This is a genomic window from Pseudomonas sp. P1_A1 (assembly GCF_056406935.1).
In genome coordinates this window covers 397,769-496,757 of the sequence record NZ_JBFTZE010000002.1, presented here as the reverse complement: position 1 = coordinate 496,757, position 98,989 = coordinate 397,769, and the positions used below count along the sequence as shown (strand labels likewise).

Below are 98,989 nucleotides of genomic sequence, written 5' to 3'. Positions count from 1 at the left end.
GTGAAGATGGCTCCTGGTTCCCCTGACCTCGAACTTCATGCCGCTGCAACCTTGTAATGCGAAGTCCGACTTGTCGGCTTCTCGATACTCTTCGTGGTGGGCAATGAGGCGGGGGAGCCTCTCTACAGACAAGGTCAGGAGCAAGTCCTGCCTTCAGGAGCGGTCGGCCTCCCCCAGAAACACATCTTTGAGACAACACCGAGGAGCTTAGCTGCTCTCGCCGGGTGTTCGGCCAACATACAAGGAGCGAGGCTTGCCCGCGAAGAGGCCCTCAGCGTTTTAGAGCGTTTTAACCGAAGCCGGATTAATCATCCGCGCCAACCCTAGGTTCTTCAGCGCCAACTGCAGCGAGCTGTGGATAACTTGCGGGTTGTCGATGGTCATCAGCTCCGCGAGCAGTTCCTTGGCCTTGCTCAGGTTGATCTGACGCAGCATCCACTTCACTTTCGGCAAGTTGGTGGCGTTCATCGACAGGCTGTCGAAGCCCATTGCCATCAACAGCACCGCCGCCGCCGGGTCACCGGCCATTTCGCCGCAGATACTCACCGGTTTGCCTTCGGCATGGGCATCACGCACCACGCTCTGCAAGGCTTGCAGCACCGCCGGGTGCAGGTAGTCGTAGAGGTCGGCCACCCGTGGGTTGTTTCGGTCCACGGCCAGCAGGTACTGGGTCAGGTCGTTGGAGCCGACCGACAGGAAGTCCACCTGCCGCGCCAGTTCCTTGGTCTGATACACCGCCGCCGGAATCTCGATCATCACGCCAACCGGCGGCATCGGCACGTCGGTGCCTTCGTCGCGGACTTCGCCCCAGGCCCGGTGGATCAGGTGCAAGGCTTCTTCCAGTTCATGGGTGCCGGAAATCATCGGCAGCAGAATACGCAGGTTGTTCAAGCCTTCGCTGGCCTTGAGCATGGCGCGGGTCTGCACCAGGAAGATTTCCGGGTGGTCGAGGGTCACGCGAATGCCGCGCCAGCCGAGGAACGGGTTGTCTTCCTTGATCGGGAAGTACGACAGCGCCTTGTCACCGCCAATGTCCAGGCTACGCATGGTCACCGGTTGCGGATGGAACGCGGCGAGTTGCTCGCGATAGATCGCCAGTTGTTCCTTTTCGCTCGGGAAACGCTGGTTGATCATGAACGGCACTTCGGTGCGGTACAGACCCACACCCTCGGCACCGCGCTTCTGCGCCCGCGCCACGTCCGCCAGCAGGCCGGTGTTGACCCACAACGGCATGCGGTGACCATCGACCGTTACGCACGGCAGGTCGCGCAATGCATCCAGCCCGAGGGCCAGTTGTTTCTCTTCCTCGACCACGTCGGCGAACTGCTTGCGCAGCACGTCACTCGGGTTGGTGTAGACCTCGCCGTGGTAGCCGTCGACGATCATCTGGATGCCGTCGACCTTGGAGTACGGCAGGTCGACCAGGCCCATCACCGTCGGAATACCCATGGCGCGCGCCAGGATCGCCACGTGGGAGTTGCCGGAACCGAGTACCGACACCAGGCCGACCAGCTTGCCTTCCGGCACCTCGCCGAGCATCGCCGGCGTCAGTTCTTCGCTGACCAGAATGGTGTTGTCGGGGTAGACCAGCGTCTGCTGCCGCTCTTCCTGCAAGTAGGCGAGCAAACGGCGGCCGAGGTCCTTGACGTCCGAGGCCCGCTCGCGCAGGTAGGCGTCGTCCATCAGTTCGAAACGGTTGACGTGATCGGTAACCACCTGACGCAACGCGCCCTGGGCCCACTGACCGGTCTTGATCACGGTGGTGACTTCGCTGCCGAGCGAGGCATCGTCGAGCATCATCAGGTAGACGTCGAACAGCGCCCGCTCTTCAGGTCGCAGCTGGGTTGCCAACTTGGCGGACAAGGCACGCATGTCGGCACGCACGCCTTCGATGGCCGTCTTGAACAGCCCAAGTTCTGCATCGATGTCGGTGATGGTCTTGTCCGGCACCACGTCCAGATCGGCCGGCGGCAGCATGACGACCGCGGTGCCGACCGCCGCGCCCGGCGAACCCGGTACGCCGACGAACTTTGCTTCCTGAATACCTTTGCCCTGACGGCCCAGGCCACGGATCGAACCGGTGGCCTCGGCGTGGGCGATAACGCCGGCGAGCTGCGCGCTCATGGTCACGAGGAAGGCTTCTTCACCTTCATCGAACTGGCGGCGTTCCTTTTGTTGAATGACCAACACGCCGACGACGCGGCGGTGGTGAATGATCGGCGCCCCGAGGAACGACGCGTAGCGCTCTTCACCGGTCTCGGCGAAGTAACGGTAGCGCGGGTGATCCGCGGCGTTTTCAAGGTTCAGGGGTTCTTCACGCGTGCCGACCAGGCCGACCAGACCTTCGTTGGGTGCCATGCTGACTTTGCCGATCGAGCGCTTGTTCAAGCCCTCGGTGGCCATCAGCACGAAGCGGTTGGTCTCTGGATCAAGCAGGTAGACCGAGCAGACCTGGCTGCCCATGGCCTCTTTGACGCGCAACACAATAATCCCCAACGCCGCCTTGAGATCCTTGGCGGAGTTAACTTCCTGGACGATCTTGCGCAGCGTATTGAGCATGGCTCGGGGTCGAACTCCGTCGTCAGTCGCGCGCTAAAAGGCGCGGGGCAAGCTCTTTGAGAGCGCGTCGATACACCTCGCGCTTGAATGTCACCACCTGGCCCAACGGATACCAATAGCTGACCCAGCGCCAGCCATCGAATTCCGGTTTACCGGTCAAATCCATCCGCACCCTCTGCTCGTTGGAGATCAGGCGCAGGAGAAACCATTTCTGTTTCTGGCCGATGCACAGCGGTTGGCTGTGCGTTCTGACCAGACGTTGCGGCAAACGATAACGCAACCAGCCCCGGGTGCAGGCGAGAATTTCAACATCTTCGCGCTCCAGGCCCACTTCTTCGTTCAACTCGCGGTACAAGGCGTCTTCCGGCGTCTCCTGGGGGTTGATCCCGCCCTGTGGAAACTGCCAGGCATCTTGATTGATTCGGCGAGCCCATAGCACCTGGCCAGCATCATTCGTCAGAATGATCCCGACATTGGGGCGGAAACCATCGGGGTCGATCACGGCAACAACCTCGCAAACGCATGTCGCCGCATTGTTCCACAAAGGTTGTGAAAGCAGCAACGAGCCGACCTACCTTATGTGCACTCTTGTGAAAAGTCCGTATTCTGGAGACCTTTCTACAGACTTTTCAGCGAGTAACTGCAATGCGGCTGGCTTTATTCGACTTGGACAACACGCTTCTGGGCGGCGACAGTGACCACGCCTGGGGCGATTATCTGTGCGAACGCGGCTTCCTCGACGCCGTCGCCTACAAGGCGCGCAACGACGAGTTCTATCAGGATTACCTGGCCGGCAAGCTGGATAACGATGCGTACCTGAACTTCTGCCTGGAAGTCCTCGGTCGCACCGAAATGACGACACTGGATCAATGGCACCTGGATTACATGCGCGACTGCATCGAACCGCTCGTGCTGCCCAAGGGCCTCGAACTGTTGGCCCAACACCGTGAGGCCGGCGATAAGCTGGTGATCATCACCGCCACCAACCGATTTGTGACCGGGCCGATTGCCACGCGTTTAGGCGTTGAAACCCTGATCGCCACCGAATGCGAAATGATCGACGGCCGGTACAGCGGACGTAGCACCGACATCCCGTGCTTCCGTGAAGGCAAGGTGACCCGGTTGAATCGTTGGCTGGAAGAAACCGGCCACAGCCTGGAAGACAGTTATTTCTACAGCGACTCAATGAACGACTTGGCGTTGCTGGAGATAGTGACCAACCCGATTGCGGTCGATCCGGATCCGAACCTGCGGGCCGAAGCCGAGAAGCGGGGTTGGCCGGTGATTTCGTTACGCGATTGAACAGCAAAAGATCGCAGCCTTCGGCAGCTCCTACAGGTGTACGCAAAACGTTGTAGGAGCTGCCGATGGCTGCGATCTTTTCGGTTTAAACCGGCTTGGCCCCCATCAATCCCGCAATGGCGATCAAGCAGACAAAACTGAACAGCGCCAACGCAAACGTAAACTTCCCATTCCCCGCCGCCGGCGCCTTGCGCAGCCGATTGAGCCGCACCAGCAGCCAGAACCAACCCAACGCCGCCACGGTGTACAGCACACTGGACGCCAGCAACCAGGTCTGCCCCAACGGCCAGCCCACCAGATGCACCATCCACCAGCCGGTAATCGGCATGCTCAACAGCGCCAGGCCCATCAACAACCAGATGAACACCTGCGGTCGCTGCAAGGTACGCGCAGGCGCCGTCGTATCACCGTTACGACGAGCGCGCCAGACCCAGATTGCCAGCCCCAGTGCGCTGATCAACAGCAGCACCGTCGCCACGCCATGCGCGACTTTGAGGGCGGTTAACGTTTCCATTGTTCGATTTCCTTATAGGCTGCCCATCAGCGTAGTCGCTCAGCCGAGAAACAGCTGATAGGCCGGGTTGTCGCTTTCGTCCCAGTACGGGTAGCCGATTTCTTCCAGCGCCGCCGGTACCAGATGACGCTCATCGTGGGGCACTTGCAGGCCCGCGACCACACGGCCATCCGCCGCGCCGTGGTTGCGGTAATGGAACATCGAAATATTCCAGCGCCCACCAAGCTTGTTGAGGAAGTTGAACAACGCACCCGGACGCTCCGGGAACTCGAAGCGCAGCACCACCTCATCGACCACCTGGGCAGCACGCCCGCCGACCATGTGGCGGATGTGCAACTTGGCCAATTCGTTGTCGGTCAGGTCGAGTACCGGGAAACCCTGCTCGGTCAGGCTGGCGAGCAGCGCACTACGCGGGTCGTTTTCCGGATGGGTCTGCACGCCGACAAAGATGTGCGCTTCGCTGCCGGTGTTGTAGCGGTAGTTGAATTCGGTGATCTGGCGCTTGCCGATGGCTTCGCAGAACGCCTTGAAGCTGCCCGGTTTCTCGGGGATGGTCACGGCGATGATGGCTTCGCGGCCCTCGCCCAGCTCGGCGCGCTCGGCAACGTGACGCAGGCGGTCGAAGTTGACGTTGGCACCGGAATCGATGGCCACGAAGGTGTGCCCGGTGACGCCGCGTTGCTCGACGTATTTCTTGATCCCGGCCACGCCCAAGGCGCCGGCAGGTTCAGTGATCGAGCGGGTATCGTCGTAGATATCCTTGATCGCCGCACAGATTTCATCGGTGCTGACGGTGATCACTTCATCAACGTAGTCTTTGCAGATATCGAAGGTGTGCTGGCCGATCTGCGCCACTGCGACGCCATCGGCAAACAGGCCCACGGTCGGCAACACCACGCGCTCGCCGGCCGCCATGGCAGCTTGCAGGCAGTTGGAGTCATCCGGTTCGACGCCGATGATCTTGATGTCCGGACGCAGGTATTTCACGTACGCCGCAATCCCGGCGATCAATCCGCCGCCGCCCACCGGAACGAAGATCGCATCCAGACGCCCCGGGTGCTGGCGCAGAATCTCCATGGCCACCGTGCCCTGCCCGGCAATGGTGTGGGGATCGTCGTAGGGGTGAATGTAGACGTAGCCTTTTTCGTCGACCAGTTTCAGCGAGTAGGCCAGGGCTTCCGGGAACGAATCGCCATGCAGTACCACTTTGCCGCCGCGCGAACGCACGCCTTCGACCTTGATCTCAGGGGTGGTCTTGGGCATCACGATGGTCGCTTTCACGCCCAGCACTTTGGCTGCCAGGGCCAGGCCTTGCGCATGGTTGCCCGCCGAAGCGGTGACCACACCACGGGCGCGCTCTTCATCGCTCAGTTGCGTCAGCTTGTTGTAAGCGCCGCGAATCTTGAACGAGAACACCGGCTGCAAGTCTTCACGCTTGAGCCAAATCTCGTTGCCCAGCCGCTCGGAGAGCTGGCGAGCAGTCTGCAATGGGGTTTCTACGGCAACGTCATAAACGCGCGAGGTGAGGATCTTTTTGACGTACTGTTCGAGCATCGGAAGCATCACTGAACGGGTTGGGCAGGGCCAAGGAGTCTAACCCGGCTTTTGGGCGGGCGACCACACTAAACAGGTGGTTTTAGGGTCAGAGGAAAAGATCGCAGCCTTCGGCAGCTCCTACAGGTGCGATCTTTTGACCTGCCAATCGGGCAATGACCTTCCACATCGCGAGGCCTATAATGCCGGCCTTTCGTCCCCCTCTTCGGCACCTCGGAGCCCGCATGACCCAGGATCAACTCAAACAGGCAGTGGCTCAGGCCGCCGTCGACTTCATCCTCCCGAAACTCGATGACAAGAGCATCGTCGGGGTCGGCACCGGCTCTACTGCCAATTGCTTCATCGACGCCCTGGCCAAGCACAAAGGCGCGTTTGACGGCGCAGTGGCCAGTTCCGAAGCCACCGCCGCGCGTCTCAAGGGCCACGGAATTCCGGTGTATGAGCTCAATACCGTCAGCGATCTGGAGTTCTACGTCGACGGCGCCGATGAAAGCGACGAGCACCTGCACCTGATCAAAGGCGGCGGTGCAGCCCTGACCCGCGAGAAGATCGTGGCGGCCGTGGCCAAGACCTTCATCTGCATCGCCGACGCCAGCAAACTGGTGCCAGTGCTCGGTGCGTTCCCTTTACCGGTGGAAGTGATCCCGATGGCTCGCAGCCACGTGGCCCGCGAACTGGTGAAGCTAGGCGGCGACCCGGTTTACCGTGAAGGTGTGCTGACCGATAACGGCAACATCATCCTTGACGTGCACAACATGCAGATCACCAACCCGGTGGAGCTGGAAGCACAGATCAACGCCATCGTCGGCGTGGTCACCAACGGTTTGTTCGCGGCCCGCCCGGCGGACTTGCTGCTGTTGGGCACGAGCGAAGGTGTGAAAACCCTCAAGGCTTGATGCCTTAGCCATCTGTAGGAGCGACGCTTGCTCGCTCCTACACTTGGTTTTTGGGATGTTGGTCAGGGTTGCGGCGGTTTTTTGAAGACGTAGAACAGGTTCGGCTCGCTGACGAGGTACAGGGTGCCGTCGTCATCCATGGCAATGCCTTCTGCTTGCGGCACAGGCTTGTGCAATCCCTGACGGCCCTTGCCCAGTGACAGGGTGCTCAGCGGTCGCCCGTCCACATCCAGTTCAAGAATCAACCGCGACTCATCGGACAGTGCCAGCAAATGGCCGCTGCGCTCGTCATATTGCAGGCTCGACAGGTCTCGCACGAACATTCCGGCATCGCGCTTGGGATTGTTCACCACGTGCACCGCGTAGGACTTCTCCGGGTTGTAATGGGGAAAGCCCTGCACTTCGTAGATCAGCATCGGGTCGCGCTCCTTGGCGACGAACAAGCGCTTGCCCACCGAGTCATAGGCCAACCCCTCGAAACCCTTGTTGCCGCTCATGTGCACGCCCAGGGTCATCTGCTCGGCGTCCGCGGCATCGAGGAACGTCGTGCCCTTGCGCAGATGAATCTTGATCAACCGTTGCTCACGCTCATCGGTGATCACGTAAGTGTCAGCGCTAATGAACTCCACTGCTTCCAGGTCGCCGAACCCGACCAGCGCCACACGCCGCAGGATTTTGCCTTCCAGGGACAATTCGATCAGCTCGGCGTTTTTGTGGGTGACCGTGAACAGGCTTTTGCGCACGGGATCGAAGGTCAGCGCTGAAACATCGTCGTCCAGACCGTCAATGACTCGCGCCTCGATCACCACCTGATACTGGTCCAGGCCAATGGATTGGGCATTCATCGGCCGCCATAGCGCCTGCACATTGAACCCGCTGCGCTCGAACAGGCGCTGGTACTGGCCGACGGCAACCAACACGATCAGGGCAATGACCGACAGGATCAGCATCAGGGGTTTGGGGCGGACAAGTCGACGCATTCAGGCAAACTCGGAAACAGGACGGGCGGATGAAACACCACGGCTGCCTGAATTAAAACCCTAATGGCCCGCGACCTTCTACCGCAACTACCGAACCTGTTGCTTTTCGAAGCGGTAGAACAGGTTCGGCTCGCTCACCATGTACAGCGTGCCTGCTTCGTCCATGGTGACGCCTTCGGCACGGGGAATGGTTTTCTTCAGGCCATTGAACCCTCCGAGCAAGGTCATGAAACTGACCTGCTCGCCCTTCTCGTCCAGTTCCAGCAACAAGTGAGAGTCGGCGGACAGCACCAGGGTGTGGCCGGTGCGCGGATCGATGGCCAGGGCCGACAGGTTACGGACATCCAATGCGTCGCTGGAGAGTTTTTGCTTGTCACCCTTCAAGATCTGGCTGCCATCGCTTTTCCAGCTGAACAGCGCCGGTGGACGCTCTTCACCCAGCAGCAGTTGCTGATTGCGTGCATCCCAGACGACGGCTTCGAAGCCTTTATTCTGGTTTTTCGAGGGGCCAAGATCGTATTTCGGGAAATTGGCGATGTTCAGCTCGCGCGTATCGGCATCGACCTTGACGATCGAGAGCAGGTGTTCGCGCTCATCGGTAATCGCCAGCAAACCATTGCCCATTACCGTCACCCCTTCCGGGTTGCTCCACCCCACCAGCGGCATTTTGCGCAACACGTCGCCTTGCAACGTCAGCTCGACCAGGAACGGATTCTTGCCCATCACGGAGAACAGGGTTTTGGTCTGCGGGTCGTAAGACACGTCCGACGCTTCGTCCTTCTCCATGCCCGGCAGCAGTTTGGCGTCGATCACCGCCCGATAGTCCGGCAGCCAGACACTCTCTTTTCGTTCGGCGGGGCTTTCAAAGCGCTCCTTCACCCAGAGCACACCGCGATCATCCCAATGCATCGCAAACGCAAGGCCATAAGCAGCGACCGCCACCAGTAAAAGCCAGGAATACCAACGCATGACAAAACGCGAGCGGCGGGCAGTTTTCAGCTTGGGCAGCGATTCGATGGCCATTCAGGGATGCGTTCCAGAAATTCAGGCTATGGGTAATAGCACATTGGGACAGGCTCAGACGCCATAAGCCCCGGAATTATCCAGACAAAATGTGAAAAAAACGGGAAATGGCCGGATTGCCCTGTGTGGGCAGCCAAGATCAAAAGATCGCAGCCTGCGGCAGGCTGCGATCTTTTGCTTTTTAGAGAACGCTACTGGTAAAGCGGCTGACACCCGGCAATTCGAGCACCAGTTCATCACCGACATTCAGCGGGCCAACGCCCACCGGCGTGCCAGTGAGGATCACGTCCCCGGCCTGCAGCGAGAAGCAGCCGGCCATGTACTGGATCATCGGCACGATCGGATTGAGCATGTCCTTGCTGTTGCCATCCTGGCGGACTTCGCCATTGATGGTCAGGCGGATGCCGATGTCGGTCAGGTCGGCAAACGTGCTGCCGGCCACGAATGGCGCAATCACCGCCGCACCGTCGAAGGACTTGGCGATTTCCCACGGCAGGCCCTTGGCTTTCAGCTCGGCCTGCTTGTCGCGCAGGGTCAGGTCCAGGGCCGGGGCGAAGCCGGAGATAGCATCCAGCACTTCTTCGCGGCTCGGCTTGGTCGACAATGGCTTGCCGATCAGCACTGCGATTTCCGCTTCGTAATGCACCGAACCGCGCTCGGTCGGAATGCTGAAGCTGCCCTCCAGCGGCACCACGCAGCTGCCGGGCTTGATGAACAGCAGTGGTTCGGTGGGCACCGGGTTGTCCAGCTCCTTGGCGTGTTCGGCGTAGTTGCGGCCGATGCACACCACTTTCCCCAGCGGGAAATGAATACGCGTTCCATCGACATACTGGTGCTGATAGCTCATTGACCGACTCCTGCTTCGTGCTCTTAAAGTTCGAAGAATCAAACAGCGAAAATCTTGCCCGGGTTCATGATGCCGTTCGGGTCGAACACCGCTTTGACGGCTTTCATGTACTCGATCTCAACCGGTGAGCGGCTATAGGTCAAGTAATCACGTTTGGTCATGCCTACGCCATGTTCGGCGGAAATCGAACCGTTGTACTTCTCGACGGTTTCGAACACCCACTTGTTGACGGTGGCGCACTTGGCGAAGAACTCGTCCTTGCTCAGGTTATCCGGCTTGAGGATGTTCAAGTGCAGGTTGCCGTCGCCGATGTGGCCGAACCAGACGATTTCGAAGTCCGGGTAGTGTTCGCCGACGATCGCGTCGATTTCCTTCAGGAACCCCGGGACTTTCGACACAGTGACCGAAATGTCGTTTTTGTACGGCGTCCAGTGGGAAATGGTTTCGGAGATGTACTCGCGCAGCTTCCAGAGGTTCTGCAACTGGGTTTCGCTCTGGCTCATCACACCGTCCAGCACCCAGCCCTGCTCGACGCAGTGCTCGAAGGTTTCCAGGGCATGATTGGCCACATCGGTAGTGGTCGCTTCAAATTCCAGCAACGCATAGAACGGGCAGTCGGATTCGAACGGCGCCGGCACATCGCCGCGTGCCATGACCTTGGCCAGGGCTTTGTCGGAGAAGAATTCGAAGGCAGTCAGGTCAAGTTTGCTCTGGAACGCGTGCAATACCGGCATGATCGAATCGAAATCGGCGGTGCCGAGCACCATCGCGGTGAGGTTTTTCGGCGCCCGGTCCAGACGCATGGTGGCTTCGACGACAAAGCCCAGTGTGCCTTCGGCGCCGATAAACAGCTGACGCAGGTCGTAGCCGGTGGCGTTCTTGATCAGGTCTTTGTTCAGTTCCAGCAGATCGCCCTTGCCGGTGACGACTTTCATGCCAGCCACCCAGTTGCGGGTCATGCCGTAGCGAATAACCTTGATCCCGCCGGCATTGGTGCCGATATTGCCGCCAATCTGGCTGGAACCTGCCGAAGCGAAGTCCACCGGATAGGACAAACCGTGCTCTTCAGCCTTGTTCTGTAATTGTTCGGTAACCACGCCCGGCTGACAAACAACGGTGCGATCGGTGAGGTTCAGGTCGAGAATCTGGTTCATATAGTCGAAGGACACGACCACTTCGCCATTGGCCGCCACTGCTGCGGCAGAAAGCCCGGTACGACCGCCGGACGGCACCAGCGCAACCTTGTGTTCATTGGCCCAACGGACAATGGCCTGGACCTGCTCGATGGTCTTGGGGAACACGATGGCCGTCGGGGCCGGGGCGAAATGTTTGGTCCAATCCTTGCCGTAAGCATTCAGGGAGTCGGCGTCGGTCAGCACCTTGCCAGGCTCAACCAGGGTCTTCAGCTCATCAATCAGCGCAGGATTGGTCATCGACAGAACTCTCGAACAATTCATGGTCATCCTGAGTACGCTTCACGTCGCAGAATGAGTGTTAGCAGGTCGCATATGCTAGCATACCGACCCCGCAGGATAGTGCCCAAAGGCTGTTCTGCGGCGACGGCTTTCCTGCCGTCCGGGTCAGCTCTGGCTGCTCCCTTCCCTGCCATTTTTTCTCCGGGACACAGGTTTACGCAGATGAGCAAGACTTCTCTCGATAAGAGCAAGATCAAGTTCCTTCTTCTCGAAGGCGTCCACCAATCGGCTGTCGACGTCCTCAAGGCGGCGGGCTACACCAGCATCGAGTACCTCACAGGTTCTCTGCCGGACGCCCAGCTGAAGGAAAAGATCGCTGATGCTCACTTCATCGGCATTCGCTCCCGCACTCAACTGACCGAAGAGATCTTCGATCACGCGAAGAAACTGGTGGCTGTCGGCTGTTTCTGCATCGGCACCAACCAGGTCGACCTCAACGCGGCTCGCGAACGCGGTATCGCGGTATTCAACGCACCGTACTCCAACACTCGCTCCGTTGCCGAGCTGGTGCTGGCCGAGGCGATCCTGTTGCTGCGCGGCATCCCTGAGAAGAACGCTTCCTGCCACCGTGGCGGCTGGATCAAAAGCGCAGCCAACTCCTTCGAAATCCGTGGCAAAAAGCTGGGTATCGTCGGTTACGGCTCGATCGGTACTCAACTGTCGGTCCTGGCTGAAGGTCTGGGCATGCAGGTTTACTTCTACGACACCGTGACCAAGCTGCCACTGGGCAACGCCACCCAGGTCGGCAACCTGCACGAGCTGTTGGGTATGTCCGACATCGTCACGCTGCACGTTCCGGAAACCGCTGCCACCCAGTGGATGATCGGCGAGAAGGAAATCCGCGCCATCAAGAAGGGCGGCATCCTGATCAACGCCGCGCGCGGCACCGTGGTCGAACTGGACGCCCTGGCGGATGCAATCAAGGACAAGCACCTGATCGGCGCGGCCATCGACGTATTCCCGGTGGAGCCACGCTCCAACGAAGAAGAGTTCGAAAGCCCGCTGCGTGGCCTGGACAACGTGATCCTGACCCCGCACATCGGTGGTTCCACCGCTGAAGCGCAGGCCAACATCGGCCTGGAAGTGGCGGAAAAACTGGTCAAGTACAGCGACAACGGTACGTCGGTATCGTCCGTGAACTTCCCGGAAGTGGCCCTGCCGGCTCACCCTGGCAAGCACCGCCTGCTGCACATCCACGAGAACATTCCGGGTGTGATGAGCGAGATCAACAAGGTCTTCGCCGAAAACGGCATCAACATTTCCGGTCAGTTCCTGCAGACCAACGAGAAAGTCGGCTACGTCGTGATCGACGTCGATGCCGATTACTCGGAAATGGCGCAAGAGAAGCTGCAGCACATCAACGGCACCATTCGTTGCCGCGTGCTGTTCTGATCGCGACTTGAGCGACAAAAAAGGGAGACCCTCGGGTCTCCCTTTTTCATGCGCGCGAGAACGTCACTTGACGTTGACAGTGATTTTCTTCGAAACGATCGGCGGATCGAACGGCATGTGACCGCTGTCACCCAATTCAAGCTGCAACGTGTGCTTGCCCGGTGCCAGTTTGATTTCAGCGTGAGTCTGCGCTTTGCCGAAGTGCATATGATTGGCATCGTTTGGAATCGGAGCACCGGCGGCTGGTAGTTTGTCGACATCGATCAGCAAATGGTGATGGCCAGTATTTTTGGTGACATCGCCCGCTGGTGCCAGCGCGACTTCCTTGACGCCGAAACTCACGGTAAAGGTTTGCGCGACCGTGGCTCCGTCCGCAGGAGATACGATGAACACTTCTGCCCCCTTCGGAGCCGGGGTGGCGGCACCGGCCAGCACCGAAACACCCATCAGCACACCAGCCAATGCTGCTCGTGACATAAAGCTTTTCATTCTCTTCTCCAGTTTTTCCGTAAAATTCGCTCGACCGTGAACAACTTAACGGCCATTCGTTGTCGAAGGCACTCAATAACCATAGCAAAGCGAGCCTGAACAGCGCGTCGCGATAAATGAATTCAAAGGAGTGACCATGCGCTTTTTGCCTGGCCTGATCTGCCTGCTACCCCTTTTGAGCCCTTTGGCTCATGCCGAACTGATGGACGATGTAAACGACCGCGGCGAATTGCGCATTGCTCTTGAGGCTAATACACCGCCCTTCAATTTCAAGGATGACGGCAAACTGACCGGGTTCGAGGTCGAGCTGGGTCAACTGCTGGCCAATGAGCTGGATGTACGGGCCGACTTCGTCGTCACCGATTCCGACGATCTGATGACCGGCGTCGAAAGCGGCAAATACGACGTTGCCATCAATCACATAGCACTGACCCCGGATCTGAAGGATCGTTTCGACTTCAGCGAACCTTACATTCACACCAACGCGCAATTGATCGCGCAGAAAGAAGTGCAACCGCACTCCATCCTGTTGGTGCAGTCGCTGACGGAGGAAAAGCCGAAAGCCGCCCCGGCCGCAAGCCTGGCCATTCCGTTTCAGAAGGGTAACCCGGCGTTCCATGCCAGCCTGGAAAACGCCTTGCAGCGGATCAAGGCCGATGGCCGGCTGGAGGCCCTGGAGCAGAAGTGGTTTGGGGCAGATGCGGGTGCGGCGCCGAAACCTTGATTCGGGCGAATGATTAACCCTGTGGGCTGTTACTTCAGGGTTGCCAGGGCCTGAGCCGCTTGCGGCAACTCCCGTTCGCTGAAGACTTGCACACCATGGCGCTTGAGCAGCGCGGCGGTCACGCCCTCACCGCTGACCTTCACGCCACTGAACGTCCCGTCATAGGTCAGCAGATTGCCGCAAGACGGGCTGTTGGCCTTGAGCACCGCAATCCGGATGCCGTGCTGTTGCACCAGCTCCAGCGCCTGCCAAGCCCCCGACAGAAACTCGGCACTGACATCCTCGCCCTCTGTGGTGATGACCGATGCAAGGCCATCAAGCACTTCACCGCCCTGCCCGCCGGGAATTTCTGCCGCAGCCCTGGGTGTCGGCAACCCGCCGGCGACTTCCGGACACAACGGCACCACCCGGCCTTCGGCAATCCACTGCTCCAACAGATCGAACGGCCCGCTGGCCCCGCCGTCGTAACGGACGCGGTGACCGAGCAAACAGCGGCTTACCAGAATCTTTTGCATGATCAGAACGGCTCGTTGCCACGACGGCGGAACCAGCCCGTCAACGACAGGCGTTCTCGGGTCGCGGGCAGGACTTCGTGGGGCACGTCGCCCGACAGGAACACCACCAGGCATCCGCCGGTGGGCACCACATCGTGTTCGACGCCTTCGTCCAGGTACATGCGCAACTGACCGCCATGCTCGGGCAGCCAGGCGTCGTTGAGGTAGATCACCGCCGAGACCATGCGCCGGTCGTCGTCACGGAAACGGTCGACATGCTTGAGGTAGAAGGCGCCTGGCGGGTACAGGGCGAAATGGCTTTCGAAATCTTCCAGGCCCAGGAACAAACCACGATTCATCGCCTCACGCAGGCTGTCCATCAACCCCAGGTAGCTGTCGCAGGACTCGGCCTGGCCAGGTTCGAGCCACTGGATATGGTCGCCGCGAATGCCCTCGCGAATCTCCGAAAACGCCCCGCGCCCCACGGCGGCCGGGGCGAGTTCACCCTCGGCGGCACGTTTACGACACTCGGCCGCCAGCGCCCGGGTCAGGTCCAGGGGCAGGAAAATATTCTGCTGCGACCAGCCGTGTTCGGCCAGGTCGTCGACGATACGTAACAGCAGTGGATGATCAGAGGGTATGTGCATGGCGCGCATAGTATTCCTGTGCCCGCAATTCCGACAGAGCCACGCAGCGGAGGATTGGTCGGATAAGGCACTCAACCTGATACGAATTCTCGACAAGTACGAATGCCGCACGGAGAATAGTCGCCTGCTGACAGGAGCCCCTATGCGTCGCTTGCTTTTCTCACTGTTGATGTTCTGCGTTTTGCCCGCCTGGGCGGACGGCCACGACCAGTTGTACAAGGTCGCCGGTTGGCCAGAACAACGCGCGCATTTCAACGATGCTCTCTCGGCCGCTCAGCAGCGCTATCAGAACAGCTTGCCACCGGCAGTGTTCCAGGCCCTGGTCGACAACAGTAATCAGCGATTCGCCCCCAAGGCCATGGACCAGCGCGCCGAAGCGCAACTGCGCAAGAAGCTCGCCGACCCGAAACCTGCGCTGACCTTCTTTCAATCGCCCCTGGGCAAGAAAATCGTCGCCGCCGAACTGCTGGCGACCCGTCGCGATCAATTGGCGAAAAACGCCAAGGGCTTGCCGAAAATGCAGGCCAGCGATACCCGTCAACTGATCATCGGCCACCTGGCCCAGGCCCTGCCCGCCCGCGAGGCCGGCGCTGAAGTCAGCCTGGCGATCGCAGGCGTCGCGGCCGACAGCCTGAGTTCGATGATCCCCGGCCTGCTCGGCAACGGTCAGGCTCAGGGCATGTTGAACGGTCAGCGCCAGCGCCTGATGGAGCAGATCGGCGCCGACCTGAATAACACGCTGCTGTATGTCTATCGCGACCTGTCGGATGACGAACTGGAAGAGTTTTCGACCTTTGCCGAGTCCGCTGAAGGCAAGGCTTATTACCAAGCGGCATTGGCGGCGATTCGGGCGGGGTTGGCGGTGGGGCAAAGCACGTCCAGCCTGACCCAGTAATTTTTGGCGTCTGTGGAATGGCCCGCGATGACTGTCGAAATGTCACCGCCGATCCCGACTCATGCGCTTGGTCAAAAACCCGAAATACTCTTGCCGCAGCCCCGGCGACTCATTCGCCAGATGATGCCGCGCCTCAGGCAGCATCAACACCTGGGGTCGATCGAACTTGCCTCGTAACACTTCAAGGTTGTGCTCCCAATCCACGGTCATGTCCGCCTGCCCCTGCACGATCAGCGGCCGCCGCGGGCTGCTCGGTGCTGCTTCGATACGCTTGATCCACCGTCCCAGCGCACCGACCCAGGCCGTTGGCAGACGCAGCGGTTGCAGCGGATCGGCCTGCAGGAACGCGAGGAAGTCAGGGTCGTTGGAATTCTCGCTGAAGCGCCGGGCGATGCCTTTGACAAACGGCTTGAGCAGGTAATAACTGAGTCGCGACCAGCCCCAGGCTCGCGGCCGCACCAAGGGCGACAGCAGAATCACTTGCCCCTGGGCCGGGCTGCTCGCACCTTGATTGAGTACATGGTCGATCACAATCGCCCCGCCGGTGCTTTGCCCGCACAAGTGCCAGGGCTGCGGAAGGCCCAACGACTGCGCCTCGGCCAGCAGGCCTTGCAGGGCGCTCTGGTACTCGGCGAAGTCCTTGATACTCGCCCGTTCGCCACTGGACAAGCCATGCCCCGGCAGGTCACAGGCAATCACGGCAAAATCCTGGTCCAGCGCCCACTCGATCACATGCCGGTAGAGCCCGGTGTGATCGTAGAAGCCGTGAAATAGAAACAGCGTCGCCTTCGCCCGCTCGGGCCACCAGAGCTGGCTGACCACTTCATAGCCATCGATCTCGAAACGCCCCAAGCCACGGCGCAGGGTTCGCTGTGGAAAATCCAGCCCGTAAAAACGCTGATAGGCCATGGCCTCCGTCGACAGCGGCTGCCACTCGGCCAATGGCCGCAGGCCGGCACGCAAATGATCGGGGTCGAAAGTGGCAGACATGGGCTATTCCAGAGCGCGAAACAGACTTTATGGGCCTGCGATATTCATCTGTCGCGGCAAGCATGGCAAGCTAGCCGACCTTCGAGGATTGAAACCCATGCGCCCGGCCTATCGCACCACACTGCTTGCCAGCCTGCTCGCCCTTGTGTGTGCCAGTGTACTGTGGGCCGCTTACGACTGGTTTCAGGGACGCTACCTGCGAGCCTTCAGTTCGCACACCGCCGTGTTCTCCGGCGACCCGTTGCGCCTGCCCGACGAACTCGCCGGCCCCGGCGCCATTCGCCTGGTGCACTTCTGGGACCCGGCCTGCCCGTGCAATGTCGGCAACCAACAACACCTGACTGAACTGGTTGAGCAATATGTACCGCAGGGCGTCGAGTTCTATACGGTACAAAAGCCCGGCAGCCACGGCCAGTTGCCCGGCACCTTGAGCCGCCTGAAAACCCTCGCGGCCCTGCCTGGCTCCGAACAGATCCCTGCCAGTCCGGCAGTGGCGATCTGGGACCGCGACGGCAAGCTGGCATATTTCGGCCCGTACAGCGAAGGCCTGACCTGCAATTCGAGCAACAGCTTTATCGAGCCCATCCTGCAAGCGCTGAACGCAGGCCGGGCGGTGAACGCCACTCACACGCTGGCGGTGGGTTGCTACTGCCCGTGGCCTGCGAAGGCGAAGTAAGGCATTCCTGACTTTTCCAGGACCGCGATGCCCGGCACAGGAGGTCTGTGCTACACGTTTGCAGCCCACACGGGCGGCAATCCCGAAAGAACAAGGAGCCACCATGAAACGCGTCCTGACCGTACTTGCCTTGCTGATCGTCGCGCTCGTCGCCGGGGGCGGCTGGTACGTGTACAGCAAGCAACCGACGCGCCAGGGCCAGGTGGCGTTGCAGCATCTGCAAGGTTCAGTGACCGTGCGCTACGACGAGCGCGGCGTGCCGCATATCCGCGCCGAAAACGAAACCGACCTCTACCGCGCCCTCGGCTACGTGCAGGCCCAGGACCGACTATTCCAGATGGAAGCCGTGCGGCGTCTGGCCCGTGGTGAGCTGGCCGAAGTCCTCGGCCCGAAACTGCTCGACACCGACAAACTGTTTCGCAGCCTGCGTATCCGCGAACGTGCTGACAGTTACGTGGCCGCGCTGGATCGTCAGTCGCCGGCGTGGAAAGCCCTGCAAGCCTATCTGGACGGCATCAATCAATATCAGGACAGCCACGCCGCGCCAGTAGAGTTCGACGTGCTTGGAATCCCCAAGCGCCCTTTCACCGCCGAAGACAGCATCAGCATCGCCGGCTACATGGCCTACAGCTTTGCCGCGGCGTTTCGCACCGAGCCCTTGCTGACTTACGTGCGCGACCAACTGGGTGCCGAGTACCTGAACATCTTCGACCTCGACTGGCAACCCAACGGCGTACTGGCCAAAAGGCGCGCCAGCCCTGCGCCCGTCCTCGCCGCCAGTGACTGGAAAGACCTGAACGCCCTTGCCCGCCTGAGTGAGCAGGCTCTGGCCGACCACGGCCTGCCGCAATTCGAAGGCAGCAATGCCTGGGTGATTTCCGGCAACCGCAGTAAAAGCGGCAAGCCGTTGCTGGCCGGTGACCCGCACATACGCTTCTCGGTGCCGTCAGTGTGGTACGAGGCGCACCTGTCGGCGCCAGGCTTCGAGCTGTATGGCTACCATCAGGCGCTGGTGCCGTTTGCATTTCTCGGCCACAACCTGGACTTCGGCTGGAGCCTGACGATGTTTCAGAACGACGATCTGGACCTGATCGCCGAGAAGGTCAACCCGGACAACCCGAACCAGGTCTGGTATCGCGGCAAGTGGGTGGACATGGTCACCACCGAACAACAGATCGCCGTGAAAGGCCAGTCACCGGTCACATTGACGCTGCGCCAGTCGCCCCATGGCCCGATCGTCAACGATGCGCTTGGCACTGCCGCCGGCAAGACGCCGGTTGCCATGTGGTGGGCGTTCCTCGAAACCCCGAATCCGATCCTTGACGGCTTCTACCAGCTCAATCGCGCCGACACCCTGGCCAAGGCCCGCGCCGCGGCCGCCAAGGTTCAGGCTCCAGGGTTGAACATCGTCTACGCCAACGCCAAGGGCGACATCGGCTGGTGGGCCTCGGCGCTGCTGCCCAAGCGTCCGGCCGGGGTGAAGCCCGGTTTCATCCTCGACGGCAGCACCCCTCAAGCGGACAAGGAAGGTTTTTACCCGTTCGGTGCCAACCCGCAGGAAGAAAACCCGGCGCGGGGCTACATCGTCTCGGCCAACTTCCAACCGGTGTCGCCGACCGGCATGGAAATTCCTGGTTACTACAACCTCGCCGATCGCGGGCAGCAGCTCAATCGCCAGCTCAGCGACAAGAACGTGAAGTGGGACAACGCGGCCAACCAGAAGCTGCAACTGGGTACCACCACCGCCTACGGACCGCGCTTGCTGGCACCTTTGCTGCCGGTACTGCGTGAAGTGGTGAGCGACCCGACCGAACTCAAACTGGTGGAGCAACTGGCGCAGTGGAGCGGCGATTACCCGCTGGACTCCATCAGCGCCACCCTGTTCAACCAGTTCCTGTTCAACCTCGCCGACGCGGCGCTGCGCGATGAACTGGGCAATGACTTCTTCGAAACGCTGCTCCCGACCCGGGTGATCGATGCCGCGCTGCCGCGTCTGGCGGCCTCCGCCGATTCGCCGTGGTGGGACAACCGCAACACCCCTGGCAAGGAAACCCGCGCCGATACGGTCAAGGTGGCTTGGCAAGCGAGCATGGCTCATCTCAAAACCACCCTTGGCGCCGACTCCGCGCAATGGCAGTGGGGCAAGGCGCACACCCTGACCCACGGCCATCCACTGGGGATGCAAAAGCCCCTGGACCAGATTTTCAACGTTGGCCCATTCGCGGCACCCGGCACCCACGAAGTGCCGAACAACCTCTCGGCCAAGATCGGCCCGGCGCCGTGGCCCGTGACCTACGGCCCGTCGACCCGGCGGCTGATCGACTTCGCCGACCCGGCCCATAGCCTGACCATCAACCCGGTGGGCCAGAGCGGCGCGCCGTTCGACAGCCACTATGCCGATCAGGCCGAGGCGTATATCGAAGGGGTTTATTACCAGGCGAATTTCAATGAGGAAGAAGTGATGGCCAATACCCGCAGCACCTTGAAGCTGTTGCCGGCGCGGTAGATTTTTGCTGGCCGGGCTGACGCCTTCGCCGCAAAATTCTGGGCCATAAAGTCAAAAGATCGCAGCCTGCGGCAGCTCCTACGGGATTCACATTCCACTGTAAGAGCTGCCGCAGGTTGCGATCTTTTGATCTGCAGCAGTTTTAAGCCGCTTCCGGTGCCTGCGCCCGACGTACGTCCGGTTGCTTCCAGGAGTCGGCAGCCGCTTCCTCGATGGCTTGCTGGATCGCACGCTTGCGGCTTTCTTCGGCGCGACGGCTGAAGAACCAGACCAGGAAGGTCACCAGCGACACCGCCAGCAGAATCAGGCTGGCCACGGCGTTGATCTCAGGCTTCACGCCCAGGCGCACCGCCGAGAACACTTCCATCGGCAGGGTCGTGGAGCCTGGCCCCGACACAAAGCTCGCCAACACCAAATCATCCAGCGACAAGGCGAACGACATCATGCCGCCGGCCGCCAGTGACGGCGCGATCATCGGGATGGTGATCAGGAAGAACACTTTCCATGGCCGCGCACCGAGGTCCATGGCCGCTTCTTCGATCGACAGGTCCAGCTCACGCAAGCGCGCCGACACCACCACCGCCACATAGGCTGCACAGAATGTGGTGTGAGCGATCCAGATGGTGACGATGCCGCGCTCCTGCGGCCAGCCGATCATCTGCGCCATGGCCACGAACAGCAGCAACAGCGACAGACCGGTGATCACTTCCGGCATCACCAGCGGTGCGGTGACCAAACCGCCAAACAGTGTGCGGCCCTTGAAGCGGGTGATGCGGGTCAGCACGAACGCCGCCAAAGTGCCGAGTGCCACTGCGGCAATCGCCGTGTAGCAGGCGATTTCCAGCGAGCGCACCACCGAGCCCATCAGTTGCGTGTTGTCGAGCAGGCCGACGTACCACTTCACCGACCAGCCGCCCCACACCGTCACCAGTTTCGAGGCGTTGAACGAGTAGATCACCAGAATCAGCATTGGCGCGTAGATGAACAGCAGACCCAGCACCAGCATCAGGTTCGAGAAACGGAAGCGCTTCATTCTTTACCCTCCATTTCCTTGGCCTGACTACGGTTGAACAGGATGATCGGCACAATCAGGATTGCCAGCATCACCACCGCCAGGGCAGACGCCACCGGCCAGTCGCGGTTGTTGAAGAACTCTTGCCAGAGCACCTTGCCGATCATCAGGGTTTCCGGACCGCCGAGCAGTTCCGGGATCACGAACTCCCCCACCACCGGGATGAACACCAGCATGCAGCCTGCGATAATTCCGTTTTTCGACAGCGGCACGGTGATCTTCCAGAAGCTGTTGAAGTTGCTCGAACCCAGGTCCGATGCGGCTTCCAGCAGGCTGTGATCGTGTTTCACCAGGTTGGCGTAGAGCGGCAGGATCATGAACGGCAGATAGGAGTAAACCACCCCGATATAGACTGCCAGGTTGGTATTGAGGATCTGCAGCGGCTCGTCGATCCAGCCCATGCTCATCAGGAAACCGTTGAGCAGACCGTTGTTGCTGAGGATGCCCATCCACGCGTACACGCGGATCAGGATCGCGGTCCAGGTCGGCATCATGATCAGCAGCACCAGCACCGTTTGCAGCTCTTTGCGGGCGGTGGCAATGCCATAGGCCATCGGGTAGCCGATCAGCAGGCAGAGGATGGTGCTGAACAGCGCCATCTTCAGCGAGCCGAGGTAAGCGGCGATGTACAACTCGTCATCGCCCAGCATCGCGTAGTTGGCCAGGTTGAGCAGCACCTGCAGTTTCTGGTCAACGAAGGTGTAGATCTCGGTGTACGGCGGAATGGCCACGTCGGCTTCAGCGAAGCTGATCTTCAGGACGATGAAGAACGGCAGCATGAAGAACATGAACAGCCAGATGAACGGAACCCCGATGACCAGCTGACGGCCACCGGGAATTATTCGATTGAGCCGGCGTTTGAGTTTGCGCATGTTCATGAGCGAAGTACCACGCCGCTGTCGTCTTCCCACCACACGTAAACCTGGTCACCCCAGGTCGGGCGCTGGCCACGGCGCTCGGCGTTGGCGACGAAGGACTGCACCAGCTTGCCGCTCGGCAGTTCGACGTAGAACACCGAATGGCCGCCGAGGTAGGCGATGTCGTGCACCTTGCCGCTGGACCAGTTGTGTTCGCAGGTCGGCATGTCGGCCGTCACCAGCAGTTTTTCCGGACGGATCGCATAGGTAACGGACTTGTCCTGCACCGAGGTGCTGATGCCGTGACCCACGTAAATGTTGCGGTCCAGATCCTTGCAGGTGATCAGTGCATGGCCCTCGGCGTCATCCACCACTTCGCCTTCGAAGATGTTGACGTTGCCGATGAATTCGCAGACCAGCCGGCTGGTCGGGGTTTCGTAGATATCGATCGGGCTGCCGATCTGGGCGATCCAGCCCAGGTGCATGATCGCGATGCGCTCGGCCATGGTCATGGCCTCTTCCTGGTCGTGGGTCACCATGACGCAGGTTACGCCGACCCGCTCGATGATCTCGACCAGTTCCAGCTGCATCTGCGAGCGCAGCTTCTTGTCCAGCGCGCCCATCGGCTCGTCGAGCAACAACAGCTTCGGCCGCTTGGCCAACGAACGCGCCAGGGCCACGCGCTGACGCTGACCACCGGACAACTGATGCGGTTTGCGCTTGGCGTACTCGCTCATCTGCACCAGCTTGAGCATTTCGGCCACGCGGGCATCGACCTCGGCCGTCGGGATCTTGTCCTGCTTGAGGCCGAAGGCGATGTTCTGCGCCACGGTCATGTGCGGGAACAAGGCGTAGGACTGGAACATCATGTTGATCGGCCGCTCGTACGGCGGCATGTCAGTGATGTCTACGCCATCGAGGAAAATGCGCCCCTCCGTGGGCCGTTCGAAACCTGCCAGCATCCGCAGCAAGGTGGATTTGCCCGAACCCGAGCCGCCGAGCAAGGCGAAGATTTCGCCTTTCTTGATTTCCAGGGACACGTCGTCCACGGCAATCGTCTCGTCGAACTTTTTGGTGACCCGGTCGATTTTGACCAACACCTGTTTAGGTGATTGGTCGCCCTCGAGGGCTTTCTTATAGGCGCCGGAGGCAACTGCCATTTACGAAACTCCCAACAGAATTTGCAGTTCGCTCAATGTGGCGAACCTGGATAGTTTGACGCTATTTGCCCGACTTGACCTTGGTCCAGCTGCGCGTCATCAAACGTTGAATGTTCGGCGGTAACTCGATGGACACGTACATCTTGTCGAGGACCGCTTGCGGCGGATAAACCGACGCGTCAGTGCGTATGGATTGTTCCATCAGTTTGTCCGACCCAGGGTTTGGGTTGGCGTAGCCCACGGCATCGCTGACCTTGGCGATCACCTCAGGCTTGAGCAAATAGTTGATGAAGGCGTGGGCTTCCTTGACGTTGGCCGCATCCTTGGGGATCGCCAGCATGTCGAACCAGAGCGCGCCGCCCTCTTTTGGAATCGAGTAGGCGATGTTCATGCCTTTACCGGCTTCAGCCGCGCGTGCCTTGGCCTGGAAAATGTCGCCGGAAAAACCGATCGCAACGCAGATATCGCCGTTGGCCAGGTCCGCGATGTATTTGGATGAGTGGAAGTACGTCACATAAGGTCGCACCGCCAGCAATTTAGCCTCGGCCTTTTTGTAGTCTTCGGGGTTGGTGCTATTGGCGTTCAGGCCCATGTAGTTAAGGACCGTGGGCATCATTTCATCGGCGGAGTCGAGGAACGCGACGCCGCAGCTGTGCAGTTTCTTGATGTTTTGCGGCTCGAACACCACATCCCAGGAATCGATCTTGTCGAGGCCCAGCACAGCCTTGATCTTGTCGACGTTGTAACCGATGCCATTGGTGCCCCACAGATACGGCACGGCATATTGGTTACCCGGATCGTTCTGCTCCAGGCGCTTGAGCAACACCGGGTCGAGGTTGGAATAGTTGCCTAGCTTAGACTTGTCGAGCTTCTGGAAAGCACCGGCCTTGATCTGCTTGCCAAGGAAATGGTTGGACGGCACGACCACGTCGTAACCGGTACGCCCGGCCAGCAATTTGCCTTCCAGGGTTTCGTTGGAATCGAATACGTCGTAAATCGGCTTGATACCGGCGTCTTTCTGGAAGTCGGCCAGAGTGGTCTCACCGATGTAGTCCGACCAGTTATAAATATGCACCGTGCCGGTGGCCTGGGCACTGACGGCAAGCGTCAGTCCGGCGCCGACCAGCAGGACATTGCGCAACAAAGAAAAAACAGGCAAGTGGAGGTCCTCTAAAATTAGTTGGGCCCAAGTTGCCCCGCGCTACATGACAGCCATGGCTGCCTGACAACAAAACCGGCGCGCAACTTACCCTCGAAAAACCGTTCCAGCAAACTTTATGAAGATCCTGTAGCAGCTGCCGCAGGCTGCGTTCAACTGCGAAGCCGTTGTGCTGTCGAAAAGCGGAGGTCCTTCGGACCTCAACGCAGCCTTCGGCAGCTGCTACAAGGTTTATTACTTATTTACCGGACTTGATCTTGGTCCAGCTGCGGGTCAGCTCACGCTGGGTGGCGGCTGGCAAATCAGCGATCGCATACAGCTTGGCCTGTACTTCAGGAGTCGGATAGATGCCCGGATCCGATGTGATGTCCTTGCTCACATACTGGGTGGCTTCAGCATTACCGTTAGGGAAACGCACGGCGTTGGTAATGTCAGCCATTACTTTCGGTTGCAGCAGGTAGTTCATGAACTTGTAGGCGCCCTCGACGTTTTCCGCATCCTTGGGGATTGCGACCATGTCGTAGAAGCTGCCCGCGCCTTCTTTTGGAATGGCGTAGCTGACTTTCACCTTGTCACCGGCTTCGGCAGCGCGGGACTTGGCTTGCTGGACGTCACCCGAATAGCCGACGGCTACGCAGATGTTGCCGTTGGCCAGGTCCGAGATGTACTTCGATGAGTGGAAGTAGGTGATCGAAGGACGAATCTTGAGGAACAGATCCTCGGCTTTCTTGATGTCTTCTTTCTTCTGGCTGTCGGTTGGCAGACCCAGGTAATGCAGGGCGACCGGCAGCATTTCGGTAGGCGAATCCAGGAAGCTCACACCGCAGCTCTTGAGCTTGGCGATGTTCTCCGGCTTGAGCAGGGTGTCCCAGGAATCGATCGTGTCGACGCCCAGTGCTGCCTTGACCTTCTCGGGGTTGTAACCGATCCCGATCGAGCCCCACATGTAAGGGAAGGCGTGTTTGTTGTCCGGGTCGCTGACGGAAACCGCTTTAAGCAGTGATTTGTTCAGGTTGCCGTAGTTGGACAACTTGGACTTGTCCAGCTCCCGGTAAACACCGGCCTTGATTTGCTTGGCGAGGAAGTTGTTCGACGGTACGACAACGTCGTAACCGGACTTGCCTGCCAGCAACTTGGCTTCCAGGGTTTCGTTGCTGTCGAATACGTCGTACACCACCTTGATCCCGGACTCTTTCTCGAAGTTCGCGATGGTGTCCGGTGCGATGTAATCGGACCAGTTGTACACGTGCAGCACTTTATCGTCGGCCTGAACGGCGCCCGCCATCACGCCCATCAGGGACATGGCGAGGAGGGTCTTGCCAGTTATCTTCATACCTAATGCCTTCATGGGTAATGCTCCAGTTTTTCTTTTTAACCACGTGCTCAGCAGCCTGTTACAGGGCATCCGAACAACCGTTAGTCTGGCAAGATCCAAGGCAGGCTTTCAAGGAAAGCCCCATCCTTTGTTTGCACTGAGCGAAGTGCAGACATTGCACCTCGCTCAGAGCCTAGCACTTAGCCCTGCAACGCACTCAGGGTCAGGTCCAGGCACTTGCGCGCCTTGGTCACCAACTCGTCGATTTCAGCCGGTGTGATCACCAGTGGCGGAGCAATGATCATGGTGTCGCCAACGGCGCGCATGATCAGGCCGTTGTCAAAGCAGAACTGCCGACAGATCATGCCGACGCCCTTGCCTTCGTATCGTTTGCGAGTGGCCTTGTCCTGAACCAGCTCGATAGCCCCCAACAGACCGACCCCGCGCACTTCCCCCACCAACGGATGATCGTTCAGTTCCCGTAGACGCTTCTGCAAATAAGGTGCCGTTTCTGTCCGCACGTGCTCGACAATTTTTTCATCGCGCAGGATGCGGATGTTTTCCAGCGCCACCGCAGCGGCCACCGGGTGCCCGGAATAGGTGAAACCGTGGTTGAAATCACCACCTTCGTTGAGCACCTCGACCACATCGTCGTGCACGATCAGGCCACCCATCGGGATGTAGCCGGACGTCAGACCTTTGGCGATGGTCATCATGTGAGGCTTGAGGTCGTAGAAATCGGTACCGAACCACTCACCGGTACGACCGAAACCGCAGATCACCTCGTCGGCCACGAACAGGATGTCGTACTTGGCGAGGATTTCCTTGATGCGCGGCCAGTAGCTGTCTGGCGGAATGATCACGCCGCCGGCGCCCTGGATCGGCTCGGCAATGAAGGCACCGACGTTGTCGACGCCGATTTCCAGAATCTTCTCTTCCAGCTGATTGGCCGCCCAGATACCGAACTCTTGCGGCGTCATGTCACCGCCTTCGCCGAACCAGTACGGCTGGGCGATGTGGACAATGCCCGGGATCGGCAAGTCGCCCTGCTCGTGCATATAGGTCATGCCACCCAGGCTCGCGCCGGCCACGGTGGAGCCGTGATAGCCGTTCTTGCGACTGATGATGACTTTCTTCTTCGGCTGGCCCTTGATCGCCCAGTAGTGGCGAACCATCCGCAGCATGGTGTCGTTGCCTTCGGAACCGGAACCGGTGAAGAACACATGATTCATGCCTTCAGGCGCGATGTCGGCGATGACCTTGGCCAGCTCCAGCACCGGCGGGTGAGCGGTCTGGAAGAACAGGTTGTAATAAGGCAGTTCGCGCATTTGCTTGGCGGCGGCATCGGCCAGCTCATCGCGACCATAGCCGATCGCGACGCACCACAGACCAGCCATGCCGTCGAGGATCTTGTTGCCTTCGCTGTCCCACAGATAAACACCCTTGGCATTGGTGATGATCCGCGGGCCTTTCTCTTTCAGCTGCTTGAAGTCGCTGAACGGGGCCAGGTGGTGATCGTTGCTCAGGGTTTGCCATGCACGGGTTTGCGGGTTGTTGCTGGTCATGCGAATTCTCCTTGGATTGCAGTGACGGCGCGACGTCAGAGGGCAATCACGCCCCCTTGTCGCGCCCGGCGCATCAGACGGCGAAGAGCAGGAACTCCCGCTCCCACGAACTGATCACGCGCTTGAAGTTTTCATGCTCGGCCCGCTTGACCGCGACGTAGCCTGTGATGAATTTCTTGCCCAGATACTTTTCGATGGTCTTGCTGTTTTCCATGCGATCGAGCGCGTCTTCGATGGTTAACGGCAGGCGCAGATTGCGCCGCTCGTAACCACGTCCCACCACCGGGGCACTCGGGTTATGCCCTTCGAGCATGCCGATCAGGCCGCACAACAGGCTGGCGGCGATGGCCAGGTAAGGGTTGGCGTCGGCACCCGGCAGACGGTTTTCCACCCGACGGTTCTGCGGCCCGGCATCCGGAACCCGCAGGCCTACGGTGCGGTTCTCTTCGCCCCACTCCACGTTCACCGGTGCCGAGGTATCCGGCAGGAAGCGGCGGAACGAATTGACGTTGGGCGCGAACAGCGGCAGCAACTCAGGGATGAATTTCTGCAAACCGCCGATGTGATGGAGGAACAGCTGGCTCATGGTCCCGTCTTCATTGGAGAAGACGTTTTTGCCGGTTTCGATGTCGATGATGCTCTGGTGCAAATGCATGGCACTGCCCGGCTCGCCGGTCATGGGTTTGGCCATGAAAGTCGCGGCCACATTGTGCTTGAGCGCGGCTTCACGCATGGTGCGCTTGAACACCAGAATCTGGTCGGCCAGGGACAGGGCATCGCCATGACGGAAGTTGATTTCCATCTGCGCGGTGCCGTCCTCGTGGATCAGCGTGTCGAGGTCCAGCTCCTGCAGTTCGCACCAGTCGTAGACGTCTTCGAACAACGGGTCGAATTCGTTCGCCGCTTCAATGGAGAACGACTGGCGACCGGTTTCCGGACGACCGGAACGGCCAATCGGCGGTTGCAACGGGTAGTCCGGGTCATCACTGCGCTTGGTGAGGTAGAACTCCATTTCCGGCGCCACGATCGGCTGCCAGCCGTGGTCGGCATAGAGTTTCAGCACCTTCTTGAGCACGTTGCGCGGCGACAGCTCGATCGGATTGCCCTGCTTGTCGTAGGTGTCGTGGATCACGATGGCGGTGGGCTCGATGGCCCAGGGCACCAGGAACACGGCGTTCTGGTCGGGGCGGCAGATCATGTCGATGTCGGCCGGGTCGAGCAGTTCGTAATAGATGTCGTCTTCGACATAGTCGCCGGTCACGGTCTGCAACAGAACGCTTTCGGGCAGGCGCATGCCTTTTTCGGCGATGAACTTGTTGGTCGGCGAGATCTTGCCCCGGGTGATGCCGGTCAGGTCGCCAATCATGCATTCGACTTCTGTGATCTTGTGGTCTTTCAACCAATCGGTGAGCTGGTCGAGGTTGTTACCCATAAATGCCTCTTAGGCTTGAGTTTCCTGACTTTTATAAGTCAGGCGTCGTTTGACGCATCGGCGTCGCGTTGTAATGCGTGCTTGCGGCAGGCATCGCCAAATGCCTGGAAAATCGCAAGGTAGTCAGGATTCAAGCTTACCTGCCATTCGGGATGCCATTGCACGCCCAAAGCAAAAGCCTTGCCTCCGATCACAGAGACCGCTTCGATCAGCCCATCGGGCGCCACAGCTTCCACACGAAGGCCCGGCGCCAGCCGCTCGACGCCCTGACCATGAATCGAGTTGACTTGAATGTCGCTCGCCAGGCCCAGCCCCGCAAGTACACCACCCGGCTGGACGTGCACCGGGTGACTGGGGGCGTACTGCCCTTCGAGCGGCAGGCTGTCATCTTCACGGTGGTCCATGAAGGGACCGGCCTCGTGGACCTTCTGATGCAGGCTGCCACCGAACGCCACATTCATTTCCTGGAAGCCGCGGCAGATACCGAGCACGGGAACGCCGGCCTCGACAGCGGCGCGGATCAGCGGGAGAGTGGTGGCATCGCGTGCAGAATCATGGGCAGTACCTGGCGCGCTGGCCGGGCCGCTATAGTGAAACGGTTCTATATTAGAAGGAGAGCCTGTAAAGAGAATGCCGTCCAGGGCGTCCAGAATATCGGACGGCGCCAGTCGATCCGCCAGGGATGGAAGAATCAACGGCAGGCCTTTGGCAGCTGAAGCCACGGCGCGTACGTATTTGTCGCCACTGATGTGATAAGCATGCAGACCGATCTGCTTTGAGCAGGCGGTGACGCCGATTAACGGCAGGCGAGACATGAAACACCCCGGTATTATTGCTGTTATGGGTTTGAATCGAGCTTAGCCTTGTTCATTTTTTTACACAACACCCCCGTAAAAAATACAACACGGCCCGCTCAAGCCCGCGGGCGCCAAGACGTCATAAGACAGAAATACGCCCCAAAGTGCCTCAAAAAAGCCTTGCGAGCGCTTTTTTAGGGCAAAAAAGGCCTCGCTTGACTTCGGCATGCCGTTCGGGTTGACTGGAATCTGAAAAGATCAATGATTGATATTTTTAACAACAAAGGTGTTGCATCATGTCGGTACCCCCGCGTGCCGTTCAGCTTAACGAAGCGAACGCGTTCCTTAAGGAACATCCTGAGGTTCTGTACGTTGACCTTCTGATTGCGGATATGAATGGTGTGGTGCGCGGCAAGCGCATCGAACGCACCAGCCTCCACAAGGTTTACGAGAAAGGCATCAACCTGCCGGCCTCTCTATTTGCTCTGGATATCAATGGCTCGACGGTGGAAAGCACCGGCCTGGGCCTGGACATCGGCGATGCTGACCGAATCTGCTATCCAATCCCCGACACCCTGTGCAATGAGCCCTGGCAGAAGCGCCCGACCGCGCAACTGCTGATGACCATGCACGAACTCGAAGGTGACCCATTTTTCGCCGATCCACGCGAAGTCCTGCGTCAGGTCGTTTCCAAGTTTGACGAGATGGGGCTGACCATCTGCGCCGCGTTCGAACTGGAGTTCTACCTGATCGACCAGGAAAACGTGAACGGTCGCCCGCAACCGCCACGCTCGCCGATCTCCGGCAAACGCCCGCATTCGACCCAGGTCTACCTGATCGACGACCTCGACGAATACGTCGACTGCCTCCAGGACATTCTGGAAGGTGCGAAAGAGCAAGGCATTCCTGCCGACGCGATCGTCAAGGAAAGTGCCCCGGCGCAGTTCGAAGTGAACCTGCACCACGTGGCCGACCCGATCAAGGCCTGCGACTATGCGGTCCTGCTCAAGCGCCTGATCAAAAACATCGCCTACGACCATGAGATGGACACCACCTTCATGGCCAAGCCTTATCCAGGCCAGGCGGGTAATGGTCTGCACGTCCACATCTCGATTCTTGATAAAGATGGCAAAAACATTTTTGCCAGCGAGGATCCCGAGCAGAACGCCGCACTGCGTCACGCGATCGGCGGTGTGCTCGAGACCCTGCCGGCGCAGATGGCTTTCCTCTGCCCGAACGTCAACTCCTACCGTCGTTTCGGCGCACAGTTCTACGTGCCGAACTCGCCGTGCTGGGGTCTGGACAACCGCACCGTGGCGATCCGCGTACCGACCGGTTCCTCCGATGCCGTGCGCATTGAACACCGTGTGGCGGGTGCCGATGCCAACCCGTACCTGCTGATGGCCTCGGTCCTGGCCGGCGTGCACCACGGTCTGGTCAACAAGATCGAGCCGGGCGCGCCCGTGGAAGGCAACAGCTACGAGCAGAACGAGCAAAGCCTGCCGAACAACCTGCGCGATGCACTGCGCGAGCTGGACGACAGCGAAGTCATGGCCAAGTACATCGATCCGAAATACATCGATATCTTCGTCGCCTGTAAAGAGAGCGAGCTGGAGGAGTTCGAACACTCCATCTCCGACCTCGAATACAACTGGTACCTGCATACCGTGTAAGCGGTTGCCGTAAAAACAACGCCGCCGGCTTTAACGTCTGCGGCGTTTTTTTATGGTCGACATCAAACCTGTGGCGAGGGAGCTTGCTCCCGCTGGACCGGGCTGGCGCTCCAGGCCGAAGGACTCCCTTTAACCGGCGACACGGTCCTGCCAGGCACACCGCATTGACCGGTTTGGGGGCCGCTTCGCGACCCAACGGGAGCAAGCTCCCTCGCCACAGAAGATATGGAACATCTGCTCGCTCTGCGTACAATGCCTGCTGCCCTGCAGGAGACTTCAATGACCCGACTCGCCACCCCACGCAAACCCCGCGCACGCAGCCAGGCCCGGATCGATTCGATACTCGATGCCGCCCGCACGCTGCTGGCCGCCGAGGGCGTGGCCAGTCTGTCGATCTACAGCGTCGCTGAACGCGCAGAGATCCCGCCCTCCTCCGTCTACCACTTTTTCGCCAGCGTCCCAGCCCTGCTCGAAGCCCTGACCGCCGACGTCCACGCCGCGTTCCGTGCTTGCCTGCAAGCGCCCATCGACCACCACGCCCTTAACGGCTGGCGCGATTTGTCGCGACTGGTGGAACAACGCATGCTCGACATCTACGACGAAGACGCCGCTGCCCGCCAGTTGATCCTCGCCCAGCACGGCCTGACCGAAGTCACCCAGGCTGACCGCCAGCACGACATCGAACTCGGCGACCTGATGCACAAACTGTTCGACCACCACTTCGAACTGCCAAGGCTGCCGACAGACGTCGATGTGTTTGCCCTGGCCATGGAGCTGGGGGATCGAGTGTATGCGCGCTCGGTGCAGCAGCACGGGCAAATCACACCGCGCATGGCTGAGGAAGGGATGCGGGTGTTTGATGCCTACCTTGGGCTGTATTTACCGCCGTACCTGCCCAAGCGCGTAGCGCTTTAAAAGATCGCGGCCTTCGAATACACCACCACCACAACTGCACGCATAAAAAACCCCGAAGGGCTCACACCCTCCGGGGTTGTTGTTGGCGCACGCACTTACAACTTGGCGATCGACACCTCGGTGGATTTCACAAACGCGATCACTTCGCTGCCGACCACCAGTTCCAGCTCTTTCACCGAGCGCGTGGTAATCACCGAAGTGACGATGCCGGAGGCAGTCTGCACGTCGATTTCCGAGAGGACGTCGCCGAGCACGATTTCCTTGATCGAGCCTTTGAACTGGTTACGAACGTTGATGGCTTTGATAGTCATGATGTTGATTCCTGTCGTTGGATGAATCTTTAAGTTATTGAGCCCAGCGCAATTGCGTGGGCAATGGTGAAACAGGTTCCGGTTCCGGCGGTTGGCCGGGTACCGACAGCACGCGGTTGAGCACTTCGGTTTCCAGCGCCGCCAGCCGATGGGAGCCGCGAACCCGAGGGCGCGGCAATTCCACTGCCAGGTCGAGGCCGACTTCGCCCTCTTCAATCAGAATCACCCGATCGGCAATCGCCACCGCCTCACTGACGTCGTGGGTCACCAGCAACACGGTGAAACCGTGCTTCTGCCAGAGCCGTTCAATCAGTTGCTGCATTTCAATACGGGTCAGGGCATCCAGTGCCCCCAGCGGTTCGTCGAGTAACAGCAGGCGCGGTTGATGGATCAGCGCGCGGGCCAGGGCCACTCGTTGCTTCTGGCCACCGGACAGCGCCGCCGGCCATTCGTTGGCGCGGTCCGCCAGGCCGACCGACTCCAACGCTTCCAGTGCTTGCGGCCGCCAGTTGCCCTTGAGCCCGAGGCCGACGTTGTCGATGACCTTCTTCCACGGCAGCAACCGCGCTTCCTGGAACATCAGCCGGGTGTCTTCCCGGGCATCACTCAGCGGTGCGGAACCGGCGAACAACTCGCCAGCCGTGGGCTTGTCGAGACCGGCGAGCAAGCGCAGCAAGGTGCTTTTGCCGCAACCGCTGCGCCCGACCACCGCCACAAACTGCCCGGCAGGAATGTGCAGGTCGATTTCACGCAGCACTTGCCGCGAACCGAAGGTCTTTTGCAGCTTGCGCACTGCCAGCGGAATTCCGCGCAGCAGGCGTGGAGGCTGTTGAGCCGTCATGCGGCACCTCCCTTGGCAACCTGATAGGCCGGATGCCAGCGCAGCCACACGCGTTCAAGTCCACGGGCTGCGAGATCAGCGAGTTTGCCGAGCACGGCATACAAAAGAATCGCCAGCACTACCACGTCGGTCTGCAAGAACTCCCGGGCATTCATCGCCAGGTAGCCGATGCCGGCGCTGGCGGAGATGGTTTCGGCGACGATCAGGGTCAGCCACATGAAGCCCAGGGCAAAACGCACGCCGACCAGAATCGAAGGCAGCGCACCCGGCAGGATCACCTGACGGAACAGGCTGAAACCGGACAGGCCGTAACTGCGGGACATTTCCACCAGCGCCGGATCGACGTTGCGGATGCCGTGGTAAGTGTTGAGGTAGATCGGGAACAACGTGCCCAACGCCACCAGGAAAATCTTCGCCGACTCATCGATGCCGAACCACAGGATCACCAGCGGAATCAGCGCCAGGTGCGGTACGTTGCGGATCATCTGCACCGAACTGTCGAGCAGGCGCTCGCCCCACTTCGACAGGCCGGTGATAAAGCCCAGCGCCAGGCCAATGCCGCCACCGATGGCGAACCCGAGTGCCGCGCGCCAGCCGCTGATAGCCAGGTGAGTCCAGATTTCACCGCTGCGGAACAGGCTCACACCGGCTTCGATCACCGCGATGGGCGCTGGCAGAATCCGCGTCGACAACCAGCCCGCCGACACCGACAACTGCCATACCGCCAGCAACAGAATCGGCAACACCCAGGGTGCGAGGCTGTGGATAGTTTTCTTCATGGCCACGCCTCAGCTCTGGGACGCAGCTTTGGGAAGAATGTCGTTGGCCACCATCTCGCCGAACGGGCTGACGTAACCGGCGCTTTTCGGCAGTTCCGGGCGCTCGATGTCCAGGTGCGGGAACAGCAACTCGGCCACCCGGTAGGATTCTTCCAGATGTGGATAACCGGAGAAGATGAACGTATCGATGCCCAGATCGGCGTATTCCTTGACCCTGGCGGCCACGGTCGGACCATCGCCGACCAGCGCCGTACCGGCCCCGCCGCGCACCAGACCGACACCGGCCCAGAGGTTGGGACTGACTTCCAGGTTGTCGCGACTACCGCCATGCAAAGCGGCCATGCGTTGCTGGCCGACCGAATCGAAACGCGCCAGAGAAGCCTGGGCGCGGGCAATGGTGTCATCGTCCAGATGAGAGATCAGTCGATCCGCCGCTTGCCACGCCTCGGCGTTGGTTTCGCGAACGATCACATGCAGGCGAATACCGAAGCGCACGGTGCGACCGAGCTTCGCGGCTTTGGCGCGAACCTGTTCGATTTTCTCGGCAACGGCGGCCGGTGGCTCACCCCAGGTCAGGACCATCTCGACCTGCTCCGCCGCCAGATCCTGCGCCGCTTCCGACGAGCCGCCGAAATACAGCGGCGGACGCGGTTGCTGGATCGGCGGATAGAGCAACTTGGCGCCCTTCACGCTGATGTGCTGGCCGTCGTAATCGACGGTTTCGCCTTCCAGTACCCGACGCCAGATGCGAGTGAATTCCACCGAAGCCTGATAGCGTTCTTCGTGACTGAGGAACAAACCGTCGCCGGCCAGTTCTTCCGGATCGCCACCGGTGACCAGGTTGAACAGCGCACGACCGCCGGACAGACGATCCAGGGTCGCGGCCTGACGCGCCGCCACCGTCGGGGAAATGATCCCGGGGCGCAGGGCGACGAGGAATTTCAAACGCTGGGTCACCGGGATCAGCGAGGCGGCCACCAGCCACGAATCTTCGCAGGAGCGACCGGTGGGAATCAGCACCCCGCCAAAACCCAGACGATCCGCCGCTTGCGCGACTTGTTGCAAGTAACCGTGGTCGACGGCGCGAGCGCCCTCGGCGGTGCCAAGGTAATGGCCGTCGCCGTGGGTAGGCAGGAACCAGAAGATATTGAGGCTCATGGAGTGGTCTCCTTGGGGAATCGAATTACTGCGCTTTGGCCACGGCCGCCGGTGGCGTCCAGATCACGTCTTTGATGCTCAAGGGCTTGGGAATCAGCTTGAGCTGGTAGAAGCTGTCGGCGATTTTCTGTTGGGCAGAGACCACCTCAGGGGTCAGGAACAGCGCGCCGTAGCCCTGGCGCTTCACCGAAGTCAGGGTGATGTCCGCCGGCAGGCCGAGCAGTGGCGAAACCTGTCGGGTTACGTCCTCGGGATTGGCCTTGGACCATTCACCGACCGCGCGCACTTCTTCCACCAGGGTTTTGATCACTTCAGGATTTTTCTGCGCGTAAGGCTTGGTCGCCAGATAGAACTGATGGTTGTCGACGAGGCCTTTGCCGTCGCGCAAAGGGCGCGCTTGCAGTTGCTGTTCGGCGGCGGCCTGGTACGGATCCCAGATCACCCAGGCATCGACACTGCCGCGCTCGAATGCGGCGCGGGCATCGGCGGGCGGCAGGAACACGGTCTGGATGTCGGTGTATTTGAGGTCGGCGTCTTCCAGCGCACGCACCAGCAGGTAGTGCACGTTGGAGCCTTTGTTGAGCACGACTTTCTTGCCCTTGAGTTCCTGCACCGATTGGATCGGCGAGCCCTTCGGCACCAGGATCGCTTCGCTGTGGGGCGCTGGCGGTTCATAAGCGACGTAGAGCAGATCGGCGCCCGCGGCCTGAGCGAAAACCGGAGGCGTTTCGCCGGTGACGCCGAAGTCGATGGAGCCGACGTTCAAGCCTTCAAGCAGTTGCGGGCCGCCGGGGAATTCCGTCCATTGCACGTCCACGCCTTGGGCGGCGAGGCGTTTTTCCAGGGTGCCTTTGGCTTTGAGCAGCACCAGGGTGCCGTACTTCTGATAGCCGATTCGCAAAGTCTCGGCTTGGGCTTGAGTAATAACGCCGAAGGACACAGCCGCAGCAAACAGAGCGACCAGACCACGACGCAAAATGACAGGGCGCATGGCGCTCTCCTTTTTGCAGTTGGGTTTTGGCTGCACCTGCTTGCCCGTTAGCGGGCCAGTAAGGCGAGTACTTCAAATTCAGATGTTGCTTGAGGGCTGGCTTAAATGCTCCAGCGAGCACTCAACAAACGTTCGTTCAACAGGTTCGGATCGAGCGGCTTGGGCCGGCGAGCCATGGCGCTGTAGAACAGCTCCAGCGATTCATTCAGTCGTTGTGCAAGCTCGGGAGCCAACTGCGCCTGGGCGCTGCCTTCGCCGTAAGCGATCTGACTGTCTACGGCGAAAATCCCGTGGAGCATTTCCTGGGCCTTCAACGCCGCCAGCACTGGCTTGAGCGCGTAATCCACCGCCAGCATGTGGGCGATGCTGCCGCCGGTCGCCATTGGCAGAACCACTTTGTGGGCCAGGGCGCGTTCGGGCAGCAAATCCAGTACGGTTTTCAACGCGCCGGAGAACGAGGCTTTGTAAACCGGTGTGGCGATGAGCAGACCGTCGGCGTTATCAATCTGTTGCAACAGATCGATCACCTTCGGGCTGTCGAAACGGGCATGCAGCAAATCTTCAGCCGGGAAGTCCCGTACCTGGTAACTCACCACTTCCACACCTTGCTCTTGCAACCAGCGTTTGGAGCGCTCCAGCAACACTCCGGAACGGGAGCGTGGGCTGGGGCTGCCACCGAGTGAGACGACCAGCATTCAGACAATTCCTTGAGCGGTGTTGGCGATTCGCAGCTTGCGATCTCGCATCGATGGAATGACCTTAACAGGTGATTTATATATCTATAAATCATATTTATTCATTTGGTTATATCTTAAGTGAATATGCTGTTTGTCTTTTTCCGGACAAAAAAACAGGCCGTCGAAACGGCCTGAAAATCCCCTGCTTTGGTAGAGATGATCGCTCCCACGCTTTGCGTGGGAACGATCTTTTGACGTTAACGATTCGGCTGGGGCGTCAGGCGCAGGTACGGTTTCACCGCGCGATAACCCTTGGGAAAACGTCGCTGGATTTCGTCTTCATCCTTGAGCGATGGCACGATCACCACCTCATCACCGTCCTGCCAGTTGGCCGGGGTGGCCACCTTATAGTTGTCGGTGAGCTGCAGCGAATCGATCACCCGCAGAATCTCATTGAAGTTACGCCCGGTACTCGCCGGGTAAGTGATGGTCAGCCGGATCTTCTTGTTCGGATCGATCACGAACAACGAGCGCACAGTCAGGGTGTCGTTTGCATTCGGATGGATCAGGTCGTAAAGGTCGGACACTTTACGGTCCGCATCGGCGAGGATCGGGAAGTTGACGATGGCGTTCTGGGTTTCGTTGATGTCCTCGATCCACTTGTGATGCGAATCCACCGGGTCCACGGACAGGGCAATGGCTTTGACGCCACGCTGGGCGAATTCATCCTTGAGCCTGGCGGTGAAGCCCAGCTCGGTGGTGCACACCGGCGTGAAGTCCGCCGGGTGGGAAAACAGCACGCCCCAGCTATCGCCCAGCCATTCATGGAAACGGACGGTGCCGGCGCTGGAATCCTGTTCGAAATCGGGGGCGATATCGCCAAGTCTGAGGCTCATGGTGCTGCTCCTGGTGAGTGCTTGTTGAGCTCAACTGTGCCTGTGTTCTTATTGAATTAAAAAGAATAAATATTGATTTATTTAGACCATAAACGAATATTAAAGATCTGTTCACTGGACCTGCCCCGCCATCGGGACGAACATCAATCCCAAGGTTCGAGAAGGCCTTGAGTTGTTGCAAAAAGGGAACTTCAAGGAGGGTTTACGGGGGTGAGCCCGCCTTGAAAACGCAAAAGCCCCGCCCGGCGTGATGCCGGGCGGGGCTTTTTTTCGTCGGTTACGCGAGCGCTATTACAACAGCGGGATCGAGTAGCTGACGATCAGACGGTTTTCGTCCTGGTCGCGCTGACCCGGAACGTCGTTGCGCCACATGGCGTTTTTCCAGGTGAGGCCCAGGTTTTTCAACGGACCTTCTTGTACTACGTACGCCAGGGTCAGGTCGCGTTCCCACTCGGAACGGCCACTACCGGATACCGGGTGAGCAGCGGTGTTGGCGATAGTGTCGATGTTGTCACCACGCAGGTAAACGATGCCGGCAGTAGCGCCTGGCAGGCCAACCTTGGCGAAGTCATACGAGTAGCGAGCTTGCCAGGTACGTTCGCCGGCACGGGCGAACTTGGCGATCTGGCTGTCGGTAATTATGTAGGCCGACGAGCCGTCACCCTGGTTCAACCAAGGGAAGTCGCTGCTGCCATTGCTGACCTGATAACCCCCGCCGAAGGTGTGACCGGCAACGGAGTACAGGAACAGGCCGCTATACAGGTTGTTGTCGACTTTACCGCGACCGGCACGGAAGCCCTGATAGTTGCCGGAGCTGAAATAAGCCGAGTCGTGACCGTTGGCACCGTCATCGGAGCTGTTGAAGTAACGCAAGTCAGACTTCAACACACCAGGACCGATCGACCAGTTGTGAACCAGGCCCAGGAAGTGTTGCTTGTAGAAGTCTTCCAGGTTGCCGTAGTAGTACTGGGCAGTCAGGTCTTTGGTGATTTTATAGTCACCGCCACCGTAGATGAACTTGTTGCTGTCACGGAAACCAGCACCGCGCGTGTTCRCACCAGCGATCGACAACTCTTCGTTGTTGCTGGAGTTACGACCCTTGGCATGCTCGATCTGACCGCCGACCAGCGTCAGGTCTTTGATTTCGTTCGAGGTGATCTGACCGCCCTGGAAGGTTTGCGGCAGCAGACGACCGTCGTTGGTCACGATCACCGGCAGTTTTGGCTGCAGGGTACCCAACTTCAATTCGGTCTGGGAAATCTTGGCTTTGGCAGTCAGGCCCAGGCTGGAGAAGTTATCAACCGCTTTACCGTTGGACTCACTTGGGAAAACAGTGCCGCCGTAAGAGGTAGGAGTTGCGCCGTTGGTGCCGCCACCCGAATCCAGACGGACGCCCAACAGGCCGATGGCATCAATACCAAAGCCAACGGTGCCTTGGGTGTAGCCCGAGGTGAAACGCAGATCGAAGCCTTGGCCCCACTCTTCGTTTTTGCTCTGAACATTGGAAGCAGTTCTAGCTGCCGAATCACGGTTATCAGTGTTGATATAGAAGTTGCGCAGCCCCAATGTGGCCTTGCTGTCTTCGATGAAACCGGCGGCGCCTGCCTGCTGCGCCAAAACCCCTACGGCCACAGCCAGGGCCAAGGTGGACTTGTTCATTGTTTCGCTCCTCTCATTTCTAATTCTGGGTTCCTGGTCCTGGGTCGAGTGCCCGGATCCAAAGATGCGCAATGAGCGCCGGGTGGTCAGGCCGCCTTGATTTTGGCCGGCATGCCAAACCAAAAAGATCTATATCTGCAATTTTAATGCGATTTAGATATATACATGCCGGAACACAAGGTATCGGCTCATGAACCAATTCCTTGACCTTCAAAATCGGGGGGCGCTGAATCTGATACTCGTGTTGCTGCCAATGAGTACCTGATGGATTCATTTTATAGACTTGGGTAAAAAACAAAAAAGAATAAATAATCAACTGAAGCTATTTTTTTTGAATATCAAAAAAAACGCAAAAAAAGCCTCGCCAACAGGCGAGGCTCTTTTCTAATGGTTATTACAGGAAGCTGTAGGTGTAGTTGAAGATCAGACGGGTCTGGTCTTGGTCAGCGGTGCTGGTATTACCGCTGTAAGTACCGTGACGCAGAGTCGTACCAAACCCTTTGAGTGGACCCGTTTGAATCACGTAGTCGATACGCGCGTCGGTCTCGTGCTCATTCAGGTCTTTACCCACGCCGTTGGTTGCCTTGATGTCTCGGCCATCCAGGTAAGCAATCGAAGCTTTCAAACCTGGCACGCCCAGTGAGGCGAAGTCATAGGAGTACTGACCGTACGTGGTGTTTTCACCGGCACGGATAAAGCTGCCCACGGTGGCGTCGGTGAACGAGTAGAAGCTGGCGCCACCAGCACCTTCTGGACGACCTTTGCTATCGATCAGGCTGCCCTGGTTCAAGAAGACAAAGCCGCCGTCATCGCTGACACGCTGATGACCAAGCAGGAACGCGCTGCCACCCAGGGTGTAGGTGAACGTCGCGCTCCAGGTCTTGTTATCGACCTCGCCTGGATTCTTGGCGTAGCCATTGTTGTTGTTGAAGCGGTAGCCGACGTCGCCGTTCTTGCCATCGGAGCTGCTGTCGAAATAACGAATATCAGTCTTGAACGACTGGTTCGGGGCGATCGGGTAGACGTGCACCAGGCCGAGGAAGTTCTGCTTGTAGTAGTCTTCCAGGTTCGCATAGTAGTACTGCAGCGTGAGGTCTTTGGTGACTTTCCAGTCAGCACCGGCGTAACGGAACTGGTTGCTGTCCTGAGTACCACCAGCCACTGCCAGGCCAGTTCTGTTGGAGGAGGCGCGACCCGACGCGTGCTCCAGTTGACCCAAGTTGAAGGTCACATTGTCAATTTCCTTCGAGGTGATGGTGCCACCGTCAAAGGTCTGCGGCAGCACACGGCTGTCGTTCGCGATCAGGATCGGCAAGTTAGGTGCCAAAGCGCCACCCAAATGTGCCTCGGTCTTAGAGAAGCGCGCCTTGACGTTGCCATCCAGACGACTCCACTCGTCGGCGGACCTGTCGCCGTCGCTCGGGAAGAAGGAGTTGCTGTTACCGAGCGGGTGATGACCCCTGCCGCCATCCAGATGGATGCCGACCAGTGCCTGGGCGTCGATACCGAAACCAACGGTACCCTGGGTGAACCCGGACAGGTAATCGAACTTGAGACCCTCAGCGGTTTCTCGCTGACGGTTTGCAGCTCTATTGTCGCCTTCACGGACATCGGCGTCGTAATACATGGTCCGGGAACTGACGGAAGCCTTGCTGTCTTCCAGGAAACCCGCGGCGCCTGCCTGCTGCGCCAAAACCCCCACGGCCACAGCCAGGGCTAAGGTGGACTTATTCATGTTTCGCTCCTCTCGTTTTCTAATTTTTGTGTTCTTTGGTCTTGGGTCGAGAGCCCTGGATCCACAGATGCGCGATTAGCGCCAGACCGTGACTACCAAGTCAATCGTAACCATGTATGTCTACGACCAAGGTCTAACGTCGAATATTGAGTCCCTGCCGGCGGCTCATCGAACCGGACATACCGGCATTGGCCCAACAGCTAATTCCTAAAGGGTATTTACCAGCCTTTTTTTATTCCCATTGGCTTTGGCACATCCCTTACGCGTCAATCCCTATCGAAAAGGCGACGCCATCATGGCTAAACGCGCACTATCTAGTCAATTTGTTACAGTTTGTGTATCGCTAATATTTTCTCTTTCCACTCAGGCGACGACGCGCACGTTCGGCTATCAAACCGGCGTCACACCCCCACCGAAGGCCCTCGAGCCGACGGCGATTCGAGAAACCATAGGCTATAAAGTCGATTGGCGTCGTTTCGATCGCGGTTCGTAAGTGGTCAGCGCCGCGCAGCAGACCGCGGTGCGTTGGCGGCACGACGAAGACGATTGGAGAGATGGCGAAGTTCTTGCGGGAGCAAGGGAAGGTAGAAACGGTGCTGCCGGATTATTCGCCGTATGTCAGCGCCAAATACGTCACTGAGTGATGATCGTTCCCACGCTCTGCGTGGGAATGCCTCTTTGGACGCTCTGCGTTCGGCTCTCGATGGAACGCGGAGCGTCCCGGGTTGCATTCCCACGCGGAGCGTGGGAACGATCACAGCCACTTAGTCAGAGGGCTTTTTCGAAGATCTTCGAATTACGCTGATAGTTGTAAAGCGACGCCCGCGCCGACGGCAGGCGATCGACGCTGCTCGGTACAAAACCCCGTTCACGGAACCAGTGGGCGGTCCGGGTGGTGAGCACGAACAGGGTTTTCAGGCCCTGAGCCCGGGCGCGGGTTTCGATGCGCTCCAGCAATTCATCACCGCGACCGCCATGGCGGTACTCCGGGTTCACCGCCAGGCACGCCAGCTCCCCCGCATCCGAATCGGCAATCTGATACAGCGCCGCGCAGGCGATAATCATTCCTTCACGCTCGACCACACTGAACTGCTCGATCTCGCGCTCCAGCACCTCGCGGGAACGGCGCACCAGAATCCCCTGCTCTTCCAGCGGGCTGATCAAGTCCAGCAAACCGCCGACGTCCTCGATGGCCGCCTCGCGTACCACCTCGAATTGCTCCTGGGCCACCAGCGTACCGCCACCGTCACGGGTGAACAGTTCGGTCAGCAGTGCGCCGTCTTCGGCGTAGCTGACGATATGACTGCGCGCCACGCCGCCCCGGCATGCCTCAGCGGCCGCATCCAGCAACTCGGCCTGATAGTTGCTGCCCAGGCGCTGCAGGTGCGCCGGCACTTGTTGCGGACGCAACTCGCGAACCAGACGACCATGTTCATCCAGCAGACCGAGTTCGGCACCGAACAGCAGCAGTTTGTCTGCACCCAGATCGATGGCCGCACGGGTCGCGACATCTTCGCAGGCGAGGTTGAAGATCTCGCCGGTCGGCGAGTAACCCAATGGCGACAACAGCACGATGGAGCGTTCGTCCAACAGACGATTGATGCCCTTGCGGTCGACCCGACGCACCTCACCGGTATGGTGATAGTCGACACCTTCGAGCACGCCGATCGGCCGCGCAGTGACCAGATTGCCGCTGGCCACCCGCAGGCGCGAGCCCTGCATCGGCGACGAGGCCATGTCCATGGACAACCGTGCTTCGATGGCGATGCGCAGTTGGCCAACCGCATCGATCACGCACTCCAGCGTCGCCGCATCGGTGATGCGCATGCCGTGGTGGTAGTGCGGGGTCAGGCCGCGAGCAGCGAGGCGGGTTTCAATCTGCGGACGTGAACCGTGAACCAGCACCAGCCGCACGCCCAGGCTGTGCAGCAGCACCAGGTCGTGGACGATATTGCCGAAGTTCGGGTGCTCCACACCGTCGCCGGGCAGCATGACGACGAAGGTGCAATCGCGGTGGGCGTTGATGTAAGGCGAAGCGTGACGAAGCCAATTGACGTATTCGGGCATGAACCTGGGCCTGTAATAAATAGCAGCCGAAAAAAAGAGTAACGCAGTAAACGCACAGCGGGCTGATGGTTATCGTCGGAACAGGCTTGGCGACACGCGCGCTCTCCTCATAAGTACGGGTAGTGACACGGGCAATTTATACGAGCGACGCCGGCGTCAGGCAGTAATGTTCGATCAGTTGACGTAATAGATGCACGGTAGGCTGCAAACGTGACATTTCGAGGTATTCCCCCGGTTGGTGGGCGCAGGCGATATCGCCGGGGCCCAAGATCAGTGTTTCACAGCCAAGGCGCTGAAGATAAGGCGCTTCTGTGCCGAACGCCACTGCTTCGGCGCGATGGCCGGTGAGCTTTTCGGCGATCCTCACCAATTCCGAGTCCTCGGCCTGCTCGAACGGCGGCACTTCGGGGAACAGCGGCGCGTAATCGATCTTCACCTGGTGCCGCTCGGCAATGGGGTTGAGCTTCTGCAAGATCGCCGCGCGCAGGGCGCTGGGATCCATGCCCGGCAGCGGACGCAGGTCAAACTCCAGGGAGCACTGGCCGCAGATGCGGTTGGGGTTATCGCCACCGTGAATGCAGCCGAAATTCATCGTCGGCTGCGGCACACTGAACTGCGGATTACGAAATTCCCGCTGCCACGCCAGACGCAAGCCGCGCAGTTCGCCGATGGCATCGTGCATGGCTTCGAGGGCGCTATGGCCCAGACTCGGGTCCGAGGAGTGACCACTCTGACCGAGGATGTCGATGCGCTCCATCATCACGCCTTTGTGCAAGCGGATTGGCTTTAGCCCTGTCGGCTCGCCAATCACCGCAGCGCGACCTAGTGGCCGCCCGGCTTCGGCCAAGGCACGCGCACCCGACATCGAGCTTTCTTCATCGCAGGTCGCAAGAATCAGCAAGGGTTGCTTGAATGGTTGGTCGAGCAAGGGTTTGACGGCTTCGATGGCCAGGGCAAAAAAGCCCTTCATGTCGCAACTGCCCAGGCCCACCCAACGGCCGTCCACTTCCGTCAGTTTCAGCGGGTCGGTCTGCCACAGCGCCGCGTCGTACGGCACCGTATCGCTGTGACCGGCCAGCACCAGGCCGCCGGGGCCTGTGCCGAAACTGGCCAGCAGGTTGAATTTGCCGGGGCTGACTTGCTGGATGTCGCAGGCAAAACCCAGCTCCCCGAGCCATGTCGCCAACAAGTCGATGACCGGCCGATTGGTTTGATCCAGGCTGGGTTGGGTACAGCTGACAGACGGCGCGGCGATCAGCGCAGCGAACTGATCTTTCATGGACGGCAAAGGCATCGCTGACTCCCAACTCCCGAATTGAAGTCCATCATAGAGCCATCCGGCGACAGGAATAAACCGTCGCGGCCGTCACCAAGCGTCAACAGACCCTACAACCCTTGAGTCCTGTACACTGCACGACCTTGGCAGCCACACATTTCCCCGGCTGCGCTCCCGATCCTGGATTTTCCGGCCATGCAGAAAGAAACCGAAATCAAACTCCGCGTCAGCCGCGAAACCCTCGCCGCCCTGCGCGAGCACCCGTTACTGAAGAAACGCAACAAAAGTGGCTGGGAACGCCGTGAGTTGATGAACCAGTACTTCGACACGCCCGAGCGCGACCTGGCCCACGCCAAGGTGGCCCTGCGCCTGCGCCGCGATGGCGAAGAAGTGATTCAGACCCTCAAGACCCGTGGCCAGAGCGTCGCCGGTCTGTCCGAGCGTCACGAGTACGACTGGCCCCTGTCCAAAGCCAAACTCGACGTAAAAAAACTCGACGGCGAATGCTGGCCCGAAGAGTTGGCCGAGCTGGACAAGAAAACCCTGAAAGCCATCTTCACCACCGATTTCGTGCGTGAACGCGCGGAAATCGCCTGGGGCCGTGGCAAGACCAAAGTGGTCATCGAAGCCGCGCTGGACCTGGGCCACGTGGTGGTCGGCAAGCAGAAAGAAGAAATCTGCGAGCTGGAACTGGAACTGCGCGAAGGCGAGCCGGCCGCGCTGCTGGAACTGGCCGCCGAACTGGCCGCGACCCTGCCACTGATGCCATGCGACATCAGCAAGGCCGAACGCGGTTATCGCCTGTTCGACGCCAACAGCTACTCGCTGAGCTTGCCGGCGCCGCAGATCACTGCCGAAATGCCACTGGACGATGCGTTCGCCGCCCTGTGCTGGCATTTGCTGGGCAGCAGCCAACGTCTGGCCGAGCAGTATCGCTTCAATGGCCACTGGCGCCTGTTGCAGGACTGGGTCGAAAACCTCGCTGAAATGCGCGCGCTGATCAGCAGCCTCGGTCAAGCCGCGCCGCGTCAGTCGACTCACGATCTGCGAGTCGCGCTGGATGCCCTGCTGGAAGACTGGCGCCCACTGGTACAAGCCGGCCTGGACGACGAAGACGTGCGCAAAGCCGCGCCGGAGCAATTCCTCGAAGAGCTGGAAGATCCGCGTTGGGGCCTGTTCTCGCTGAACACCTCGCGCTGGCTGCTGGCCCGTGCCTGGGCTGCCGATCGCAACGTCCGCGGCAATCGTCAGGGCGCCGCGCAACTGGGCAGCTGGTTGCCACGCCTGCTGGGCGAAGAAGCCAACTCGCTGCAATTACAGCGTTACCAGCAACAGCCGGAAGACCTGGCCGAGCAACTGCCGCGCATCGAGCGCATCCAGGCCTGGCTGCACCACGCCCGTAGCGTGCTGGACATCCCGGAAATGGATCGCCTGTACGGTGAGCTGAAACAGCTTGCCCTGCTAGCTAACGAGCCGATCACCGATGAGTCGCTGGATGCGCGTAAGCAGCAGGCGATTGCGGTGTATCAGAATCGTGCCTGGAAGACCTTGTTGCGTCTGTAACACCGCTAAAAGATCGCAGGCTTCGCCAGCTCCTACAGATGTACGCGTCCCTGTAGGAGCTGCCGAAGGCTGCGATCTTTTGCTTTATCGCAACACCGGCAAACTCGTCGTGGATTTGATTTCCGACAAAGCCACAATCGAGTTGACCTCCTGAATCCCCGGCACCATCGACAGTTTCTCGAAGAAGAAACGCTCATAAGCCTCGATGTCTGCCGTGACGATCCGCAACAAGAAATCCACCGATCCCATCAGCACATAACATTCCAGCACTTCGGGAAAACCGCGAATCGCTTCGGTGAACTCAGTGAAGTTCGAGCGCCCGTGGGCGTTGAGTTTGATCTCGGCGAAGATTTGCGTGTTGAGGCCGATTTTCTTGCGGTCAAGCAACGTCACCTGACCGCGAATGATCCCTTCCTCTTTCATCCGCTGAATCCGCCGCCAGCAGGGCGACTGCGAGAGTCCCACCTGTTCGGCGATCTGCGCGCTGGAGAGCGAAGCGTCCTCTTGCAGCAACGCGAGAATCTTGCGGTCGTAGCCATCCAGCTCGCTATGCATAGAAAAACCTGAAATTAATATGATCTTGAATTGATCGATTCGATAAATCGCCAACAAACCCAATCATAGATAAGAAATACCCCACACCGAATGTAAAAATTCCTCCAATGATTTTTGGAGCCTGACCATGCCGCCCCTCGAAGCCGTGAACACCGCGCCCGCCCGCGCCGATGTCTGGAACGTCAGCAACACCCACTGCCGCGTTCAATACCAACTGCTGGCCGAGGCCGAGCCGGATCTGCTGTGCCGCGCGCTCAATCTGTTCGCCTTGCAGTTTCTGACGCCGCAGCAGGTCAACGTGCAGCGCCTGGACGATCTGCTATCGATCGACATCGTCATGGACGGCCTGAGCTGGCACCGAGCCCAGGTGATCGCGGAAAAACTGCGTAACCTGATCAGCGTCTGCTCGGTGAATCTGCAAGCGGCTGATTCGACGTGGCAGGAGCCGGTTCAGGCAGCTGGCTGAAAAAACCCGACACGTGTTGGTCGGGTAGTGGCCCAACGGTCTGCGGGTGCGCAGCTATCCTTTGCGAACGGTTGTTCATAAGGAGCCCGCATGTCCGTTCAACTTGCCACTCAGGACCGCTGGCTGGACCTTAACGATTTGCTGCGTGAACTGGTCGCCCAGGGCTTTGTCAGCCAGGACTCGGCCGAACACGCACTCAACGCCCGCCGCCGTCACGCCACCAATAGTCAGCAACATCCGCTGGAGTTCATCGCCAGCCAACACCTGGACGACCTCAGCCGTCCCGGCAAACACCTCGATCTGGAAAGCCTGACGCTGTGGCTGTCCCAGCAGGCCGGCCAGCCTTACTTGCGCATCGACCCACTGAAAATCAACGTCGCCGCCATTACGCCGCTGATGTCCTATGCCTTCGCCCAGCGCCACAAGATTCTGGCGGTGGCCATCGACCGCGATGCCGTCACCGTGGCCAGCGCCCAGCCCTTCGTCAGCGGCTGGGAAGCCGATCTGACCCACGTGCTGAAGTTGCCGATCAAGCGCGTGGTGGCCAATCCGGTGGATATCCAGCGCTTCAGCGTGGAGTTTTTCCGCCTGGCCAAATCGGTCAGCGGCGCCACCAACGCCGATCAGCACACAAGCACCTTGGGCAACTTCGAACAGTTGCTCAACCTCGGCGCCAGCGACCAGGAGCCGGACGCCAACGATGCGCACATCGTCAACATCGTCGATTGGCTGTTCCAGTACGCGTTCCAGCAACGGGCCAGCGATATCCACATCGAGCCCCGGCGCGAGCAAGGCACGGTACGTTTTCGCATCGACGGCGTGCTGCACAACGTCTATCAATTCCCGCCGCAAGTGACCATGGCCATCGTCAGCCGCCTGAAAAGCCTGGGGCGGATGAACGTCGCGGAAAAGCGCAAACCCCAGGACGGTCGGGTCAAGACCAAGACCCCGGACGGTGGCGAAGTCGAGTTGCGGTTGTCGACATTACCGACAGCGTTCGGCGAGAAGATGGTCATGCGGATCTTCGACCCGGAAGTGTTGCTCAAGGATTTCGACCAACTGGGCTTCTCCGCCGAGGACCTGCGCCGCTGGCAAGACATGATCCGCCAGCCCAACGGCATCATTCTGGTGACCGGGCCAACCGGTTCGGGCAAGACCACCACGCTGTACACCACCCTCAAGAAACTGGCGACGCCGGAGGTCAACCTCTGCACCATCGAAGACCCGATCGAAATGGTCGAGCCGGCGTTCAATCAGATGCAGGTCCAGCACAACATCGACCTGACCTTTGCCGCCGGCGTACGCGCGCTGATGCGACAAGACCCGGACATCATCATGATTGGCGAGATCCGCGACCTCGAAACCGCCGAGATGGCGATTCAGGCGGCACTCACCGGTCACTTGGTGCTATCGACATTGCACACCAACGATGCCCCCAGCGCCATCAGCCGCCTGCTGGAACTCGGCGTGCCGCATTACCTGATCAAGGCCACGGTGCTCGGGGTCATGGCCCAGCGTCTGGTGCGTACGTTATGCCCCCACTGCAAGGCCCCCTTAACGTTGGGCGAGGACGACTGGCAAACCCTGACCCGGCCCTGGCAAGCGCCACTGCCGACCAACGCCCAGCGCGCCATCGGTTGCCTGGAATGCCGCGAAACCGGCTATCGCGGTCGCGCCGGGGTTTACGAAATCATGCAGCTGACAGATGGCATCAAAGCGCTGATCAACCCCGACACCGATTTGCTGGCGGTCCGCCGTCAGGCGTTCAAGGAAGGCATGCGCAGTTTACGCTTGTCGGGGGCGCAAAAAGTGGCGGCGGGTTTGACCACGATCGAAGAGGTGTTGCGGGTGACGCCGCAGAGTGAACAGAGATAGACAGCCCCTAATGCCTACGCAAAAAGCGCCGGACGCAAAACCTGTGGCGAGGGGGCTTGCCCCCTCGCCACACTGACGGGTATCAGCCATAGTCCCTGCCCCCCTCCAAGTCGCATAGCAAGGCTTTTGCCCTACACTCTGGTCATCGCAACTCAACCAGACTGGACAGGGACCGTTATGAGCATTGCACTGATTCTCTTCGTCGCGCTGGTCGTGGCCATTCTTTTCATGGGCTTCAAAGTGGTGCCCCAAGGGTTTGAATGGACGGTCGAACGCTTCGGCCGTTACACCAACACCCTCAAGCCAGGCCTGAGCATCATCATTCCGGTGATGGACCGCATCGGCCGCAAGATCAACGTGATGGAAAGCGTGCTGGACATTCCGCCCCAGGAAGTCATCACCGCCGACAACGCCACCGTGCAGATCGACGCGGTGTGCTTCTTCCAGGTGGTCAATACTGCCCAGGCCGCCTACGAGGTGAACAACCTCGAACATGCCGTGCGCAATCTGCTGCAAACCAATATCCGCACCGTACTCGGGTCCATGGAGCTGGACGCGATGCTCAGCCAGCGCGACAACATCAACGAAAAACTGCTGCGCACCGTCGACGAGGCCACGGCGCCGTGGGGCATCAAGATCACCCGGATCGAGATCAAGGACATCAGCCCTCCCGCCGACCTGATGGCCGCCATGTCCGGCCAGATGAAAGCCGAGCGGATCAAGCGCGCCCAGATTCTGGAAGCCGAAGGTTTGCGCGCCTCGGCGATCCTCACCGCCGAAGGCAAGAAGCAGGCACAGATTCTCGAAGCCGAGGGCAGTCGTCAGGCGGCGTTCCTCGAAGCCGAGGCCCGGGAACGTCAGGCCCAGGCCGAAGCCCAGGCCACCAAAGTGGTGTCCGAAGCCATCGCCGGCGGTAACGTGCAGGCGGTCAACTATTTCGTCGCACAGAAGTACATCGATGCCTTGGGCAAACTGGCCTCGGCCAACAACAGCAAAGTGATCCTGATGCCGCTCGAAGCCGGTTCGATGATTGGTGCAGTCGGCGGAATCGGCGAAATCGTCAAGGCCACCTTCGACGGCAAGAAAGGCTGAGGTCGCCGCCCATGGAACTGTTCTCGTTCTGGAGCTGGCTGGCCCTGGGTGCGCTGTTGCTGATCCTCGAGGTGTTCGGTGCCGGCGGTTATCTGCTGTGGATCGGCATGGCAGCTGCCGCCGTCGGCGTGCTGACGTTCCTGATAACGGGTTTGCCCTGGGAATGGCAGGTGCTGTTGTTTGCCGTTTTTTCGATCCTCACCGCCCTGTACTGGTGGAGACGTCAGCGCAGTGTGGTGCGGGCCAGCGATCAGCCGAACCTGAACCTGCGGGGGCAAGAGCTGATCGGCAAGGTGTTTGTGGTCACTGAAGCGATTGTCAACGGCCGCGGCAAGATCAAGGTCGCCGACGGCGTGTGGATGGCCCGAGGACCTGATGCCGCGCCTGGCAGCCGTGTTCGGGTGATCGGGCAACAAGGGGCGATTTTACTGGTGGAGCGGGCCGACTAACGTCACGGAACTCGATTGGGTTATTGGCAATCAAAGCCCGCAGTTAAAACCCAGTGGAGTCACCTTTTATGCGTCTCAAACTTGCTGTCGCTACCTTTGCCGTGTTGTCCCTTCAAGTCGGTTCGGCGATGGCTGATGACAGCTTTTTGCGTAACGTCCTTACTTCCGGTGCCACCACCGGTACGTCCTACCTGACCTCCAGGGATCACAAGCTGATCGTCGCCGCCCAGGACGACGCCGGCAGCTTTGTCGCCAGTGACGGCGCCATTCGCGGCCCCTATCTGGAAGCCGCCATGCAGAAAGTCCGCGCAGAAAACCCTGACCTGCAAGCCACGGACATGGAACTGGCGAACGCCATCCTGGCGAAGAATGCCATCGCCTCGAAATAAGGTTCGTTGCTGAACAAAAAATGCCGCTCTAAATGAGCGGCATTTTTTTGCCCCTGATTTGTAGGAGCGAGTGATTTCAGCGGTATTCATCCACCGGCACACACGCGCAAAACAGGTTGCGATCGCCGTAGACATTGTCCACACGGTTCACCACCGGCCAGTATTTATGGGCCTTGGTGTGAACATCCGGCGTCACCGCCTGCTCGATGCTGTACGGCCGCTCCCAGACACCGGTGATGTCGGCCAGGGTATGCGGCGAACGCTTCAGCGGATTGTCCTCGGCCGGCCAGTTGCCGTTCTGCACCTCGTTGATTTCTGCGCGAATGCTCAGCATCGCATCGATAAAACGGTCCAGTTCCGCCTTCGATTCACTCTCGGTCGGTTCAACCATCAACGTCCCCGGCACCGGGAATGACATGGTCGGCGCATGGAAGCCGTAGTCCATCAGCCGTTTGGCAACGTCTTCTTCGCTGATCCCGGTCAGCGCCTTGAGCGGACGCAAGTCGAGGATGCATTCGTGGGCCACTCGCTCGTTGCGCCCGGTGTAGAGCACCGGGAACGCCCCGGACAAATGCTGCGCCAGGTAATTCGCGGCGAGGATCGCCACCTCACTCGCATCCGCCAGTTGCGGCCCCATCATCGCGATGTACATCCAGCTGATCGGCAGAATGCTTGCACTGCCCCAAGGGGCTGCGCTTACCGCACCATTCCCCGGCAGCGGGCCATCGATCGGCACCACCGGGTGATTGGCGACAAACGGCGCCAGGTGCGCCCGGACACCAATCGGGCCCATCCCCGGTCCGCCACCGCCGTGGGGAATACAGAAAGTTTTGTGCAGGTTCATGTGCGACACATCGGCACCGATATCTGCCGGCCGCGCCAACCCGACTTGCGCGTTGAGGTTGGCGCCATCCATGTACACCTGACCGCCATGGCGGTGGATCACTTCACAGATCTCGCTGATGCCTTCCTCGTAGACCCCATGGGTCGAAGGATAAGTCGCCATCAGGCAGGCGAGTTTTTCCCCCGCCTCGATGGCCTTTTCTTTCAAGTCCTCCAGATCGACATTACCCGCCTCGTCGCACTCGACGATCACTACCCGCATCCCGGCCATTTGTGCCGAGGCCGGGTTGGTGCCGTGGGCCGAAGACGGGATCAGGCAGATATCCCGCGCACCCTGATGACGGCTCTCGTGATATTTGCGGATGGCCAGTAGCCCGGCGTACTCGCCCTGGGCGCCCGAGTTGGGTTGCATGCAGATCGCATCGAAACCGGTGATTGCGCAGAGCCAGCGCTCCAGTTCCTCGATCATCAGGGAATACCCCATCACCTGCCCTTTCGGCACGAACGGGTGCAGGTTGGCGAACTGCGGCCAGGTGATCGGGATCATCTCGCTGGTGGCATTGAGCTTCATGGTGCAGGAGCCCAGCGGGATCATCGATTGATTGAGCGCCAGGTCTTTGTTTTCCAGCTGCTTCAAGTAACGCAGCATTTCGGTTTCGCTGTGATGGGCGTTGAACACCGGATGACGCAAATAAGGCGTACTGCGCTGCAATCCTGCAGGAATGCCGGATACCAGGACCTCAGCATCCAGTTCGTCGACGTTGAGCCCATGATCGGCACCTAGAAACACATCGAACAGCTTCGCCACGGTGGTTTCGTCACTGGTTTCGTCAAGACTCAGGCCCAACCGCCCGCGACCGAGAATGCGCAAATTGATCTGCGCCGCCTGGGCACTGTCGATGATCGCGGTCTGAGTGCCACCGACCTCCAGGGTCAGGGTGTCGAAGAAGTGTTGGTTCACACGTGTAACGCCATGGCGTTCCAGGCCGGCGGCGAGGATGCAGGTCAGCCGATGGACGCGCTGGGCAATATTTTTGAGCCCTTCCGGGCCATGGTAGACCGCATAGAAACTGGCGATATTGGCCAGCAGCACCTGGGCGGTGCAGATGTTCGAGTTGGCCTTCTCCCGGCGAATGTGTTGCTCGCGGGTTTGCAGGGCCATGCGCAGGGCGACATTGCCGCGCGCATCTTTCGACACGCCGATGATCCGCCCGGGAATCGCCCGTTTGTATTCGTCGCGGCTGGCAAAAAACGCCGCGTGCGGGCCGCCGTAGCCCATGGGCACGCCGAAACGCTGGGACGAACCGAATACCACGTCGGCGCCCAACTCTCCCGGCGGAGTCAGCAACAACAGGCTGAGCAGGTCGGTGGCGACGCAGGCCAAGGCTTGCTGGGCATGCAGATGATCGATCAGCGGGCGAAGATCGCGCACGTCGCCATGGGTGTCGGGATATTGCAGCAGTGCGCCGAACACCTGGTGCTGCTTCAAGTTATCCACAGCGTCGATGATCAGGTCGAAACCGAACCCTTCGGCCCGGGTCTGCACCACGGAAATCGTCTGCGGGTGGCAGTTTTCGTCGACGAAGAACAGATTGCTTCTGGACTTGGCGACACGCTTGGCCAGCGCCATGGCCTCGGCCGCCGCCGTGGCTTCATCCAGCAGCGAGGCGTTGGCCAGTTCCAGGCCGGTCAGGTCGATGGTCAGCTGTTGGAAATTCAGCAGCGCTTCGAGTCGGCCTTGGGCAATCTCCGGTTGGTAAGGCGTGTAAGCGGTGTACCAACCGGGATTTTCCAGCACGTTGCGCAGGATGACGGCCGGCGTGAGGGTGCCGTGATACCCCATGCCGATCAGGCTGGTCCAGACCTGGTTCTGTTCGGCGTAGCCGCGCAGTTTGGCTAGTGCGGCTACCTCATCGAGGGCGGGCGGCAGGTCCAGCGGTCGATTGAGGCGGATTCCCGGCGGCACCGTCTGCTCGATCAACTCGACGCGGCTGCCAAGACCGAGGCTGTCGAGCATCGCCTGCTGCTCGGCGGCATCGGGCCCGAGGTGGCGGCGCAGGAAGGTATTGGGGTCGCGTAACTGGCTCAAGGACGGCAACTGGGACATGACGGGCTCTCTCATGACTGGCGCTCAGCGTCGATGCAACTCGGTCAAACCAGCATAGCAGTCGATACCGGCACGGATGGCGTGGCGCTGTCGGTCATTCCGGATCATTATGCTCGGCGCCTACAAACGTTCGCTGATCGGGTATCCACATTTATGAGCCAACTGTCTTTCCTGCCCTTCTCCAAACCCACCATCGATGAAGCCACGATTGCCGCTGTCGGCGATGTGCTGCGCTCGGGCTGGATTACCAGCGGCCCCAAGGTGCAGGCTTTTGAAGCGCAACTCTCGGAATATTTCGGCGGGCGCCCGGTGCGTACGTTCAATTCCGGCACCTGCACCATGGAGATCGCATTGCGAATTGCCGGCGTCGGACCGGGTGATGAAGTGATCACCACGCCGATTTCCTGGGTGGCCACCGCGAACGTGATTCTGGAAGTTGGCGCTACGCCAGTGTTTGCCGACATCGACCCCGTCACCCGCAATATCGACCTGACGCAGCTTGAAGCGGCGATTACCCCGCGCACCAAAGCCATCATCCCGGTGTTTCTCGCAGGACTGCCCGTGGACATGACGCGCCTTTACGCGATTGCAAAAAAGCATGGTTTGCGAGTGGTGGAAGATGCGGCCCAGGCATTGGGTTCGAGCTGGAACGGCCAGCGAATCGGTGCGACTGGCGATTTCGTGTCCTTCAGTTTCCAGGCGAACAAGAACGTCACCTGTTCAGAGGGCGGTTGCCTGGTACTGAACAATGCCGAGGAAGCGCGGCTGGCGGAAAAGTACCGCTTGCAGGGCGTCACCCGCAGCGGTTTCGATGGGCTGGACGTTGATGTGCTGGGCGGCAAGTTCAACATGACTGACGTCGCGGCAGCCATTGGCCTGGGGCAATTTGCCCACATCGAAGCGATCACCGCTCATCGTCGTGAGCTGGCCAAACATTACTTCGCCTGCTTTGGCGAGGACTTCGAAGCGCAATACGGGGCTCAACTGCCGCCGGCGGATTTCGAGAACAGCAATTGGCATTTGTTCCAACTGGTGCTCCCGGAACGCCAGGATGGCAAACCGGCACGGGCTACTTTCATGGAGCAGATGCAGGCACTGGGAGTGGGTATCGGCTATCACTACCCGCCGATTCACCTGCTGAGTCTTTACCGCGAACGCGGGTTCAAGGAAGGCATGTTCCCGGTCGCCGAGCGGGTCGGACGACTGATCGTCTCGCTGCCGATGTTTACGGCCATGGATAAAGCGGATGTCGAGCGTTCGGTGGCCGCTGTGAAAGCCGTTTTGCAGCCTTGATTCGACCTTGATACGGCCTTTGTAGGAGCTGCCGAAGGCTGCGATCTTTTGATTTTAAAAACAAGATCAAAGGATCGCAGCCTGCGGCAGCTCCTACGGGGCGAGCATTACTCGCCGATGGCGGCCTTGTAGGCCATCGGGTCGAGCAGCTTGTCCAGCTCAGAGGTATCGCTTGGCTCGAGTTTGAAGAACCAGCTGTCATAAGGCGCGCTGTTGACCAGTTCCGGGCTGTTGGCCAACTCTTCGTTGATGGCAATGACGGTACCGGAGACTGGCGAGTAGATATCCGACGCGGCCTTGACCGACTCGACGACACCCGCTGCCTCTCCGGCAGCGAACACTTTGCCGATTTCCGGCAGCTCGACGAACACTACATCACCCAAGGCTTCCTGAGCATGGTCTGAAATACCCACTTTCACGCCGCCATCATGGTCTAGACGGGCCCATTCGTGACTTTCGGCAAAACGCAGGTCGACAGGGATTTCGCTCATGTTCTGTGTCCTCAAGAAAAATGTCAGCGGTCATTGCCCGCCAGAAAAAGTTAGATCAAGGTTTTGCCGTGACGCACGAAGGTCGGTTTGACCACTCGAACCGGGTACCACTTGCCACGGATTTCCACTTCAGCGCGGTCGGCGGTGGCCACCGGCACCCGCGCCAGTGCAATCGACTTGCTAAGCGTAGGAGAGAAACTACCACTGGTGATCTCCCCTTCGCCAACATCGGCGATGCGAACCACCTGATGCGCTCGCAAAACGCCACGCTCTTCAAGGACCAGACCGACCAGTTTGTGTTGTACGCCATTGGCCTGTTCGGCTTCCAGGGCCGTGCGACCGATGAACTGGCGCGAGGCCGGTTCCCAGGCAATGCTCCAGGCCATGTTGGAGGCCAACGGTGAAACATCTTGATGGATGTCCTGACCGTACAGGTTCATCCCGGCTTCGACCCGCAAGGTATCGCGCGCGCCAAGGCCGATCGGGGAAATGCCCGCGCCCACCAGATCGTTGAAGAAGCCCGGCGCCTGATCGGCCGGCAGCACGATTTCCAGACCGTCCTCACCGGTGTAACCGGTGCGCGCGATGAACCAGTCACCGTCGGCCTGACCTTCGAAAGGTTTGAGTTGCTGGATCAGCGTGCCGCGGGACTGAGTCACCAGTTCGGCAATCTTGTGCCGGGCGTGAGGCCCTTGAATGGCCAGCATTGCCAGCTCGGAACGCTCGTTGAGCTGCACATCGAAGTCGCCGAGATGGGCCTGCATCCAGGCCAGGTCCTGGTTACGGGTGGAAGCGTTGACCACCAGCCGATAGCCGTCATCGAGGCGATAGACGATCATGTCATCGACGATACCACCGTGCTCGTTGAGCATGGCGCTGTACAAGGCACGGCCGGGGCTGTGCAGACGTTCGACGTCATTGGCCAGCAAATATTGCAGCCAGGTCTTGGCCTGGGGGCCGTCGACATCGATCACGGTCATGTGGGATACATCGAAAACCCCGCAATCGCGGCGCACCTGATGGTGTTCCTCGACCTGCGAGCCGTAATGCAGAGGCATATCCCAACCGCCAAAATCGACCATCTTCGCGCCGAGGGCGAGATGAAGGTCATACAGAGGCGTGCGCTGTCCCATGGGTTTCTCCTTCCGGGCGTGGCGAAGGTGCGGACAGCCGCTGTATGGGGTGAAATGCCTTGAAATAAGGGCTTTCAGCCGATTTCAGCAACCCGGTCTGAAAGACGGACCGCACCGAATGCCGCGCATTGTAGCCGCATGGTGTAGGACTGACACCTAGGTGTTTCGATGCGCCGATCTTCTGATTAATCCGATGACCGGCAACAGCCCGACCAGAACCAGGGTCAGTGCCGGCAACGAGGCCCTGGCCCACTCGCCCTCGCTGGTCATTTCAAAGATCCGTACTGCCAGAGTGTCCCAGCCGAACGGGCGCATCAGCAGGGTCGCGGGCATTTCCTTGAGTACGTCGACAAACACCAGCAACGCAGCGCTCAACGTGCCCGGAAGCAGCAGCGGCAGATACACTTTGAAAAACAGTCGTGGCCCACTGACGCCAAGGCTACGTGCTGCTTCGGGCAAAGAGGGCCGTATTCGCGCCAGGCTGCTTTCCAGCGGCCCGTAAGCCACGGCGATGAATCGCACCAGATAGGCCAGCAACAACGCCGACAGGCTGCCCAGCAGTAGCGGTTTGCCCGCGCCGCCAAGCCAGCCCGACAGCGGAATTACCAGTTCGCGATCCAGATAACTGAACGCCAGCATGATCGACACCGCCAATACCGAGCCCGGCAGTGCATAGCCGAGGTTGGCCAGACTGATGCCGGAACGGATCACCCGGGTCGGTGCCAATCGACGGGCAAACGCCAGCAGCAGCGCGACGCTGACAGTAATCAACGCCGCCATGCCGCCCAGGTACAGGGTGTGCACGATCAACCCGGCATAACGTTCGTCCAGATCGAAGCGCCCGCGTTGCCAGAACCACACCAGCAGTTGCAGCACGGGAATGACGAAGGCGCAGGCGAACACCAGACCACACCAGCTCATTGCTGCCAGCGCCTTGACCCCATGCAGGTGATACAGCGCCTTGACCCGCGGCCGTTCGTTGCCCGCCCGGTTGGCTCCCCGAGCCCGGCGCTCGCCATATAACACCACCATCACCACTAACAGCAGCAGGCTGGCCAGTTGCGCGGCGGTGGGGAGACTGAAAAAGCCGTACCAGGTCTTGTAGATAGCGGTAGTAAACGTATCGAAGTTGAACACCGACACCGCACCGAAATCCGCCAGGGTTTCCATCAGCGCCAACGCCACCCCCGCGCCGATCGCCGGACGTGCCATGGGCAACGCCACTCGCCAGAACGCCTGCCACGGGGATTGCCCAAGGACTCGCGCCGCTTCCATCAGGCCTTTGCCCTGAGCCAGAAATGCAGTGCGCGCCAACAGGTAAACGTAGGGATAGAAAACCAGCACCAGCACCAGAATCACGCCGCCGGTGGAACGCACTCGCGGCAGCCTCAGGCCACTGCCGAACCATTCGCGCAACAGGGTTTGCACCGGGCCGGCAAAATCCAGCAGGCCGACGAAGACGAAGGCCAGCACGTAGGCAGGAATCGCGAACGGCAGCATCAACGCCCAGTCCAGCCACCGCCGCCCCGGGAACTCACAGAGGCTGGTGAGCCAAGCCAGGCTGACGCCCAACAGCGTTACGCCGATGCCAACGCCAACGACCAGCGTGAGGGTATTGCCCAGCAGCCGCGGCATTTGCGTGTCCCACAGGTGGGACCAGATCTGCTGATCGATGGTTTGCCAGGAAAGAAGCAGGACGCTCAGGGGCAGCAGGACCAACGCAGCGATGGCGAAGACCAGGGGATACCAGCGGCGTTGGGCGGGGTGGGCCAAGGACAGTTCTCGTTTAAATGATTGTGCCCACGCTCTGCGTGGGCACACATCTTGTGACGCTCTGCGTCACGCCTCGACGCAGAGCGTCGGTGGATGCATTCCCACGCAGAGCGTTGGAACGATCAGGCCGGCAGGGACGCCGCCACTTCATTCGGTGGCGCAGTATATCGACAGACTCAGTTCCAGCCGACCCGATCCATCATCCGAATCGCTTCAGCCTGACGCTTGCCGGCGATTTCCACTGGCAAGGTATCGGCCACGAACTTGCCCCAGCTCGCGACTTCAGCCGAAGGCTGAACGGCAGGGTTGGCCGGGAACTCCTGGTTCACGTCAGCGAAAATCTTCTGCGCTTCAGGCGTGGTCATCCACTCCACCAGCGCCTTGGCGGCTTCCGGGTGCGGTGCATGTTTGGTCAGGCCGATACCCGACAGGTTGACGTGCACGCCACGGTCGCCCTGATTCGGCCAGAACAGTTTCACCGGCAGGTCCGGCTTCTGCTTGTGCAGACGGCCATAGTAGTAAGTGTTGACGATGCCGACGTCGCACTGACCGGCATTGATCGCTTCCAGCACGGCGATGTCGTCGGAGAACACGTCGGTGGACAGGTTATTGACCCAGCCTTTGAGGATCTTCTCGGTTTTCTCGGCGCCATGGACTTCGATCATGGTGGCGGTGAGGGACTGGTTGTAGACCTTCTTCGCCGTGCGCAGGCACAGGCGGCCTTCCCACTGTTTGTCGGCCAGCGCCTCGTAGGTGCTCAGCTCACCGGGTTTCACCCGGTCGGTGGAGTAGGCGATGGTCCGCGCCCGCAGGCTCAGGCCGGTCCAGGCATGGGAGGATGCGCGGTATTGCAGCGGGATGTTGGCGTCGATCACCTTGGAGGTGAACGGCTGGAGGATGCCCATCTGCTCGGCCTGCCAAAGGTTGCCGGCATCGACGGTCAGCAGCAGGTCGGCAGTGGCGTTTTCGCCCTCGGCCTTGATCCGCTGCATCAACGGCGCTTCCTTGTCGGTGATGAACTTCACCTGTACGCCGGTTTTCCGGGTGTAGGCATCGAAGACCGGTTTGATCAGCTCATCGATACGCGAGGAGTAAACCACCACCTCGTCGGCAGCCTGGGCGGCGGTGCTGCCCATCAGGGTCAGGGCCAGTGCGGTCAGTAGACGCTTGGGTGCCAACATGGAAACGATCTCTCGAGTGGGGAACGTGAGGCCAAATGATAAGGACTCACATTTCGCTTCTCAATCGAACAGTGGGCGGAGGAGTTACCAGATGTTGCACAATCAAATGAATGACAATGTGGTGAGGGGGCCGTGCCCCCTTCAGGCCTTGGCCAACGCCGGCAGATCCCCGATCAACCCAAGCGCTTCGCGCACGAACAACGCCTTGGCCTCGGGCATCTGGTCGACCATCTTCAATCCGGTATTGCGCAACCAGCGCACCGGCAACGGATCGGCCTGGAACAGCCGTTCGAACCCTTCCATCGCCGCCATCAACGCCAGGTTGTGGGGCATGCGCCGACGCTCGTAGCGACTGAGCACTTTCACATCCGCCAACCGCTCACCGCGCGCGGCCGCTTGCAGCAGCACTTCGGCCAATACCGCGGCATCGAGGAAACCGAGGTTCACGCCCTGCCCGGCCAGCGGATGGATGGTGTGGGCCGCGTCGCCGATCAGCGCCAGACCTTCTGCCACGTAACGCTTGGCATGACGCTGACGCAGCGGCACGCAAAGACGCGGGTCGGCGCTGAGCACCGTGCCGAGGCAGCCTTCAAAGGCCCGCTCCAGCTCCTTGCAGAAGCCTTCGTCGTCCAGCGCCATCAGGCGTTCGGCTTCGCTCGGCGTGGTCGACCAGACGATCGAGCACCAATCCTGCTGGCCGTCCCGCTCCAGCGGCAGAAACGCCAGCGGGCCGTTGTCGGTGAAACGCTGCCACGCGGTCATTTGATGCGGTTTGGAACAGCGCACACTGGTGACGATCGCGTGGTGCATGTAATCCCATTCGCGGGTCGCAACGCCGGTCAGGCGCCGCACCGCCGAGTTGGCGCCATCCGCCGCGATCACCAACGGTGCCCGCAAGGTGCGGCCATCGGCCAGGGTCAGCAGCCAGTCGTCACCGGAACGGCGCATCTGCTCCAGGCGCGCATTGGCCAGCATCCCGAGGTCGCAGTCGTGCAGCCGGTCAAGCAAGGCGTCCTGAACCACACGGTTCTCGACGATATGCCCAAGCACGTCGGCATGTACGCTGGTCGCCGAGAAATGGATTTTCCCAGTGCCGCTGCCGTCCCAGACGTGCATGTCGGTGTAGGGGCTGCTGCGCCGGTTGGCGATGCCGTCCCACACACCCAGGCGTTCGAGTATTCGCTGGCTGGCCGCCGACAGGGCACTCACCCGCGGCTCGAACGGCGCCTGGCCATCGAAGGGTTTGACGCTCAAAGGGCTGCCGTCCAGCAGCAGGACTTCAAGCCCGCTGTTTTGTAACGCCAGCGCCAGGGCACTGCCGACCATTCCGGCCCCGACAATCAGCAGATCTGCGCGCATTTCCATGCTTTAGGCCTGTCTCGCTTGCGGCTTGAGCCGCAGGTAAAGGGTTCTCTCGACGCGCGTCACCGAAGTGCTCGCGTCGTCATGAATATTGATGTGCAGGTGCGCCCGCTTAAACATCGGGACGCGTACCCAGGCCCATGGCCTGCCGGGCGAACCAGCGCTTGGCCGGCGGCAGCAGATCGAGACCGAGCAGGCCGATGTTGCGCCCCAGGGAAACCAGCGGCTGGGTGCTGCCGAACAACCGGGTGACCTGATCGGAGAAGCCCACGGTCAGGTTCTGGTCCAGACGCTGGCGCTCGCGATAAGCCTGCAAGGTCGCGAAGTCGCCGAGCGCGGTCTCGCTGCTCAATACGGTGTCGGCCAAAGCCTGGGCATCGCGCAGGGACAGGTTGAAGCCTTGTCCGGCAATCGGGTGCAGGCTGTGCGCGGCGTTGCCGAGGATCGCCAGATGCGGGCGGACTTGCTCCTCGGCTTCGATCAGCGACAGCGGATACAAATTGCGGGCGCCAACCTGTTTCAGCGTGCCGAGGCGATAGCCGAACACGCCCTGCAACTCGTTGAGAAAGCTGCGGTCATCAAGGGCCGCCAACCGTTGCGCGTCCATGCCCAGACGGGTCCAGACCAGGGCGCAGCGGTTTTCCGGCAGCGGCAACAAAGCCATTGGGCCATCGTCGGTAAAGCGCTCGAAGGCCATGCCATTGTGCGCTTCGCTCGGGGTGATGTTGGCGATCAGCGCGCTCTGGTTGTACGGGCGCTTCTTGATGCCGATCCCCAGCTGTTCACGCAGGCCCGAACGGCCGCCATCGGCCAACACCGCGAGGTCGCATTCCACCAGGGTTTCATCGTTGAGCGTCAAGCGATAGCCGTCGGTCAGCGGCTCCATGGCGGTGACTTCCGCCGGGCAACGCCAACTGATCACGTCCTTGTCCAGACTGTGCCAGAGGCATTGGCCGAGCCAGGCGTTTTCCACCACATAACCCAGTGCCGGAACCCCCTCTTCCATCGCCGACAACCGCGCCGTGGAAAAACGCCCACGGTCGGAGACATGAATCTGCTTGATCGGCTCAGCGCGGCGGGAGATTTCCTGCCACACGCCCAGCCGTTGATAAATCTGCCGGGCGCCGAACGACAACGCCGAAGAGCGAGCGTCATAGCTCGGTTGGTACGTATCGCCGGGGGCAAAGGGTTCGATCAGCACGATCTTCCAGCCACGGGCCTTGGCCCCGGCCTGCAACGCCAACGCAAGGCTGGCGCCAACCAGGCCACCGCCGATGATTGCCAGATTGACTCGACTCATGCCGCTTGTGTCCGTGCGGCGGCCATCAAGGCCTCGATCTCGGCGACCGTTTTCGGCACGCCGCTCGTCAGGATTTCACAACCGGTTTTGGTGACCACCACGTCGTCCTCGATGCGCACGCCAATGCCGCGCCATTTCTTCGCTACGTTCTGGTTGTCCGGGGCAATGTAGATGCCCGGCTCGACCGTCAGCGCCATGCCGACTTCCAGCACGCGCCATTCGCCGCCGACCTTGTATTCGCCGACATCATGCACATCCATGCCCAGCCAGTGGCCGGCGCGGTGCATATAAAACGCCTTGTAGGCTTCGCTGGCGATCAGTTCATCGACCTCGCCCTGCAACAGGCCCAACTTCACAAGGCCCGTGGTAATGACGCGAACCGTGGCTTCGTGCGCCTGATTCCAGTGTTTGTTCGGTGCGATTTCGGCAAACGCCGCTTCCTGGGAAGCCAGCACCAGCTCGTAGATCGCCTTCTGTTCCGGTGAATACTTGCCGTTGACCGGCCAGGTGCGGGTGATGTCGCTGGCATAGCAGTCGATCTCGCAACCGGCGTCGATCAGCACCAGATCGCCGTCCTTGAGCACCGCGTCATTCTGCTGGTAATGCAGGATGCAGCTGTTGCGCCCGGCGGCGACGATCGAACCATAGGCCGGCATCTTCGCCCCGCCCTTGCGGAATTCGTAATCGAGCTCGGCTTCGAGACTGAACTCATGCAAACCGGCACGGCTGGCCTGCATCGCCCGGATATGCGCCCGGGCGGAAATCCGCGCGGCTTCGCGCATCACCTTCACTTCTGCCGCCGATTTATACAGGCGCATGTCATGCAGCAGATGATCCAGGGCAACGAATTCGTTCGGCGGCTGGGCACCGAGATTCGCCTTGGAGCGGATCACGTTGATCCAGTCCATCAGGTGCCGATCGAATTCCGGATTGCTGCCCATGGCCGAATACACCCGGTCGCGGCCTTCGATCAGGCCCGGCAGGATGTCGTCGATGTCGGTGATGGGGAAAGCGTCGTCGGCGCCGAAGTCGCGGATCGCGCCTTCCTGACCGGCGCGCAGGCCGTCCCACAGCTCGCGCTCGGCATTGCGCTCACGGCAGAACAGGATGTACTCGCCATGTTCGCGACCGGGAATCAAAACGATAACCGCCTGAGGCTCGGGAAAGCCGCTGAGGTACTGGAAGTCGCTGTCCTGACGGTAAACGTGCTCGACGTCACGGTTGCGAATGGCAACCGCGGCGGCGGGCAGAATGGCGATGCTGTTGGGTTCCATCTGCGCCATCAAGGCCTTGCGGCGACGGCTGTATTCCGATTTCGGGATATGAATCATGGGCAGATGGCTTTTCCTGGCTCGCGATTAATGCAACGACGGTTTGGCGGCTGCTTCGTCGGTTTTCTTGGTTTCAGTGAACAGCAGCAACGGTGCGACGCGCAGGTACTCCATGACTTCCATGTAGTCGCTTTCGCCGTCGTCGGACTCTTCCAGGGCGTCTTGCACCTGAGAAATGGCGGCCAGATCCTGCAGCACTTCAGTCGCTTCAGCGCTGAGGGCATATTCGCGACGGGTCAGGCCGAAGCCAGTGAGGAAGCCCTGGCACCACTGGCCCAGCGCGGCCGCGCGCTCGGTGAGCGGCGCGTCGTCGCTCGGCAGCAGCAGAACAACGGTCATGTCGTCGCTGGTAAGCTCGCCCTTGACCATCTCTTGCAGGCCGATCAAGGCGTTGCGAACGTTGTCTTGCGGCTCGCCTTCGAGCAGCTCGGCGGCGTCTGCCAGCCAGCTGTCGGCATCGAAACCGGCACCGGCGCAGCTACGGCCGAGCAGCAGGCCGTGCAACTCGGCAGGCGAGACGGGATGGCCGCTGGTACTCAGCAGGGTGGCGAAGGCTTGGTACGGAGAATTCTGAATGGGCATGGGTAGCTAGGCGCCAGACGGCGCTATGTCTAGAATGAAGGCCTTGTATCCTACATCGACAGACTCGCCAAGACTATTAAAGGCTGTCCGCCAGCTACCTCCCATCAGACGAACACGTGGACACAATGGAAGACACCGACCTGCAAGCGCTGATGGCCAGACTCGAGCTGCTGATTACCCGAGTCGAGCAACTAAAGAGTCAAAACGCACTCTTACTAGCTCAAGAAAAGACCTGGCGCGAGGAACGCGCGCACCTCATTGAAAAAAATGAAATCGCCCGGCGTAAGGTCGAATCGATGATTTCGCGCCTCAAGGCCCTGGAGCAAGACTCATGAGTTCAAGCAATAGCGTTACCGTGCAGATCCTCGACAAAGAATATTCGATCATCTGCCCCCAGGAAGAGCGCAGCAACTTGATCAGCGCCGCCCGCTACCTGGACGGCAAGATGCGCGAAATCCGCAGCAGCGGCAAAGTCATCGGCGCCGACCGCATTGCCGTGATGGCCGCGCTGAACATCACGCACGATCTTCTGCACAAGGAAGATCGCCCGGATGTGCAGGTCAGCGGTTCGACCCGAGAACAGGTTCGCGACCTGCTGGACCGCGTCGACCTGGCGCTGTCGACCGATCCGGATGTCACCAAGGGCTGATTCGCCAGGCCGCTTGAGTTATACTCGCATCACTCCCTGGGGTGCTTGCCAGTTGACCACGTCCCTGAGCCGATTCGCACTACCCTGGAGGTTGCACGTTGGGCTGGTGTGCATGTCCGCTAGACGGAAAGCCTTAAAGCCTACTGCATCTTCCACCTTGAACTTTCGGGTTCAAGGGCTAAGTCAGCAGCGGTTCATCCGGGGAGCCTGATTTCAATCCGATGCCGGTTTTCATACCGGCATCGGCATGTTTACGGGTACGCTTTTAGTACTCGCACTTCTGAAGCCTGAATCCATGACCGAACCTGCGCTGCTGCCCCGACCGCAACTTCGACGCATGCTGCGCAAGGCCCGCCGCGCACTGACCCCCTGTCAGCAACGCGAAGCCGCTCGCGGGCTGTATAAGCAATTGGCCCAGCACCCACTGTTTCGCCGCGCAAAACACATCGCCCTGTACCTGCCCACCGACGGTGAAATCGACCCGCGCCTGCTGATGCGTGCCGCGCAACGTCGGGGCAAGGCGACGTACCTGCCGGTACTCAGCGCCTGGCCGCGAACCAAAATGGTGTTCCAGCGGATTCGTCCCGGAGAAAAGCTCAAACCCAACCGTTTCCGCATTCCCGAACCACGGCACAACCTCGCCCGGCAACGCAAGGTCTGGGCGCTGGATCTGGTGTTGTTGCCGCTGGTGGGGTTTGACGATGTCGGCGGACGCCTGGGGATGGGCGGTGGCTTCTACGACCGAAGCCTGGCGTACCTGGCGCGCCGCAAAAACTGGCGCAAGCCGACACTGCTGGGCCTGGCCCATGAATGTCAGAAGGTTCAACGATTGGCTCAGGCGAGCTGGGATGTACCGTTGCAGGGCACGGTCACTGACAAGGCGTGGTATTTCGCGGGCTAGACGCCACTGATATCAGCGGCGTCCAGGCGACAGGTTCAGCGCTTGAACGCCGACGGCTGTTGCTGCGCGATCTCGACGGGAGCATCGGGTTTGTTGTTCCACAGGCTTTGGGCATAGCCGGTGGTCACGACACCAAGGCCGAATAGAATAACCAAAATCCATAGTAAATCCGGTTTGCGTTTCATCGACTGCCCCCCAAAGGCACATCAACACGATGACAGCAGCGGTTTCCGTTGTAGGTGTAGGCCGTGCAGCAGCGTCAAGCTAAGAAGGCCGGCATTTTGCGACAACGTGAACCGACACGCAAACGCTGGCGTCAACCGACTGTCGGTTTGTCATAAAATTGCCTGACCACTTGCCCACCCACCTCGCAAGGAGCAAAACCATGGCTTATTGGCTGATGAAATCCGAGCCCGAAGAACTCTCCATCAAAGACCTGGAGAAGCTCGGCCGAGCGCGCTGGGACGGGGTTCGCAACTACCAGGCGCGCAACTTTTTACGGACCATGGCAGTGGGCGACGAGTTTTTCTTCTATCACTCCAGCTGCCCTGAGCCGGGGATTGCCGGGGTCGGAAAGATCGTCGAGGCAGCGTATCCGGACCCGACGGCGTTGGAGCCCGAGAGTCACTACTTCGATCCGAAGGCCACTGCCGAGAAAAACGCCTGGAGTGCGATCGATGTCGCTCACGTCGAAACGTTTTCCAAGGTGCTGAAGCTGGATTATCTGAAACAGCAAACGGCGCTGGCCGAAATGCCATTGGTGCAGAAAGGCTCGCGACTGTCGGTGATGCCGGTGACAGCCGAGCAATGGGCGGCGGTGCTTGGCCTGCGCTAAATAATGCACAACCGCCGGTCACGCAGGCTTACCTTGCCAACCGGTCAGGCTTGCCACTCAGTTGACTGACATCAAAGAGTTCAAGCGCTTTCCTGTCAGACTGGGACGCAATAGACGCAGGATGCCGACATGTCGACGCACAGCCGCTCTTCGCTTTTCTTCGTTTTTTTACTGGGGGCTTTGTTACTGGCCGCCGGGGGGTTTGGTTATTGGCGGTCGACCGTTAACCGACTGCCCCAAGGGTTGTATGTCGGCAATGGTCGACTTGAAGCCACTGACGTGCAGATCGCCAGCAAAACACCCGGTCGATTGGCTGAAGTACTGGTGGACGAAGGCGACAAGGTAACCCAGGGGCAACTGCTGGCCCGCATGGACACCCGAACCCTCGAAGCCCAGCGCAACCAGGCTGAAGCCGAAGTGATACGCGCCCGGGAAAATCTTTCCGCGGCCCAGGCCAATGTGAAACTGCGCCAGAGCGAGCAACTGCTAGCCCAGCAAGAGCTCAAGCGCTCCCAGGCGTTGTTCAATCGCGGTTTCGCCAGCGGCCAGATCATCGACCAACAGCAGTCACGCTTCGACACCGCCAACGCAGCTGTTACTGCGGCCCGCGCCCAGGTGTCCGCCGTCGGCGCAGCCATTGGCGCGGCGCAGGCACAAGTGGCTCAGTTAACCAGCGAAATCGACGACAGCAGCTTGCGGGCCCCTATCGACGGGGTGATTCAGCTTCGCATGGCCGAACCCGGAGAAGTGCTCGGCGCCGGTGGGCGAGTGTTGCTGCTGATTGACCCGAATGACCAATACATGAATCTCTACCTTGCAGCATCCGTCGCCGGACGCCTGGCGGTCGGCGATGAAGCGCGGATCCTGCTGGACGCCCTGCCCGACCAGCCATTGCCGGCAAAAATCAGCTTCGTGGCGGCCAAATCGCAGTTCACGCCCAAAGAAGTCGAGACTCGCGACGAACGTCAGAAACTGGTGTTTCGGGTCAAGCTGCGCCTGACCCGCCCCAGCGCCGTGCCCCAGGCCAAACCGGGGATGCCCGGCAACGGCTACGTGCGCACCGCTCCCATTGACTGGCCGGCCAATCTTCAATGACCGGCCTGGCACTGCATGCCACCCGCCTTCAGCACCGCTATGGCGAACAGCATGCGCTGACCGACATCACGCTCAGTCTGCCCACCGGTACTCGGTGCGGATTGATTGGCCCGGATGGCGCCGGTAAATCCAGCCTGCTGGGATTGATCGCCGGCGTGAAGACGCTACAGGAGGGCCAACTGGAAGTGCTCAGTGGCTCGATCCAGGACCGGCGCCACCGCAACAGCCTCTACTCGCGCATCGCGTTCATGCCTCAAGGCCTGGGCGGCAACCTGTACCCTGATCTGTCGATCCGCGAGAACATTCACTTCTTCGCCACACTGTTCGGGCTGTCCAGGGCCGAAAGCGATCAGCGCATGCACAGCCTGCTGCAGGCCACCGATCTACTGCGATTTGCCGAGCGCCCGGCCGGCAAGCTGTCGGGCGGAATGAAACAGAAGCTCGGACTCTGTTGCGCACTGATCCATGAGCCGGACTTGTTGATCCTCGATGAACCGACTACTGGCGTCGATCCTTTGTCCCGACGGCATTTCTGGGAGTTGATCGATGACGTTCGGCGCCAACGCCCGCAACTGACACTACTGGTCGCCACCGCGTACATGGAAGAGGCCGAGCAGTTCGAGCATTGCCTGATGCTCGACGGCGGCAAACTGATCGCCGCCGGTTTGAGCCGCGATCTGGCGGCGGTAACCCCCAGCGGCAAGCTCGATGAAGCCTTCACCCACTTTCAGGGCGACACCGGCCACGACAACCAGCCGCTAGTGATCCCTCCCCGAACCAACGCTACGGCCGACATCGCCATCCAGGCCCATGACCTGACCCTGCGCTTCGGCGATTTCACCGCTGTGGATAAAGTCAGCTTCGCCATCGGCCGCGGCGAGATCTTCGGGTTTCTGGGCTCCAACGGTTGCGGCAAAACCACCACCATGAAAGTGCTCACCGGGCTGATCCCGGCCAGCGAAGGCAGTGCCACGCTGCTGGGCAACCCGGTGAACGCCAAGGATCTGGCCACCCGCAAGCGCGTCGGCTTCATGTCTCAGAGCTTCTCGCTCTATGGCGAACTCAGCGTTCGGCAGAACCTGGACCTGCATGCGCGACTGTTCGATCTGCCCCAGGCCGACAGCACTCAGCGCATCGACGAATTGATCCAGCGCTTCAGCCTGACCAGCGTCGCCCATCAGCCGTCCGGTGCATTGCCGCTGGGTCTGCGCCAACGATTATCCCTGGCGGTGGCGGTGCTGCATCGCCCGGAGGTGCTGATCCTCGACGAACCCACCTCCGGCGTCGATCCGGCGGCGCGGGACGATTTCTGGCGACTGCTGATCGAACTGTCCCGTGAACAGGACGTGACGATCTTCCTGTCCACCCATTTCATGAACGAAGCCCAGCGTTGCGACCGCATCTCATTGATGCACGCAGGCAAGGTTTTGGCCTGCGATACACCGGCAGCACTGCAACAGCAGTTCAACGGCCAGACACTTGAGGCCGCGTTCGTCACCTGTCTGGAACAGGCCCAGAGCCCAGTCGCAACAGCGGCGCCACCAACGCCCATCGACACAACGCTCGCACCCACCCCATCGATGAAAAACCGCCGTTTCAGCTTTGGGCGACTGCGGGCATTGGCGAGCCGTGAAGGCAAGGAACTGCTGCGCGATAGGGTACGCCTGGCCTTCGCGCTGCTCGGGGCGATGCTCATGATGGTGATTTTCGGCTATGGCATTTCCCTGGACGTGGAGAAACTCGCCTTCGCGGTCTACGACCAGGACCAGACCCCGCAAAGCCGGGCTTATCTGGAGGCCTTCCGCGGCTCCCGTTACTTCGAGGAGCAGCCCCCGATCGGCGATCCAGCGCAGTTGCATCGACGACTGCAGCGCTCGGAAATCAAACTGGCGCTGGAGATTCCACCCGGATTCGGCCGGGATCTGTTCGCCGCTCGCCAACCCACAGTGGCGGCCTGGCTCGACGGCGGTATGCCGTTTCGCGCTGAAACCAGTCGCAACTATGTGGAAGCGGTGCACCAGGCAAACCTGGAGCAACTGGCGGATCAGTCCAGTCCTGCGCCGCCCCGACAAGCGCCCGCCAAACTGGAAACCCGTTTCCGCTACAACCAGGATGTCGTCAGCGTCAACGCCATCGGCCCTGGAGTGATGGCGCTGATCTTGGCGTTTATCCCGGCCATGCTGACTGCGCTGGGCATCGTGCGGGAGAAAGAACTGGGCTCGATCACCAACTTCTACGCCACACCGTTGACCCGTCTGGAGTTCCTGCTGGGTAAACAGGCACCGTATCTGGCCGTCAGTCTGATCAATCTCGCCGTGCTGACGGCCATGAACCGCTGGCTGTTCGGCGTGCCTTTCAAGGGCAGCGCATTGACCCTGGCCTTCGGCGGATTGCTCTACGTGCTGGCGACTACCAGCATGGGCCTGTTGATTTCGGCGTTCACCCGAACCCAGATCGCCGCGATTCTCGGCACCATGATCATCACCAGCCTGCCGACCATCCAGTTTTCCGGTTTGATCGTGCCACGCTCGTCCCTTGACGGAGCCGCCGCGGTCATGGGGATGCTGTTTCCGGCAGGCTATTTTCTCGATATCGCTGTCGGCACCTTTACCAAGGCCCTGGATATCCGGCAGTTGTGGCCACAATGCCTGGCACTGTTCGGGTTCTTTCTCGGGTTCACCGGGCTCAGCCTGGCCATGCTGAAAAAGCAGGAGGCCTGATGCATAAGCTTGCGCACATCCTGCGTCTTGGCCTCAAGGAACTCACCAGCCTGCGACACGACAGTGTGTTGCTGCTGTTCCTGTTCTACGCCTTTACAGTGGCGATCTACATGCCGGCGGCGGGTTCAGTGATCGGTGTGCACAACGCCAGCGTGGCCATAGTCGATGAAGATCACAGCCCGATGTCACGCCAACTGGCCCAGGTCCTGCGGCCACCGGAATTCCAGCCGCCGGTGCCGCTGCCTTATGGTCAACTGGACGAGGTGCTGGACAGCGGGCGCTACACCTTCGTGATCAATGTTCCAGCCAATTTTCAGGCCGATATGCTGGCCGGTCGCCAGCCGGCAGTGCAGGTCAACGTCGACGCCACGGCCATGAGCCAGGCGTTCATGGGCGCAGGCTATATCGGGCGGATTTTCCAGCGCGAGCTGCTGACCTACAGTGGCCAGGGCGATGCGGCGAGCCAGACACCCGTGCTGCTGACGACACGAGCGTTGTTCAACACCAATCTGGAAGGTGGCTGGTTCCTGGCGGTGATTCAGATCGTCAACAACATCACCATCCTCGCCATCATCCTGACTGGCACGGCGCTGCTGCGTGAACGCGAACACGGCACCCTCGACCATTTGCTGGTGCTGCCACTGACGGCGCTGGAAATCATGCTGGCGAAAATCTGGAGCAACATGCTGGTGGTGGTGCTGTGCACCTGGGTATCGCTGGAAGTGATCGTCAAAGGCGCCCTCGGCGTTCCGCTGGCCGGCTCCCTGAGCTTTTTCTTGCTGGTAACGGCGGTTTATCTGTTCGCCAGCACGGCGCTGGGGATATTCCTCGCGACCCTCGCCCGCTCGACACCGCAGTTCGGCTTGTTGGCGATTCCGGTGATTATCCCGATGTTGCTGCTTTCCGGGGGCAGTACGCCCCTCGACAGCATGCCGCAATGGCTGCAATGGGTGATGCAGGGCTCGCCATCGACGCACTTCGTCAGCCTCAGCGCCGCGATACTGTTTCGCGACGCCGGCATCGGCGTGGTCTGGCCGGACTTGCTGGCATTAAGCGCCATCGGCCTGCTGTTCTTTACCATTGCACTGCTGCGGTTTCGCAAGAGCCTGGCGTCCTGAAGGGCCGAGTCGCCCTTCGCGGGCAAGTCCGCGAAGGGGCCGCCCCAGACAACAAAAGCCTTACTGGATAATGAGGTTGTTGAACAACAGATCCTCAACCACCGGCTTGCCGGTTTCGTCGTTCATCACTTGCTGGGTCTGCTTCAAGGCTTCCTGACGCAGCTTTTCCTTGGCTTCGACGTTGTTCATGGTTTCAGTGGTCTGCTGGGCAAACAACGCCACCAGCTGATTGCGGATCAACGGCTCATTGGCCTTCACCGCCTTGGTCGCCTCGTCACCAGTCACCCGTAGCGCCACATCGGCCTTGTAGACCTTGAGCTTCGGCGTGCCATCCAACCCATAATTGCCCACGAACGGCGGGCTCAGGGTGATGTAGTTGACCTTCGGGGCTTCACCTTCTTTGGCTTCTTCGGCCATCGCTGCCACAGGCAGAGACAGGGCCAGCATCAACATGATCCACGCTTTCACAATTCGCTCCTTATCCGGTTTGCGGCCTAGCATAACGACCCGCCGCTCAAGCACAAGCTTATGGCTGACTATCAGGGCCGGGCATGCTCGTTGACCCGTTAACTCACACACCTACACTTATCGGCCATCACTCCCAAAGGAATAGCCCTGATGAAAGCCGTGCTGTGCAAAGCCTTCGGCCCTGCCGAATCGCTGGTGCTGGAAGACGTCGCCAGTCCTGTTGCGAAGAAGAACGAAATCCTGCTGGACGTGCACGCGGCCGGGGTGAATTTCCCGGACACGCTGATCATCGAGGGCAAATACCAGTTCAAACCGCCCTTCCCGTTTTCACCGGGTGGCGAAGCGGCTGGCGTGGTCAGCGCTGTGGGGGAAAAGGTCAGCCACCTCAAGGTCGGTGACCGGGTCATGGCCCTGACTGGCTGGGGCAGTTTCGCCGAGCAGGTCGCGGTGCCAGGCTACAACGTGCTGCCGATCCCGCCATCGATGGACTTCAACACTGCCGCCGCTTTCAGCATGACCTACGGCACTTCGATGCACGCCCTCAAGCAACGAGGCAACCTGCAACCCGGCGAAACCTTGCTGGTGCTCGGCGCGTCCGGCGGCGTCGGCCTCGCCGCCGTGGAAATCGGCAAAGCCATGGGCGCCCGGGTGATCGCCGCCGCGAGCAGTGCGGAAAAACTCGCGGTGGCCAAAGCCGCCGGCGCCGATGAGCTGATCAACTACAGCGAAACCAGCCTCAAGGACGAAATCAAACGCCTGACCGACGGCCAGGGCGCCGACGTGATCTACGACCCGGTGGGCGGGGACCTGTTCGACCAGGCCATCCGCGCCATCGCCTGGAACGGTCGTCTTCTGGTGGTCGGTTTCGCCAGTGGACGTATCCCCGAACTGCCAGTGAACCTGGCACTACTCAAAGGCGCCGCAGTGGTCGGCGTGTTCTGGGGCTCGTTTGCCCAGCGCCAGCCACAGGACAATGCGGCGAACTTCCAGCAGTTGTTTCACTGGTTCGCCGAAGGCAAGTTGAAACCGCTGGTGTCGCAGGTGTATCCGCTGAGCAACGCGGCGCAGGCGATCAATGATCTTGGCCAACGCAAGGCGGTCGGGAAGGTGGTCGTGCAGGTTCGTTGATCGTTTTCAAGCCAGGTCGCAGCCTGCGACCTGGCTCCGTCATCCCCGTACCGACTCTCATTTATACCTGAGCGACATGTTCATAAAGGAACATGCAATCTCCAACATTTCCGCTGTTTTGCCGATGCGAACCGGTGCTATTTTCGGTAACGAAACTGTAACATTCGCATCCGCAGTCAAAACAAGAAATCTGGAGCTCTTGAATGTTTGCTTTCTTTCGTCCTGCCACACATCAGGCTCCATTGCCTGAAGAAAAAATAGACAGCACCTACCGACGCCTTCGCTGGCAGATCTTCGCCGGGATTTTCATTGGCTATGCCGGTTACTACCTGCTGCGCAAGAACTTCACCCTGGCGTTCCCGGACCTGATCGCCCAAGGCTATACAAAAGGCCAGCTGGGTGTGGCGATGTCGGCGATTGCAATCGCCTACGGCCTGTCCAAGTTTCTGATGGGCATCGTGTCCGACCGCTCCAATCCGCGTTACTTCCTGCCCTTTGGCCTGGTGGTGTCCGCCGCGGTGATGTTCGTTTTCGGTTTCGCACCCTGGGCCACCTCCAGCGTGACCATGATGTTCATCCTGCTGTTCATCAACGGCTGGGCACAAGGCATGGGTTGGCCGCCGAGCGGGCGAACCATGGTGCATTGGTGGTCGCAGAAAGAGCGTGGCGGTGTGGTTTCGGTCTGGAACACCGCGCATAACGTTGGCGGTGGCTTGATCGGCCCGCTGGCGATTCTCGGCATGGGCTGGTTCAACGACTGGCACAGCAAGTTCTACGTACCGGCTGCCGTGGCGCTGTTGGTCGCCGTGTTTGCCTTCATTGTGATGCGCGATACACCGCAGTCGACGGGCCTGCCGCCGATTGAGAAGTACAAAAACGATTACCCGGAAGGCTACGACGCCAGTCACGAAGAGGAATTCAGCGCCAAGGACATCTTCGTCAAATACGTGCTGCGCAACAAAATGCTCTGGTTCATCGCACTGGCTAACGTCTTCGTCTACCTGCTGCGCTACGGCATTCTGGACTGGGCGCCGACCTACCTCAAAGAGGTCAAGCACTTCGACTTCGACAAGACTTCGTGGGCTTACTTCCTGTACGAGTGGGCGGGCATTCCCGGCACGCTGCTGTGCGGCTGGATGTCGGACAAGATCTTCCGTGGCAACCGTGGCCTGACCGGCATGGTGTTCATGGCGTTGGTGACCGTTGCGACGATCGTGTATTGGCTGAATCCGCCGGGCAATCCGATGATCGACATGATCTCGCTGTTCGCCATCGGCTTCCTGATCTACGGCCCGGTGATGCTGGTCGGCTTGCAGGCGCTGGAACTGGTGCCGAAGAAGGCCGCGGGTACGGCCGCAGGCTTTACCGGCCTGTTCGGTTACTTGGGTGGTTCCGTCGCGGCCAGTGCCATGATGGGCTACACAGTGGACTATTTCGGCTGGAATGGCGGTTTCATTCTGTTGGTCGTTGCCTGCCTGCTGGCGATGGCGTTCCTGGCACCCACCCTGGGCCACAAGAACGTCGCCAGTCAGGGCCGCGAAGCGCTCGCCTGATCTGCCTTTGATTTACAGCGCTTGAGCCGCGCCTCCAGATTCCGGTCTGGCATGGCGTGGCTACGCAGGGCGTGGGCGGTCTGCTCGACATACTCGCGAGTGGTGCCATAGCGCCCGCAAGCGTTCTCGAATACCTGGCTCAGCACGTGATCCGGCAAGTTGCCGGCATAGCTGGGCAGGTGCCGCTCCAATACAAATCCCAACGCCTGAACCTGGTTTCCGTTTTCAAGACGGCAGTTGAGCCAGTGTGGACGATAGGAAGGGAATGGCATCTCGCGCTGCCAGAGTGCATAAAGTGAAGCTTCGAGTTGTTCTTCGGGCAAACGATAGGCGAACCCGCTGCAGGAACCACCGCGATCCAGGCCAAATACCAGCCCCGGCACTTCCGGCGTGCCGCGATGCTCGTGGGACCACAGGTACAAACCGCGATGGTAGCCATGCACCCGGCCGCGCACCCGCTCAACCGCCGCACATTCAGGCCGCCAGATCAGCGAACCATACGCGAATAACCAGACCGGCCCACCCTTGTGGCGCGCCATGGTCGACTGCATCGAGCTGAGCAATTGTTCGTGTGTAAGCTGCGGCCCCAGATCGAGCCGCGGAGGGTAAGCCAGATTCAAGAAAGCAGATTCAATAGCGCTCATGGCAATAAAATTTCGGCCCAGCGATTATTACAAAATATAAACAACTTTCACTTCATAGAACATATAGCAGTAATACTAAAACGAAAAGTACTAAGCGTCCTATGACCTTGCGTCTCCCATAAAAAACCAATACTGAAGCTGGAGGGCTTGGCGATATACCCTAATATCATTTAAGAGAATTCTTAAATACCAGAACGAAATATACATAAGCATTCGGCGCGTCCAGGATAAAGCTCACCCAAGAGAAAATGCCTACAACCCCTTCGGATTTACCGCCTACCCATTGCAGCTTTACGTCGCGTATAACGGCCACCCAAAGACGCAAACCAAACTGCCTCAAAGGCCTGAACAATGAAAACACCATGGATTTACGGGTTACTTCTAATGCTCACGGCACAGCATTCGCTGGCCGAGGACACCTCTGCGAAAGACACCGGCTCCTGGTATTTGCAGGCCAGCGTCTATACCAGACACTTCTCCCCCGACTCCGACCACAATAACAATCAGGACCTCATCGGTCTTGAGCGCGAGCAAGCGTCCGGTTGGTTGTTGGGTGGCGCAACTTTTCGCAACTCGTTCAGCCAGCGTTCATATTATGCGTATGCGGGCAAACGCTACGAGAGTGCTGACTATCCCGTGTACATAAAACTCACCGGTGGTCTGTTGCAAGGTTACAGCGGCAAGTATCAGGACAAGATCCCCCTGAATCACTTCGGGGTCGCGCCGGTGATCATTCCTTCAGTCGGGGCACACTACGGACCATTGGCAGCCGAGCTGGTGTTGCTCGGCTTCAATGCCGCCATGGTGACAACCGGGGTGCGCTTCTAGAACGGTTCGCGCCCGCTATGATCGCGGGGCGTAAGCAAATACATCGGCACGCATTTGATGGGCATCCATCCCCGCTTCGACCAAAGCATCTAGCGTGCCGTAGACCATGGCCGGAGAGCCGCTGGCATAGACGTGCAGTGCTTTCAGATCAGGGAAATCTTCACATACCGCCTCATGCAACATACCGCAGCGCCCCTGCCAGCCGCATTGATCGCTGACGACTTTATGCAGGAACAGATTGGGCAGCTTCAGCCATTCATCCCAATGTTCGATCTCATAAAAGTCTTCGGGACGACGCACACCCCAATACAGGTGCACCGGATGCTTGAAGCCCGTGGCGCGGCAATGTTCGATGAGGCTGTGGATCTGGCCCATGCCGGTACCGGCAGCAATCAGTACGAGAGGACCATTCGGCAGTTCCGCCAGATGGGTGTCGCCGAACGGCATCTCGATCCGCACCATCGGGTTGCGCTGGAGCTGTTCGATCAGGCTCAGTGCGCTGCTTTCGCGCGCCAGCACATGAATTTCCAGGTCGCGGCCGGAATGCGGTGCAGAGGCCAGGGAAAAAGCGGATTTCTCGCCATTCTCACGCTCGATCATCAGGTACTGGCCGGCGTGATAGCGCGGCGGCTTGCCCGCAGGCGCACGCAGACGCACGCGCCAGGTATCGCCGCCGACGTCCCTGCATTCAATGACCTGACACGACACGCTGCGCACCGGCAGTTCTCCCAGCGCGAGCACGCCATCCCACAGCACGATGCAGTCTTCCAGCGGCTCTGCAATGCAAGTGTAGAACTCGCCATGGTCGCGCACATCGCCAGCCTGTTCGACCCGCCCTTCCACCAGCAACGCGCCGCACACATGGCAATTGCCGTTACGACAGCTTTGCGGGCATTCATAGCCCAGGCGCCGCGCGCCATCGAGAATCCGCTCGCCGGGCAGAATCTCAAGCACTGCTCCGGAGGGCTGCAAGGTTACACGCATCAATCTATTCCTAACTGATTCCAGATGGCATCGATCCGTTGGGTAACGGCTTCATCCTTGACGATGACCCGGCCCCACTCACGGGTGGTTTCGCCTGGCCATTTATGCGTGGCATCGAGCCCCATCTTCGAACCCAGGCCGGAGACCGGCGAGGCGAAGTCCAGGTAGTCGATCGGCGTGTTATCGATCATCACCGTGTCGCGCTTGGGGTCCATGCGCGTGGTAATGGCCCAGATCACGTCGTTCCAGTCCCGTGCGTTGATATCGTCGTCGGTGACGATAACGAACTTGGTGTACATGAACTGTCGTAAAAACGACCAGACACCAAGCATTACCCGCTTGGCGTGGCCGGGATACGACTTTTTCATGGTCACGATAGCCATACGATACGAGCAGCCTTCGGGCGGCAGGTAGAAGTCAGTGATCTCCGGGAATTGCTTCTGCAGGATCGGCACGAACACTTCGTTCAGCGCCACACCGAGAATCGCCGGCTCATCCGGCGGACGGCCGGTGTAGGTGCTGTGATAGATCGGCTTGATCCGATGGGTGATGCGCTCGACGGTGAACACCGGGAAGCTGTCGACTTCGTTGTAGTAGCCGGTGTGGTCGCCGTACGGACCTTCATCGGCCATTTCGCCCGGATGAATCACGCCTTCGAGGATGATTTCGGCCGTGGCCGGTACTTGCAGGTCGTTGCCGCGGCATTTCACCAGTTCGGTGCGATTGCCCCGCAGCAGACCGGCGAAAGCGTATTCGGAGAGACTGTCCGGCACCGGCGTCACGGCGCCAAGAATGGTGGCCGGGTCAGCGCCCAGCGCCACGGACACCGGGAACGGCTGGCCGGGGTGTTTTTCGCACCATTCGCGGTAATCCAGCGCGCCGCCACGGTGGCTCAACCAGCGCATGATCACCTTGTTGCGACCGATCACCTGTTGACGGTAGATGCCGAGGTTCTGGCGATCCTTGTTCGGACCTTTGGTGACAGTCAGGCCCCAGGTAATCAGCGGGCCGACGTCGCCTGGCCAGCAGGTCTGCACCGGCAACATCGCGAGGTCGACATCGTCGCCTTCGATGACCACTTCCTGGCACACCGCGTCTTTGACGACTTTCGGCGCCATCGAGATGATCTTGCGAAAGATCGGCAGCTTGGACCAGGCGTCCTTCAAACCTTTCGGCGGCTCGGGCTCCTTGAGGAACGCCAGCAACTTGCCAATTTCGCGCAACTCGCTGACCGACTCGGCCCCCATGCCCATGGCCACCCGCTCGGGGGTGCCGAACAAGTTGCCGAGCACCGGAATGTCATAGCCGACAGGTTTTTCGAACAGCAGCGCCGGGCCCTTGGCCCGTAGCGTGCGATCGCAGACTTCGGTCATCTCCAGCACCGGAGAGACGGGGATCTGGATGCGTTTCAACTCTCCGCGCTGCTCAAGCTGCTGCACGAAATCCCGAAGATCCTTGAATTTCATTTGACGATGGCACCCCTAAAATAGGCGTACATCCTACCTGCTCTGCCGCCCAAACAGCAGCCTGTCAGTGCGCAGCAGCAATCAATTGTGATTTGCACCCAGCAGCACCGGGGCAAACAACGGGCTCAAGCGGGCACTGCCGGCGTCCGAAAGATGATCCTCGTCCTTGTACTGCGAATGACCATTGACCTCGATACTGCAAATCTGGCCCACACACATCAATGGCGTGGGATCGATGACATGCACTCCTGGGTCGGCGGCACTCATCGAGTCGAACAAGGTATTGAGAAAACGCTGGCGCGCCAGATGCTCTTCGAGCGGTCGGCCCAGCCCCTCGGCCGATCGCCCGATGCGGGCCAGGCTCGTCAGTCGGTCAATGGAGCCCTTGCGCTGCAGCGGCACTTCCTTGAACAACCAGACTTGCGCGCCCGCGCCCCTTATCGCCGCCACCCGCGCCTTGAGCGCCATGGCCATGCGTTCCTCGGCCTGAGCCATATTGTCATGCTGATTAAGCAGGACCTTTTTATCGCCGTCTTCGCGACCGTAAATGTACAGATTCCAATTGGATGCCAGCACCACATCCTTGATCTGCAGACTGCGAACCCGCTCCATTGTCTGCTCGTTGAAATCCTTGCAACGCTGGCGCAGGTCATTGCTCAGAACCGGCGGACAGGCACTCATGCTGTAAAGCCACACCGGGCGACCCTCGCGCTTTGCGCTACTTTCGATCGCCGGTAACAGCGCGGCCGCGTGACTGTCGCCCCAGAACATTTGTGTCGCCGGAATCTCTTCGTTACCACCCACCAGACACGCCTTGTCCAGTTCTTTGTCCGAAGTCACCAACATGCATTTCATCTGCCCGGCCCGCCACTCTCGAGACTGCGCATATTCCAGCGCTTTGCCGGTAAGGCGTTGAGGAAACCCGTCCGCCGATCGCACCATCGAACCTGTGACGGCCAGCGCGATCATGGCTAGCAAGCCCCCCAATAACACAGGCTTGCGTCCGGCAAGCAGGAGCCGTTCACGGAATGGAAGCTCGACGAAACGCCAGCTCAACCACGCAAGCCCGAGCGCCAATAGCATCCAGCCCGCAGCCTCCAAGGGCTGAATGCCGTCGATCGAAGTGGCATTGGCGTAGACATAGACCGGCCAGTGCCACAAATACAAGGAATAGGAGAGCAAGCCGATCCATACCAGCGCGCGAGCACTTAAAACCTGACCGCTCCATGTAGAACCGTGCCCGCCTGACCAGATCAGCGCGGCTGCACCGAGCACAGGCAGCAGTGCCGCACAGCCTGGGAACACCGTCGCCTTGTCAAAAGTGAAAACTGCCACCAGGACCGCCGTTAACCCGGCCACTCCCACGGACTGATAGAGCCAGGGCCGCACAGCCTGTTTTGAGGCGGGCAAGACCGCGAGCATGGCACCGCACAAAAGCTCCCAGGCACGTGTCGGCAGCGAGAAGAAAGCGACGTCGGGCTTGCGGTCGATATAGGCAATATTGAGCCCAAAAGACACCAGCAGCATGGCAAACAGCATCCAGCGCCAATGGCGTACATGGCGCATCAGCAACACCATCAACAGCGGAAAGAAGATGTAGTACTGCTCTTCAACAGCCAGGGACCAGGTATGCAGCAGCGGCTTCAATTCCGACGCAGGCTGGAAGTAGCCGTCTTCGCGCATAAACAGAATGTTTGAAATGAACAGCGACTGATAGCGAACCGTTCTTCCCAACTCGGAGAAGTCCTTGGCCGTCAGCAGCAACCAGCCCAGAGCCAGCGTCGCCAGCAGCACCACACTCAGGGCCGGAATGATCCGTCGCGCACGGCGAGCCCAGAAATCGACGAAGCTGAAACGCTGCGCGCCAATCTCACGGAACAGGATGCTGGTAATCAGGAATCCGGAAATGACAAAGAAGACATCGACACCGACAAAGCCACCGCTGAAAGTGCTGAAGCCAAAATGAAACAGCACCACCGGAATAACGGCCAGAGCCCGCAATCCGTCGATATCACGGCGATTGCCAAATGTGTGCATAACGTTCCTTGTCGTTTCCGATACAAAGCCGATTGAAAAGGGACTCGCGGGCGGCGGCCTCCCATTGAACGGGCGCCAGTTTACAGCACGGTAAGTATCTATCCAGATACAAAATACCGGGCGCAAAAAAAAGCGCCCTTTGCGGGGCGCCTTTCTTGAAGCGTTTGTCCCGTCCTGAACAGGCTTGACCGGCTTCAGGACCAGACAGTACTTCGTGTTACTTACGTTTCATCGACAAGAAGAACTCGTCGTTGGTCTTGGTCTGTTTCAGCTTGTCGACCAGGAACTCGATGGCAGAGACTTCGTCCATCGGGTGCAGCAGTTTGCGCAGGATCCACATCCGCTGCAGTTCGTCGTCGGCTGTCAGCAACTCTTCGCGGCGAGTACCGGAACGGTTGATGTTGATGGCCGGGAACACGCGTTTTTCGGCAATCTTGCGATCCAGAGGCAGTTCCATGTTGCCGGTGCCTTTGAATTCTTCGTAGATCACTTCGTCCATCTTCGAACCGGTTTCAACCAGCGCGGTGGCGATGATGGTCAGCGAGCCGCCTTCTTCGATGTTCCGTGCAGCACCGAAGAAACGTTTCGGTTTCTCCAGGGCGTGGGCATCGACACCACCGGTCAGCACCTTGCCGGAGCTCGGGATCACGGTGTTGTAGGCGCGGGCCAGACGGGTGATGGAGTCGAGCAGAATCACCACGTCCTTCTTGTGCTCGACCAGGCGCTTGGCCTTCTCGATCACCATTTCGGCAACCTGCACGTGGCGGGTTGGCGGCTCGTCGAACGTCGAGGCAACCACTTCGCCGCGCACGGTGCGCTGCATTTCGGTCACTTCTTCCGGACGCTCGTCGATCAACAGCACGATCAGATGAACTTCAGGATTGTTACGCGCGATGTTTGCCGCGATGTTCTGCAGCATGATCGTTTTACCGGCTTTCGGCGGAGCAACGATCAGGCCGCGCTGGCCTTTGCCGATCGGGGCGCACAGGTCGATGACACGACCGGTCAAGTCTTCGGTGGAACCGTTACCGGCTTCCATCTTCATGCGCACGGTCGGGAACAGCGGGGTCAGGTTCTCGAAGAGAATCTTGTTTTTCGCGTTCTCGGGACGATCGTAGTTGATCGTGTCGACCTTGAGCAGCGCGAAATACCGCTCGCCTTCCTTCGGAGGACGGATCTTGCCAACGATGGTGTCACCGGTGCGCAAGTTGAAGCGACGGATCTGGCTCGGCGAGACGTAGATATCGTCCGGGCCGGCGAGATAGGAAGCGTCAGCGGAGCGCAGGAAGCCGAAGCCGTCCTGGAGAATCTCCAGCACGCCATCACCGGAGATTTCCTCGCCGCTTTTAGCGTGCTTTTTGAGCAGGGAGAAAATCACGTCCTGCTTGCGCGAACGGGCCATATTTTCTATGCCCATCTGTTCGGCCAATTCGAGCAGTTCGGTAATCGGCTTTTGCTTGAGTTCAGTCAGATTCATATAGGAATGACGTAATCATTTATGGAGGGGGGAAATTAAGCTTTTGGCTTAATGAGGCCGCGCCGCAGAGAAGGCGACAGGATCGCGTACTTATTCGAAAAGGAGTGCGTCGGCGACGGCTAGCAGGGGGCAGTGGAGAAACCAGTGCGGGGCCGAATGTACCACCTGAGTTTCGGAGCGTCTAGCCCTCAATAACGAAAAGGCCCCGCATAATGCGGGGCCTTTTCATGACGCTTTATAACAACGCTTAGATGTTGGCGTCGAGGAAAGCGGCCAATTGCGACTTCGACAGCGCGCCGACCTTGGTGGCTTCGACGTTGCCGTTCTTGAACAGCATCAGCGTCGGGATACCACGCACGCCATGCTTGGCCGGGGTTTCCTGGTTCTCGTCGATGTTCAGTTTGGCAACGGTCAGCTTGCCTTTGTAGGTCTCGGCAATTTCGTCCAGGACAGGAGCGATCATTTTGCAAGGGCCGCACCACTCAGCCCAGTAGTCGACCAGTACAGCGCCTTCGGCCTTGAGTACGTCGGCCTCGAAGCTAGCGTCGCTAACGTGTTTGATAAGATCGCTGCTCATGGAAGTCTCCAGGTTGTAAGCAAAAAAACGTGGCCCATCATAGCTGCCCTTCCCCCGTTCAGGAAGCCGCAGATGATTGAGTCTCGCTATGGTGGCCCATGAATTTGGGTATAGCTCAAGTCACGAGGTGGCGGGAGCGATGAAGGCAATTCCGGTGCGCAGGGCGGCGTTGCGCACATGCTCCTGCATGGCCTTCTGTGCGGCGCCGGACGATCGGCGCGCCAGTGCACGGAGGATTTTACGGTGCTCCTGCCAGGTTTCCATGGCCCGTTCGGTCCGGATGAACGGTAGCTTCTGGCTCTCCAGAAAGATATCGGCGCTGGCTGTCAGGATGCTCAGCATCGCCTGATTGCCGCTGGCCAGGAGGATGCGCCGGTGAAACTCGAAGTCCAGTCGCGCCGCCGCATCGAAGTTGGCGGCACGCAGTTCGTTGCGCATCGCGGCGACGTTGTCTTCCAGGGCATCGAGATCCTCGGTGCTCAGGGTCCCGGCCGCCAACCCGGCGGCAAAACCCTCCAGCGCATAGCGCAACTGGAAAATGTCCAGCGGCGATGCCTGGGCCGCGAATGGCCAGCCCGGCACCGCATCGCCCCGGGGCAGATCGACCGGTGACTGCACGAACACGCCCTTGCCCGGCTGGATGCTGATCACGCCCAGCGCACTCAGGGACGACAACGCCTCGCGCAACGACGCCCGGCTGACCCCCAATTGCACCGCCAGATCCCGTTGCGAGGGCAAAACATCCCCCGGTCCGAAACCTTGCTCGGTGATCAATTTGCGGATGGCTTGCAGCGCCACTTCGGGTACTGCGCGGGAGATCGAGTTCATGGTTTTTTTCAGACGAACCAGGCCAATGAGCGGCTAGTTGTAAAGCTATTCGCGACGTCCGGCAAGTCGTGCCCCATGGGGGTTCGGGATTGTTCACGGGTGCGCCATCAGGGTGCGAAATTCTACCTGACTGTTCAGACCAGTAAGACCGAGCGACACCAGCAAAACCGTGGTCTGCACCCCCTGAAACCGGATCTTGGCATGGCCCGTGCTCTGTCGATCCGCAGAAATCACTTCCCGCCGATCCGGAGATTTGCCATGACCCAGCGTTACAGCGCCCTCCTCGCCGCCTTGTTTGCCAGCCTGATGCTGAGCCAGGCACCCGCCCACGCCGACGGTCTGGAGGATGTAGTCAAGCGCGGCACCCTCAAAGTCGCCGTGCCCCAGGACTTTCCGCCGTTCGGCTCGGTCGGCCCGGACATGAAACCCCGCGGCCTCGACATCGATACCGCCAAACTGCTGGCCGACCAACTCAAGGTCAAACTCGAACTGACCCCGGTCAACAGCACCAACCGCATCCCGTTCCTGACCACCGGCAAGGTCGACCTGGTGATTTCCAGCCTCGGCAAGAACCCTGAGCGCGAGAAAGTCATCGACTTCTCCCGTGCCTACGCGCCGTTCTATCTCGCCGTGTTCGGCCCGCCAGACGCCGCCATCAAGGGCCTGGACGACCTCAAGGGCAAAACCATCAGCGTCACCCGTGGCGCCATCGAAGACATTGAGCTGACCAAAGTCGCCCCCGAAGGCGTGACCATCAAACGCTTCGAAGACAACAACTCGACCATCGCAGCCTACCTCGCGGGCCAGGTCGACCTGATCGCCAGCGGCAACGTGGTGATGGTAGCCATCAGCGAGAAAAACCCGAAACGCGTACCGGCCCTGAAAGTGAAGCTCAAGGACTCGCCGGTGTACGTAGGTGTGAACAAGAACGAGCCGGCGTTGCTGGACAAGGTCAATCAGATCCTCACCACCGCCAAGGCTGACGGTGCGCTGGAAAAGAACTCGCAAACCTGGCTGAAAGAGCCGCTGCCGGCCGATCTCTGATCGTTCGCGCGGGAGACGACTTATGGCTTATCAGTTCGATTTTTTGCCGGTGGTGGAAAACACCGACCTGCTGCTGCGCGGTGCACTGTTCACCCTTGAGCTGACGGCCATCGGCGCAGTGCTCGGGGTCGCTCTGGGCATCGTCGGCGCGTTGGTGCGGGCGTGGAACATCCGCCCGTTCGCCGGCATTTTCGGGGTCTACGTCGAGTTGATCCGCAACACACCCTTTCTGGTGCAGTTGTTTTTCATCTTCTTCGGTTTGCCGTCGCTGGGCCTGCAGATTTCCGAATGGCAGGCGGCGGTGCTGGCGATGGTGATCAACCTGGGCGCCTATTCGACCGAGATCATCCGCGCCGGCATTCAAGCGATCCCCCGCGGGCAACTGGAAGCCGCGGCCGCCCTGGCGATGTCGCGTTTCGAAGCCTTCCGCCATGTGGTTCTGCTGCCGGCGCTGGGCAAGGTCTGGCCGGCCCTGAGCAGCCAGATCATCATTGTCATGCTCGGCTCGGCGGTCTGTTCGCAGATCGCCACCGAAGAGCTGAGTTTCGCCGCCAACTTCATTCAGTCGCGCAACTTTCGCGCCTTTGAAACCTATGCCCTGACCACGCTGCTCTACCTGTGCATGGCGCTGCTGATCCGTCAGCTGTTGAACTGGATCGGTCGCCGCTACCTTTCCAAGAGCAGCGCAAGGAGCAGCCAATGAGCGATTTCACCTTCTGGGACATCCTGCGCAACCTGCTCACGGGCCTGCAATGGACGCTGGCATTGTCGCTGGTGGCGTTTATCGGCGGTGGGCTGATCGGCTTGCTGATCATGGTGATGCGGATTTCAAAGAAACCCTTGCCCAGCCACTTCGCCCGCACCTACATCGAATTGTTCCAGGGCACGCCGCTGTTGATGCAGCTGTTTCTGGTGTTCTTCGGTGTGGCCTTGGCCGGCGTGGAAATTTCACCGTGGATGGCGGCGGCGATTGCCCTGACACTGTTCACCAGCGCCTACCTGGCGGAGATCTGGCGCGGTTGCGTCGASTCGATCCCCAACGGCCAGTGGGAAGCCTCGTCGAGCCTGGCGCTSAACCCGCTGGAGCARTTGCGTTACGTGATCCTGCCGCAAGCGCTGCGCATCGCCGTGGCGCCAACCGTGGGTTTCTCGGTGCAAGTGGTCAAGGGCACCGCCGTCACCTCGATCATCGGCTTCACCGAACTGACCAAGACCGGCGGCATGCTCGCCAACGCGACCTTCGAACCGTTCATGGTCTACGGCCTCGTCGCCCTCGGTTACTTCCTGCTCTGCTACCCCTTGTCCCTCAGTGCGCGCTACCTGGAAAGGAGACTGCATGCCTCTGCTTAGAATTTCCGCCCTGCATAAATATTACGGCGACCACCATGTGCTCAAAGGCATCGACCTGAGTGTCGACGAAGGCCAGGTGGTGGCGATCATCGGTCGCAGCGGCTCGGGCAAGTCCACCTTGCTGCGCACCCTCAATGGCCTGGAGTCGATCAACGACGGCGTGATCGAAGTCGACGGCGAATACCTCGACGCCGCCCGCGCCGACCTGCGCAGCTTGCGGCAGAAAGTCGGGATGGTGTTCCAGCAGTTCAACCTGTTCCCGCACCTGACCGTCGGCGAAAACGTCATGCTTGCGCCGCAAGTGGTGCAGAAAGTGCCGAAAACCCAGGCCACCGAACTGGCGCGGCAGATGCTGGAACGGGTCGGGCTGGGCGAGAAATTCGACGCCTTCCCGGATCGACTCTCGGGCGGCCAGCAACAGCGGGTGGCGATCGCCCGGGCGCTGGCCATGTCGCCGAAAGTCTTGCTGTGCGACGAAATCACCTCGGCCCTGGACCCGGAACTGGTCAATGAAGTGTTGAGCGTGGTCCGGCAACTGGCCAAAGAAGGCATGACATTGATTATGGTCACCCATGAGATGCGTTTTGCCCGGGAGGTGGGCGACAAATTGGTATTCATGCACCAGGGCAAGGTGCATGAGGTGGGAGATCCTAAGGTGTTGTTTGCCAATCCACAGACGGCGGAACTGGCGAATTTCATTGGGACCGTGGAGGCGGCGGGCTGAACCTCTGTGGCGAGGGGCTTGCTCCCGCTCGGCTGCGCAGCAGTCGTAAAACCTGCTGACCGGCTTTTCCTGAAGCACTGCGTTGAATGGTTTTGGGGCCGCTGCGCTGCCCAGCGGGAGCAAGCTCCCTCGCCACAGGAACCCACGTCGTCCGTGCGCTGGATCAAGGCATTAAACCGTACGCGTTGGCGCGAGCGTTTGATCGTGGCAGGATGTCGAGGTTATCGACCGAGACCCCCTGACCATGCCGCTATCCCAAGTCAAGAATCTGTCCCTGATCGCCGCTATCGACCTAGGCTCCAACAGCTTTCACATGGTCGTGGCCAAGGCCCAGAACGGCGAAATCCGGATTCTCGAGCGTCTCGGGGAGAAGGTTCAGCTGGCCGCCGGCATCGATGAAGAGCGTCAACTCAGCGAAGAATCCATGCAACGCGGGCTCGATTGCCTGAAGCGTTTCGCCCAACTGATCAGCGGTATGCCACCCGGCACCGTGCGGATCGTCGGCACCAACGCCCTGCGCGAAGCCCGTAACCGCGGTGAATTCATCCACCGCGCCGAAGAAATCCTCGGTCATCCGGTAGAAGTCATCTCCGGCCGTGAAGAAGCGCGCCTGATTTACCTCGGCGTCTCCCACACCCTCGCCGACACCCCGGGCAAACGCCTTGTGGCCGACATCGGCGGTGGCAGTACCGAATTCATCATCGGGCAGAGATTCGAGCCATTGTTGCGCGAAAGTCTGCAAATGGGTTGCGTCAGCTACACCCAACGCTATTTCAAGGACGGCAAGATCACCCCGGCCCGCTACGCCCAGGCGTACACCGCGGCGCGGMTGGAGATCATGAGCATCGAACACGCCCTGCACCGCCTGACCTGGGATGAAGCCATCGGCTCCTCGGGCACCATTCGCGCCATTGGCCTGGCGCTGAAGGCCGGCGGGCATGGCACTGGCGAGGTGAACGCCGAAGGCTTGGCCTGGCTCAAGCGCAAGCTGATCAAACTCGGCGATGTCGAGAAAATCGACTTCGAAGGCATCAAGCCCGACCGCCGGGCGATCTTCCCCGCCGGGCTGGCGATTCTCGAAGCGATCTTCGACGCCCTCGAACTGCAACGCATGGATCACTGTGAAGGCGCCCTGCGCGAAGGCGTGCTCTATGACCTGCTGGGCCGTCACCATCACGAAGATGTCCGTGAGCGCACGCTCAGCTCGCTGATGGAGCGCTACCACGTCGATCTGGAGCAAGCCGCGCGGGTCGAACGCAAAGCGCTGCATGCCTTCGATCAAGTGGCCGCGGACTGGGAGCTGGATGACGGCGTCTGGCGCGAATTGCTGAGCTGGGCGGCCAAGGTCCATGAAGTGGGCCTGGACATCGCTCACTATCAGTACCACAAACACGGCGCCTACCTGATCGAGCACTCGGACCTGGCCGGGTTCTCCCGCGAAGACCAACTGATGCTCGCGCTACTGGTGCGTGGCCACCGTCGCAATATTCCCAAGGACAGGTTTGCCGATTTTGGCGACGACGGCATCAAGCTGATTCGCCTGTGCGTGCTGCTGCGCTTTGCGATTCTGTTCCACCACATCCGTGGCACCCAGGAAATGCCACAGGTCGTGCTGCACGCCAACGGCGACAGCCTGGATGTGTTATTCCCGGAACATTGGCTGGATGACAACCAGTTGACCCAGGCCGACTTCGCCCTGGAAGCCGAATGGCTGACCCGCGTCAGCTTCGTGCTGAACGTCCGCTAAAAAACCGAAAATGGTCGCCGAACACGGTCCTGTAGGAGCCGGCTTGCTGGCGAAGGCGTCCTTGAAATGGATGCATGACTTGAAAGCCATTCGCTGGCAAGCCAGCTCCTACAAGGGACGGTGGTGGAAATGAAAATGGCGATCCACATGGATCGCCATTTTTTATCGCTCAAGGTTTGCGTTAACGCACCGCCAGAATCGGGCTGCCCAACCGCTCCAGCAAGGTTGCCTGGGCACTGCGCGGGTTCTGGTTGCCGGTCGGCGTGTTGCGGATGTAGCGACCGTCCGACTGCAGGCTCCAGCTGTGGGTGTTATCGGTGAGATAAAGCTCCAGCTCTTTCTTGACCCGCAAAATCAGCTTCTTGCCCTCGACCGGGAAGCAAGTCTCGACGCGCTTGTCGAGGTTGCGCTCCATCCAGTCGGCACTGGACAGGAACATCTGCTCTTCACCGCCATTGAGGAAGTAGAAGACCCGGGTGTGTTCCAGGAAGCGCCCGATAATCGAGCGCACATTGATGTTGTGGGATACCCCGGCGATGCCCGGTCGCAGGCAGCACATGCCGCGCACCACCAGATCGATGCGTACCCCGGACTGGCTGGCCTTGTACAACGCGCGGATGACCTTCGGATCGGTCAGCGAGTTGAACTTGGCGATGATGTGCGCCGGTTTGCCGTCGAGGGCGAATTGCGTCTCCCGGGCAATCATGTCGAGCATGCCCTTCTTCAACGTGAACGGCGCGTGCAGCAGTTTCTTCATGCGCAGGGTTTTACCCATGCCGATCAACTGGCTGAACAGCTTGCCGACGTCTTCGCACAAGGCATCGTCGGAGGTCAGCAGGCTGTAGTCGGTGTACAGACGGGCGTTGGCGGCGTGGTAGTTGCCGGTGCCCAAGTGGGCGTAGCGGACAATCTCGCCGGCTTCGCGACGCAGAATCAGCATCATCTTGGCGTGGGTCTTGAAGCCGACCACACCGTAAATCACCACAGCACCGGCCGCTTGCAGACGGCTGGCCAGCTGCAGGTTGGATTCTTCATCGAATCGCGCACGCAGCTCGATCACCGCCGTCACTTCCTTGCCGTTACGCGCCGCATCCACCAGCGCATCGACGATCTCCGAGTTGGCGCCGCTGCGATACAACGTCTGGCGAACCGCCAACACGTGCGGATCCTTGGCTGCCTGGCGCAACAGGTCGACCACCGGGGTGAATGACTCGAACGGGTGCAGCAGCAGGATGTCCTGCTTGCTGATCACGCTGAAAATGTTCTCGCTGTTCTGCAGCAGTTTCGGGATCTGCGGGGTGAACGGCGTGTATTGCAGCTCCGGATGACTGTCCAGGCCGGTGATGCTGAACAGTCGGGTCAGGTTGACCGGACCGTTGACCTGATACAGCTCGGTCTCCTGCAGGTTGAACTGCTTGAGCAGGTAATCGGAMAGGTGTTTCGGGCAGGTGTCGGCCACTTCCAGTCGCACCGCATCACCGTAGCGACGGGAGAACAACTCGCCGCGCAGGGCGCGGGCCAGGTCTTCCACGTCTTCGGTATCGACCGCGAGGTCGGCGTTCCGGGTCAGGCGGAACTGGTAGCAGCCCTTGACCTTCATGCCCTGGAACAGGTCATCAGCGTGCGCGTGGATCATCGACGACAGGAACACATAGTTGTCGCCAGGGCCGCCGACTTCTTCCGGCACCTTGATGACCCGCGGCAGCAGACGCGGCGCCGGGATGATCGCCAGGCCGGAATCGCGACCGAAGGCGTCGATGCCTTCGAGCTCGACGATGAAGTTCAGGCTCTTGTTCACCAGCAACGGGAACGGGTGCGTCGGATCGAGGCCGATCGGGGTGATGATCGGCGCGATCTCGTCGCGGAAATAACGGCGGACCCAAGTCTTGAGCTTGGTGGTCCAGTAACGGCGACGGATGAAGCGGACCTGATGTTTTTCCAGCTCCGGCAACAGAATGTCATTGAGGATCGCGTATTGGCGGTCGACGTGACCGTGCACCAATTCGCTGATGCGGGCCAGGGCCTGGTGCGGTTGCAAGCCATCGGCGCCGGCCTGCTCACGGGCGAAGGTGATCTGCTTCTTCAGGCCGGCCACACGAATCTCGAAGAACTCGTCCAGGTTGCTGGAGAAAATCAGCAGAAACTTCAGCCGCTCCAGCAATGGGTAGGACTCATCCAGCGCCTGTTCCAGCACGCGGATATTGAACTGTAGTTGCGAGAGCTCGCGATGGATGTACAGGCTGCTGTCATCCAGACCGGGAATGGCAATCGCTGGCGCCGCCACAACGGGCTCGGCCACCACCGCGGGTGGAGCGGGCTCCAGCTCCGGCGGAGTTTCAGCGATTTGCTCCACCACAGGCTGAGCATCTTTTACGGCAACTTCAGTGAGTCCTTCGGTATTCATCGAATGTTCCTGGGAGGGCTATTTTTGCTCTCGTAACAATTGAGCAGCACGGACGGCAAAGTAAGTCAGGATGCCATCAGCGCCTGCACGTTTAAAAGCGGTCAGGGATTCGAGGATAACCCCTTCGCTCAACCAGCCATTCTGGATCGCCGCCATGTGCATGGCGTATTCGCCGCTGACCTGATACACAAAGGTCGGCACTTTGAACGCTTCCTTGACCCGATAAAGAATATCCAGATACGGCATGCCTGGCTTGACCATGACCATGTCCGCGCCTTCTGACAAGTCCGCCGCCACTTCGTGCAGGGCTTCGTTGCTGTTGGCCGGGTCCATCTGATAGGAGGCCTTGTTGGCCTTGCCCAGGTTCAACGCCGAACCCACCGCATCACGGAACGGGCCGTAGTAGGCACTGGCGTACTTGGCCGAGTAGGCCATGATCCGCACATTGACGTGACCGGCCAGCTCCAGCGCTTCGCGGATCGCCTGAATACGGCCATCCATCATGTCCGACGGGGCCACCACTTGAGCGCCGGCTTCGGCGTGGGACAAAGCCTGCTTAACCAGTGCGTCGACGGTAATGTCGTTCTGCACGTAGCCTTCTTCGTCGAGGATGCCGTCCTGACCATGAGTAGTGAACGGGTCCAGGGCGACGTCGGTGATCACACCCAGCTCCGGGAACTGCGCGCGCAGAGCACGGGTGGCGCGCTGGGCGATACCGTTGGGGTTCCAGGCTTCGGCGGCATCCAGTGACTTGAGTTCCGGTGGCGTCACCGGGAACAAGGCCAGCGCCGGAATCCCCAGTTCCACCCACTTAGCCGCCTCTTCAATCAACAGATCGATCGTCAGGCGCTCGACGCCCGGCATCGAAGCCACTGCTTCGCGACGGTTTTCACCGTCCAGCACGAACACCGGCAGGATCAGGTCATCGACGGTCAGTACGTTTTCACGGACCAGTCGACGCGAAAAATCATCACGACGGTTGCGACGCAGGCGGGTTGCAGGAAACAAACGGTTGGCAGGGGTAAAGCTCACGGCAGACTCCTGAGCCCGCGCTGGCGGGCGAGCGTGACAGTTATAAGCGGCCATTATGACCAACGCATGACAGTTATGTGCACCCCTATAGCCACATTCCATTGTCCTTGTAGGAAATGTTCACGTCGAGACACATTTGGACACTTTCATGAATGTGCACGAAGGGTTAGGCTGCGCGTTCATTTCGCCAGCACCCAGACAATGCTCCAACAATTCCTACATGACTTCGGCTACTTTGCCCTGTTCCTCGGCACGTTTTTCGAAGGCGAAACCATTCTGGTACTCGCAGGCTTCCTCGCGTTCCGTGGGTACATGGACATCAACCTGGTGGTGGTCGTGGCGTTCTTCGGCAGTTATGCCGGCGATCAGCTGTGGTACTTCCTGGGGCGCAAGCACGGGCGCAAATTGCTGGCACGTAAACCGCGCTGGCAACTGATGGGCGATCGGGCGCTGGAACATATCCGCAAGCATCCGGACATCTGGGTGCTGAGCTTCCGCTTTGTCTATGGCTTGCGCACGGTGATGCCGGTGGCGATCGGTCTGTCGGGCTATCCGCCGGGACGCTATTTGCTGCTCAACGGGATTGGCGCGGCCATCTGGGCTGCGGCGCTGGCAGCGGCTGCGTATCACTTTGGCGCGGTGCTCGAAGGTATGCTGGGCAGCGTCAAGAAATACGAACTGTGGGTGCTGGGCGCCCTGCTGGTCCTGGGCTTTGTCCTGTGGCTGCGGCGGCGCTTCAAGAATGCCCGCCTGGCGAAAAAGATCTACGCCGATGAGCAGGCATTGAAAGCCGAACAGGCCAAGTCCAACGAACCTACGACGCCCATCGAGTGAAGCGGTTTCTACAACAGTAGAGACCGATGCCGCTGAGCAGGCTGTAACTGAGCAGCCCTACCCAGCCCACCGCGCTGCCCGGCCATAGCCCGACCATCGGCGCCAGCCACACCAGCGGCAGGTTCGACGCCAGCCGCAACAGCTCCAGCTTCAACGCCTGCGGGCGATTCTCCAGGGCTGCGCCCAACACGAACAACCCCAACGCCACGGCGCCCCAACCCAATACCAGGGCTGCGGTCGGCAGGCTCTGCTCCAAATTCATCAAGTAACTGCCCAAGGCGATGTAGACACAGAACTGCAGCGCCACATACCACTGCTGACGTCCGTCCAGCGGCACCTCGAATTTGCGGAACTGCGCCAGGTCCGGCTTGTTCATCGGGTATTTGGCCGCCACGTCCGCCGGCCGCCAACCGGTGCGCATGAACCAGATCCGCAGCTTGTCCCACCAGTGCTCGGCGCGCCGGGCGTCATCCCACAACTGCGCGTAAAACTGCACGTTCGCCCACACCGGATTCCAGCTCGCCAGCGGCGTGGTCACGCCGAAAATCACCGGTTCGTTGTCGTCCTCTTCCTGGAACGAGCCGAACAGACGATCCCAAATAATGAACACCCCACCGTAGTTGCGATCCATGTAAAGAGCGTTCTGTGCATGGTGGGCCCGATGATTGGACGGCGTGACGAAGAACCACTCGAACCAGCCAAGCTTGGGAATATGCCGGGTATGCACCCAGAACTGGTACAGCAGGTTCAACGCCGCAACGCTGACGAACACCAGCAGCGGCACGCCGAGCACGGCCAGGGGCAGGTAGAAAATCCAGCTCAATAGAAACCCGGTGCTGGTCTGGCGCAAGGCTGTGGAGAGGTTGTAGTCCTCACTCTGGTGATGCACTGAATGTGCGGCCCAGAGGATGTTGCGCTCATGGCCCATGCGGTGCAGCCAGTAGTAGCAGAAGTCGTAGAAGACAAAAGCGAATACCCAGACCCAGACACTGTCGGCCGACAGCTCGATCACGGCCAGGTGTTTAAGGGCGAAGGCATAAGTGACCAGGCCGACACCTTTGGTCAACAGGCCCGTGGTGGTCGACAATACGCCGGTGCTGAGGCTGTTGATCGCGTCTGCCACGCGGTAATTGCTCACCCCGCGCCAACGGTCGGCCAACAACTCGACCGCAATCAGCACAAAGAAAAACGGCACCGCATACAGAATGAAGTTCATGACGCGACCTGATCGGAATCGTTCAGCAGAGATTAGGTGTAGCCGCGAATTAACCCTATGGCAACGAGTGACAAATTAGTGGACATTTAACGCCATGAATCTGGAGAAAAGCCCATGAGCAAAAAAATTGCAGTGATCCTTTCCGGCTGTGGCGTGTACGACGGCGCCGAGATCCACGAAAGCGTGATCACCCTGCTGCGGCTGGACCAGCGCGGCGCCCAGGTGCAGTGCTTCGCACCCAACATCGCGCAGTTGCATGTGGTCAACCACCTGACTGGCGAAGAAATGCCCGAATCGCGCAACGTGCTGGTGGAATCGGCGCGTATCGCCCGGGGCAACATCAAGGATATCCGTGAAGCGGACGTCGAAGATTTCGATGCGCTGATCGTTCCCGGTGGTTTCGGGGCGGCCAAGAACCTGTCGAACTTTGCCGTCGAAGGCGCCGGCTGCAGCGTTCAACCTGACGTCCTGGCGTTGACCGAAGCGTTCGCCGAGGCTGGCAAACCGGTGGGGCTGATCTGCATCTCGCCGGCCCTGGCGGCAAAAATCTACGGCCCGGGCGTGACCTGCACCATCGGCAACGATGCCGATACCGCCGCCGCGATGAACAAGATGGGCGCCACCCACGCCGAGTGCGCAGTGACCGACATCGTCGAAGACAAGGCGCGCAAGCTGGTGAGCACGCCGGCGTACATGCTCGCGCAATCGATCAGCGAAGCCGCTTCCGGCATCAACAAATTGGTCGACCGCGTACTGGAACTGACCCACGAAAACGACGAGTAACACTCGTGATTGTTCCCACTTCGCGTGGGAACGATCATTACCGTCTTGCTCAAGCTTTACGCGACAACCGGGTCAGTATCCGGTCCAGCGCATTGGCGAACGCCTGTTTCTCGCGGTCGCCGAACGGCGCCGGGCCGCCGCTCATCTGCCCCTGCTCGCGCAAGTCGGTGAACAGGTTACGCACCGCGAGTCGATCGCCCATGTTCTGCGCATCGAACTCCTTGCCCCGCGGATCCAGCGCCGCAACGCCGTTCTTCACCAGCCGATCCGCCAGCGGCACATCGCTGCAAATCACCAATTCCCCTGGCACTGCGTGTTCCACCAGATAATCGTCGGCGGCATCCGGGCCGCTGGGCACCACGATCAGTTTCACCAGCGCAAGGCCCGGCTTGATTTGCGGCTGACCGGCCACCAGTACCACTTCGAACTGGCGCTTGAGGGCGAACTTCACCACTAGATCCTTGGCTGCCCGAGGGCAGGCGTCGGCATCGATCCATACGCGCATTGGATTTCCTCTATTGAAAAGCATCGCGGGCAAGCCCGCTCCCATAAGGTTAGCGCTGAACCTGTGGGAGCGGGCTTGCCCGCGAATATGAGCGCAGCGAATGCTTTTAAGAAGCCGGCAACTGCCGCTTCTCGGCCATCCGGCTGCGACTGTACAGCACGATGATCGCAATGATCGCCACAGCCTGGGCACTCAGCGAATACGCATCAGCGTGGATCCCCAACCAGTCGAAGTCAAAGAACGGTACCGGCCGCGTGCCGAAGACCCCGGCTTCCTGCAACGCCTTCACGCCATGGCCGGCAAACACCACCGACAACGCGCACAGCAATCCGGCATTGATGCCGAAGAACAGTGCCAGCGGCAGCTTTGCCGAGCCGCGCAGAATCACCCAGGCCAGACCGACCAGCATCACCAGCGCCGTCGCGCCGCCAGCCATTACGGCGTTATGCCCTGCAGGCCCCGCCTGCAACCACAAGGTTTCGTAGAACAGGATCACTTCGAACAGTTCGCGATACACCGAGAAGAACGCCAGGATCGCAAACCCGAAACGCCCACCGCCGCTCACCAGGCTGCTCTTGATGTAATCCTGCCAGGCCGCTGCGTGGCGACGGTCGTGCATCCACACACCGAGCCAGAGCACCATGACGCTGGCAAACAGCGCAGTGGCCCCTTCCAGCAGCTCACGCTGGGCACCGCTGACGTCAATCACATACGCCGCCACCGCCCAGGTCGCCAGCCCGGCCAACAGCGCCAGGCCCCAACCGATGTTGACGCTGCGCACCGCCGATTGCTGGCCGGTATTGCGCAGGAACGCGAGGACCGCCGCAAGCACCAGAATGGCTTCCAGACCTTCTCGCAACAGAATCAACAGACCGGAAATGTAGCTCAGCGACCAGCTCAAGCCATCGCTACCGAGCAGGCCAGCGGATTCTTTCAGCTTGGCCTTGGCCACTTCCAGACGTTGCTCGACCTGGGCCACCGGCAAGCCGTCCTGCAACGACTGACGGTAAGCCATCAGGGACTTTTCAGTGTCTTTGCGCACGTTGGCGTCGACGTTGTCCAGGGAGCTTTCGACCAGTTCGAAGCCTTCCAGGTACGCTGCAACCGACAGGTCGTAGGCCTGATCGTGCTCGCCGGCGCGATAGGCGGCGATACTCTTGTCCAGCGTGGCCGCCGTGTATTCAAGCAATTGCCCCGGGCCACGCTTGACCTGCGGCGGCTGCGCTCGTTGCGCGCGGAAGGTCGCGACCGCTTGCGGACCTTCGGCGGCCTGCACTTCGGTTGGCGTCTGACGCGCCAGGTCGGCGATGTTGTAGGTTTTTTCGGATTTTGCCGCGGCAGGATCGGCGCTGAAGCCAGCGATGTAGGTCGCCAGGTCCCAACGCTGACGATCATCCAGCTGATCGGCAAAGGCCGGCATGTCAGTGCCTTCGACGCCCATGCCCAGAGTGTTGTAAAGCGCGTAGAGGCTCAGACGGTCCAGTCGCGCAGCCTCGCGCAGATTGGTCGGCGGTGGCGTCATGCCGACACCTGCCGGGCCGTCACCGATGCCCGTATCGCCATGGCACACCGAGCATTGCTGGGCATACAGCGGCGCGCCGCGGGTCGGGTCCGGGGTAATGACCGGAGCCTGGCTGACTTCATAGGTCACCGCCAGTTTTGCCCCCAGCTGCCGCGCCTGACGGGTGACGTCCGCGCCGTCCTTGCGAGCGGCGATCGCGGTGCGCAGACCGTTGACGCCCTGCTCCAGTTCGGAGCGTTCGGGTTTGGCCGGCAAATCGGCGATCAACCCTTGCAGCTCCCCCAGGAACGTCTGCTGTTCGAGATACTCAGCCTCATCAATAACCTTGCCTCCCTCGACCGCCGCCGGGTAATCGGCGGCAATGTAATCGAGCAAATGCAGGGCCTTGGGCGCACCCTCTGCGGTTTCGGCCAGCGCATTGAAGCTGCAGAACGCGATCATCGGCAGCACGAGCCACGCCAGAAAACGAGAGGAGCCAGTCATGAATAAATCTCAAATGGAAATACGAAGTAACACATTGTTCACTTCCAATGAGTTTCGCTCAAGCTTTGTTGGTATTTCCCGCGCAACGGCGTGTACATTCGACGGCAAATTGCTATCTCCTCGCGGTATCCGATCAGGGAAGAATCATCGCCCATGCGCTCCTGTCTGTTTTTCTCGCTGCTGAGTCTCGCCCTGCAACTGAGTGGATGTGCCGCCTACCGAAATTATGATCAGGAGATGCAACAGACCAACGACCAACTATTGGTGGGTAACCTCCAGGGTGCGCTGGACCTGGTGGAGTTGCACAATCCCTGGGAAGACAAGGATCTGCTCTATTACTTCGAGAAAGGCGCCATCCTTAGTGTCGCCAGTGCGCTGCCGCAGAGCCAGAAAGCCTGGCGCAGCGCCGACCAGATGGTGTTCCAGCGCGAAGAAGCGGTGCCCTCCGGCGCCATGAAACTGCTCACACGGTTCGGCAATGAAATGGGCACCCTGCTGGTCAATGACAAACTGCGTCGCTACGAAGGTTACGACTACGAAAAAGTCATGCTGACCACGCAAATGGCCCTCAACCAATTGGCTGCGAATGACTTCGACGGCGCCCGCGCCGACATCAAGAAAACCCACGAGCGCGAAGCGCTGATTGCCCGCCAGCGCGAGCGGCAATACGAAGAGCTCGAGGAGCAGGCCAAGGCCCAGGGCATCTCGGTGCGTTACAAGGATCTGCAGGGCTACCCGGTGACCACCCTCGATGCGCCAGCCGTCATCGAACTGAAAAACGGCTACCAGAGTGCCTTCAGTCATTACCTGGCTGGTTTCACCTACGAAGCCCTCGGCGAACGCGGCCTCGCCGCGCCGGGCTATCGCCAGGCAATTGAATTGCGCCCGAACGTGCCGTTTCTCGAGCAGGCGTTGCGTAATCTCGACAAACCGCCGGCAAAAGCCGATGAAAGTGATGTGTTAATCATTGTCCAAAGCGGCCTGGCACCGGCACGCAGTTCGGTACGCGTGCCAATTCCGGTACGGCTCAACGAAAACCTGGTGATCGTTGCCCCGATTTCTTTCCCGGTGATGATCCCGGACACCCTCACGCCAGCATTCGACCACATCATCGTCGATGGTCGAAAACGGCCGCTGACCGCACTCAACAGCGTCACCGACATGGCCTTGCGCACCTTGCGTGATGACATGCCCGCCATCATCTCGCGGGCCATGTTCCGCGCCAACATGGCGGCCATCGGCCAAGCCGAGGAAAACCAACGCAACCCGGCCAAAGCTTCACTGGTGGTCACCCGCGAAGACCCCTTCGAGGAGGCCGACACCCGTACATGGCGCACCCTGCCGGACAAAACCCTGGTCGCGCGTCTGCGGCTGAAAAAAGGTGAACACCTGTTCAACGCGCCGAACGCGCCCGGCACCGCGCCGGTCACACTGCGCATCGACCGCGACTTTCAAGTCATCAACCTGCGCACAATAAACACCGTGGCATTCGTCGTCGGAAAGACTTATGTGCAAACCTCGCCAGCGCCGGTATCAGGCCAGAAATAAGTAATGGCACGTTGTGAAAACATACAATTAAAAAGCCATTACATAGCCAGCATCCCTGTTTATAATGCCGCGCCGTCGTTATCACGATACGGCATTTAAGCTCCTCTTTTTATGAGGAATTGGCAGGACGCCAGTCTCCCTGCCGATAGGTCCCAACAGCCCGACCAGCACGCGCGGCTGCTTATACTCAGGGAAGAAGTACCCCCTATGGCCTCTCGCGCCCTTACCTTGATCGCGCTCAGCGCTGTCACCTTGCTCTCCGGCTGTTCGGCTTTTCGCAACTACGATTCCGAACTGGCACAAACCAACCAGCAACTGGCTGCCGGCAACGTCGACGCCGCCTTGACGTTGTTGGAAAAGAACAACACCGGCGCCGACAAAGACCTGCTCTATTACTTCGAGAAGG

At 60.0% G+C, this 98,989-nt stretch carries 90 protein-coding genes and 1 other RNA gene (1 of these 91 only partly in view); 36 read left to right on the top strand and 55 right to left on the bottom strand.

What is annotated here, in order from left to right; genetic code table 11:
• Nucleotides 1–279 precede the first annotated feature (279 nt).
• Together ptsP and AC1D2Q_RS05200 are read right to left on the bottom strand one after the other, a co-directional pair.
• On the bottom strand, nt 280–2,559 hold the full coding sequence (gene ptsP, locus AC1D2Q_RS05205; RefSeq protein ID WP_018928656.1) for a phosphoenolpyruvate--protein phosphotransferase: 2,280 nt from the start codon (nt 2,557–2,559) through the stop codon (nt 280–282).
• Between the two features lie 22 nt (nt 2,560–2,581).
• On the bottom strand, nt 2,582–3,061 hold the full coding sequence (locus AC1D2Q_RS05200) for an RNA pyrophosphohydrolase (protein WP_007897732.1): 480 nt from the start codon (nt 3,059–3,061) through the stop codon (nt 2,582–2,584).
• A gap of 143 nt (nt 3,062–3,204) precedes the next feature.
• On the opposite strand from AC1D2Q_RS05200, the gene AC1D2Q_RS05195 reads away from it, so the two are divergent.
• Nucleotides 3,205–3,861 (top strand): histidinol-phosphatase, encoded by a 657-nt coding sequence (locus AC1D2Q_RS05195; protein WP_477812456.1) that lies wholly within the window; start codon nt 3,205–3,207, stop codon nt 3,859–3,861.
• 85 nt (nt 3,862–3,946) lie between these two features.
• Here AC1D2Q_RS05195 and AC1D2Q_RS05190 read toward each other — a convergent pair whose 3' ends face one another.
• Both AC1D2Q_RS05190 and ilvA read right to left on the bottom strand, forming a co-directional pair.
• Complete coding sequence (locus AC1D2Q_RS05190) at nt 3,947–4,375, bottom strand: DUF2269 domain-containing protein (protein WP_477812455.1); 429 nt, start codon at nt 4,373–4,375, stop codon at nt 3,947–3,949.
• Between the two features lie 39 nt (nt 4,376–4,414).
• Nucleotides 4,415–5,929 carry a threonine ammonia-lyase, biosynthetic gene (ilvA, locus tag AC1D2Q_RS05185; protein ID WP_018928653.1) on the bottom strand — a complete coding sequence of 505 codons (1,515 nt, stop codon included), beginning with the start codon at nt 5,927–5,929 and terminating at the stop codon, nt 4,415–4,417.
• A 224-nt stretch (nt 5,930–6,153) separates the two neighbouring features.
• On the opposite strand from ilvA, the gene rpiA reads away from it, so the two are divergent.
• Nucleotides 6,154–6,825, top strand: coding sequence for a ribose-5-phosphate isomerase RpiA (gene rpiA / locus AC1D2Q_RS05180; RefSeq protein WP_018928652.1), 672 nt, complete (start codon nt 6,154–6,156; stop codon nt 6,823–6,825).
• A 62-nt stretch (nt 6,826–6,887) separates the two neighbouring features.
• Here the strand turns inward: rpiA and AC1D2Q_RS05175 are convergent, their stop codons facing one another.
• The 4 genes from AC1D2Q_RS05175 to AC1D2Q_RS05160 all read right to left on the bottom strand — a co-directional run bounded on the left by AC1D2Q_RS05175 (nt 6,888) and on the right by AC1D2Q_RS05160 (nt 11,108).
• Entirely contained in the window at nt 6,888–7,805 is a 918-nt protein-coding gene (locus AC1D2Q_RS05175; protein WP_477812454.1) for an SdiA-regulated domain-containing protein, read from the bottom strand.
• 87 nt (nt 7,806–7,892) lie between these two features.
• Nucleotides 7,893–8,828 (bottom strand): SdiA-regulated domain-containing protein, encoded by a 936-nt coding sequence (locus tag AC1D2Q_RS05170; RefSeq protein ID WP_477812453.1) that lies wholly within the window; start codon nt 8,826–8,828, stop codon nt 7,893–7,895.
• Nucleotides 8,829–9,009: 181 nt separating this feature from the next.
• On the bottom strand, nt 9,010–9,675 hold the full coding sequence (locus AC1D2Q_RS05165; RefSeq protein WP_007939278.1) for a fumarylacetoacetate hydrolase family protein: 666 nt from the start codon (nt 9,673–9,675) through the stop codon (nt 9,010–9,012).
• 38 nt (nt 9,676–9,713) lie between these two features.
• Nucleotides 9,714–11,108, bottom strand: coding sequence for an FAD-binding oxidoreductase (locus tag AC1D2Q_RS05160; RefSeq protein ID WP_477812464.1), 1,395 nt, complete (start codon nt 11,106–11,108; stop codon nt 9,714–9,716).
• A 204-nt stretch (nt 11,109–11,312) separates the two neighbouring features.
• Between AC1D2Q_RS05160 and serA the strand changes: the two genes are divergently transcribed.
• The gene (gene serA / locus AC1D2Q_RS05155; protein WP_018928647.1) at nt 11,313–12,542 is read left to right on the top strand and encodes a phosphoglycerate dehydrogenase; all 1,230 of its coding nucleotides are present in this window, start codon (nt 11,313–11,315) and stop codon (nt 12,540–12,542) included.
• Between the two features lie 63 nt (nt 12,543–12,605).
• Here serA and AC1D2Q_RS05150 read toward each other — a convergent pair whose 3' ends face one another.
• Complete coding sequence (locus AC1D2Q_RS05150; protein ID WP_477812452.1) at nt 12,606–13,031, bottom strand: DUF4399 domain-containing protein; 426 nt, start codon at nt 13,029–13,031, stop codon at nt 12,606–12,608.
• A gap of 136 nt (nt 13,032–13,167) precedes the next feature.
• On the opposite strand from AC1D2Q_RS05150, the gene AC1D2Q_RS05145 reads away from it, so the two are divergent.
• The gene (locus AC1D2Q_RS05145) at nt 13,168–13,755 is read left to right on the top strand and encodes a transporter substrate-binding domain-containing protein (protein ID WP_477812451.1); all 588 of its coding nucleotides are present in this window, start codon (nt 13,168–13,170) and stop codon (nt 13,753–13,755) included.
• A gap of 29 nt (nt 13,756–13,784) precedes the next feature.
• On the opposite strand, the gene AC1D2Q_RS05140 is transcribed toward AC1D2Q_RS05145, so the two are convergent.
• Nucleotides 13,785–14,270 carry a 2-thiouracil desulfurase family protein gene (locus tag AC1D2Q_RS05140; protein ID WP_477812450.1) on the bottom strand — a complete coding sequence of 162 codons (486 nt, stop codon included), beginning with the start codon at nt 14,268–14,270 and terminating at the stop codon, nt 13,785–13,787.
• A 2-nt stretch (nt 14,271–14,272) separates the two neighbouring features.
• Nucleotides 14,273–14,905, bottom strand: a complete 633-nt coding sequence (locus AC1D2Q_RS05135) for a 2OG-Fe(II) oxygenase (protein ID WP_018928643.1) — start codon at nt 14,903–14,905, stop codon at nt 14,273–14,275.
• Between the two features lie 133 nt (nt 14,906–15,038).
• Here AC1D2Q_RS05135 and AC1D2Q_RS05130 point away from each other — a divergent pair, with 133 nt between their 5' ends.
• Nucleotides 15,039–15,791, top strand: a complete 753-nt coding sequence (locus tag AC1D2Q_RS05130; protein ID WP_477812449.1) for a DUF2059 domain-containing protein — start codon at nt 15,039–15,041, stop codon at nt 15,789–15,791.
• Nucleotides 15,792–15,833: 42 nt separating this feature from the next.
• Here AC1D2Q_RS05130 and bipL read toward each other — a convergent pair whose 3' ends face one another.
• Nucleotides 15,834–16,781, bottom strand: coding sequence for a phospholipase BipL (bipL, locus tag AC1D2Q_RS05125; protein WP_477812448.1), 948 nt, complete (start codon nt 16,779–16,781; stop codon nt 15,834–15,836).
• Nucleotides 16,782–16,878: 97 nt separating this feature from the next.
• Here bipL and AC1D2Q_RS05120 point away from each other — a divergent pair, with 97 nt between their 5' ends.
• Complete coding sequence (locus AC1D2Q_RS05120) at nt 16,879–17,457, top strand: DUF6436 domain-containing protein (RefSeq protein ID WP_477812447.1); 579 nt, start codon at nt 16,879–16,881, stop codon at nt 17,455–17,457.
• A 103-nt stretch (nt 17,458–17,560) separates the two neighbouring features.
• Nucleotides 17,561–19,963 carry a penicillin acylase family protein gene (locus AC1D2Q_RS05115; protein WP_477812446.1) on the top strand — a complete coding sequence of 801 codons (2,403 nt, stop codon included), beginning with the start codon at nt 17,561–17,563 and terminating at the stop codon, nt 19,961–19,963.
• A 142-nt stretch (nt 19,964–20,105) separates the two neighbouring features.
• Here AC1D2Q_RS05115 and AC1D2Q_RS05110 read toward each other — a convergent pair whose 3' ends face one another.
• From AC1D2Q_RS05110 to AC1D2Q_RS05075, 8 genes are all read right to left on the bottom strand, one after another.
• Entirely contained in the window at nt 20,106–20,996 is an 891-nt protein-coding gene (locus AC1D2Q_RS05110; protein WP_018928638.1) for an ABC transporter permease subunit, read from the bottom strand.
• Nucleotides 20,993–21,874: an ABC transporter permease subunit gene (locus tag AC1D2Q_RS05105; protein WP_172901220.1), complete on the bottom strand. Its 882-nt coding sequence runs from the start codon at nt 21,872–21,874 to the stop codon at nt 20,993–20,995. The genes AC1D2Q_RS05110 and AC1D2Q_RS05105 overlap by 4 nt, the downstream gene beginning before the upstream one ends.
• A 35-nt stretch (nt 21,875–21,909) precedes the next feature.
• The gene (locus AC1D2Q_RS05100) at nt 21,910–23,052 is read right to left on the bottom strand and encodes an ABC transporter ATP-binding protein (protein WP_253417723.1); all 1,143 of its coding nucleotides are present in this window, start codon (nt 23,050–23,052) and stop codon (nt 21,910–21,912) included.
• A 61-nt stretch (nt 23,053–23,113) separates the two neighbouring features.
• The gene (locus tag AC1D2Q_RS05095) at nt 23,114–24,211 is read right to left on the bottom strand and encodes a polyamine ABC transporter substrate-binding protein (RefSeq protein ID WP_477812445.1); all 1,098 of its coding nucleotides are present in this window, start codon (nt 24,209–24,211) and stop codon (nt 23,114–23,116) included.
• 238 nt (nt 24,212–24,449) lie between these two features.
• Nucleotides 24,450–25,544, bottom strand: coding sequence for a polyamine ABC transporter substrate-binding protein (locus tag AC1D2Q_RS05090; protein WP_477812463.1), 1,095 nt, complete (start codon nt 25,542–25,544; stop codon nt 24,450–24,452).
• Nucleotides 25,545–25,726: 182 nt separating this feature from the next.
• Nucleotides 25,727–27,091, bottom strand: coding sequence for an aspartate aminotransferase family protein (locus tag AC1D2Q_RS05085; protein ID WP_477812444.1), 1,365 nt, complete (start codon nt 27,089–27,091; stop codon nt 25,727–25,729).
• Nucleotides 27,092–27,164: 73 nt separating this feature from the next.
• On the bottom strand, nt 27,165–28,523 hold the full coding sequence (locus AC1D2Q_RS05080; RefSeq protein ID WP_477812443.1) for a glutamine synthetase family protein: 1,359 nt from the start codon (nt 28,521–28,523) through the stop codon (nt 27,165–27,167).
• 38 nt (nt 28,524–28,561) lie between these two features.
• Nucleotides 28,562–29,338 (bottom strand): gamma-glutamyl-gamma-aminobutyrate hydrolase family protein, encoded by a 777-nt coding sequence (locus tag AC1D2Q_RS05075; RefSeq protein ID WP_477812442.1) that lies wholly within the window; start codon nt 29,336–29,338, stop codon nt 28,562–28,564.
• Nucleotides 29,339–29,616: 278 nt separating this feature from the next.
• Here AC1D2Q_RS05075 and AC1D2Q_RS05070 point away from each other — a divergent pair, with 278 nt between their 5' ends.
• On the top strand, nt 29,617–30,993 hold the full coding sequence (locus AC1D2Q_RS05070) for a glutamine synthetase family protein (protein ID WP_477812441.1): 1,377 nt from the start codon (nt 29,617–29,619) through the stop codon (nt 30,991–30,993).
• Nucleotides 30,994–31,272: 279 nt separating this feature from the next.
• Nucleotides 31,273–31,908 carry a TetR/AcrR family transcriptional regulator gene (locus AC1D2Q_RS05065; protein ID WP_018928629.1) on the top strand — a complete coding sequence of 212 codons (636 nt, stop codon included), beginning with the start codon at nt 31,273–31,275 and terminating at the stop codon, nt 31,906–31,908.
• Between the two features lie 95 nt (nt 31,909–32,003).
• On the opposite strand, the gene AC1D2Q_RS05060 is transcribed toward AC1D2Q_RS05065, so the two are convergent.
• From AC1D2Q_RS05060 to argE, 11 genes are all read right to left on the bottom strand, one after another.
• Complete coding sequence (locus AC1D2Q_RS05060; RefSeq protein WP_003229256.1) at nt 32,004–32,219, bottom strand: TOBE domain-containing protein; 216 nt, start codon at nt 32,217–32,219, stop codon at nt 32,004–32,006.
• Nucleotides 32,220–32,253: 34 nt separating this feature from the next.
• Complete coding sequence (ssuB, locus tag AC1D2Q_RS05055) at nt 32,254–33,060, bottom strand: aliphatic sulfonates ABC transporter ATP-binding protein (RefSeq protein WP_477812440.1); 807 nt, start codon at nt 33,058–33,060, stop codon at nt 32,254–32,256.
• On the bottom strand, nt 33,057–33,839 hold the full coding sequence (gene ssuC, locus AC1D2Q_RS05050; protein WP_477812439.1) for an aliphatic sulfonate ABC transporter permease SsuC: 783 nt from the start codon (nt 33,837–33,839) through the stop codon (nt 33,057–33,059). The genes ssuB and ssuC overlap by 4 nt, the downstream gene beginning before the upstream one ends.
• 9 nt (nt 33,840–33,848) lie before the next feature.
• A complete protein-coding gene (gene ssuD, locus AC1D2Q_RS05045; RefSeq protein ID WP_007939251.1) occupies nt 33,849–34,997 on the bottom strand; it encodes an FMNH2-dependent alkanesulfonate monooxygenase in 1,149 nt (382 codons plus the stop codon).
• 25 nt (nt 34,998–35,022) lie between these two features.
• A complete protein-coding gene (locus AC1D2Q_RS05040; protein WP_477812438.1) occupies nt 35,023–35,988 on the bottom strand; it encodes a sulfonate ABC transporter substrate-binding protein in 966 nt (321 codons plus the stop codon).
• 101 nt (nt 35,989–36,089) lie between these two features.
• Entirely contained in the window at nt 36,090–36,683 is a 594-nt protein-coding gene (ssuE, locus tag AC1D2Q_RS05035) for an NADPH-dependent FMN reductase (protein WP_477812437.1), read from the bottom strand.
• Nucleotides 36,684–36,922: 239 nt separating this feature from the next.
• Nucleotides 36,923–37,561 carry a peroxiredoxin gene (locus AC1D2Q_RS05030; RefSeq protein ID WP_096479397.1) on the bottom strand — a complete coding sequence of 213 codons (639 nt, stop codon included), beginning with the start codon at nt 37,559–37,561 and terminating at the stop codon, nt 36,923–36,925.
• A gap of 291 nt (nt 37,562–37,852) precedes the next feature.
• Nucleotides 37,853–39,220 carry an OprD family porin gene (locus AC1D2Q_RS05025; RefSeq protein WP_477812436.1) on the bottom strand — a complete coding sequence of 456 codons (1,368 nt, stop codon included), beginning with the start codon at nt 39,218–39,220 and terminating at the stop codon, nt 37,853–37,855.
• Between the two features lie 394 nt (nt 39,221–39,614).
• Nucleotides 39,615–40,955 carry an OprD family outer membrane porin gene (locus tag AC1D2Q_RS05020; protein ID WP_477812435.1) on the bottom strand — a complete coding sequence of 447 codons (1,341 nt, stop codon included), beginning with the start codon at nt 40,953–40,955 and terminating at the stop codon, nt 39,615–39,617.
• A gap of 768 nt (nt 40,956–41,723) precedes the next feature.
• The gene (gene argA / locus AC1D2Q_RS05015) at nt 41,724–43,022 is read right to left on the bottom strand and encodes an amino-acid N-acetyltransferase (protein ID WP_028939113.1); all 1,299 of its coding nucleotides are present in this window, start codon (nt 43,020–43,022) and stop codon (nt 41,724–41,726) included.
• A 136-nt stretch (nt 43,023–43,158) separates the two neighbouring features.
• Nucleotides 43,159–44,316, bottom strand: coding sequence for an acetylornithine deacetylase (gene argE / locus AC1D2Q_RS05010; protein ID WP_477812434.1), 1,158 nt, complete (start codon nt 44,314–44,316; stop codon nt 43,159–43,161).
• 177 nt (nt 44,317–44,493) lie between these two features.
• On the opposite strand from argE, the gene AC1D2Q_RS05005 reads away from it, so the two are divergent.
• Nucleotides 44,494–45,861, top strand: a complete 1,368-nt coding sequence (locus tag AC1D2Q_RS05005) for a CYTH domain-containing protein (protein ID WP_477812433.1) — start codon at nt 44,494–44,496, stop codon at nt 45,859–45,861.
• An 84-nt stretch (nt 45,862–45,945) separates the two neighbouring features.
• Here the strand turns inward: AC1D2Q_RS05005 and AC1D2Q_RS05000 are convergent, their stop codons facing one another.
• The gene (locus AC1D2Q_RS05000; RefSeq protein WP_018927598.1) at nt 45,946–46,416 is read right to left on the bottom strand and encodes an Lrp/AsnC family transcriptional regulator; all 471 of its coding nucleotides are present in this window, start codon (nt 46,414–46,416) and stop codon (nt 45,946–45,948) included.
• Nucleotides 46,417–46,543: 127 nt separating this feature from the next.
• Between AC1D2Q_RS05000 and AC1D2Q_RS04995 the strand changes: the two genes are divergently transcribed.
• The 5 genes from AC1D2Q_RS04995 to AC1D2Q_RS04975 all read left to right on the top strand — a co-directional run bounded on the left by AC1D2Q_RS04995 (nt 46,544) and on the right by AC1D2Q_RS04975 (nt 50,687).
• Nucleotides 46,544–46,882, top strand: coding sequence for a hypothetical protein (locus AC1D2Q_RS04995; RefSeq protein ID WP_477812432.1), 339 nt, complete (start codon nt 46,544–46,546; stop codon nt 46,880–46,882).
• A gap of 90 nt (nt 46,883–46,972) precedes the next feature.
• Nucleotides 46,973–48,757, top strand: coding sequence for a type IV pilus assembly ATPase TfpB (tfpB, locus tag AC1D2Q_RS04990; RefSeq protein WP_477812431.1), 1,785 nt, complete (start codon nt 46,973–46,975; stop codon nt 48,755–48,757).
• 177 nt (nt 48,758–48,934) lie between these two features.
• Nucleotides 48,935–49,849 (top strand): SPFH domain-containing protein, encoded by a 915-nt coding sequence (locus tag AC1D2Q_RS04985; RefSeq protein ID WP_007940374.1) that lies wholly within the window; start codon nt 48,935–48,937, stop codon nt 49,847–49,849.
• 11 nt (nt 49,850–49,860) lie between these two features.
• A complete protein-coding gene (locus tag AC1D2Q_RS04980) occupies nt 49,861–50,298 on the top strand; it encodes an NfeD family protein (protein WP_477812430.1) in 438 nt (145 codons plus the stop codon).
• A gap of 68 nt (nt 50,299–50,366) precedes the next feature.
• The gene (locus AC1D2Q_RS04975; RefSeq protein WP_477812429.1) at nt 50,367–50,687 is read left to right on the top strand and encodes a DUF2388 domain-containing protein; all 321 of its coding nucleotides are present in this window, start codon (nt 50,367–50,369) and stop codon (nt 50,685–50,687) included.
• A 76-nt stretch (nt 50,688–50,763) separates the two neighbouring features.
• Here the strand turns inward: AC1D2Q_RS04975 and gcvP are convergent, their stop codons facing one another.
• Entirely contained in the window at nt 50,764–53,637 is a 2,874-nt protein-coding gene (gene gcvP, locus AC1D2Q_RS04970; RefSeq protein ID WP_477812428.1) for an aminomethyl-transferring glycine dehydrogenase, read from the bottom strand.
• Between the two features lie 153 nt (nt 53,638–53,790).
• Between gcvP and AC1D2Q_RS04965 the strand changes: the two genes are divergently transcribed.
• Complete coding sequence (locus tag AC1D2Q_RS04965) at nt 53,791–54,930, top strand: DegT/DnrJ/EryC1/StrS family aminotransferase (RefSeq protein ID WP_477812427.1); 1,140 nt, start codon at nt 53,791–53,793, stop codon at nt 54,928–54,930.
• Nucleotides 54,931–55,037: 107 nt separating this feature from the next.
• Here the strand turns inward: AC1D2Q_RS04965 and gcvH are convergent, their stop codons facing one another.
• From gcvH to AC1D2Q_RS04925, 8 genes are all read right to left on the bottom strand, one after another.
• On the bottom strand, nt 55,038–55,421 hold the full coding sequence (gcvH, locus tag AC1D2Q_RS04960) for a glycine cleavage system protein GcvH (RefSeq protein ID WP_477812426.1): 384 nt from the start codon (nt 55,419–55,421) through the stop codon (nt 55,038–55,040).
• 50 nt (nt 55,422–55,471) lie between these two features.
• On the bottom strand, nt 55,472–56,554 hold the full coding sequence (gene gcvT / locus AC1D2Q_RS04955; RefSeq protein WP_477812425.1) for a glycine cleavage system aminomethyltransferase GcvT: 1,083 nt from the start codon (nt 56,552–56,554) through the stop codon (nt 55,472–55,474).
• A 156-nt stretch (nt 56,555–56,710) separates the two neighbouring features.
• Complete coding sequence (locus AC1D2Q_RS04950; protein ID WP_477812424.1) at nt 56,711–58,327, bottom strand: ABC transporter permease; 1,617 nt, start codon at nt 58,325–58,327, stop codon at nt 56,711–56,713.
• Between the two features lie 176 nt (nt 58,328–58,503).
• The gene (locus tag AC1D2Q_RS04945) at nt 58,504–59,508 is read right to left on the bottom strand and encodes an extracellular solute-binding protein (RefSeq protein WP_477812423.1); all 1,005 of its coding nucleotides are present in this window, start codon (nt 59,506–59,508) and stop codon (nt 58,504–58,506) included.
• A gap of 141 nt (nt 59,509–59,649) precedes the next feature.
• The gene (locus AC1D2Q_RS04940) at nt 59,650–60,867 is read right to left on the bottom strand and encodes a 2-octaprenyl-3-methyl-6-methoxy-1,4-benzoquinol hydroxylase (RefSeq protein WP_477812462.1); all 1,218 of its coding nucleotides are present in this window, start codon (nt 60,865–60,867) and stop codon (nt 59,650–59,652) included.
• Nucleotides 60,868–60,982: 115 nt separating this feature from the next.
• Nucleotides 60,983–62,170 carry a 2-octaprenyl-6-methoxyphenyl hydroxylase gene (gene ubiH, locus AC1D2Q_RS04935; RefSeq protein ID WP_477812422.1) on the bottom strand — a complete coding sequence of 396 codons (1,188 nt, stop codon included), beginning with the start codon at nt 62,168–62,170 and terminating at the stop codon, nt 60,983–60,985.
• Nucleotides 62,167–63,501 (bottom strand): Xaa-Pro aminopeptidase, encoded by a 1,335-nt coding sequence (pepP, locus tag AC1D2Q_RS04930; RefSeq protein WP_477812421.1) that lies wholly within the window; start codon nt 63,499–63,501, stop codon nt 62,167–62,169. The genes ubiH and pepP overlap by 4 nt, the downstream gene beginning before the upstream one ends.
• Before the next feature lie 27 nt (nt 63,502–63,528).
• Nucleotides 63,529–64,083 carry a YecA/YgfB family protein gene (locus AC1D2Q_RS04925; protein ID WP_007940361.1) on the bottom strand — a complete coding sequence of 185 codons (555 nt, stop codon included), beginning with the start codon at nt 64,081–64,083 and terminating at the stop codon, nt 63,529–63,531.
• A 125-nt stretch (nt 64,084–64,208) separates the two neighbouring features.
• Between AC1D2Q_RS04925 and AC1D2Q_RS04920 the strand changes: the two genes are divergently transcribed.
• From AC1D2Q_RS04920 to AC1D2Q_RS04905, 4 genes are all read left to right on the top strand, one after another.
• Nucleotides 64,209–64,418 carry a TIGR02449 family protein gene (locus tag AC1D2Q_RS04920; RefSeq protein WP_007940359.1) on the top strand — a complete coding sequence of 70 codons (210 nt, stop codon included), beginning with the start codon at nt 64,209–64,211 and terminating at the stop codon, nt 64,416–64,418.
• Entirely contained in the window at nt 64,415–64,732 is a 318-nt protein-coding gene (locus AC1D2Q_RS04915) for a cell division protein ZapA (RefSeq protein ID WP_477812420.1), read from the top strand. Before AC1D2Q_RS04920 ends, AC1D2Q_RS04915 begins: the two co-directional genes overlap by 4 nt.
• Nucleotides 64,733–64,762: 30 nt before the next feature.
• Nucleotides 64,763–64,941: non-coding RNA, 6S RNA (gene ssrS, locus AC1D2Q_RS04910), on the top strand.
• An 86-nt stretch (nt 64,942–65,027) separates the two neighbouring features.
• On the top strand, nt 65,028–65,633 hold the full coding sequence (locus AC1D2Q_RS04905) for a 5-formyltetrahydrofolate cyclo-ligase (RefSeq protein WP_477812419.1): 606 nt from the start codon (nt 65,028–65,030) through the stop codon (nt 65,631–65,633).
• Between the two features lie 35 nt (nt 65,634–65,668).
• Here AC1D2Q_RS04905 and AC1D2Q_RS04900 read toward each other — a convergent pair whose 3' ends face one another.
• Nucleotides 65,669–65,818 (bottom strand): hypothetical protein, encoded by a 150-nt coding sequence (locus AC1D2Q_RS04900; protein ID WP_018927582.1) that lies wholly within the window; start codon nt 65,816–65,818, stop codon nt 65,669–65,671.
• Nucleotides 65,819–66,018: 200 nt separating this feature from the next.
• Here AC1D2Q_RS04900 and AC1D2Q_RS04895 point away from each other — a divergent pair, with 200 nt between their 5' ends.
• The 4 genes from AC1D2Q_RS04895 (at nt 66,019) to AC1D2Q_RS04880 (ending at nt 71,401) form a co-directional block, all read left to right on the top strand.
• Nucleotides 66,019–66,468 carry an EVE domain-containing protein gene (locus AC1D2Q_RS04895; RefSeq protein WP_477812418.1) on the top strand — a complete coding sequence of 150 codons (450 nt, stop codon included), beginning with the start codon at nt 66,019–66,021 and terminating at the stop codon, nt 66,466–66,468.
• A 129-nt stretch (nt 66,469–66,597) separates the two neighbouring features.
• Complete coding sequence (locus tag AC1D2Q_RS04890) at nt 66,598–67,563, top strand: HlyD family secretion protein (RefSeq protein ID WP_477812417.1); 966 nt, start codon at nt 66,598–66,600, stop codon at nt 67,561–67,563.
• Nucleotides 67,560–70,283: a ribosome-associated ATPase/putative transporter RbbA gene (gene rbbA / locus AC1D2Q_RS04885; RefSeq protein ID WP_477812416.1), complete on the top strand. Its 2,724-nt coding sequence runs from the start codon at nt 67,560–67,562 to the stop codon at nt 70,281–70,283. The genes AC1D2Q_RS04890 and rbbA overlap by 4 nt, the downstream gene beginning before the upstream one ends.
• Entirely contained in the window at nt 70,283–71,401 is a 1,119-nt protein-coding gene (locus AC1D2Q_RS04880; protein ID WP_477812415.1) for an ABC transporter permease, read from the top strand. Before rbbA ends, AC1D2Q_RS04880 begins: the two co-directional genes overlap by 1 nt.
• A gap of 60 nt (nt 71,402–71,461) precedes the next feature.
• Here AC1D2Q_RS04880 and AC1D2Q_RS04875 read toward each other — a convergent pair whose 3' ends face one another.
• Nucleotides 71,462–71,869: a flagellar basal body-associated protein FliL gene (locus AC1D2Q_RS04875; RefSeq protein ID WP_019580533.1), complete on the bottom strand. Its 408-nt coding sequence runs from the start codon at nt 71,867–71,869 to the stop codon at nt 71,462–71,464.
• A 150-nt stretch (nt 71,870–72,019) separates the two neighbouring features.
• On the opposite strand from AC1D2Q_RS04875, the gene AC1D2Q_RS04870 reads away from it, so the two are divergent.
• Both AC1D2Q_RS04870 and glpT read left to right on the top strand, forming a co-directional pair.
• Entirely contained in the window at nt 72,020–72,997 is a 978-nt protein-coding gene (locus AC1D2Q_RS04870) for an NADPH:quinone oxidoreductase family protein (protein WP_018927576.1), read from the top strand.
• Nucleotides 72,998–73,200: 203 nt separating this feature from the next.
• Nucleotides 73,201–74,550, top strand: coding sequence for a glycerol-3-phosphate transporter (gene glpT, locus AC1D2Q_RS04865; protein ID WP_477812414.1), 1,350 nt, complete (start codon nt 73,201–73,203; stop codon nt 74,548–74,550).
• Here the strand turns inward: glpT and AC1D2Q_RS04860 are convergent.
• A complete protein-coding gene (locus AC1D2Q_RS04860) occupies nt 74,526–75,194 on the bottom strand; it encodes a gamma-glutamylcyclotransferase (protein WP_018927574.1) in 669 nt (222 codons plus the stop codon). The two genes, glpT and AC1D2Q_RS04860, sit on opposite strands and share 25 nt — an antisense overlap.
• 384 nt (nt 75,195–75,578) lie before the next feature.
• On the opposite strand from AC1D2Q_RS04860, the gene AC1D2Q_RS04855 reads away from it, so the two are divergent.
• The gene (locus tag AC1D2Q_RS04855) at nt 75,579–76,022 is read left to right on the top strand and encodes a sn-glycerol-3-phosphate transporter (protein WP_477812461.1); all 444 of its coding nucleotides are present in this window, start codon (nt 75,579–75,581) and stop codon (nt 76,020–76,022) included.
• A gap of 15 nt (nt 76,023–76,037) precedes the next feature.
• On the opposite strand, the gene AC1D2Q_RS04850 is transcribed toward AC1D2Q_RS04855, so the two are convergent.
• The 6 genes from AC1D2Q_RS04850 to AC1D2Q_RS04825 form a co-directional block, all read right to left on the bottom strand.
• The gene (locus AC1D2Q_RS04850; protein WP_019580528.1) at nt 76,038–77,006 is read right to left on the bottom strand and encodes a CDP-6-deoxy-delta-3,4-glucoseen reductase; all 969 of its coding nucleotides are present in this window, start codon (nt 77,004–77,006) and stop codon (nt 76,038–76,040) included.
• Nucleotides 77,006–78,472, bottom strand: a complete 1,467-nt coding sequence (gene ubiD, locus AC1D2Q_RS04845; protein ID WP_018927571.1) for a 4-hydroxy-3-polyprenylbenzoate decarboxylase — start codon at nt 78,470–78,472, stop codon at nt 77,006–77,008. Before ubiD ends, AC1D2Q_RS04850 begins: the two co-directional genes overlap by 1 nt.
• Nucleotides 78,473–78,553: 81 nt before the next feature.
• Nucleotides 78,554–80,509, bottom strand: a complete 1,956-nt coding sequence (locus AC1D2Q_RS04840; protein ID WP_477812413.1) for an acyltransferase family protein — start codon at nt 80,507–80,509, stop codon at nt 78,554–78,556.
• Nucleotides 80,510–80,726: 217 nt separating this feature from the next.
• Nucleotides 80,727–81,986, bottom strand: a complete 1,260-nt coding sequence (rho, locus tag AC1D2Q_RS04835; RefSeq protein WP_007899384.1) for a transcription termination factor Rho — start codon at nt 81,984–81,986, stop codon at nt 80,727–80,729.
• Nucleotides 81,987–82,233: 247 nt separating this feature from the next.
• On the bottom strand, nt 82,234–82,563 hold the full coding sequence (gene trxA / locus AC1D2Q_RS04830) for a thioredoxin TrxA (protein ID WP_003206727.1): 330 nt from the start codon (nt 82,561–82,563) through the stop codon (nt 82,234–82,236).
• A 120-nt stretch (nt 82,564–82,683) separates the two neighbouring features.
• On the bottom strand, nt 82,684–83,391 hold the full coding sequence (locus AC1D2Q_RS04825; protein WP_477812412.1) for a FadR/GntR family transcriptional regulator: 708 nt from the start codon (nt 83,389–83,391) through the stop codon (nt 82,684–82,686).
• A gap of 258 nt (nt 83,392–83,649) precedes the next feature.
• Between AC1D2Q_RS04825 and AC1D2Q_RS04820 the strand changes: the two genes are divergently transcribed.
• The 5 genes from AC1D2Q_RS04820 to ppx all read left to right on the top strand — a co-directional run bounded on the left by AC1D2Q_RS04820 (nt 83,650) and on the right by ppx (nt 88,256).
• Nucleotides 83,650–84,435: a transporter substrate-binding domain-containing protein gene (locus tag AC1D2Q_RS04820; protein ID WP_018927568.1), complete on the top strand. Its 786-nt coding sequence runs from the start codon at nt 83,650–83,652 to the stop codon at nt 84,433–84,435.
• A 22-nt stretch (nt 84,436–84,457) separates the two neighbouring features.
• Nucleotides 84,458–85,138, top strand: a complete 681-nt coding sequence (locus AC1D2Q_RS04815; protein WP_477812411.1) for an amino acid ABC transporter permease — start codon at nt 84,458–84,460, stop codon at nt 85,136–85,138.
• The gene (locus AC1D2Q_RS04810) at nt 85,135–85,785 is read left to right on the top strand and encodes an amino acid ABC transporter permease (RefSeq protein WP_477812410.1); all 651 of its coding nucleotides are present in this window, start codon (nt 85,135–85,137) and stop codon (nt 85,783–85,785) included. The genes AC1D2Q_RS04815 and AC1D2Q_RS04810 overlap by 4 nt, the downstream gene beginning before the upstream one ends.
• Nucleotides 85,772–86,509 carry an amino acid ABC transporter ATP-binding protein gene (locus AC1D2Q_RS04805; RefSeq protein ID WP_477812409.1) on the top strand — a complete coding sequence of 246 codons (738 nt, stop codon included), beginning with the start codon at nt 85,772–85,774 and terminating at the stop codon, nt 86,507–86,509. Before AC1D2Q_RS04810 ends, AC1D2Q_RS04805 begins: the two co-directional genes overlap by 14 nt.
• Before the next feature lie 244 nt (nt 86,510–86,753).
• On the top strand, nt 86,754–88,256 hold the full coding sequence (ppx, locus tag AC1D2Q_RS04800; RefSeq protein ID WP_477812408.1) for an exopolyphosphatase: 1,503 nt from the start codon (nt 86,754–86,756) through the stop codon (nt 88,254–88,256).
• 181 nt (nt 88,257–88,437) lie between these two features.
• Here the strand turns inward: ppx and ppk1 are convergent, their stop codons facing one another.
• Both ppk1 and hemB read right to left on the bottom strand, forming a co-directional pair.
• On the bottom strand, nt 88,438–90,660 hold the full coding sequence (gene ppk1, locus AC1D2Q_RS04795; RefSeq protein ID WP_477812407.1) for a polyphosphate kinase 1: 2,223 nt from the start codon (nt 90,658–90,660) through the stop codon (nt 88,438–88,440).
• An 18-nt stretch (nt 90,661–90,678) separates the two neighbouring features.
• Nucleotides 90,679–91,692: a porphobilinogen synthase gene (gene hemB, locus AC1D2Q_RS04790; protein ID WP_028939128.1), complete on the bottom strand. Its 1,014-nt coding sequence runs from the start codon at nt 91,690–91,692 to the stop codon at nt 90,679–90,681.
• Between the two features lie 201 nt (nt 91,693–91,893).
• Here hemB and AC1D2Q_RS04785 point away from each other — a divergent pair, with 201 nt between their 5' ends.
• Complete coding sequence (locus AC1D2Q_RS04785; RefSeq protein ID WP_064621046.1) at nt 91,894–92,526, top strand: DedA family protein; 633 nt, start codon at nt 91,894–91,896, stop codon at nt 92,524–92,526.
• Here the strand turns inward: AC1D2Q_RS04785 and AC1D2Q_RS04780 are convergent.
• A complete protein-coding gene (locus AC1D2Q_RS04780; RefSeq protein ID WP_477812406.1) occupies nt 92,507–93,742 on the bottom strand; it encodes a sterol desaturase family protein in 1,236 nt (411 codons plus the stop codon). The genes AC1D2Q_RS04785 and AC1D2Q_RS04780 overlap by 20 nt on opposite strands.
• Before the next feature lie 114 nt (nt 93,743–93,856).
• Here AC1D2Q_RS04780 and elbB point away from each other — a divergent pair, with 114 nt between their 5' ends.
• A complete protein-coding gene (gene elbB / locus AC1D2Q_RS04775; protein WP_018927560.1) occupies nt 93,857–94,525 on the top strand; it encodes an isoprenoid biosynthesis glyoxalase ElbB in 669 nt (222 codons plus the stop codon).
• Nucleotides 94,526–94,574: 49 nt separating this feature from the next.
• Here elbB and AC1D2Q_RS04770 read toward each other — a convergent pair whose 3' ends face one another.
• Both AC1D2Q_RS04770 and AC1D2Q_RS04765 read right to left on the bottom strand, forming a co-directional pair.
• Nucleotides 94,575–95,030 carry a YaiI/YqxD family protein gene (locus tag AC1D2Q_RS04770; protein WP_019580518.1) on the bottom strand — a complete coding sequence of 152 codons (456 nt, stop codon included), beginning with the start codon at nt 95,028–95,030 and terminating at the stop codon, nt 94,575–94,577.
• Nucleotides 95,031–95,136: 106 nt separating this feature from the next.
• The gene (locus AC1D2Q_RS04765; protein WP_477812405.1) at nt 95,137–97,035 is read right to left on the bottom strand and encodes an FTR1 family protein; all 1,899 of its coding nucleotides are present in this window, start codon (nt 97,033–97,035) and stop codon (nt 95,137–95,139) included.
• 153 nt (nt 97,036–97,188) lie between these two features.
• On the opposite strand from AC1D2Q_RS04765, the gene AC1D2Q_RS04760 reads away from it, so the two are divergent.
• Both AC1D2Q_RS04760 and AC1D2Q_RS04755 read left to right on the top strand, forming a co-directional pair.
• Nucleotides 97,189–98,583, top strand: a complete 1,395-nt coding sequence (locus AC1D2Q_RS04760; protein WP_477812404.1) for a COG3014 family protein — start codon at nt 97,189–97,191, stop codon at nt 98,581–98,583.
• A 207-nt stretch (nt 98,584–98,790) separates the two neighbouring features.
• Nucleotides 98,791–98,989, top strand: partial view of a COG3014 family protein gene (locus AC1D2Q_RS04755; RefSeq protein ID WP_477812403.1) — the 5' portion only. It continues 1,196 nt past the right edge of the window; the window shows 199 of its 1,395 coding nt (coding positions 1–199); its start codon is at nt 98,791–98,793; its stop codon lies beyond the right edge, outside the window.

Excerpts from the sequence above, each read along its gene's own strand:
- AC1D2Q_RS04785 (WP_064621046.1), top strand. The coding sequence starts at position 91,894 with ATGCTCCAACAATTCCTACATGACTTCGGCTACTTTGCCCTGTTCCTC.
- rho (WP_007899384.1), bottom strand. The coding sequence starts at position 81,986 with ATGAATCTGACTGAACTCAAGCAAAAGCCGATTACCGAACTGCTCGAA.
- AC1D2Q_RS05130 (WP_477812449.1), top strand. The coding sequence starts at position 15,039 with ATGCGTCGCTTGCTTTTCTCACTGTTGATGTTCTGCGTTTTGCCCGCC.
- AC1D2Q_RS05100 (WP_253417723.1), bottom strand. The coding sequence starts at position 23,052 with ATGGCAGTTGCCTCCGGCGCCTATAAGAAAGCCCTCGAGGGCGACCAA.
- AC1D2Q_RS05170 (WP_477812453.1), bottom strand. The coding sequence starts at position 8,828 with ATGGCCATCGAATCGCTGCCCAAGCTGAAAACTGCCCGCCGCTCGCGT.
- AC1D2Q_RS05110 (WP_018928638.1), bottom strand. The coding sequence starts at position 20,996 with ATGAAGCGCTTCCGTTTCTCGAACCTGATGCTGGTGCTGGGTCTGCTG.
- ssuD (WP_007939251.1), bottom strand. The coding sequence starts at position 34,997 with ATGAGCCTCAATATCTTCTGGTTCCTGCCTACCCACGGCGACGGCCAT.
- AC1D2Q_RS04890 (WP_477812417.1), top strand. The coding sequence starts at position 66,598 with ATGTCGACGCACAGCCGCTCTTCGCTTTTCTTCGTTTTTTTACTGGGG.
- AC1D2Q_RS04860 (WP_018927574.1), bottom strand. The coding sequence starts at position 75,194 with ATGAGCGCTATTGAATCTGCTTTCTTGAATCTGGCTTACCCTCCGCGG.
- AC1D2Q_RS05000 (WP_018927598.1), bottom strand. The coding sequence starts at position 46,416 with ATGCATAGCGAGCTGGATGGCTACGACCGCAAGATTCTCGCGTTGCTG.
- AC1D2Q_RS05090 (WP_477812463.1), bottom strand. The coding sequence starts at position 25,544 with ATGAAGATAACTGGCAAGACCCTCCTCGCCATGTCCCTGATGGGCGTG.
- pepP (WP_477812421.1), bottom strand. The coding sequence starts at position 63,501 with ATGATTCATATCCCGAAATCGGAATACAGCCGTCGCCGCAAGGCCTTG.
- AC1D2Q_RS04850 (WP_019580528.1), bottom strand. The coding sequence starts at position 77,006 with ATGCGTGTAACCTTGCAGCCCTCCGGAGCAGTGCTTGAGATTCTGCCC.
- elbB (WP_018927560.1), top strand. The coding sequence starts at position 93,857 with ATGAGCAAAAAAATTGCAGTGATCCTTTCCGGCTGTGGCGTGTACGAC.
- AC1D2Q_RS04975 (WP_477812429.1), top strand. The coding sequence starts at position 50,367 with ATGCGTCTCAAACTTGCTGTCGCTACCTTTGCCGTGTTGTCCCTTCAA.
- AC1D2Q_RS05175 (WP_477812454.1), bottom strand. The coding sequence starts at position 7,805 with ATGCGTCGACTTGTCCGCCCCAAACCCCTGATGCTGATCCTGTCGGTC.
- AC1D2Q_RS04940 (WP_477812462.1), bottom strand. The coding sequence starts at position 60,867 with ATGCGCGCAGATCTGCTGATTGTCGGGGCCGGAATGGTCGGCAGTGCC.
- AC1D2Q_RS04965 (WP_477812427.1), top strand. The coding sequence starts at position 53,791 with ATGAGCCAACTGTCTTTCCTGCCCTTCTCCAAACCCACCATCGATGAA.
- ptsP (WP_018928656.1), bottom strand. The coding sequence starts at position 2,559 with ATGCTCAATACGCTGCGCAAGATCGTCCAGGAAGTTAACTCCGCCAAG.
- glpT (WP_477812414.1), top strand. The coding sequence starts at position 73,201 with ATGTTTGCTTTCTTTCGTCCTGCCACACATCAGGCTCCATTGCCTGAA.
- AC1D2Q_RS05135 (WP_018928643.1), bottom strand. The coding sequence starts at position 14,905 with ATGCGCGCCATGCACATACCCTCTGATCATCCACTGCTGTTACGTATC.
- AC1D2Q_RS05195 (WP_477812456.1), top strand. The coding sequence starts at position 3,205 with ATGCGGCTGGCTTTATTCGACTTGGACAACACGCTTCTGGGCGGCGAC.
- AC1D2Q_RS05145 (WP_477812451.1), top strand. The coding sequence starts at position 13,168 with ATGCGCTTTTTGCCTGGCCTGATCTGCCTGCTACCCCTTTTGAGCCCT.
- AC1D2Q_RS04805 (WP_477812409.1), top strand. The coding sequence starts at position 85,772 with ATGCCTCTGCTTAGAATTTCCGCCCTGCATAAATATTACGGCGACCAC.
- ilvA (WP_018928653.1), bottom strand. The coding sequence starts at position 5,929 with ATGCTCGAACAGTACGTCAAAAAGATCCTCACCTCGCGCGTTTATGAC.
- AC1D2Q_RS04820 (WP_018927568.1), top strand. The coding sequence starts at position 83,650 with ATGACCCAGCGTTACAGCGCCCTCCTCGCCGCCTTGTTTGCCAGCCTG.
- serA (WP_018928647.1), top strand. The coding sequence starts at position 11,313 with ATGAGCAAGACTTCTCTCGATAAGAGCAAGATCAAGTTCCTTCTTCTC.
- AC1D2Q_RS04880 (WP_477812415.1), top strand. The coding sequence starts at position 70,283 with ATGCATAAGCTTGCGCACATCCTGCGTCTTGGCCTCAAGGAACTCACC.
- rpiA (WP_018928652.1), top strand. The coding sequence starts at position 6,154 with ATGACCCAGGATCAACTCAAACAGGCAGTGGCTCAGGCCGCCGTCGAC.
- AC1D2Q_RS04855 (WP_477812461.1), top strand. The coding sequence starts at position 75,579 with ATGCTCACGGCACAGCATTCGCTGGCCGAGGACACCTCTGCGAAAGAC.
- AC1D2Q_RS05190 (WP_477812455.1), bottom strand. The coding sequence starts at position 4,375 with ATGGAAACGTTAACCGCCCTCAAAGTCGCGCATGGCGTGGCGACGGTG.
- AC1D2Q_RS04825 (WP_477812412.1), bottom strand. The coding sequence starts at position 83,391 with ATGAACTCGATCTCCCGCGCAGTACCCGAAGTGGCGCTGCAAGCCATC.
- AC1D2Q_RS05120 (WP_477812447.1), top strand. The coding sequence starts at position 16,879 with ATGCGCCCGGCCTATCGCACCACACTGCTTGCCAGCCTGCTCGCCCTT.
- trxA (WP_003206727.1), bottom strand. The coding sequence starts at position 82,563 with ATGAGCAGCGATCTTATCAAACACGTTAGCGACGCTAGCTTCGAGGCC.
- AC1D2Q_RS04995 (WP_477812432.1), top strand. The coding sequence starts at position 46,544 with ATGCCGCCCCTCGAAGCCGTGAACACCGCGCCCGCCCGCGCCGATGTC.
- gcvH (WP_477812426.1), bottom strand. The coding sequence starts at position 55,421 with ATGAGCGAAATCCCTGTCGACCTGCGTTTTGCCGAAAGTCACGAATGG.
- AC1D2Q_RS05070 (WP_477812441.1), top strand. The coding sequence starts at position 29,617 with ATGTCGGTACCCCCGCGTGCCGTTCAGCTTAACGAAGCGAACGCGTTC.
- AC1D2Q_RS05115 (WP_477812446.1), top strand. The coding sequence starts at position 17,561 with ATGAAACGCGTCCTGACCGTACTTGCCTTGCTGATCGTCGCGCTCGTC.
- AC1D2Q_RS04870 (WP_018927576.1), top strand. The coding sequence starts at position 72,020 with ATGAAAGCCGTGCTGTGCAAAGCCTTCGGCCCTGCCGAATCGCTGGTG.
- AC1D2Q_RS05040 (WP_477812438.1), bottom strand. The coding sequence starts at position 35,988 with ATGCGCCCTGTCATTTTGCGTCGTGGTCTGGTCGCTCTGTTTGCTGCG.
- AC1D2Q_RS04945 (WP_477812423.1), bottom strand. The coding sequence starts at position 59,508 with ATGTTGGCACCCAAGCGTCTACTGACCGCACTGGCCCTGACCCTGATG.
- AC1D2Q_RS04905 (WP_477812419.1), top strand. The coding sequence starts at position 65,028 with ATGACCGAACCTGCGCTGCTGCCCCGACCGCAACTTCGACGCATGCTG.
- AC1D2Q_RS05020 (WP_477812435.1), bottom strand. The coding sequence starts at position 40,955 with ATGAATAAGTCCACCTTAGCCCTGGCTGTGGCCGTGGGGGTTTTGGCG.
- AC1D2Q_RS05085 (WP_477812444.1), bottom strand. The coding sequence starts at position 27,091 with ATGACCAGCAACAACCCGCAAACCCGTGCATGGCAAACCCTGAGCAAC.
- AC1D2Q_RS05065 (WP_018928629.1), top strand. The coding sequence starts at position 31,273 with ATGACCCGACTCGCCACCCCACGCAAACCCCGCGCACGCAGCCAGGCC.
- AC1D2Q_RS04980 (WP_477812430.1), top strand. The coding sequence starts at position 49,861 with ATGGAACTGTTCTCGTTCTGGAGCTGGCTGGCCCTGGGTGCGCTGTTG.
- ubiH (WP_477812422.1), bottom strand. The coding sequence starts at position 62,170 with ATGAGTCGAGTCAATCTGGCAATCATCGGCGGTGGCCTGGTTGGCGCC.
- ssuE (WP_477812437.1), bottom strand. The coding sequence starts at position 36,683 with ATGCTGGTCGTCTCACTCGGTGGCAGCCCCAGCCCACGCTCCCGTTCC.
- AC1D2Q_RS04840 (WP_477812413.1), bottom strand. The coding sequence starts at position 80,509 with ATGCACACATTTGGCAATCGCCGTGATATCGACGGATTGCGGGCTCTG.
- AC1D2Q_RS05030 (WP_096479397.1), bottom strand. The coding sequence starts at position 37,561 with ATGAGCCTCAGACTTGGCGATATCGCCCCCGATTTCGAACAGGATTCC.
- argA (WP_028939113.1), bottom strand. The coding sequence starts at position 43,022 with ATGCCCGAATACGTCAATTGGCTTCGTCACGCTTCGCCTTACATCAAC.
- AC1D2Q_RS04925 (WP_007940361.1), bottom strand. The coding sequence starts at position 64,083 with ATGCCCATTCAGAATTCTCCGTACCAAGCCTTCGCCACCCTGCTGAGT.
- AC1D2Q_RS04815 (WP_477812411.1), top strand. The coding sequence starts at position 84,458 with ATGGCTTATCAGTTCGATTTTTTGCCGGTGGTGGAAAACACCGACCTG.
- ubiD (WP_018927571.1), bottom strand. The coding sequence starts at position 78,472 with ATGAAATTCAAGGATCTTCGGGATTTCGTGCAGCAGCTTGAGCAGCGC.
- AC1D2Q_RS04770 (WP_019580518.1), bottom strand. The coding sequence starts at position 95,030 with ATGCGCGTATGGATCGATGCCGACGCCTGCCCTCGGGCAGCCAAGGAT.
- argE (WP_477812434.1), bottom strand. The coding sequence starts at position 44,316 with ATGCCTTTGCCGTCCATGAAAGATCAGTTCGCTGCGCTGATCGCCGCG.
- AC1D2Q_RS04895 (WP_477812418.1), top strand. The coding sequence starts at position 66,019 with ATGGCTTATTGGCTGATGAAATCCGAGCCCGAAGAACTCTCCATCAAA.
- AC1D2Q_RS05060 (WP_003229256.1), bottom strand. The coding sequence starts at position 32,219 with ATGACTATCAAAGCCATCAACGTTCGTAACCAGTTCAAAGGCTCGATC.
- gcvT (WP_477812425.1), bottom strand. The coding sequence starts at position 56,554 with ATGGGACAGCGCACGCCTCTGTATGACCTTCATCTCGCCCTCGGCGCG.
- gcvP (WP_477812428.1), bottom strand. The coding sequence starts at position 53,637 with ATGTCCCAGTTGCCGTCCTTGAGCCAGTTACGCGACCCCAATACCTTC.
- AC1D2Q_RS04765 (WP_477812405.1), bottom strand. The coding sequence starts at position 97,035 with ATGACTGGCTCCTCTCGTTTTCTGGCGTGGCTCGTGCTGCCGATGATC.
- tfpB (WP_477812431.1), top strand. The coding sequence starts at position 46,973 with ATGTCCGTTCAACTTGCCACTCAGGACCGCTGGCTGGACCTTAACGAT.
- AC1D2Q_RS05075 (WP_477812442.1), bottom strand. The coding sequence starts at position 29,338 with ATGTCTCGCCTGCCGTTAATCGGCGTCACCGCCTGCTCAAAGCAGATC.
- AC1D2Q_RS05080 (WP_477812443.1), bottom strand. The coding sequence starts at position 28,523 with ATGGGTAACAACCTCGACCAGCTCACCGATTGGTTGAAAGACCACAAG.
- AC1D2Q_RS04985 (WP_007940374.1), top strand. The coding sequence starts at position 48,935 with ATGAGCATTGCACTGATTCTCTTCGTCGCGCTGGTCGTGGCCATTCTT.
- AC1D2Q_RS05140 (WP_477812450.1), bottom strand. The coding sequence starts at position 14,270 with ATGCAAAAGATTCTGGTAAGCCGCTGTTTGCTCGGTCACCGCGTCCGT.
- AC1D2Q_RS04920 (WP_007940359.1), top strand. The coding sequence starts at position 64,209 with ATGGAAGACACCGACCTGCAAGCGCTGATGGCCAGACTCGAGCTGCTG.
- AC1D2Q_RS04780 (WP_477812406.1), bottom strand. The coding sequence starts at position 93,742 with ATGAACTTCATTCTGTATGCGGTGCCGTTTTTCTTTGTGCTGATTGCG.
- AC1D2Q_RS04900 (WP_018927582.1), bottom strand. The coding sequence starts at position 65,818 with ATGAAACGCAAACCGGATTTACTATGGATTTTGGTTATTCTATTCGGC.
- AC1D2Q_RS05160 (WP_477812464.1), bottom strand. The coding sequence starts at position 11,108 with ATGACCAATCCTGCGCTGATTGATGAGCTGAAGACCCTGGTTGAGCCT.
- rbbA (WP_477812416.1), top strand. The coding sequence starts at position 67,560 with ATGACCGGCCTGGCACTGCATGCCACCCGCCTTCAGCACCGCTATGGC.
- AC1D2Q_RS05005 (WP_477812433.1), top strand. The coding sequence starts at position 44,494 with ATGCAGAAAGAAACCGAAATCAAACTCCGCGTCAGCCGCGAAACCCTC.
- AC1D2Q_RS04760 (WP_477812404.1), top strand. The coding sequence starts at position 97,189 with ATGCGCTCCTGTCTGTTTTTCTCGCTGCTGAGTCTCGCCCTGCAACTG.
- ssuB (WP_477812440.1), bottom strand. The coding sequence starts at position 33,060 with ATGACGGCTCAACAGCCTCCACGCCTGCTGCGCGGAATTCCGCTGGCA.
- AC1D2Q_RS05165 (WP_007939278.1), bottom strand. The coding sequence starts at position 9,675 with ATGAGCTATCAGCACCAGTATGTCGATGGAACGCGTATTCATTTCCCG.
- AC1D2Q_RS04915 (WP_477812420.1), top strand. The coding sequence starts at position 64,415 with ATGAGTTCAAGCAATAGCGTTACCGTGCAGATCCTCGACAAAGAATAT.
- AC1D2Q_RS05150 (WP_477812452.1), bottom strand. The coding sequence starts at position 13,031 with ATGAAAAGCTTTATGTCACGAGCAGCATTGGCTGGTGTGCTGATGGGT.
- bipL (WP_477812448.1), bottom strand. The coding sequence starts at position 16,781 with ATGTCTGCCACTTTCGACCCCGATCATTTGCGTGCCGGCCTGCGGCCA.
- ssuC (WP_477812439.1), bottom strand. The coding sequence starts at position 33,839 with ATGAAGAAAACTATCCACAGCCTCGCACCCTGGGTGTTGCCGATTCTG.